Raw genomic sequence first — 88,754 nt, forward strand, 5'->3', positions numbered from 1 at the left:
TTGCAGGCCAAGCAGCAGGCGCTGGCCACCGATGTGCCTGGCAGGCCTGTGGCTTGATCGACAATGCATCTCTCACCAAACATTGATTGACCATGAGTGCTGTGCTGCAACCCCAAGCCCGTCTGGAGCCGCTGACCGAAGCGATGCTCGACGCCGTGTTGCGTGTGGAGCAACGTGCGTATAGCCACCCTTGGACCCACGGCAATTTTGTGGACTCGATCCGTGCGGGCTACCAACTGCAAGCCCTCATGGGCGACGACACCTTGCTCGGCTACTTTGTGGCCATGGAAGGCGTGGATGAAGTGCATTTGCTCAACATCACGGTGGCCCCCGAGTTTCAAGGCCAAGGGTGGGCGCGTGTGATGCTCGACGCCCTGTCGTTGTGGTCGCGTGGGCGAGGCGCACATTGGCTGTGGCTCGAAGTGCGTGCCAGCAATGCCCGCGCCATGCACGTGTACGAGGCCTACGGCTACCGCCGTGTGGGTGAGCGCAAAAACTATTACCCCGCTGACCAGGGCCGCCGCGAAGACGCGGTGGTCATGTCGTTGAAGTTGTGAGCCTGGCACGCATGGCCCTGAACCTCGACACCCGTCAACGCGCCATGCTGGCCGAGATGCATGTGCGTGTGTGGTCGCCTTTGACCGCACCCGAGCCAGCAGCGACCTCATCCGCAGTTGAGGTGGCGGATGCGGCCGTGCTGACCCATGACGCACCAGTGGTCAGCTCCCCAGCGCCCGTGTCTGTAGCCGCTGCGCGTGCACCCGTCCCTGCGGCTGTCACGGCCCATGCGGCTGCGTTGGCCGCTGCGCCTGTTTCGACGCCGCGCATGGGTCAACGCCCCGAAGGCCTGGATCACATGGACTGGGCCACCTTGCACAGCACGGTGTCCAGTTGCCAAGCCTGCACCTTGTGCAGCACCCGCCACCACACCGTGTTTGGTGTGGGTGCTCCCGCGCCAGAAGGCCAGGTGCCGCAGGTCGATTGGCTGATCGTGGGCGAAGCCCCGGGTGAAAACGAAGACCTGCAAGGCCAGCCTTTCGTTGGGCAAGCGGGTCAGTTGCTTGACAACATGTTGCGTGCCTGTGGTTTGTCGCGCACGGCGCAGGCTGGCCCTGAGGGCGGCGGCATTTACATCACCAACGTGCTCAAGTGTCGCCCGCCTGGTAACCGCAACCCCAAGCCTGAAGAAGTGGCGCAGTGCGAGCCCTACTTGCAGCGCCAGGTGGCCTTGTTGAAACCCAAAATCATTGTGGCCATGGGCCGCTTTGCGGTGCAGTCGCTGTTGCAGCACAGCGTGCCTGGGGTTGACAACACGCCCTTGGGCAAGTTGCGCGGCCAAGTGCACAGCTACCAAGGCGTGCCGGTGGTGGTGACCTACCACCCCGCGTATTTGTTGCGCAACCTGCCGGAGAAAGCCAAGGTTTGGGCAGATCTGTGCTTGGCCATGGCGCAGCTGCGCGGGCGTTCGCAATGACGCATCGACTGCCGCGCAGTGCACTTGGCAGTCCTCCTAAAATCAGCCCATGAAATTTCTTGACATGCTGAGCGCAGCCGAGCGCCAAAACGCCTCCATGCTGTGTGTGGGCCTGGACCCAGAGCCCACCAAATTCCCAGACAGCATCAAGGGCGACTCCAACAAAATTTACGATTTTTGCGCCGCCATCGTGGACGCTACGGCCGACTTGGCCATCGCCTTCAAACCGCAAATTGCCTACTTCGCGGCGCACCGTGCAGAAGGGCAGTTGGAGCGTTTGATGGAACACATGCGCCGTGTCGCACCTCAAGTGCCCATCATCTTGGACGCCAAGCGTGGTGACATTGGCTCCACCGCCGAGCAATACGCCATCGAAGCCTTTGAGCGCTATGGTGCCGACGCGGTCACCTTGTCGCCCTTCATGGGCTTTGACTCGGTGCAACCGTATTTGAAACACCACGAAAAGGGTGCCTTCTTGCTGTGCCGTACCTCCAACCCAGGTGGCGACGATTTGCAAGGTCAGCGTTTGGCTTCGATCGAAGGCCAACCCCTTTTGTACGAACACGTGGCCCGTTTGGCCCAAGGCCCTTGGAACCTGAACGGTCAACTGGGTTTGGTGGTGGGCGCGACCTACCCGAAAGAAATTGAACGTGTGCGAGCTTTGGCACCAACCCTGCCCTTGCTCATCCCCGGTGTGGGCGCGCAAGGCGGTGATGCTGCGGCGACGGTCAAAGCCGGTATGTCGGGCGCACAAGGCCATGTGGCGGGCACCACCATCGTCAACTCGTCGCGTGCCATTTTGTATGCCTCGTCGGGGGCTGACTTTGCCCAGGCTGCACGCCGTGTGGCCCTGCAAACGCGCGATGTGCTGCAAGCCGCAGCCTTGAGCTGACCACCATCTTTGGCCGCGTTGACGGCCACGCCCTCAATCACCTGGGGGACTGAGCCGCCTTACCACCAGGCGGCTTTTCTTTTAGCATGCGCCGCGTTGACCTGATGATTTTTTGAAAAGGGTAGGCATGCTGGAACAGCCAAATGCGCAAGTGATGATTGCGGGAGCGGGCCCTGTGGGTTTGCTGACAGCCTTGGTGCTGGCGCAACGGGGTGTCTCGTGCGTGGTGTTGGAGGCCGAACCCGGCCTGACCAAAGACCTGCGCGCGGGCACCTTCCATCCACCCACGCTGGAGATGCTCCACCAAGCCGGTGTGGCCGACGACATGTTGGCACTGGGCATTCAGGTGCCGCGTTGGCAGTCGTGTGACCTGGCCCATGGCTTAGTGGCCGAGTGGGACTTGGGCCTGCTCAAGAACGACACCCCCTACCCCTTTCGCTTGCACTTAGAGCAGCACCGCTTGACCCCCATCTTGATGGACAAGCTCAAAGCTTTTGCGCATGTGCAGGTGCTGTTCAACCACCGCTTCGAATCCCTCACGCAAAACGCCGATGACGTGACGGTGCGCGTGGCCACCCCCGACGGTTTGGCCACGTGGCGCACCCCATGGTTGGTGGCTGCCGATGGCGGTCGCAGCCAAGTGCGCAAATCGGCAGAGATTGAGTTTGCCGGCTACACCTGGCCCGAGCGCTACAGCGTGATCAGCACCACCTTTGACTTTGGCACCTTGGGTTACACCGAGAACGCCTACATCAGCGACCCCGAGCAATGGGTGGCCGTGTTCAAGATGCCCGATGTGGGCCCGCCCGGTTTGTGGCGCATGACCTTGCCCGTGGCCCAAGACGTGCCCGATGACGTGGCCATGGCTGGCCCCTACGCGCAGCATGCCATCCGGCGGCTCACCGGGGCAGGCCCTGAGGTGATGTATCCCTTGGTCCACCAAAGCATCTACAGCGTGCACCAGCGCGTGGCGGTGAGTTTGCGCAAGCACCGCGTGCTGCTGGCTGGGGACGCAGCCCACGTCAACAACCCCTTGGGGGGCTTTGGCTTGAACAGCGGCATCCACGACGCCATGAGCTTGGGGGGCATGTTGGCTCAGGTGGTGCAAGGCGAGGCCGATGACAGCCTGCTCGACCGCTACCACCGCCAACGCCACACCGTGAACATGGAGTATGTGCAACAACTGTCGGTGAAAAACAAAAAGAACCTGGAAGAAAAAGACCCTGAGCAACGGGCGCTGCGCATCCGCGAGTTGGAGGAGACCTGTGCCGATCCGGTCAAGGCCCGTGCGTTTTTGTTGAACTCATCCATGGTCAACAGCATCGCCCGCGCCAACGCCATTCTTTAACCTCTGACGCAAGGACGACAGATGCGACGCTTCGAATTCTTCACGACAGTTTTGGCCTTCACGCTGTACGCGATGGGCGCGGGTGTGCAGGCACAACCTGCTTGGCCCCAAAAACCGATTCGCATCGTGGTGCCGTTTGCGCCGGGGGGCAACACCGACTCGATCGCCCGCGTCATCGCCGAGCGCTTCACCCAGAGCCTGGGCCAGCCTGTGGTGGTGGACAACAAAGTGGGTGCCGGTGGCGCCATTGCGGCCGAGTTTGTGGCCAAGGCGCCTGCTGACGGCTACACCTTGATGATGGCCGCCATGCCGGTGATGGCGGTGTTGCCTGTCATCAGCAAAACCAACTTCGACCCCTTGAAAGACTTTGTGCCCATCAGCAACGTGGGCAGCAACCCCTTTGTGATGGGCGTGCACAAATCGGTGCCGGCCAACACCGTGTCTGAGTTTGTCGCCTTCATGCGCAAGAACCCTGGCAAGTACAACTACGCCTCGGGTGGCTCGGGCAGCGTGTCGCATTTGTCGGCGGCCTTGTTTGTCAAGCGCGCCGAGTTGAACATGACCCACATCAGCTACAAAGGTGGCGCACCCGCGGTGACCGACTTGTTGGGTGGCAATGTGCAGATGTACTTTGGCAACTTCTCCGAGCTCTACCCGCACGTGAGTGGCGGCAACATCCGCATCATCGGTGTCTCCAGCGACAAGCGCGCCGCTCAGTTGCCTCAGGTGGCCACCATTGCCGAATCGGGCTTTCCGGGTTTCAAGACCGTCACCTGGAATGGCTTGATGGCCCCAGCGGGCACACCCGCCGCCGTGGTGGCACGCTTGGCCGACGCCGTCAAAGAAGCCTTGGCCTCAGAGGGCACCCACACCAAGTTTCAGCAAATGGGGGTCGATGCCATTGGCAGCACCCCCAAAGAATTCGCCGACACCTTGCGTGCCGACATCGCCATTTGGTCTGAAGCCGCTAAAGCCGCCAATTTGAAAATGGAGTAAGCCCTCATGAGCCAAAACACCAGCCTCGACGCCCTGGCCACACGCGCCAAGATTGCCGTCATCGTGCCCGCCACCAACACCATCGTGCAACCCGAAATGGAGGCCATGCGACCGTCTGGCGTGACCAACCATGTGAGCCGCATGTTGCTGCCCGTGCGCCCCTATGACGACATGCAGGCCTACCGCCAAGCGCTTGAGACCGAGAAGGGCAACCTGGAAGAGGCCTTGAGCTTGGTCTTGCCGTGCGAGCCGCATGCCGTGGCCCATGGGCACTCCATCCACTCATTCCGTGGAGACCGCGCGCGCGCACTGGCCGAACAAAACCGTCTCGAAGCGCTGGCAGGTATTCCGTTCATCACGCCCTCGATGGCCGTGTTGGAAGGCCTCAAAGCCATTGGCGACCCGAAACGCATTGCGGTGCTCACGCCCTACTGGCCGCCAGCGGATGCCTTGATTCAAGAGTTTTTTGTGTCGTGCGGTTACGACGTGGTGGCCAACCACGGCCTCAAAGCCAAGGGCCCGATTTCGGTGGCGCAGTTCACGCCTGAGCAAATCATCGAAGGCTTCAAGACCTTGAACGCGCCAGGCGTCGAAGCCTTTGTGCATGTGGGTACCAACCTGCCCGTGAGTGCCCTCACGCCGCAGATCGAAGCCGAGTTTGGCAAGCCCTTGATCGGGGTGAACGTGGCCACGTATTGGTTGGCCTTGCGTCGCCTGGGCATTCAAGACCCGTTGCCAGGCTTTGGCGTGCTGGCCGAAAAACACTGAGGTCTTCGCAACGCTTGCCGTGGTGCGGGCTGTGCGTGTCAGCCCGCCAACAAATCGCGTGGCAAGCTCATGATGAAGTCGTTGAGCGTCTTCGAGTCACGCCCCGGTCGCATGTGGTCAGCCATGTACGCCGACGCCGATTCGGTGTCGCGTTTTTCCAGCGCACTGACAATTTTTTCATGCTGGTCATAAGACGACTTGATGCGTCCCAACGCGCCAAATGCATGGCGACGGTAGACCCCGGTGCGTGAGCGAATGCGCAGCACCTCTTGGCGCAAAAACGTGTTGCGCGCGCCCTCGTAAATCAGCTCATGAAACTTCAGGTTGGCTTCTTGCCAGCCATCCATGTCTTCTTTGTCGGCCAGTTTTTTGCTGCTGCGGTGAACCTTCACCAGGGCTTTGACTTCGTCGTGGCTCATGCGCTCGCAGGCCAAACGCACGGCAATGCCTTCCAGCTCTGCCAACAGCTCCCACAACGACAACAGCTGTTGCAAATTCATCTTCGACACGATGGAGCCGCCTCGTGGGGTGCTGCTCAAAATGCCTTGTGCTTGCAGTTGCAGCAGGGCTTCGCGCACGGGCGTGCGTGACACCTTGTACTGGGCCGCCAGGGCCACGTCGTCGATGGCGTCACCGGGCAGCAACTCGCCCGATGCAATGGCAGATTCAATGCGCAGTCGGATTTGGTCACTGACTTTCATAGCGTCCCGTAGGTGAAAGCGATATTTTAAATCCTTGCTAAAAATACATAAACTCGGTTATAAATATACACAACGAATCACCACCTCATCCACCCATTGCCCATGCGCGACGCGACTCAGCACCAGCAGGACTTCACCGAATTGGCACAACATGCGTTTGCCGACAACGGGTACGTGCCGTCGACCGCGCTGCTCAAAGCCACCGCCAAAGGCTTGGTGCGTTTGGCCGATCCGTCGCCAGTGGCGGTACGGGTCGATGTTGATGTCAGCTTCGACGACATGCTCAGGAGCTGCGCCGGTGCTTGAACTGCCTGCGCGCTTGACGCAACTCCAAGCGCTCATTCGCTGCGGTCAGCTGACGCCTCAAGACGCCGTGTCTGCGCAAGTGCAGCGCGGACAAGCCTTGAGCACACCGTTTCCTTGCGTGGTCGACCAGTTGCCCATCGCAGCCTTGGGTGACGGGCCTTTGGCGGGCATTGCCTTGGCGCACAAAGACATCTTTCAGCTCGATGACCGCCTGCCCGGCTGTGGCGTGGGCCACGGGCATGCGCAAGCCAGCGTGCACGCTGCGGCTGCCATTGCCGCATTGCAACAAGCCGGTGCCAGCCAGTGGGCCACCTTGGTGATGGCGCCCCATGCCTGTGGTGCCACCTCGCAAAACATGCACTTTGCACGCTGCGTCAACCCACTCGATTCGGAGGCTGCGGTGGGTGGCTCATCCAGTGGCTCGGCCGTGGCCGTGGCGGCTGGCATGAGCTATGCCGCTTTGGGCACCGACACCGCAGGTTCGGTGCGCATACCGGCAGCGACCTGTGGCTTGATCGGACTCAAAACCACCCATGGGGCGGTCAGCACCCGAGGCTGTGCGCCACTCGCGCCCTCGCTCGACAGCGTGGGCATCTTGAGCCGCTATGCACCAGATGCGCGTGAAATCTGGGCGGCTTTGTGCCCGCAACTGCCGCGTGTTGCGGCAACGCGCACACCGCGTTGCCACCTGTGGTTGCCCGAAGACGGCGTGGCGCCTGACGTGGCCCAAGCCATTCGCACGTGGGCCGCGCAACTCGATGCACAAGTCACGCCGTTGGACATGGCCGACACCTTTGACTCACTCAACCGCCATGCACAGCGTGTGTTGTTGCACGAGACGGCACGCACACACCATGCGAGTTTGTGCGATGGCAGCGCAGAGTCTGGCGTGCAAGCCATTGGCCTGATGGGCTTGGGGCTGCCACTGGCGTGGTACCAAGCGTCCATGCAATCGCGCGCGGGCCTGTTGCAAGACTTTGTGACGCGCTATTTTCACGATGCCGAATTTTTAATCCTGCCCTCTTTGGCAGACCCTGTGCCTGATTGGCAAACGGTGGAAGTAGGCCACGTCGCGTTTGATCGCGCGTCACTGTTTGCCATGCACCGCTACATGGGCTTTGTGAATTACCTCGGCTTGCCCGCACTCAACTTGCCCATCGCGCGTGACACGCGCGGTCGTGCTGTGTGTGTGCAAGTCTTGGCCAGACCTTTTGCCGAACACCGCTTGCTCGACTTTGCCGAGCAGGTGCCTCCTATTTTTTGGACCCACTGAACATGCCGAAAATTCAAGCCTCCAGCGCACTGGCCCGTTTCAAAGTGATCGACCTCTCGCGTGTGCGCGCGGGTCCCAACTGCGTGCGCATCCTGACTGACTTTGGTGCCGATGTGATTCGTGTCGAACCCCCGCCGGGTGTCGACCCCAACGAAGCCATGTTCGCGGCCAACCGCAAGGGCGGCGACTTTCAAAACATCAACCGCAACAAGCGCTCGATGACGCTCAACCTCAAAAAGCCAGGAGCCATGGAGGTGCTGATGCGCTTGGTGGCCGAGGCCGATGTGGTGGTGGAGAACTGGCGTCCCGACGTCAAAAACAAACTCGGCCTCGACTACGAGTCGCTCGCCAAAGTGAACCCACGCATCATCTTGGCCAGCATCTCTGGCTTTGGGCAAGACGGGCCGTATGCCTGGCGTCCTGGGTTTGACCAAATCATCCAAGGCATGGGTGGCTTGATGAGTGTGACCGGTGAGGCCGAGCATGGGCCTGTTCGCGCGGGTTTGGCGGTGGCCGATTTGAGTGCGGGTCTGTACTGCGCACTGGGCATCTTGGTGGCCTTGCTGGAGCGTGAAGTTTCGGGCAAAGGGCAGTGGGTGCACAGCTCCTTGTTGCATTCGCAAATCGCCATGATGGATTTCCAAATGGCGCGTTACCTCAACGACAACGATGTGCCCGTGCAAGTGGGCAACAACCACCCCACCAGCTCACCCATGGGCTTGTTCGACGCCAACGATGGCTGCTTCAACCTCGGCGCGTCGGGCGAGGGCAATTGGAAGCGCTTTTGCGACGCACTCGACAAACCCGATTGGTATGCCGACCCAGAATTTCAGACCGAGCCCTTGCGTGTGCAACACCGCGAACGTCTGAATGCACAAATTGCGGTCGAGTTCAAAAAGAACACAGTCAAGCACTGGGTCGATTTGCTCAACCAAGTGGGCGTGCCCGCCGGGCCGGTCTACACCGTGCCGCAAGTGTTTGAAGATGAGCAGGTGAAACATTTGAAGGTCACCGAGACCTTGATGACCAACTTTGGCAAAGAAATTGCGTACATCACACAACCGGTGGTTTTAGAGCGCACACCGTCCCAAGTTGTGGCGCCCGCACCTGGATGGGGCGAACATACCGACGAAGTCTTGCGCGAAGCCGGATATTCGGACGAAGAGATTCAACAATTTCACACACAAGAGGTGGTTTAACCATGGGTGCTATTCATGTCACGCACGACCAGCATGTGGCCGTGGTCACGATCGACGATGCCGAGCGCTACAACGCCATGAGCTTGTCGATGTGGATTGCGCTCAAACAAGCGTTTGACGACATCGAACACAACGCCCAGGTGCGTGCCGTGATTTTGCGCGGTGCCGGTGAAAAAGCCTTTGTCTCAGGCGCCAACATCAGCGAGTTTGAAACCCAGCGTAACTCCGAAGCGTCGGTGGCCCACTACAACCAGAGCGTGGCGCAAGCCCAAGACGCCATCACCCGTTGCCGTGTGCCGGTGATTGCTGCCATCAGTGGCATTTGCTATGGCGGTGGTTTGGGTTTGGCTTTGAGTTGCGATTTGCGCTATGCCAGCCCGGCCTCCAAGTTCCGCATGCCCGCCGCGCGTTTGGGCCTGGGTTATGGCTACCGCGGCATGAAAAGCATCTTGCAAAACCTCGGGCCCACAGCGGCTGCAGAAGCCTTCTACACCGCCAAGGTGTATGTGGCCAGCGAGGCGGCACACATTGGCATCGTCAACGCCGTGCACGACGATGTGTTTGCGCATTGCGCTGAGGTGGCTCTGCAAATTTCGCAAAACGCCCCCCTCACGGTGCAAGCCGCCAAGCAAGCCATGCTGTGCATTGCCGATGGCGACACCTCCCAAATTGCGCGCATCGACCAGGCCGTCGATGCGTGTTTCAAGAGCAGCGACTATGCCGAGGGCCGACTGGCCTTTGCACAGAAGAGGCTCCCTCAGTTCACCGGCCATTGAATATCAACCCACCCATGGAGAAGAAGATGAAATCTTTAAGAACCCTGCTCACGATTGCGCTGTCGCTGGCAGCCACCGCGGCCCTGGCTGTGGGGCCCGCCCCAGCGCCGATGAAACAAAAAGAAGTCCTCAGCGTGGGCTTTGTCAAAGTGGGCCACCTCGCACCCATGCTGATGCTGGAAGAAGAGCTCAAGAAGCTCAACATCGAAGTCAAGCGCGCTGAGTTTGTTCGCTACGCCGATGCACGCACCGCGTTGCTGTCGGGTTCGGTCGACGTGTCGGCGGTGGGCCCAGGCGACTTGGCCATCGTGGCCGCGCAAGGCAGCAAGAACTTGATTGGCTTGACTGGCGTGGGCAGCTCGTCCAAATTCTTGGTGGTGCGCAAAGGCGTGAAGATTGACGACTGGGGTGACATCAGCGGCAAGAAGATTGCCATTGCACCGGGTTCTGCCGTGTGGTTCCAGTGGGCCATGACCTTGATTGAAAAGAACATCCCCTACACCTCGTTCTCGCCCGTGAACGTGCAAGGCGGTGGCACGGCGTTTGTGCAAGCCATGAAGCGGGGTGACATCGATGCCATGGTGCTGTGGGAGCCCTTCGAGTCACAAGCCGTGGCCGAAGGCGATGCTTACTTTGCCAACAAACTCGACTACAGCCAGTCCCGTTCGGTCGGCGCAGAGCTGGGCATGTTGGCCGCCTCTGGCGAAGCCATGAGCACCAAGAAAGAACTGGTGCGTCGCTTCTTGTGGGCTTACCTCAAAGTCGAAGAGCAATTGGCCAAAAACAATGACCAGTTTGCCGATGCCTATGCCAAGTACACCGGCTTGCCTTTGAATGTGACCAAAGAGTCCGCCAAGATCATCAAGCTCGGCGGCGTGCTCAACAAAGAACAGGTGGGTCGTTTGGCCGAGGCTGCGTTCAAGCAAGGCATCGTGCAAAAAGACGTGACCAAAGAAGCGGCTGAGCTGTATGACGACAGCATGGCCAAAGAAATCAAGAAGTAAGTGCAAGGACACACCATGAAGACAACGGCACATTTCAAGCAACTGCTGCTCGGACTGGTGGTGCCCACTGCCGTTGTCGTGCTGTGGCAGGTGATGGGCAACTTGCCAGGCATGGCCGGCATCTTGCCCACGCCTTTGAAGGTGGTTGAGGGCTGGCACGGTTGGATCTTCGGCCAAGCCGGCTTGGGGCTCAACCCCTACCTGGGCACTTGGCTGTCCAACGTCGAATATTCCTCGATGCGCGTGGTGCAAGGCTTTGTGCTGGCCGCGCTGATCGGGGTGCCGTTGGGGCTGTTGATTGGCTGGAGCAAGTTCATTTCGCAGATGCTGGACCCGCTGATTCAAAGCCTGCGCCCGATCCCGATCACGGCGTGGTTGCCGTTCTCGATTGCGGTGTTTGGCATCCGCGATGTGGGTTCGATCTTTCTGATTTTTCTGGGTGGCTTTTATGCCATCGTGGTCAACGCCACGCAAGGTGCACGCGATGTGGACCGCAACTTGGTGCGTGCCGCCTTGATGATGGGCGCCAACCGCACCCAGTTGTTGCGCCGCGTGGTGCTGCCAGCTGCGATGCCCTCCATCTTCACGGGATTGCGCATTGGGCTGGGCATTTCTTGGACGGCGGTGATCGTCTCTGAGATGGTGGCCGTCAAGTCAGGCCTGGGCTATGTGCTGTGGGATGCCTACTACGTGGGCCGCATGGACATTGTGTTGGCCGACATGGTGTCGATCGGCGCCATGGGTTACATCAGCGACCGCATCATTGTGTTCATTGAACGCAAGGTTCTGGTTTGGCGTATTTTGCAAAGTCACTGAAATTCTTATGTCCAACATCTCTGTTCAAGATCTTTGCAAAATTTATCCCGGTCAACCACCGGTCAAAGCCCTCGACCACATCGATCTCGATGTGCCCCCGGGTGACTTCGTGGCCTTGCTCGGCCCCTCGGGTTGCGGCAAGTCCACCTTGCTCAACCTGATTGCGGGCTTCGAGTCACCCAGCTCGGGTGTCTTGCAGGTCAACCAACAAGCGGTGCATGCCCCAGGGCCTGACCGTGGCGTGGTGTTCCAAGAGGCGGCGCTGTTTCCGTGGCTGACGGTGTGGGAGAACGTGATCTTTGGCCCGCAAATGCAAGGCCTGCCCAAGGCCGAGTACGAAGAGCGTGCCAACGAGATGCTCAGCATCGTGGGCTTGCATGATTTCAAAAACCATTTGCCGGTGCAACTCTCGGGTGGCATGCGTCAGCGCGTGGGCATTGCCCGCATCTTGACTTTGGGGTCACGCGTGTTGCTGATGGACGAGCCCTTTGGTGCACTTGACGCACAGACCCGACTCACCATGCAAGAGCTGTTGCTGTCGGTGTGGCAAAAGCTCAAACCGACCATCATCTTTGTCACGCACGACATCGACGAAGCCATCTTTTTGGCCAACACCATCTACGTCATGTCGGCCCGACCAGGCCGCATCCAATCCAAAATCAACGTGCCCTTGGCGCGTCCACGCACCGTGGCTGACACAGCGAGCGAGGCCTTCAGCGCCATGAAGCTCGACATCCTCAACCTCATCCGACACACCCATGGCTAATCCCCGCATCCCTTACCGTTTTTCTGACGAAGGTCCGCAGTTGGTGGCGCCCAAAGAAGGCGCCATCTTGGTCCACCTGGTGGTCAATGTGGAGCACTGGCAGTTTGATGCCAGCATGCCACGCACCATCATCACGCCGCCGCATGGCAAAGAAACCGTGCCCGATGTGCCCAACTTCAGCTGGGCCGATTACGGCATGCGTGCCGGTTTGCCGCGCATCATCAATGCCATCCACAGCCGTGGGCTACCCGCGTCCACCAGCTTCAACGCTGGTGTGATTCAGGCCTACCCGCGTGCGGCCGAAGCCATGCACGAAGTGGGTTGGGAGTTCATTGGCCATGGCGTGCATCAAAAAGCGCTCAACCATGCCGAAGGCGAAGAGGCTTTGATTGCCACCAGCCTGGACATGATCGAATCGTTCACCGGCAAGCGCCCCAAGGGCTGGTTGAGCCCGGGCTTGCGCGAGTCGCACGACACGCCCGAGATCTTGAAAAAGCAAGGCATTGAGTACGTGTTTGACTGGGTGGTGGACGATGTGCCGCATTGGATGCGCACCAAGAATGGCCCGCTCATGGCCTTGCCCTACAACCTGGAAGTCAACGACTCCATCATTTACGCGGTGGAAAAACACGCGTCGAATGAAATGTTCCAGCGCCTCTCCAACACCTTGAGTTTGTTCAAACGCGAATGCGCCAAGCAGCCACGTGTTTTGTCGCTGGGTTTGCACCCGCACTTGATTGGCGTGCCGCACCGCTTTGAGAGCTTCGAGAAAATGCTCGACCTGTTGATGGCCACCCCCGAGGTGTGCTTTGTCACGGGCGAAAAAATGGCCCAGTGGTACGCCGCCCAAGTGCCCGCCCCCTCCAACTGATTGCAACTTCACAGAGAGTCTTTATGAACTTAGAACTGACAGGACAGCGTGTCCTCATCACCGGTGGCTCCAAAGGCATTGGCTTGGCCATTGCACAAGCGTTCGCCGCCGAAGGCGCCAAGCCCGTGCTGGTGTCACGTGACCGGGCCAACTTGGCCCATGCGGTGCAAGCCATTGAGGCCGCCCACCACATCACCCCCGAAGTCTTTGAGGCCGATTTGGGCCTGCCCGGTTCGGCCGACAAGCTGTGCCAACAGGTGGGCGAGATTGACGTGTTGGTGAACAACGCAGGCGCCATTCCTGGTGGCAGCATCCACGACATCACCGAAGAGCGCTGGCGCCAGGCCTGGGAGCTCAAGCTCTACAGCTACATCAACCTGACCCGCGCGTATTTGCCCAGCATGGAAAAGCGCGGCAAGGGCGTGATTGCCAACATCATCGGCATGGCCGGTGCAGCACCACGCTACGAATACATTTGCGGCTCGGCAGCCAATGCGGCCTTGATGGCGTTCACCCAAGGCCTGGGCGGCGGCACCGTGCGTCAAGGCGTGCGTGTGTTTGGCATCAACCCGTCGCCCACTCGCAGCGACCGCATGCAAGGCATGTTGCAGCAACAAGCCACCACCAAACTGGGGGACGCTTCGCGTTGGCAAGAGCTGACCTTGGGTCTGCCCTTTGGCCGTTTGGCCGAACCCGACGAGATGGCCAAACTCACGGTGTTCTGTGCTTCGCCCTTGTGTGGGTATCTGAGCGGCAGCATCATCAACGTGGACGGTGGCCAGATGTTCACCACACCGAGCAAATAAACCATGAGCCGACAAGATTTTCCTGAACTGCGCGAAGGCGTGCGCCAAGTGGTGTCTGCCTTTGACTCCCGTTATTGGCAAGAGGTGGACGAGGCGCGTGCCTTCCCTGAAAAATTTGTCACCGCCTTGACCGAAGCCGGTTGGTTGTCGGCCTTGATTCCTGAGGAATACGGCGGCTCCAACCTGAGCCTGACCGAAGCCAGTGTGATCATGGAAGAGATCAACCGCGCGGGCGGCAACTCGGGCGCCTGCCACGGTCAGATGTATGTCATGGGTTGTGTGGTGCGTCACGGCACGAAGGAGCAGAAAGAAGCCTTGTTGCCCAAGATTGCCTCGGGCGAATTGCGCATGCAGTCGATGGCCGTGACCGAGCCCACCACCGGCTCAGACACCACCCAACTCAAGACCGTGGCCGTGCGCCAAGGTGACCATTACGTGGTGAATGGGCAAAAGGTGTGGACCTCGCGCTTGCAGCACTCCGACTTCATGTTGCTGTTGGCACGCACCACGCCACTGGCCGAGGTGAAAAAGAAGTCCGAAGGCTTGTCGGTGTTTTTGGTGGACTTGCGCGAAGAGGTGGGCAAGACCATCACCGTCAAACCCATTCGCAACATGGTCAACCACGAGACCAATGAAATCTTCATCGACAACCTGCGCATTCCCGTAGAAAACCGCATTGGTGAAGAAGGCAAGGGGCTCAAGTACATCATGGATGGCTTGAACGCCGAGCGCATTTTGATTGCCGCTGAGTGCATCGGTGACGGCTATTGGTTTGTTGACCGCGCCACCCAGTACGCCAAAGAGCGCGTGGTGTTTGGTCGCGCCATCGCGCACAACCAAGGCATTCAATTCCCCATTGCCAAGGCCCACATCAACGTGGAAGCGGCCAGCTTGATGCGCTACGAAGCGGCGCGTTTGTTCGACGCCGGTTTGCCCTGCGGCGCACAAGCCAATATGTCGAAGTTGCTGGCGGCAGATGCGTCTTGGGAGGCGGCCAATGTGTGTCTGCAAACCCATGGCGGGTTTGGCTTTGCCGCCGAGTACGACATTGAGCGCAAGTTCCGCGAGACACGCTTGTACCAAGTGGCACCGATCTCCACCAACTTGATCTTGTCCTACGTGGGCGAGCATGTGTTGGGCATGCCCAAGTCCTACTGAGCGCACACCATGACATCCCCTGCTTTCCCCGTCTACACCACCCTCGCGTGCACCCACGTCTCTGACCACGTGTTGCAGGTGTGTTTGAACCGCCCCGAGGTGGGCAATGCGCTGAACACGCAAATGGGGGTGGAGTTGCTCGACCTGTGGACACGCTTGACCGATGTGCCGGGCGAGGTGCGTTGCGTGGTGTTCACGGGTTCGGGCAGCAAGATTTTTTGTGGAGGCGGCGACCTCAAAGAGCGCAACGGCATGACGCCGCAAGCGTGGCAGCACCAGCATGAAATTTTTGAGCGCTTGTACTGGGCCTTGATTGATTTGCCTTTGCCGGTGGTCGGTGCCATCAACGGACACGCGTATGGTGGAGGCTTGGAGATGGCGCTGTGCTGCGACTTTTTGTATGCCAGCCAAGAGGCGCGCTTTGCACTGCCAGAGGTCACGCTGGGCATCATGCCGGGCATGGGCGGCACACAAAACTTACCGCGCGCTTTGGGCGAGCGGCGCGCCAAAGAATTGGCACTCACAGGGCGCCCTTTCAGTGCGGCCCAAGCGCATGAGTGGGGCTTGGTCAACCAAGTGGCCGCGCCCGAAGAGTTGCTGGCTTTGGCCCTGGAGACGGCGCAGCGCATCGCGGCCAATGCGCCTTTGTCGGTGCGACAAATCAAAAAGTCGATCCGCTACGGCGGCCAGATGGAGTTGCGCACCGCCTACCGTTTTGAGGTGGAGGCCTACAACCGTTTGGTCGACACCGACGACCGGCGCGAAGGCGTGGCTGCTTTCAACGAGAAGCGCCCTGCGGTGTTCAAAGGCCGCTGAGCCGTGCAAAGGTTCGGGTGAGTTCTGCCAACACGCCCTCCTGGACCGAGCAATTGCTGGCCTTGCAAGGCCGCCCCATCACCGACGCTGACCGCCACCGCGCAGCCCTGCACCTGATCGATTGGTTTGGTTGTGTGCTGTTGGGCCACACCTCGCCTGCGGGTGAGGCTTTGAGCCGTTGGGCGGCGCAAGCAGCACCTGGGCCATGTTGGACGGTGGGCGGCTTGTACTTGCGCAGCGAGGATGCCGCCTTGGTCAATGGTGGCTTGGGCAACATCGACGAGCTCGATGACTTACACCGCGAAGCGGTGGTGCACCCCGCAGACACCCTCATGGCCGCTGCGCTGGCGCTGGCGCAGCGCGAGCAGGTCATACCGCACGCACTGCTGGACGCCGTGGTGCGTGGCTACGAGGTGGCCATTCGGGTGGGCTTGCTGGCCGGCACCGCGCATTACCAGCACTGGTACAGCACAGCCACCTGTGGCGTGTTTGGTGCTGCTACCGCGGCTGCGAGCTTGTTGCAACTCGATGCCACGCAGGCCATGCATGCCTTGGCGCAGGCGGGCATGCAAGCCAGTGGCGTGTGGCAATGCCGCGTGGAACCTGGGTTCTCTAAACAGCTGGCCACAGGGCGCAGCGCGCAGTCAGGCGTGTTGGCCGCCGACTTGGCGGCGGCTGGCATGGTGGGGCCGCGCCACATCTTGGAAGGCCAGCATGGGTGCTTGGCTGCCACGGGCAGCTTGCCCGATGCCACGCGCGCCCGGGCAGTGCTGGCGCCTGCACCTGATGCACCTTGGTTGATCCATGCAGTCAGCTTCAAGCCCTGGCCTGCCTGTCGCCATGTGCACCCGGCCATCGCGTGCGCCATGCAACTGCACGCGCGAGTGGCCGATGTGGAAGAGATTGTTCGCATCGAGGTGAGCAGCTACCAAACCGCGCTGGACTTTGCCGATCAAGCGCAACCCCACACCCGCCAGCAAGCGCGCTTTAGCTTGCAGCATGGGGTGGCGGTGGCGCTGTTGCGTGGCGATTTTTGGTTGGGTGACACCCAAGCCGAGTCGTTGACGCATCCGGTGCTGACGCGCTTGCGTGGCTGCACCCAGGTTCGCGCAAACTCACGCTGGAGCCGTGCCTACCCAGCGCATTACGGCGCGCAGGTGCAGGTGTGGCTGCGCGATGGTCGTCGCTTGGAGGCCCAGGTGGTCGACGCCCCGGGTGACCCGGAAAACCCCATGTCACACGCAGCGGTGCTGGCCAAAGCGCAACGCGTGATGCAGGCCGCAGGTCATGCGCAGCAGTCTGTGACGGCACTCATCCAAGCCTGTGTCGACTTGCCGCAAGCCATATCAATGGACAGTTTGTGGCGCGCCTTGCGCCAGCTCCGCCCGGCCTGAGCGGTTCAGGACGCGGCGCTGGAAGCGCGCGTGGGCCACAGCACCGATGCGATGGCGGCCACCACCAGCAGCACCGCCAGCCAGTCTTGCCAGTGCAGCACTTCGCCCAGCCACCATGCGCCGCTGAACACGCCCAACACCGGAATGAACATCACGCTCAAGCTCGATGCCAAAGGCGGCAAGCTGCGCGCCAACCCCAGCCAAGCGGCTTGGGCAAACACAAACACACCGATGGCGTTGTAGACGATGGAGCCCCAGGTGGTCAGCGACGGCATGGCCCAGCGGTCCGCTTCAAACAGCACCGCCACCACGCTCATCACCACGGCGGTCATGCCGGTCATCCAAAACACAATCGTGAGTGTGGGCACGCGCATCTTGGTGTGGCGAATTTGTTGTGTGCCCAAAGCCCAAGAGGCGGCCGCAGCCAAGGCCATCACAACGCCCAAGGGCTTTCCAGACAAATTCACCAACTCGTGCCACAACAACAGCATGGCACCCAAGGCGGCCAAGGCCACGCCCAACCAAGCGCGGGCACGCAGTGGTGATTTGAAAAACAACATGCCAATGACGGCTGAAAAAATCGGCATGGTGTAGCCAAGAATGGCGGCGCGCCCGCTCGACAAATCTTGCACCGCCAAAATGATCAGCACATGCCAGACAAACATATTGCTGCTGGCCAGCACCATGAGTTCTTTCCATTCGCTGCGTGGCACCTTGAACGGCACCTTCATCTTGAGCAACACCAAGCCCAGCAGGGGCCACCCAATCCACATCGAGATGCTGCGAAAGGTGATGGCCGGGTAGCCGGTGACGCCGATTTTCAGAATCGGCCAGTTGATGCCCCAGACCAAGGTGAGGATGACAAGGGTGACCCACTGTTTGCGGGTGAGCTGGTGTGCGTGGGTCATAAGGCTTTCAAATCGGTGCCGTCCAAGTTTAGCGGCGTGCTGTGCATGTGCGCAGACGAACAGACCGCAAGTTGTATCGGGCCTAGATTCAACAGCCTCGCCGAAGGGTGTTGTGGGAAGAAGGTCGATATGTTGATGAACGTTTTGTTGGTGATTCTGTTTTTGATGCTGCTCGGTGCCATACCCACTTGGCCACACAGCAGAACCTGGGGCTATTACCCCAGCAGCGGTCTTGGACTGATCGTGCTGGTGTTGTTGTTTTTGATATTGACGGGTCGCGCTTGACGCGCCACACACACAAGGAACACACGATGAAGATCACACACCACACCACGCCATACCTCTTGGCTGCTTTGCTGCTGCTGGGCTTGTCGGCTTGCGACAAACCCGGGCCTGCGCAAGAGGCCGGGCGCAAATTGGACGAAGCCGCAGAGAAAGCCACCGAAGCGGTGAAGAAAAGCGTGGATGACGCAGACGATGCAGCAGAGCGTCAAAAAGAGAAGGCCAGCACGGCCATGGAAGACACAGAAATCACGGCCAAGGTGAAAACCGCTTTGATGCAGCGCGAAGGCATGAAGTCGGTCACCATCAGCGTCAAAACACGCCGTGGCTTGGTGACGCTGACCGGCTCTGTCGCCTCACAGGCGCAGGCCGATTTGGCCAAACAACTCGCACAAGCGGTCAAAGGCGTGCACGAGGTGGACAACCTGTTGGTGGTGGTGAGCCGTTAATTTTTAACAATCACGCCGCACGACACACGTGGTCCCGAGTTGCCTGTGGGCTGTGTTTTGAAGTCGTCCGGATCGCGATGAACAATCAAGCCTCGCCCCACGATGCTGGACGCGCCGTCCTGCATGGAGATTGACGTGCTCTCAAAGCGCAGCTGAACCTTGCCATAGGCATCGGCTTTCAAGCTGGGCAAATCGCCCACATGGTGTTGGGCGTGCTCATGGGCTCCGTGGGGTTTGCCGTCGGGGTTGAAATGACCGCCGGTGCTCATGCCGTCACCACTGGAGCAGTCGCCTTTTTCATGAACGTGAAAACCATGCTCCGAGTTGGGCGCAAAGCCTTGCGCGTCGACCACAACCAACACCTTGTTGTGCTGCTGCGTGAACGTCACCCGACCTGTCACGCTGTTGCCTTGGGTGGGCGCGAGCACGGCGGTTGCAGACGTTTGAGCTTCCAACATGGCGCAAGCCGCCAGTGTGAAAGCGGTCGCAAAAACGAAAACTGTTTTCATGGCACATCCCCTTGGGTGGTTAAAAAGTCATGCTAGCAGGTGGGTGCAGGGCGTGGCTTCTTCTTTGAGTGCTGCCATGGCGGCGGTCAGCCCAGCAAACGCTTCAGGTAACGCCCGGTAAAACTGGCCGGGTTGTCGGCCAATTGCTCGGGCGTGCCCACGCCCACCACTTGGCCACCGCCACTGCCGCCTTCAGGCCCCATGTCGATGAGCCAGTCGGCGGTTTTGATGACGTCCAGGTTGTGCTCGATGATGACGATGGTGTTGCCCGCATCGCGCAGGTGTTGCAGCACTTTCAACAGCAAGTCAATGTCGGCAAAGTGCAGGCCGGTGGTGGGCTCGTCCAGGATGTAGAGCGTGCGCCCGGTGTCGCGCTTGCTCAACTCCAGGGCAAGTTTCACGCGCTGTGCTTCACCACCCGAGAGGGTGGTGGCGGCTTGGCCGAGTTGCAGGTAGGACAGGCCCACATCCATCAGGGTTTGCAGCTTGCGGGCGATGTTGGGCACGGCGTTGAAGAAGCTCAGTGCGGCCTCAACCGTGAGGTCCAAGATTTGCGCAATGTTTTTGCCCTTGTACATGACCTCCAGCGTTTCTCGGTTGTAGCGCAGGCCGTGGCACACGTCACAAGGCACGTATACATCGGGCAAAAAGTGCATCTCCACCTTGACCATGCCGTCGCCCTGGCAGGCTTCGCAGCGCCCGCCGCCTGAGCCAGCGGCCACGTTGAAGCTGAAGCGTCCCGGGCCATAGCCACGCTCGCGTGCCGAAGGTACTTCGGCCATCAGCTCGCGAATGGGGGTGAACAAGCCGGTGTAGGTGGCGGGGTTGCTGCGCGGGGTGCGGCCAATGGGGGATTGGTCGACGTTGATGACTTTGTCGAAGTAGTCGAGCCCGGTGATCTCGTCGTGGGCAGCGGGCTCTTCGTGCGCGCGGTGGATGGTGTGCGCGGCTGCGGTGTACAGCGTGTCGTTGACCAGCGTGGATTTGCCCGAGCCCGACACGCCCGTGACGCAGGTGAGCAAGCCCACCGGCACATCCACGTTGACATGTTTGAGGTTGTTGCCGCGCGCGCCGGTGATGCGAATGACTTGGTCTTTGCAGGCTTGCTTGTCGAGCAGGCGTTGTGCGGCCAGTTGATCAGCGGGCACAGGCAAAAAGGCGTGACGCTGGGTGGGCACCTCGATGCGCAGGGCTTGTGCCAGGTAGCGCCCGGTGAGAGAGGCAGGGTTGGCCTCTATCTCGGCGGGTGTGCCTTGCGCCATCACCGCGCCGCCATGCACGCCAGCGCCGGGGCCCATGTCCACACAGTAGTCGGCGGCACGGATCATGTCTTCGTCGTGCTCCACCACCAACACGCTGTTGCCAATGTCGCGCAGGTGTTTGAGGGTGTCGATCAGGCGGTCGTTGTCGCGCTGGTGCAAGCCAATGCTGGGCTCGTCGAGCACGTACATCACACCCGTCAGGCCCGAGCCAATTTGCGAGGCCAGGCGAATGCGTTGCGCCTCGCCGCCAGACAGCGTGTCGGCGCTGCGGTCTAAGCTCAAGTAGGTCAGGCCCACATCGTTCAAGAACTTCAGGCGTGAGGCGATTTCGCGCACCACCTTGTCGGCAATTTCAGCCTTGGCACCTTGGAGTTTGAGGGTGTTGAAGTAGCCAAAGCATTCGCCCAAGGTGCTGTGGCTGATGTCGAAGATGCCGCGCATTTGCGCGCCTTCGCCAATGCGCACGTTGCGTGCTTCGCGCCGCAAGCGCGTGCCACCGCAGCTGGTGCAGGCGCGGCTGCCACGGTAGCGCGCCAGGTCTTCGCGCACCACCACCGAGTCGGTCTCGCGGTAGCGGCGCTCCATGTTGACCAAGATGCCCTCGAACGGGTGTTTCTTGCTGAGCTTTTTGCCGCTGCCGTTGTCCAAGCTGTAGTTGAACTTGATTTCTTCGTCGCCCGAGCCGTACAGCAACACCTGTTGCACTTCGGGGCTGAGGTTTTCAAACGCGGCATCGAGGTCAAACTTGTAGTGCTTGGCCAAGCTCTCGAGCAGCGTGAAGTAGTGTGCGTTGCGGCGGTCCCAACCTTTGATGGCACCACTGCCCAAGCTGAGCGAGGGGAAGGCCACCACACGGGCGGGGTCGAAGAAGTCTTGGTGGCCCAAGCCGTCGCACGCCGGGCACGCGCCCACCGGTGAGTTGAACGAGAAGAGGCGAGGCTCCAACTCGCTGATGGAGTAGCTGCACTGCGGGCAAGCGAACTTGGCGTTGAAGCTGTGCTCCACCCCGGTGTCCATCTCCAGCGCAATGGCGCGGCCTTCGGCCAGGCGCAGCGCGGCTTCAAAGCTCTCGGCCAGGCGTTGACGCAAACCGGGTGGTGGGGCGGTCACCGCCACGGCGCCGATGCTGGGTGCGGTGGCGACTTGCGGGGTGGCCGGGGCTTCGTGGCGCACCTTGATGCGGTCAATCACCACGTCGATGTCGTGCTTCTCGGTTTTCTTGAGCTGCGGCAGGTCGTCGTACTCAAACACTTGGCCACCCACACGAAAGCGCACATAGCCCTGCGCTTGCAGATTGGCAAACACGTCGGTGTATTCGCCTTTGCGGTCACGCGCCAGTGGGGCCAACAGCATGAGCTTGGTGTCTTCGGGCAGGGCCATCACCGCATCCACCATTTGCGACACGCTTTGCGCTTGCAGCGCCAGGTTGTGGTCGGGGCAGTACGGGGTGCCAGCACGGGCAAACAGCAGGCGCAGGTAGTCGTGAATTTCGGTCACCGTGCCCACGGTGGAACGTGGGTTGTGGCTGGTAGCTTTTTGCTCAATGCTGATGGCGGGTGACAGGCCTTCAATCAGGTCGACATCGGGTTTGTCCAAGCGGCCCAAGAACTGACGGGCGTAGGCCGAGAGGCTTTCCACGTAGCGGCGCTGGCCCTCGGCGTACAAGGTGTCAAACGCCAAACTCGATTTGCCCGAACCCGACAAACCGGTGATCACCACCAGTTGGTTGCGCGGAATGTCGAGGTCGATGTTTTTGAGGTTGTGCGTGCGCGCGCCGCGAATGCTGATGTTTCGCATGGCGGAGGGGCTGTTCATGGCCTGGCCCAAGTAGGTGCCGTCGGTGGGTGCGTTCACAGGTGAGTCAATCAAAGGGCAACCCGCCATGATAGTGGGTGGCGGGTGTTTGGGCTTGGCTGGCTATGGATGGGCGGCTTGATGCGAGACTTTTTGTATGGATTGAAGGGCGTTGATCATTTTGCTGATTTGTTGGTTACATCAAACTTAGGTCCAACAATGCAAAATCCCCCGCCTTCAAAGCTGTCACTCAAGCCTCAGATCGTTGGTAACGTTGGGTTGTACTATGTATGCTTCCAGCTCTCTCTGCTTGGCTGGAACGTGATGCCAACCGCTCGCAACGCCAGAGGAATTGATGTTGTCGCCTATAACGGAGACGCGAGTGCGTATCTGGGAATCCAAGTCAAGAGTCTCAGTAAGCGAAGTGCGGTGCCTGTCGGTACATCACTCAGTAAGGTCATGGGTGACTACTGGATCGTCGTTACCCGAATCGCTACAACTCCGGTCGCGTACGTACTGAGCCAAACAGAAGTACTTGACCGAACACACAAGGCGGAGAAAGACGGCAAAGCATCCTACTGGATTGAGCCTGGAGCTTACGAGGTTGAGGAATTCAAGAATGCATGGCCCAAGATCAAGCTCACGTTCAGCGAGACCTAATCTGTCAACTCCAGAGAAATAATCAACATACCCCAAAAAAACTAGCACCCCATGATCACCCTCCACACATTCGGCCCTGCCTTTGGCCAACCAGACTCCAGCCCTTTCGTGGCGAAGGCGATGATGCTGTTGAAGTTGTCGGACCAACCTTTCACCGCCAGTGTGTATGTGGGTGGCCCCAAGCACGGCCCCAAAGGCAAGCGCCCTTACCTGGTGGACGATGGCGTTACTGTGGCCGATTCCACTTTGATTCGTTTTCACCTTGAGCAAAAGTATGGCCTTGATTTCGACGCGCATCTCACCCCGCAGCAAAAGGGTGTGACGTGGGCGGTGGAAAAAATGTGCGAAGAGCATCTGTATTTCGCGGTGGTGTATTTCCGTTGGATGGTGGATGAAAACTTCAACAAAGGCCCGGCCACTTTTTTCAACAAAGTCCCCGTGTTGATTCGTCCGTTCATTCGTGCCGCCACGCGAAACAAGTCACGCAACATGCTGCACGCTCAAGGGCTAGGGCGACACACCGAGGCAGAAATTACGCAACTGGCCTGTCGCGATATTGATGCGCTGGCGCAGGTATTGGGTGACGCCGATTGGTTGGGTGGGTCAACACCTTGCGCGGCAGACGCAAGTGCGGGCGCGTTTGTGCTGGCATGTCTGTGCGAGCACTTTGATACACCGCTGTTGGCAAGGGCCAAGTCGCACACAAATTTGGTGGCTTATGCACAGCGGGTGCAGCACGGTTTCTTTGCAGACACCGAAAGGCTTTGAGTTAACAGTTATCTTTTGAAAACTGTGATTTCCAACCGCAAGGCGACTGCCTCTATTTGGCGCAAGTAGTAAAAGATGCCAATGATTGACAAAAGACCTGAGGGACATTCAAGTGAAAACCCCGAAGGGGAATTCGTCATGCCCTTGAGGAATAAAAAACCTTTAAAAGCTGTCGCCCTTCAAGCCTATGAAGCAAGACGTGACCTCGCGAGCGAGTTGTTGAAATCGGTCAAAGAAATGAAGGCGGGCCAGGTACATGCGATTGATCTGGCTATCGCGAGAACCAAAACGCAGCGCGTTTTATCAAGGGGGCTGATATGAAACCTGAATACAACCTCGTCAAACTGAAAGCACGCAAAAATCCTTACGCATCCAAGCTCAAAAAGCCAATTACCGCAAGCCACCAATCAATTGGCCGCAAGCGGTCTGATCAAGAAAAACCAAGCGCTCGTCTTGCCCCTGACGACATTTAGGAATGCAGGACAATTCCTGCTGTGACAACCGACATAACCCCCGCTTCCCTTCCCGACCTCAGCCCCTCCATGACGCCCACCGAGCGCCGCGCCAGCGGCACTTTGGCGTCGATTTTTGCCTTGCGCATGCTGGGCTTGTTTTTGGTGTTGCCGGTGTTTGCCCTGGAAGCGCGCAAATACCCCGGGGGTGACGACCCGGCGCTGATTGGTTTGGCCATGGGCATGTATGGCCTGACGCAAGGGCTGCTGCAAATTCCGTTTGGCGTGGCCTCAGACCGCTTTGGGCGCAAGCGTGTGATCGTGCTGGGTTTGTTGGTGTTCGCTTTGGGCAGCCTGTGGGCGGCTTCGGCAGACACGCTGTATGGCTTGCTGGCGGGGCGTGCGCTGCAAGGTGCAGGCGCGGTATCGGCAGCGGTGACGGCCTTGCTGGCTGACTTGACGCGTGACAACGTGCGCACCAAGGCCATGGCCTTGGTGGGGGCCAGCATTGGGTTGATGTTTGCTTTGTCGCTGGTGCTGTCGCCGCTGCTGGCGGGGTGGATCGGTTTGTCCGGCTTGTTTGCTTTGACGGCGCTGTTGGCGGTGCTGGGTGCTGCGGTGGTGATTTGGTCGGTGCCGCCTGAACCTGTGTTGCACAAAGACGCCGCACGTGGCGGCTTGCGCCAAGTGCTGGCCATGCCTGCGCTGCTGCGCTTGAATGTGGGGGTGTTTGTGCTGCACGCGGTACAACTGGCCATGTGGGTGGCGGTGCCCGCCTTGTTGGTGCAAGCCGGCTTGGACAAAGACCACCACTGGCAGGTGTATTTGCCGGCTGTGCTGGCCTCGTTTGTGGTGATGGGCGGCGTGTTTGCGGCCGAGCGTCGAGGGTATTTGCGGGCCGCGTTTTTGACGGCGATTGGTGTGATTGCGGTGGTTCAAGTTGTGTTTTTGTGGGTTGCTTCGGGCGCACCCACGCTCACAGTGCTGGCGTGGCTGTTGTTTGCTTTCTTTTGTGGCTTCAATGTGCTGGAGGCCACACAACCGAGCTTGGCCTCGCGCTTAGCACCCGCGCCCTCGCGTGGCGCGGCCATGGGGGTGTACAACACCTTGCAATCGCTGGGCTTTTTTGCGGGCGGTTGGATGGGGGGGCAGTTGGTCAAAAGCCATGGCACACAAGGTTTGTTTTTGACTTGCGCTGCGTTGATGCTGTTGTGGTTGGCCGTAGCGTGGTCGATGGTGGCCCCTGGTCGTCAAGCGGGTTGAGCCAGGCCCCATAATCTGTCTATCTCTGGAGGAATTTACCCATGGCATCCGTCAACAAAGTCATTCTCGTCGGCAACTGCGGCCGCGACCCCGAAGTGCGTTATTTGCCCAGCGGCCAAGCCGTGGCCAATGTGAGCGTCGCCACATCCAGCCGTCGCAAAGACAAAAACTCGGGTGAGATGATCGAAGACACCCAGTGGCACCGCGTCACGTTTTACGACCGCTTGGCTGAAATCGCTGGCGAGTACGTGAAAAAAGGCCGCCCCATTTACGTGGAAGGTCGCCTGAAGTACGGTGTGTACACCGACAAGACCACCGGCGTGGAGAAGAACACCGTGGACATCATTGCCACCGAGCTGCAACTCTTGGGTGGCCGTGAAGGCATGGGCAACCCCGGTGGTGGTGGTGGCGAAGATGGTGGCTACAGCCGCCCCGCAGCCGCACCCCGTCAGGCGGCACCCGCTGCTGCGCCACAGCGCCAAGCGGCACCTGCCAAGGGTGGCTTTGACGACATGGACGACGACATTCCGTTTTGATGTCCCCATGAAAAAATCCACGCCCGCAGGCGTGGATTTGGCGGTCCAAGCCCAGCATCCTGCTGGGCTTTTTTCTTGGGCGCTGGAGGTTTAGGCCGCCACGTCGTCCACGATGCCGTTGCGCAAGATGCCCACGGCGTCGACTTCGATTTCCACCACGTCACCGGGCTTCATGAAGACCTGGGGTGAACGCTTGTTGCCCACGCCGCCAGGAGTGCCGGTGACGATCACGTCGCCTGCCTCAAGCGGGATGAAAGTGGAGATGTAGGCGATTTGACGTGGGATGCTGTGGATCATCATGTCGGTGGTGGCGCGTTGCAGCTCTTGGCCGTTCAAGCGCGTGATGAGGGTCATCTTTTGGTCAGGCTTGATTTCGTCAGCCGTGACCATCCAGGGGCCAAAGCCACCGGTGCGCCAGAAGTTTTTGCCTGCGGTCCATTGGGTGGTGCTGACTTGCCAGTCACGGATGGAGCCGTCGTTGTAGCAAGAGTAGCCAGCGATGTGGCTCCAAGAGTCTGCTTCGCTGATGCGGCGACCGCCTTTGCCGATGACCACGGCAATTTCACCTTCGTAGTCGAGGCGGTGCGATTCAGGAGGACGCACGATGTTTTGGCCGTGGCCCACTTGTGACTCGCTCACGCGCAAGAACAGCGCAGGGCTTTCGGTCAGTTCACGGCCGGTTTCGCGCACGTGGTCGGCGTAGTTCAGGCCGACGCACACAATTTTGTTGGGGTTGGTGATGACAGGCAGCAGGTGCAGGTCAGCAAATTTCAAGTCAGGCTTGTGGTTGGCCAGGGCCTTGGCGGCTTGGTCCAACATGTTGTTGGCGATCAGGCTTTTCAGGTCAGGGGCTTGTGCGCCCAAGATGGGCGTGAGGTTGAGCACGTCATCGCCTTGGACGATGCCGTAGCTCGGGGTGTTGTGGAGCAAAAAGCTGATCAATTTCACGGGAAGGGTCCTTTCGGGTCAAAAAATTTTGGGGCTAGGGTACACGGATTGCGATGTCGCCTGCGCAACGCATGACCAGTGCCGCCAGCTTGGGCGCATCGATCACCGCCATGCGTTGCACGGTGGTGACCAGCGAGATGGCACCCAGCACGGTGCCGTCGGCTTTTTGCAAAGGGGCTGCGAGTGCGGCCAGGTTGGGCTCGAGCTCGCCCAGCGACAGGTAATGGCCGGTCTTGCGGATGTTGCTGTAGTACTTGCGAAAGGCGGGCCACTCGGTGGGCAAGCCAGCTTGGGCAATTTCATCGCGCCGCTGGTCAAACACTTTGTGCAAGGCGGTGGGTGTGAAACACGACAAGATGACTTTGGGCGCGCCGCCTAAAAACAACGGGCGCGGACGACCCCGTCCGTAGCCTAAGTCGGCTGGTGTTTTGCCGTATTCGCGGTGGGTGTCGAGCACTTGCTGGCCGTACAGACCGGAGAGGACGCAATCAAAGCCGGTGGTCTCGACCAACTCTTGCATGAAAGGGATGGCGTGTTGCAGCACCGGGTCTCCGGCGCGGATGAAGTGGTCGAGCACGATGATGCGCGGCCCCAGGCTGTACTGCGATTCGGCCGAGCGTTGCAGCAAGCCGGACGCCACCAAGAGCTTGACGTAGCGGTAGGCCGTGGGGATGGACACTTCCAATGCTTCGGCCACAGCCTCTGCTGACCACACGGGGTGTTTTTCGGTGAACAAGTCGAGCACGCCCAGCATGCGCGCCAGGCTAGAGAAGGCTTTGTCGGTCACGTGGCGCTTTCTGCCACGGCCTGTGTGGGCAGCCAGTCGCGTGTCAGGGCGTCTAGCGCGGCGCTGGTGTGGGCCAGGCCCAACACATAGCGGTCTGGGCGCACCACCACGGCTGCGGCCTGATGGGCGCTAAGCCAGATGGCCAGTGTGGGGTCGCTGGCGTCCAGCACGCTGGCTTGCCAAGTGCTCCAGGCTTGGCGGGTGGCCTCGGAGACCTCGGCCAGCACCTCGGCATCTGCGATGACGGCGAAGTGGTTGCCCACAAGCTCGTCGAGCCAGTAGCCATTGGCCAGTTGCGGTTGCGGGAAGGGTTGACCGACTGGGGCCGGGCCATTGCTCAAGATGCCGGCACCCAAACGTGGGGCCGGAAACTGGAATATTTCTGGCTCACCTCCGTTGCGGAATTTGGCATCACGCAGGCGCGCTTGTTCGGGGTCGGTGGTTTGGATGATGTCGCCCAAGCGCACCGCCAGTTCGATGAACTCGGCCACATGGGGCGCGCGCTCAGACTCGTAGCTGTCGAGCAAGGTATCGCTGGCGGTGCCGTGCACCACAGCTTGGAGTTTCCAGGCCAGGTTGGACACATCGCGGATGGCTGCACACATGCCTTGACCCAAGAAGGGCGGTGTTTGGTGTGCGGCGTCGCCCGCGATCATGAGGCGACCTTGGCGCCAGCCTTGGGCGATGATGGAGTGGAAGGTGTAGATCACGGCACGCTCGATGTTGGCGTGCTCCGGTTGAACCCAACGGCTCACCAAGGGCCAGAGATTTTCTGGTTTGACCAGCTCGGCGGTGTCGTCTCCGGGCATGAGCATGATCTCCCAGCGACGTCGGTTGCCGGTGACGTTGCAGTAGGTCATGGGCCGCTGTGGGTCACACAGTTGCACGGTGTGGTCGGGCAACTCGGGGGCGCCAGGTTTGAGAAGCACGTCGAACACCAGCCAAGGTTGGTGCAGTCCTAAATCGCGGGTGGTGCAGTTGAGCAGTTTGCGCGCGAGTGAACGGGCCCCGTCGCAACCCACCACGTAGCGGGCTTGCACGATGTGCGGCTGTTGGTTGCGCAGGTCGGTGACGTGCAGGTCGATGTGGTCGGCCTGCTCGTGCAGCTCGGTGACGAGGTGTTGCAAACGCACCGACACAGATGCAAAGCGTGTCACGCCATCGCGCAGCACATGCTCCAACTCGGGTTGGTGAAAGTAGTGGTTGTTGGCACAGCCATGCGGCCCCAGTGCCGCTGTGCCGCCACGGATGAGCAAGGTGTCGTTGGCGGCGTTGACAAAGTGCATGCCCTTCATGCCGGGGCGCGAGATGGCTTCCATCTCGGCACGCAAACCGATGGCTTGAAACACGCGCATGACTTCACCGTCGAAGTGAATGGCACGCGGCAAGGGGTAAATCTCGGCGTCTTTTTCAAACACCACCACTGACAGGCCTGCCTGACCCAGCAAGTTGGCCAGGGTTGCGCCTGCTGGGCCATAGCCCATGATTGCGACGTCAAACACCATGGCTCAATCCTTCACATAGCCCATGCGGCGGGCCATCTCGGCTTGCCATGTGGCACGGCTTTGAAACTTGGGACGGCTTTTGGCAATGGCTTCGGCACGCGCCATGATGGCTTCATCGGGTTGGTCCAAATCAATGACTTCGCGCAGCGGCTGTTCGCAGTACCAGGGGGTGTCTAAGAACACCTCGATGCGGTTGCCTTCTGGGTCGCGGAAATAAATGGAGACGGCATTGCCGTGGGTGGCGCATTGCATGTCGTGCACGCCTTCGGTTTGCAGCGCGTGGTCACGCACGGAGCGCAGGGTGGCGACGTCACGGACCCGAAAGGACAGTTGGTTGATGAGGTTGAAGTTGAGGTTGTCGGGCCGTCCTGTGGCCAGCACGACTTGGTGGTGTTCGGTCGGGTCGCGGCTCAGGAATACCAATTGCACGGGGCCTAAGTCGCCGTGGTCGGTTTGGGTGAACCCCATGACCTGTGTGTAGAACTGGGTCATGCGCGCGAGGTCTTCGACATAAAAGCCCATGTGGCTGAAGACCAAAGCGCCTTGATCTTGGAGAAGCGGGTTGTGGGTCATGGAATCCTCGGGTAAACACCTAAAAAACACATCAAATTATCATAATCTGACAAAGTGAATGCATTTTATGATGTGTTTTGTAAAAATCAAGCCTTTCAACGCGAATATTGGAGAAATTACACATGACATTCATCAGCCGTCATACCCGCCTTGTTGCTGTCTGCTGTGCCCTTTTAGGGATGACGGCTGTGCAGGCGCAGGACTACCCCAGCAAGCCGATACGCATCATTGCGCCCGTGCCCATCGGCACAGGCCCGGACGCCAACACGCGCGAGATCGCGTTGGAGTTGAGCAAGGTCTTGGGCCAGGCCGTGGTGGTGGAAAACCGCCCGGGTGCCTCAAGCATGATTGGCATGGAAGCGGCGGCCAAAGCAGCTCCCGATGGCTACACCTTGGTGATGGGCTTGACCTCGTCGATGTCGGTGGTGCCGCACCTCTACAGCAAGGTGCCCTACAACGCAGAGCGTGACTTTGTGCCCATCAGTCTGGCGGGTTTGCTCAATACAGCCTTGATCGCCAACCCCAGCGTGACACAAAACTCGGCGCGCGAATTGATGGCTCAGTTGAAAGCTCAGCCTGAGAGCATGACGGCGGCCACCTCTGGCATTGGCAGTTATTCGCACTTGGCGGGTGAGTGGTTTGGTGCTGGCTCGAATACCAAGATCAAGTTCGTGCCTTACAACACCAGCAGTCCTTACACCGATTTGGTGGGCGGACAGGTGCAACTGATGTTTGATGCCTTGCCGGTGGCCTTGGGCAATGTGCGTGCAGGCAAGCTCAAGGTGTTGGCGTTGACTGGTAAAACACGCCACCCCAATTTCCCAGATGTGCCTACCTTTGCAGAAGCCGGTTTGCCCGACTACACCCCGACAGCTTGGATTGGTTTGTTTGCACCGGCAGGCACACCCGCAGCAATCGTGGACAAGCTGTCAGCAGCGATGCAAAAGGCGACGACGCAAAACCAAGTGCTGGCAGACAAGTGGCGTTCGTATGGTGGTGAGCTCAAGTCGATGACGCCTGTTGAGTTCAGTGCGTTTTTGAAGTCGGACTCTGCCAAGTGGGGGCAAGCGATTCGGCATGCCAACATCAAGCTGGATTGAGGCTGACGCAACGCGATGTGTTGCAAAGCGTTGACGTAAATAATTAAATATTTGCGTCAACAGGCGTCACTTTCTTTTCGTTGTAGTTGCACTCCAGATCACTGGAGATGTTCAACAACCGGAAGGAAACTTTATGAACAAGCTGATTGCCTCTTTGATCGTGGGTGCTTTCTCTGCCGCTGCTTTTGCGGCCACGCCAACACCTGCGATGCCTGCAACACCGGCTACTCCAGCGGTGATGCCCGCGACACCCGCCACCCCTGCTTCTGCAGCCAAAGCCGAACACAAAGGCAAGTCTGAAGCCAAGCAGGTAGAGGCGAAAGAAAAGAAAGCCGCTAAAAAGGCTGAAGCTGCCAAGTAAGTAGCAGTCAGCCGCGGTACTTCAGGTGTGGGCGTTGTCCAGTGCTGCAGCGCTGGCGATGACCCCGCCGCCCAAACACACATCGCCGTCATACAACACTGCGGATTGACCGGGTGTGACGGCCCACTGAGGTTCATCAAAGGCGAGCGCAAGCTCGCCTTTGTCGTTGTAGTGCAAGGTGCATGGCGCGTCGCTTTGGCGGTAGCGCGTTTTGGCCGCGTAGCGTCCTGGGGCTGGCGCCGTGGGCGCGCACCAGCTCAAGTCATCGGCAGTGAGCTGTCCTGACAACAACCACGGATGGTCGTGGCCTTGCACCACGTACAAGGTGTTGTGGGCCAGGTCTTTGCGTGCCACAAACCACGGCGCGTGTTCACCGCTGCCGCGTTGAGCACCTTTGTCTTTGATACCGCCTATCCCTAAGCCCTGGCGTTGACCCAAGGTGTAAAAGCTCAAGCCCACGTGGGTACCGAGCTTGCGGCCCCGTTCGTCTTTGATGGGCCCGGGTGCGTTGGCAATGTAGCGGTTGAGGAACTCTCTGAAGGGACGCTCGCCAATGAAGCAAATGCCCGTGGAATCTTTTTTCTTGGCGTTTGGTAAACCAATCTCGCTGGCGATGCGGCGCACTTCGGTTTTGTGGAGTTCACCCACGGGAAACCAGGTTTTGGAGAGCTGCGCCTGGTTGAGACGGTGCAAAAAGTAGCTTTGGTCTTTGCTGGCGTCGAGCCCCTTGAGCAATTGAAATTCGCTGCCTGTGGGAAGGCTGAGTTCACGTACGCGAGCATAGTGGCCGGTGGCAATTTTGTCGGCGCCTACCGAAAACGCATGATCCAAAAAGGCTTTGAATTTGATCTCGGCATTGCACAAGATGTCGGGGTTGGGCGTGCGCCCGCCCTGGTACTCACGCAAGAATTCGGCGAAGACGCGGTCTTTGTATTCAGCTGCGAAGTTGACGTGCTCGATCTCAATGCCCAACACATCGGCCACGGCGGCGGCGTCCACGAAGTCGACGTTGGATGAGCAGTACTCGCTGTCATCGTCGTCTTCCCAGTTCTTCATGAAGATGCCGACCACTTCGTGGCCTTGTTGCTTGAGCAGGTAGGCGCTGACCGCAGAGTCCACGCCGCCACTCAAACCCACTACCACGCGCTGTTTTTTCATCATGCCGCTCATGCTTTCGCGCGGGTGCCCACGCTGGGGTCGGTGTAGACCGTGGCCAGTGGAAAGCGCTGTCCTTGCGCGTGGTCTTCGATGCAGCGCAGCACCAGCGGGCTGCGCAGGCGGTGTGTGTTGGCGCGAATTTCTTCGGGGGTCATCCACAGGGTGCGCTCGATGCCTGTGTCGAGCTGTGCGCCGGGCACCACCTCGCCCAACAGACCGCAGTAGGCAAAGCGCAGGTAGGTGATGTCTTCGGCGGCATGTTCTTGGCGTGCAGGGCGTTGGAAGCGTGACATGTAGATGCCCACCAATTCGGTGGGGGTGAACCGATGCGTGGTTTCTTCAAACGCTTCGCGTGCGCAGCCCGCTTCGGGCGCTTCACCGGGGTCGAGGTGGCCGGCGGGGTTGTTCAAACGCAGGCCTTCGGGCGTGTGTTCTTCGATCAATAGGTAGCGTCCATCGCGTTCGATGATGGCGGCCACGGTGACACTGGGTTTCCAACGGATAGTCATGTGCACATTATCTTTCGGGTAAGCCCACGTCAGCGGGGCCGTGTTTCTGGTGTAACCTTTCGAGAGTCTGACAACAACACAACGCGCTTTAGGAGTTCCTCATGCTGATAGGCGTGCCCGTCGAAACGACGGCCGGTGAAACCCGTGTGGCGATTACGCCCGAGACGGCTAAAAAACTCATGGCGCAGGGGCATACGGTGCGCATTCAATCGGGCGCCGGCGTAGCGGCCAGCGTGACCGATGCGGCCTATGCGGCCGTGGGGGCCGAGCTGGTCGATGCCTCGACAGCGTGGGGCTGCGACTTGGTGCTCAAAGTGCGAGGGCCGTCAGAGGCGGAAACCTCGCTCATCAAGGCTGGCAGCACCGTGGTGGGCATGTTGGAGCCCTTCAATGCCCAAGGCTTGCAACGCTTGGCTTCTGCGGGTGCCACAGGCTTTGCCCTGGAAGCGGCGCCCCGCACCACCCGCGCACAGAGCATGGATGTGTTGTCGTCTCAGGCCAACATTGCCGGGTACAAGGCCGTGATGCTGGCCGCCGACAAGTACCAACGTTTTTTCCCCATGCTGATGACCGCCGCAGGCACGGTGAAGGCGGCACGTGTGGTCATCTTGGGCGTGGGTGTGGCGGGCTTGCAGGCCATTGCCACGGCCAAACGTTTGGGCGCGGTGATTGAAGCCACCGATGTGCGTCCCAGTGTGAAAGAGCAGGTGGAGTCGCTCGGCGCCAAGTTCATCGACGTGCCGTTTGAAACTCAGGAAGAAAAAGATGCCGCAGAAGGTGTGGGCGGCTATGCCCGCCCCATGCCTGCCAGCTGGCTGGAACGCCAAAAAGTGGAAGTGGCCAAACGCGTGGCGCAAGCCGATGTGGTGATCACCACCGCGTTGATCCCAGGTCGCGCCGCGCCCGTGTTGGTGACTGAAGACATGGTGAAAGCCATGAAGCCAGGCTCGGTGATCATCGACATTGCAGCGGGCAAAGGTGCCCAAGGCACCGATGGCAATTGCCCGTTGACCGAGGCCGGCAAGACCGTGATCAAGCACGGCGTGACTTTGGTGGGTGAAACGAATTTGCCCGCTCTGGTGGCGGCAGATTCAAGCGCGCTGTACGCCCGCAATGTGCTGGACTTTTTAAAGCTGATCATCAACAAAGAAGGTGTGCTGCACATCGATTTGGAAGATGACATCGTGGCCGCTTGTTTGATGACCCGCGATGGCGCGGTGGTGAAGAAATGAATTTGAGGAAATAAAAAATGGACGCAGTCTCCCCCACCCTCATCAACCTCATCATCTTTGTGTTGGCCATCTATGTGGGCTACCACGTGGTGTGGACGGTCACCCCAGCGCTGCACACGCCGCTGATGGCGGTGACCAATGCCATCTCGGCCATCGTCATCGTGGGCGCCATGTTGGCCGCCGCCATGACCCAAACCACGCTGGGCAAAACCATGGGCGTGCTGGCGGTGGCGCTGGCGGCTGTCAACGTGTTTGGTGGCTTCATGGTGACGCGACGCATGTTGGAAATGTTCAAGAAAAAAGACAAAAAGGCGCCTGCCGCTGAAGGAGCCGCCAAATGAACGAGGGTCTTTTGAACATGGGTTTTGTCAGCATGAATTTGGTCACCCTGATGTATCTGGTGGCCAGTGTGTGTTTCATCCAAGCACTCAAAGGTCTGAGCCATCCCACCACCTCGATCCGTGGCAACGTGTTTGGCATGACCGGCATGACGATTGCCGTGCTGACCACCGCCGCATTGATCGTCAAGCTGTCGGGCTCAGGTTTGGGCATGGCCTGGGTGTTGTTGGGTTTGGTGATGGGTGGCGGTGCTGGCACGGTGATGGCACAACGCGTCGAGATGACCAAGATGCCTGAGCTGGTGGCCTTCATGCACAGCATGATCGGTCTGGCGGCGGTGTTCATTGGCGTGGCTGCTGTGGCCGAGCCTTGGGCATTTGGCATCACGCCACCGCCGCAAGAGCTGGTCACGGGTGCGCAAACGTCGGCTGGTTTGGTGATCACAGAGATGGTGCAACGCTTTCCTATTCCAGCGGGTAACCGCTTGGAGCTGTTCTTGGGGGCGGCCATTGGTGCCATCACCTTCAGTGGATCGGTGATCGCGTTTGGCAAGTTGTCGGGCAAGTACAAGTTCCGGCTCTTCCAGGGCGCACCTGTGAGCTTTTCAGGGCAACATTTGCTGAACTTGGTGTTGGGCTTGACCACCGTGGGTTTGGGACTGTTGTTCGTGGCCACCGAGAGCTGGCCAGCTTTTTTTGCCATGCTGGCGCTGTCGTTTGTGATGGGCGTGCTCATCATCATCCCCATTGGTGGTGCGGACATGCCGGTGGTGGTGTCCATGCTCAACAGCTATTCGGGCTGGGCTGCGGCGGGGATTGGTTTTTCGCTCAACAACAGCATGTTGATCATTGCGGGTTCTTTGGTGGGCTCTTCAGGGGCCATCTTGAGCTACATCATGTGCAAGGCCATGAACCGCTCGTTCTTCAGCGTGATCTTGGGCGGTTTCGGTGCTGAGGCCTCGACCGCTGTGGCGGGTGCGCAAGAGCAGCGCCCTGTCAAGAGCGGCAGCGCTGATGACGCGGCCTACATCTTGGCCAATGCCGAGACGGTGGTGATCGTGCCGGGCTATGGCTTGGCTGTGGCACGTGCCCAGCATGCCGTGAATGAGTTGGCCGAGAAGCTGATGCACAAAGGCATCAGCGTGAAGTACGCGATCCACCCGGTGGCTGGTCGCATGCCCGGTCACATGAACGTGCTGTTGGCCGAGGCCGAGGTGCCTTACGACCAAGTGTTTGAAATGGAAGACATCAACGGTGAGTTCGGCCAAGTGGATGTGGCCATCGTGTTGGGTGCCAACGACGTGGTCAACCCTGCTGCGCTGCAAAAGGGCAGCCCCATTTATGGCATGCCAATTTTGGAAGCGTTCAAAGCCAAAACGGTGATCGTGAACAAGCGTTCGATGGCATCGGGTTACGCAGGTTTGGACAACGAGTTGTTCTACATGGACAAGACCATGATGGTGTTTGGAGATGCCAAAAAGGTCGTCGAAGACATGGTCAAGGCGGTCGAGTGAGCATGCGTTCAAGGCCATGGTTGCACGCCTACCCAGAAGGTGTGCCCGCAGATGTTGACACCAGCGCCTACGGCACGCTGGTGGAGTTGATGCAAGACAGTTTTGCGCGTTTTGGTGGCCGCACTGCGTTTAACTTCATGGGCCGTGATTTGACATACGCCGAGTTGGATCGACTCAGCCAAGTGTTTGCGGCCTATCTGCAAAGCTTGGGTTTGCAGACGGGCGATCGTGTGGCCATCATGTTGCCCAATGTGTTGCAGTACCCCTTGGCGGTGGCGGCTGTGTTGCGTGCGGGTTATGTGGTGGTCAACATCAACCCCCTGTACACGCCGCGTGAACTAGAAGCGCAGCTCAAAGATGCGGATGCCAAAGTCATTGTGATTTTGGAAAACTTTGCAGCCACACTGGAGCGCGCGTTGGCCAAAACGCCGGTCCAGCATGTGGTGCTGTGTGCCATGGGCGACCGCCTGGGTTGGTTCAAAGGTTTTGTGGTCAACCATGTGGTGCGTCGCGTCAAGAAAATGGTGCCTGCTTTCAACTTGCCGCATGCGGTGCGTTTCAATGACGCCTTGCGCAAGGGCGAGACGTGCACCCTGACTTTGCCGTCGGTCGACAGCGAAGATTTGGCAGTTTTGCAGTACACCGGTGGTACCACCGGTGTGTCTAAAGGGGCGGAGCTGTTGCATCGCAACTTGGTTGCCAACGTGTTGCAGTCAGAGGCCTGGAACTCCCCCGCTTTGAAGCGAATTCCTGCTCACGAACAAACCACGTTTGTGTGTGCTTTACCGCTGTATCACATCTTTGCGTTCACCCTCAACATGATGCTCACCATGCGCATAGGTGGGCGGTCCATCTTGATTCCCAACCCGCGCGATTTGCCGGCGGTGCTCAAAGAGTTGGCCAAAGAGCGCTTTCACATTTTTCCGGCCGTCAACACCTTGTTCAATGCCCTGGCCCATCATGCCGATTTCGGCAAGGTGGATTGGTCGCACTTGGTGGTGTCGCTGGGCGGTGGCACGGCCGTGCAAGCTGCGGTGGCCAAGCTGTGGCTTGAAAAAACGGGATGTCCGATTTGCGAAGGCTATGGCTTGTCTGAGACCAGCCCATCGGCCAGTTGCAACCCTGTGACCAGCCAGGCCTACACCGGCTCTATTGGGGTGCCCATTCCCAATACGGAGATGAAGATCATCGATGACGATGGGCACGAGGTGCCCTTGGGCCAGCCGGGTGAAATTGCCATTCGTGGGCCACAGGTGATGGCCGGTTACTGGCAGCGTCCGGATGAGACTGCACGGGTCATGACCCCTGATGGTTTTTTCAAATCAGGCGATATCGGCGTGATGGACGAGCAAGGATTTTTCCGCATCGTTGATCGCAAGAAGGACATGATTCTGGTCAGTGGCTTCAACGTCTATCCCAATGAGGTGGAAGACGTGGTGGCCAGCTTGCCCGGCGTGTTGGAGTGTGCGGTCATCGGTGTGCCCGATGAACGCACGGGTGAGGCGGTGAAGTTGGTGGTGGTCAGAAGCGATCCTGATTTGACCGAGGCCGCGGTGCGTGACCACTGCAAACACAACCTTACCAACTACAAGCATCCTCGCTTGGTCGAGTTCCGTTCCGACCTGCCCAAAACGCCCGTGGGCAAAGTGCTGCGCCGCGAGCTGCGCGACCACCCATGAGCCGTGTGGCTCTGGTCAGCGCCATGCACGAAGAGCTGGCGGGCGTGCTGGCACGCATGCCCGACGAGCAAAAAATCGTGGTGGCTGGGCGCGAGTTCTGGGTTGGCCACTGGCATGGCCACGACGTGGTGGCGGTGCTCTCGCGCATTGGCAAGGTGGCCGCAGCGACCACGACGACGGTGTTGATTGAGCGCTTTGGCGTGACGCAAATCGTCTTTACCGGGGTTGCTGGCGGCTTGGCGCCTCAGGTGCGTGTGGGGGACGTGGTGGTTGCTGATGGCTTTGTTCAACACGACATGGATGCCTCGCCTTTGTTCCCCCGTCATGAAGTGCCATTGACAGGCATGACCCGTTTTGCGGCTGACCCAAACTTGCGTGATGCCTTGCGCATGGCGGCGCCTTTGGCTTTGCAGGATGTGATGCAAACCCTTCCGCGCGCTGATTGGCTCGATCTCGACTTTGAGCAGGCGCGTGTCCACCAGGGGTTGGTGGTCAGTGGCGATCGGTTTGTGTCACGCAGTGCAGAGAGCGCGGAGTTGCAGCAGCGTTTGCCAGAGGCACTGGCGGTCGAGATGGAGTGTGCGGCCATGGCCCAGGTGTGTCATGACTACGGCGTGCCCATGGCGGCGGTGCGCACCATCTCAGACCGTGCCGACGATGCTGCGCATGTGGACTTTCCCAACTTCATTCGCAACATCGCCAGCCGTTACAGCGTGGCGGTGTTGGACCGCTTGCTACGCCGCTGGCCTGTGCGGGCTGTTACTTGAGCCAACCGCGCTTGCGGAAGTACCACATGGGCACCAAGGCGCTGGCCACCATCAAGGCCAGGGCAAACGGATAGCCCCAGGTTTTGTTGAGCTCGGGCATGTACTGGAAGTTCATGCCGTAAATGCTCGCAATCAAGGTGGGCGGCAGCAGCGCCACACTGGCCACCGAGAAGATCTTGATGATCTTGTTCTGGTTGATGTTGATGAAACCCACCGTGGCGTCCATCAAGAAGTTGATCTTGTCGAACAAGAACGCGGTGTGGTTGTCCAGCGACTCGATGTCGCGCAAAATTTGCCGCGCCTCTTCAAATTGCTCGGCATTGAGCATGCGCGAACGCATCATGAAGCTCACCGCACGGCGGGTGTCCATCACGTTGCGACGGATACGACCATTCAAGTCTTCCTGGCGCGCAATCGCTCCCAGCACTTCGCCGGCCAACACGTCGGTCACGTCTTCTGCCAGCACCAGCTTGCCTGCTTTTTCGAGCTGGTCGTAAATGCCCTCTAGCGTATCGGCGGAGTACTCGGCATCGGCGTCAAACAATTTGAGCAACACCTCTTTGGCGTCTTCGATCAAACCGGGGGCGCGCCGTGCGCGCATGCGCAGCAGGCGAAACACGGGAACGTCTTCGTCGTGAATGGAAAACAGCACGCCACGGCTTTTCAAGGCGTTGTTGTTTTGGTTCAGGATGAACGCCACGCGCACCGTGCGTGGCTCGTCTTCGTCGGCGATCAGAAAGTCGCTGCGGATATGCAGCTCGCCGTTGTCTTCTTCGTAAAAACGGGCTGACTCTTCAATGTCCTCGTCCATCGCGTCTTCTGGAATGGACAGACCGTAGTACTGCTTGATCCAGCGCTTTTCTTCCAGCGTGGGTGCTTCAAGGTCCACCCAGATCGGTTGGAATTTAGAGAGTTCTTCCAGCGACTCGATCTCTTCCTGGAAGAGACGGCCGTTGGCCAGCGTGAAAATATTGAGCATGGCAGGCGTGGTGTGTGTGCACCGGAGTTCGAAGGTGTGAAATACAGCAGCTTTCGAATCTGGGCGGCACCAAAGGCCTTCAAAGACTCGAAAGCTACCAACTAGGGTAGGTTTCCAAGGAGATTGCTCCGCTGTTGAAGAGCTTCAATTATGGCATTGCTCACCAATGCCTAGGGTATTTACGGGGCATCTTTTCTTGCTTGGTTTGATCTAACCCCATTGCCTTTTTGTAGATGCAAGGGCATAGTGAAACTGCCAATTCACCAAAGGAGGCTCTTATGAATTTGACGATCAGCGGTCACCACCTTGAAATCACCCCTGCCTTGCGCAGTTACGTGACCGGCAAGCTCGATCGAATCACGCGACATTTCGACCAAGTCGTCGATGTGAAGGTGCTGTTGAGCATTGAGAACCAGAAAGAGAAAGAAGGCCGCCAGAAAGCCGAATGCAATATCCACGTCAAAGGCAACGACATGTTTGCCGAAAGCGCACACGAAGACCTCTATGCGGCCGTGGACGAATTGGTCGACAAGCTAGACCGGCAAGTCGTGCGCCACAAAGACCGCTTGCAGAGCCACCACCATGAGAGTCCTAAGCGCTTGATGTAAACGTTCTTAGGCTTAAAGCATTAAAAACCGCCACTTCATTGGCGGTTTTTTCATTTCCACCCAGGGTTTTCAGCAGGTGCATAATCTGCCGCTGAATCATGAATCGACTCGCCACCATCTTGCCTCCTGCACAAGTGCTTGTGAACATGGAGGTCACCAGCAAAAAGCGCGCTTTTGAAGAGGCCGGGCTTTTGTTTGAGGGTTTGCATGGCCTGAACCGCGCGTTGGTGGCGGACAGTCTGTTTGCCCGCGAGCGTTTGGGGTCGACCGGATTGGGCCACGGGGTGGCCATTCCGCATGGCCGTATCAAAGGCCTCAAATCTCCCATGGCGGCTGTGTTTCAGCTGGCTCAACCCATCGGTTTTGATGCCCCCGATGAGCAGCCCGTGAGCTTGCTCATTTTTTTGTTGGTGCCCGAGGCGTCTACCCAAAAGCACCTGGAAATTTTGTCTGAGATCGCCGAGCTGCTGAGTGACACAGCCTTGCGCGAAACCATCAAATCCTGCAATGACGCGGTCGAATTGCACCGCATCATCTCTACCTGGAACGCGGTGTCGTTTTGAAACCAACCGTCATCAGTGCTGACGTTTTATTTGAAGAGTTTCGCGGCAAGTTGCGCTGGGAGTGGGTCGCTGGCCTGAGTGCTTCCGAGCGTCGGTTCGATGAAGTGGCGGTGCGTGCTGCCCGATCAGGCGCAGATCTGGTGGGGTATCTCAACTACATCCATCCCTACCGCGTGCAAATTCTGGGCGAGCGTGAAATCGCCTACATCACCAAAGGCTTGTCGGCTGATTGCGTGCGCCGAGTGTCACGCATCGTCACACTCGAACCGCCTTTTCTGGTGTTGGCCGATGGTCAGGCCGCCCCCGATGAGTTGGTGGCCATGTGCGAGCGGGCACAAATCCCCATGTTTTCTACCGGGGAGTCGGCGGCCTTTGTGATTGACGTGCTACGGGCCTATTTGTCCAAGCACTTCGCCGATCGCACGTCCATGCATGGCGTCTTCATGGACATCTTGGGCTTGGGCGTGATGATCACCGGAGAGTCTGGCCTGGGCAAAAGCGAGCTCGGCTTAGAGCTGATTTCACGCGGCAATGGTCTGGTGGCCGATGACGCCGTGGATTTGTTTCGCATCAACCAAGCCACCATTGAAGGTCGTTGCCCCGAGTTGTTACAAAACTTGTTGGAAGTGCGTGGCATTGGCTTGCTCGACATCCGTGCCATTTTTGGTGAGACGGCGGTGCGTCGCAAAATGCGCCTCAAGCTCATCGTGCACTTGGTGCGCAAGGAAACCTTGGAGCGTGACTACGAGCGCTTACCTCACGAGCCCCTCACGCAGGATGTGCTCGGAGTGCCTGTGCGCAAAGTGGTGATTCAAGTGGTCGCTGGCCGCAACATCGCGGTGTTGGTCGAGGCAGCCGTGCGCAATTCGATTTTGCAATTGCGTGGCGTGGACACTTACCAGGAGTTCATTGCCCGCCACCGTCGTGCCATGGAGTCTTGAGCGATCAGCCCTTGATCGAATTTTTGTCAGCTGGGCGATGTGGACAGGCTTTTTTGCGGCAATGCGCGTACAAACTTAACGCGTGATCGGCAATCTCAAAACCTTGCTTCTTGGCCACTTTGACTTGCAAGGCCTCGATCTCGGGATCGTGAAACTCTTCCACCCGCCCACAGTCGAGGCACACCAAATGGTCATGGTGCTCGCCTTCGTTGAGCTCGTACACCGCACGCTCACTCTCAAAATGGCTGCGCTTGAGGATGCCGGCTTGTTCAAACTGCTGCAACACCCGGTAGACGGTGGCTAAACCAATGTCGATGTTTTGCGCCAGCATGTGGCGGTACACATCTTCGGCGGTCATGTGGCGTTGTGTGCCGCGTTGAAACAGTTCCAGAACTTTCAGTCGCGGTAGAGTGGCCTTGAGGCCAATGCTTTTGAGGTCGTCAGCGTGTGCCATGATGGGTTTCCAAGTCGTGTTCAATAGCTGCCCGCTACAATGAACTGATCATATCCTTACTGCCCATTTCGGCCTTTCACACCATGTTTGAGTCCTGTCGAAAAGCCCTCTCCCAGCGCATCAACTGCCGTGCAACATGGGCCGTTGTTGTTGTTCTCGTCGGCTTCGGGTTGTCTGCCTGTTCGAGTTGGGTCACGCCATACCGTCCAGAAGTGGTGCAGGGCAACTTTGTCTCGCGTGAACAAGTGCAAGCGCTGCGTATGGGCATGCCACGACAAGCCGTGCGCGACATCTTGGGAACGCCGTTGGTCTCCAGCCTCTTCCATGCCGACCGGTGGGACTACGCCTTCACCATCCGACGCCAAGGCGCCGAGTCACAACAACGCCGCCTCAGTGTGTTCTTCCGTGGTGATGTGCTCGACCGCATTGAAGGCGACCCTCTGCCTACCGAAGCAGAGTTTGCCGCCAAGGTAGACACCCGCCGACCGACGCCCAGGACGCCTGCTTTGATTGCCAGCGATGAAGCGTTGGCGAAATTCCCACCCAAGGCCGCCCCTGCGGCCGCCAATGCTGTGACACCCGCCAAAGGAATCGGCAGCTATCCCCCGCTTGAAAGTCAATAAACCATGGCTCATTCCAACCCATCCTTGAACATTGCCATTGCTGGAGCCAGTGGCCGCATGGGGCACATGTTGATCGAGGCCGTGCGTCAAGCCGACGACTTGCAGCTCAGTGGCGCCTTGGATGTGCCATCTAGCCCAGGCATTGGCAACGATGCCACGGGCTTTTTGGGTCAGGCCAGTGGCGTGACCATTCAAGCCGATGTGCGTGCAGGCTTGCAACACAGCCAGGTCTTGATCGACTTCACACGCCCAGAGGGCACTTTGGCGCACCTGGCCGTTTGCCGAGAATTAGGTGTGAAGTTGGTCATCGGCACCACAGGCTTCACCGACGCACAAAAAGCCGAAATCGCTGCCGCGGCACAAGACATTGCCATCGTGATGGCCCCCAACATGAGCGTGGGTGTGAACGTGACTTTGAAGCTGTTGCAAATGGCCGCACAGGCCATGCCCACTGGCTATGACATCGAGATCATCGAAGCGCACCATCGCCACAAAGTCGATGCACCTTCCGGCACCGCCCTGAAGATGGGCGAAGTCATTGCCGAGGCCTTGGGGCGTGATCTGAAAGACTGTGCTGTCTATGAGCGTTACGGCCACACCGGTGAACGTGATCCGTCCACCATTGGCTTTGCCACCATTCGCGGGGGTGACATCGTGGGCGACCACACCGTCTTGTTTGCCGGTACGGGCGAGCGCATCGAAGTGACACACAAGTCTTCGAGCCGCGCCACCTACGCCCAAGGCAGCCTGCGTGCCGCGCGCTTTTTGGCGAACCAAAGCAAAGGCCTCTTTGACATGTTCGACGTCTTGAACCTGCGGTGAGCGGCATGTCGTTGCCCTTGGACGGCGATGCCTTGAGTGTCACCTTGACGCTGCTGCTGCTGGCCATGTCGGTCGCGAGCTGGAGCGTCATTGTTTACAAAGCCTGGTTGTTGCGTTGTGTCAGCGTTGATGTGCCACTTGCCAAAGCCGCCTTTTGGCAAGCCCCCGATTTTTCACATGCTCTGGCGGCGCTCACGGCCTTAGATCGCCAGCGCGTGCTCCTGCCCCTGGCGCAAGCCCAGCAACAGCGCATGCCGGGTACCTTGGGCGCACAAGCCGAGGTGTCGGCACAACGCACCCGTGTGCTGCGCGATGCATTGCATCAGGTGCTGCACCGTCTGCAAACCGGCCAAGTGTTGCTGGCCAGTGTGGGGGCGACGGCACCCTTTGTGGGCTTGCTCGGGACTGTCTGGGGCATCTACCACGCCTTGGCTGGCATGGCGGTTGCCGCACAACTCACCATGGAAGGGGTGGCGGGCCCCGTGGGCGAAGCCCTCATCATGACGGCCGCTGGTTTGGCCGTTGCCTTGCCTGCGGTGTTGGCGTTCAACGTCATGGGTCGCGTGATCAACCGCGTGGAGCAAGAGCTGGAAGGCTTTGCCTACGACTTGCGGACGCTTTGAATGGCCTTCGGTCGCTTTGAACGCACGCCCGGGCAAACGCCCATGAGTGAGATCAACGTCACCCCACTGGTCGATGTGATGATGGTGCTCTTGGTGATCTTCATCCTCACCGCGCCGCTGTTGGGGCGCGCCCTCAAGCTCGACTTGCCCCAAGCCGCTGGCGCATCGGCAGGCGCACCGGCACAGGTGGTGCGTTTGAGCATTGACGCACAGGCGCAGGTGTTTCTTGACGGTCAGCCAATCACGCTGGATGCGCTGGCCCAGGCCCTGACGGCCCGTGCATCGCAGTCCAGCGCATCCGGTCAAGCGCAACTGCCCGAGGTGCAACTCCAGGCTGATGCCCAGGTGCCTTATGGCCGTGTGGTCGAGGTGATGGACCTGGCACAGCTGGCGGGCATGAACCGCATAGGCTTTGTGACCGCACGCAAGCCCGCCGCAGCCAAGCCCTAAAATCTCCCCATTCCCGCCTTTTCCCCAGGCGATGCGCCCCGTGCCCGTGCGGGGTTTTCAGACCGACTCCATGCAAGACAAATACAACCACACCGAGGTCGAACGCGCCGTTCAGACCGCTTGGACCCAACGTGATGCCTACCGCGTGACCGAAAACGCACGTGACGCACAAGGCCAGCTGAAAAAGAAGTTCTACGCTTGCTCCATGCTGCCCTACCCCAGCGGCAAGCTGCACATGGGCCATGTGCGCAACTACACCATCAACGACATGCTCACGCGCAGTCTGCGCATGAAGGGCTGGAACGTTTTGATGCCCATGGGCTGGGATGCGTTTGGCTTGCCCGCTGAAAACGCGGCTTTGAAAAACGGCGTGCCACCGGCCAAGTGGACTTACGAGAACATCGCCTACATGAAGCAGCAGATGCAGGCCATGGGCTTGGCCATCGATTGGTCGCGCGAGGTCGCCACCTGTGACCCGAGCTACTACAAGTGGAACCAGTGGCTGTTTTTGAAGATGCTGGAAAAAGGCATCGCCTACCGCAAGACCCAAGTGGTCAACTGGGACCCGGTAGACCAAACCGTGCTGGCCAACGAGCAGGTCATTGACGGCAAAGGCTGGCGTACCGGTGCGGTGGTCGAAAAGCGCGAAATCCCGGGCTACTACCTCAACATCACCCAGTACGCCCCAGAGCTGCTGGCGCATGTGCAAATTGGCAACGACAAAGCCACCCTCAACGGCTGGCCCGACAAAGTGCGCCTGATGCAGGAAAACTGGATTGGCAAATCCGAAGGCGTGCGCTTTGCATTCACCCACAGCATCCAAGGTGCGGATGGTGCCTTGATTGGCGATGGCCGCATGTACGTGTTCACCACCCGCGCCGACACCATCATGGGCGTGACGTTTTGTGCCGTGGCTGCCGAGCACCCGCTGGCGCTGCATGCGGCTGCATCTAACCCTGCCTTGGCCGCATTCCTTGAAGAATGCAAAACCGGTGGCACCACCGAAGCTGAACTGGCCACCCAAGAAAAGAAGGGCATGGCCACGGGCTTGTTCGTCACGCACCCCTTGACCGGCGCGCAAGTCGAAGTGTGGGTGGGCAACTATGTGCTCATGTCTTATGGCGATGGCGCCGTGATGGGCGTGCCCGCGCATGACGAGCGTGACTTTGCATTTGCCTTGAAATACGACTTGCCCATTCGGCAGGTGGTTGGCCTTGACGCGGCCGCATCCGCCAATGCCGCTTCCTTGGCGTTCGATGCCAAAACTTGGCAAGAGTGGTATGCCACCAAAGTCGGTGTGTGCGTGAACTCTGGCGAACTCGACGGCCTGCGATTCAAAGACGCGGTGACCAAAGTCGCCGAGTTGTTGGCCGCCATTGGCCTGGGCGAGAAAAAAACCACCTGGCGTTTGCGCGACTGGGGCGTGAGCCGCCAGCGCTACTGGGGCACCCCGATTCCCATCATCCACTGTGACGAACACGGTGCGGTGCCGGTGCCCGAAAAAGACCTGCCGGTGGTGTTGCCGCAAGACTGCATTCCTGACGGTTCTGGCAACCCCTTGCACACACACGAAGGCTTCCACGCAGGGGTGACTTGCCCCGTGTGCGGCAAGCCTGCGCGTCGCGAGACCGACACCATGGACACCTTCGTGGACTCGTCTTGGTACTTCATGCGCTATTGCGACCCGACCAATTCTGAGCAGATGGTGGCCGAAGGCACCCGATACTGGATGCGCGATGCCCACCAAGCCACCGGTGGCAGCGGCATGGACCAGTACATCGGCGGCATAGAGCATGCCATCTTGCACCTGCTCTATGCGCGCTTTTGGACCAAGGTCATGCGCGACATGGGGCTCGTCACGGTGGACGAACCCTTCACCAAGCTGCTCACGCAGGGCATGGTGCTCAACCACATCTACTCGCGCCGCACCGCCAAAGGCGGCAAAGACTACTTCTGGCCGCATGATGTGGAGCATGTGCTCGATGACGCAGGCAAAGTGGTGGGCGCCAAGCTCAAGAACGAGGCTGATAGCAGCGATGGCAAGCTGCCCGTGGGCACCCCCATCGACTACGAGGGCGTGGGCACCATGTCCAAGTCCAAGAACAACGGTGTGGACCCGCAAGACCTGATTGAAAAATACGGTGCCGACACCGCGCGCCTGTACACCATGTTCACCGCGCCACCCGAGGCCACCTTGGAGTGGAACGACGCGGCGGTGGAGGGCAGCTACCGCTTCTTGCGCCGTGTCTGGAACTTTGCCTTTAAGCACGAAGCGTCACTCAAAGCCGCGGTGGCCGGGGACGCCAGCACGGCCACGTTACGCACCGAAGCCAAAGACCTGCGTCGCGACATGCACCTGGTGCTCAAACAAGTCAGCTATGACTACGAGCGCATGCAATACAACACCGTGGTCTCGGGTTGCATGAAGTTGCTCAACGCGTTGGAAGACTTCAAGCCCGATGGCATCGCGGGCGACACCGCCGTGGTGTGCGAAGGCATGTCTGTGCTGTTGCGCTTGCTCTATCCCGCCTGCCCCCACCTCAGTGCCAACCTGTGGGCTGAACTGGGCTATGCCGCGCGTTTGGGTGACTTGCTCGACACGGCCTGGCCCGAGGTGGACGAGTCGGCCTTGTTGCGCGACGAGATCGAGTTGATGCTGCAAATCAACGGCAAGTTGCGCGGTGCGGTGCGCGTGAGCGCCAACGCCTCCAAAGAAGACATCGAGCAAGCCGCCTTGGCCACCGAAGCCTTCATCAAGCAAGCCAACGGTGCTGCGCCCAAGAAGGTCATCGTGGTGCCCGGCCGTTTGGTCAACGTGGTGGTCTAAGGAATGCACATGAAAGCCACCTCCCGTCGTTTTGCGTTGTTGCTGGCTCTTGGAGCTGCTGTGCTGCTGACTGGCTGTGGCTTTGAGTTGCGCCAGCCGCCCAACTACGCCTTTCGCACGGTCTTCAGTACCGTGCCTGTCAACTCGCCTTTGGGTGTCAAACTGCACCGCAGCTTGGCGTCATCGGGGCAAGTGGAAGTCATCACCGACCCTCGCCAGATTGAGCGTGCGCAAGTCATCTTCGATCAGTTGGCCGAAGTCCGCGAAAAAGTGGTGGTGGGCCGCACCTCCTCGGGCGCGATCCGTGAATACCAGTTGCGCTTGCGCTACCGCTTTCGCTTGCGCACCCAAGAGGGCAAAGAGTTGATTCCTGACACTGAAATTCAACTCAACCGCGACATCAACTTCAACGAGACCGGTGCCTTGTTCAAAGAGTCTGAAGAAGGCTTGCTCTACCGCGACATGGAAAACGACTTGGTGCAACAAATCCAACGTCGCTTGGCCACACTGCGTCAACTCTGAGCGACGCATGCAAGTCGCGGCCAACCAACTTTCGCAGCACTTGCAGGCACACGCCAGCAAAGGCCTGCGCAGCCTCTACACCTTGCATGGTGATGAGCCCTTGTTGCAGCAAGAGGCCATGGACAGCATCCGCACCATCGCACGCAGCCAGGGCTACACCGAGCGCAGCGTCTACACCGTGGCAGGCGCCCACTTCGACTGGGGTGAGGTGTTGGCGGCGGGCGGCTCGATGAGTTTGTTTGCCGACAAACAGATCATTGAAATCCGCGTTCCCTCAGGCAAGCCGGGTAAAGAGGGTAGCGTCGCCTTGCAGCAAATTGCCGAATCCGCACAGGGCAACGACACCACCTTGACCGTGGTGTTGTTGCCGCGCCTGGACAAGCAGACCAAGAGCACCGCTTGGTTTGCCGCGTTGGAGAACAACGGCGTCAGCGTGCAGATCGACCCAGTCGAGCGCCAAGCCCTGCCCATGTGGATTGCTCAACGCCTGGGGGCTCAGCAACAGCGCGTGGCCTCGGGTGAAGCGGGGCAACACACCTTGCAGTTTTTTGCTGATCGGGTGGAGGGCAATCTGCTGGCGGCGCACCAAGAAATTCAAAAACTTGGGCTGCTCTACCCTGAAGGTGAACTCAGCCTGGAACAAGTGGAACGTGCGGTGCTCAATGTGGCGCGTTACGACGTCTTCAAACTCTCCGAGGCCGTGCTCAGTGGCCAGCCCTTGCGCGTGCAACGCATGCTCGATGGCTTGAAAGCCGAGGGCGAGGCCGAGGTGCTGGTGCATTACACCCTGGCTGAAGAAATCCGGGCCCTCAAGCGCGTCAAAGACGCCGTGGCCGCAGGCAAGGCCCTGCCCATGGTGCTGCGCGAACAGCGCATTTGGGGCCCCCGTGAGCGCTTGTTCGAGCGCGTGTTGCCACGCTTGAGTGTGGGCATGCTGGACAAGCTCTTGCAGTCGGCTCATCAGGTGGACGGCATTGTCAAAGGCCTCAAAGTGCCAGAGTGGCCCACCGACAGTTGGCAAGCTTTGCATCGCTTGGCCATGCGCTTGTGCCGCGCCTGCATGGCACGCCCTGCTTGAGGGAAAATACGGCCATGACTTCACACACCCTTGCCGAGCACATGCAATTGCTGGGTGCTCAGGCCAAAACGGCCTCGGCACACATGGCCAAAGCTTCGGCGGCTTTGAAAAACCATGCCCTGCGCCACTTGGCCGCTTTGCTGCGCGCCAACATGGACGCTTTGCAAGTGGACAACGCCAAAGACATTGCGCGTGCCACCGCGGCGGGCTTGGACGCTCCCATGGTGGACCGCCTCAAGCTCAGCCCCAAGGTGCTGGAGACCTGCGCACAGGGCTGCGAACAACTTGCCGCCATGCCCGATGTGATTGGCGAAATCATCGGCATGAAGCAACAACCCAGCGGCATCCGCGTGGGCCAAATGCGTGTGCCCATCGGCGTGTTCGGCATGATTTTTGAGAGCCGTCCCAACGTCACCATCGAAGCAGCCTCCTTGGCCATCAAGAGCGGCAATGCCTGCATCTTGCGTGGCGGTTCAGAAGCCATCGAATCCAACAAAGCCCTGGCCTTGCTGGTGCAACAAGCCTTGGTGAGCGCCGGCCTGCCCGCCGAAGCCGTGCAACTGGTGCCCACCACCGACCGCGAAGCCGTGGGGCATTTGATTGCCATGCCACAGTTTGTCGATGTGATCATTCCGCGCGGCGGCAAAGGCTTGATCGAGCGCATCAGCCGCGACGCCAAAGTGCCCGTCATCAAACACCTCGATGGCAACTGCCACACCTATGTCGATGACCCCTGTGATATCGACATGGCCGTGACTGTTGCGGACAACGCCAAAACCCAAAAATACAGCCCCTGCAACGCCAGCGAAAGCTTGCTGGTGGCGCGTGGTGTGGCCGCCGCCTTCTTACCCCGCATTGGCACCATCTTTGCGGCCAAAGGCGTGGAAATGCGTTGCTGCCTAGAAGCCCGTGCCTTGCTGGCGGGGGTTCAAGGCGCGCAACTCAAAGACGCCACCGAGCAAGATTGGTTTGAGGAATACCTCGGCCCCATCGTCAGCATCAAGGTGGTGGACGGGCTGGATGCGGCCATCGCACACATCAACCATTACGGCAGCCACCACACCGAGGCCATCCTCACGCGTGACCACATGCACGCCCAGCGCTTCTTGCGCGAAGTGGATTCGTCCAGCGTCATGGTCAATGCCAGCACCCGATTTGCAGATGGTTTTGAATACGGTTTGGGTGCCGAGATAGGCATTTCCACTGACAAGTTCCATGCCCGTGGTCCTGTGGGCATTGAAGGCCTGACCTCGCTCAAGTACGTGGTGTTGGGGCAGGGCGAAATCCGCCAATAACTTGGCGCTGCCGCAAATTACCAAGCCTCGAAATATTCCCGAAGCTTTTTAGTTTTACTGGCCTTGCGTTTGCTCAAATTTGAGAGCGCGCGGGCCTGGCAGCAAACCACGTGTGCCTGTGTTCAACAAGCGCTGGTTAGTGATTCGTCCAATCCGGTATCCGGGATCGCTGACAGAATTTGCTACTTGATTGACGATGCCTTGGATAAGTAAGCCAACCAAACCATTCTGATTTTGTTTGCCTTCTGCATCCGACGCACTAGCCTTGCCTTCCCAAAGTTTAGTGCTCGTGCGCGTATCGATTAAAACAGCTTCAGCCGTTACAACAACACTGCCTCCCGCCAACGCACTCGTAGCCCCATAGTTTGTGACGGTGATGTAAAGCGCAGAGTCCGCACCAAAAATTTCATTCAGCTTTTTGGGTGATGCTTGGTGCATTTCCCCCGGGTTTTGCAAACCGTTTTCTTTGAAGGTTTGATCGACTAAGGCTACAGGGAAAACGTAATAACCCGCCTCGGCCAATGGCAGAGTGGTTGAAGACATCACGCTGTATGTGGCACGTAGGTCAGCTGTGTTGTTAAGTGGTGGCAAGACCAAAATGGATCTTGGTTGATGCTGACGAAATGCTGAGTAGTCCACATCCGCTTGCTTGGTGGCGCAACCTGTGAATACCAATACGGTAGCCAATAAGACCCATAGTTTTAAATGATGTGTCATGCCAATCCTTTATTTTTTTGCTTTGGCTAAGATTCGGTCCATGTAAACCGCCGACTCTGGAAACATTGCTTTTTCAGTTTGGAAAGACTGCACCGCTTGATCGTCTTTTCCCGCTTCGAAATACAGATAGCCCAAATGCGCATGAAAACCCGGCGGCACGGCTTTGTTCGTGCTGCGTGCTTTTTGATAATCCGCTTCTAACTTTTCAATCTGCGCTTCGATGGGAGATTTACCTGGGTCGTTGTAGCGTGCGTAAATTTGGTTTTCATAGTCGCCCCATTGGTAGAGCGATTGCTTAGGTGCCGCGCAGCCCACGAGGGTCAACAGCAGCAGGGCACATAGGGTGTTTTGAATACGCATGAGAGATGCCCTTCGGGTTTACTGAGCTGCTTTCCACTGACCGGACTCAACGCCTTCGACCAAGCGATTGACCGCTTCACGAATTGCCAAGTCGAGAACTTTGCCATTTAGTGTGGAGTCATAGCTGGCCGTGCCGCCGAAACCAATCACTTCGCGGTTTGACAGTGCGTATTCACCAGCACCTTGCACAGAGAAAATGACCTCAGATGTCACTGCATCAACTACGTTGAGGCTGACTTTTGAATAAGCAATTTGAGTTTTACCTCGTCCCAAAATGCCAAACAGTTGTTGGTCTCCTACTTCTTTGCGCCCGAATTCGGTCACGTCACCCGTGATCACAAAATCAGCCCCACTGATTTTTTGTGTCTTGCCTTGGAATCGGGCTTCTTGACTGATTTCACCCATGTTGTCGCGATCTACTACTTTGAATCGATTGGCTTGTTGCATGTGAGTGATCAAAATAGTTTTGGCTTGCCCCCCTAAACGGTCCACACCGTCCGAAAACAGGCCGCGCATGAAGCTAGAACGGTTATCAAACTTGCCGACAGCGACCGTGCTTTTGAGGCCTTGGTAGCTTGTTTTGGCTGCAGTGACTTGTTGTGGTGCTACTGTCTGAGATGTTTCAGTGGCGCAGCCAGTTAAAAACAGTGACAGAGCGCAAAGAAATGCTGTGAAGCAAGAAAATAAATTTGAAGCTTTCATGTCTATTGCCGCAGATTAATTTAAAACCTTAGTATAAAACCTAGGATGCTAAATAATTCAATTATTTGAAGAGTACTTCGTTGGGTCTGGTATTCGCGTACAAACAATCCATATGCTTCGAAGACCTAGAATTGCCTCCCATTAGAAGGACACCATGGTTCCCCACCTCATCACGGCCTTGACGGGCCCTATCAACGAGCTTGAGCAACGCATCCTCGATTCCATGCCCGCTATTGAGCGCTGGTTTCGCTTGGAATGGATGGAGCACACGCCCCCGTTTTACAGCTCGGTCGACATTCGCAACGCAGGCTTCAAGCTCGCGCCCGTTGACACCAACCTGTACCCCGGCGGCTGGAACAACCTGACGCCCGAGATGCTGCCTTTGGCGGTGCAAGCGGCGATGGCCGCGATTGAAAAGATCTGCCCCGAAGCACGCAACTTGCTGGTGATTCCTGAGAACCACACACGCAACACGTTTTATTTGTCGAACGTGGCGCAGCTGCAGCGCATCTTCCACATGGCGGGTTTGAATGTGCGTATCGGTTCGATCAATCCCGAGATCAAAGAAACCACCACCATTGACTTGCCCAACGGGGACAGCGTCACGCTAGAGCCCGTCATTCGCAGCAAACGTCGCTTGGGGCTCAAAGACTTTGACCCCTGCACCATCTTGCTCAACAACGACCTGAGCGCGGGCATTCCTGGCATCTTGGAAGACTTGCACGAGCAGTACCTGTTGCCACCGCTGCATGCCGGCTGGAGCGTGCGTCGCAAGAGCAAACACTTCGAGTGTTACGAAGAAGTGGCCAAGCGCTTTGGCAAATTGCTGGGCATCGATCCTTGGTTGATCAACCCCATGTTCAACCAGTGTGGCGAAGTCAACTTCGCCGAGGGCACGGGCATGGAGTGCCTGCAAACCAACGTGGATGCCTTGCTCACCAAGATCAAGCGCAAATACAAAGAGTACGGCATTCAAGAAAAACCATTCGTCATTGTCAAAGCCGACAACGGCACCTATGGCATGGGCATCATGACGGTGCGCGATGTCAAAGACCTTGATGCCTTGAACCGCAGAACACGCAACAAAATGAGCGTCGTCAAAGACGGTCAGGCGGTCAACCAGGTCATCATCCAAGAAGGTGTGCTGACCCACGAGCGTTTGAATGACGCCGTGGCCGAGCCCGTGGTCTACATGATGGACCGCTATGTGGTGGGCGGCTTCTATCGCGTGCATGCCGACCGCGGCATTGACGAAAACTTGAACGCCCCCGGCGCCAGTTTTATACCGTTGGCCTTTGAACAAAGTGCCCACACCCCGCAGCCCGGCGTCAAACCCGGTGCCAGCACCCCGAACCGTTTTTACATGTACGGTGTGATTGGCCGTTTGGCCATGCTGGCGGCAAGTTATGAACTCGAAGCGACCGATCCGGAAGCTGAAAACTACGATTGAGATTTCTGATGGAACAACATGCCAAGTCTTCCCTGGCAGCTTTAACGCTGGGCGCCATTGGCGTTGTGTATGGCGACATCGGCACCAGCGTGCTGTACGCCATGAAAGAGGTGTTTGGCTCCGGCCATGTGGAGTTCACGCCTGACAATGTCTACGGCATTTTGTCGATCTTCTTTTGGACATTGACCACCATCGTGTCGGTGAAATACGTGGCCTTGGTGCTGCGGGCTGACAACAACGGCGAAGGCGGTTTGGTGGCTATGTTGGCCCTGGCCTCCATGTCGGTCAAAGACAAACCCAAGCTGCGCAGCAAGATGTTGCTGGTGGGTATTTTTGGCACCTGCTTGTTTTACGGCGACGGTGTGATCACACCGGCCATTTCGGTGCTGTCGGCGGTCGAAGGTCTGGAAGTGGTGTCGCCCGCTTTCAAGAAATATGTGATCCCACTCACCCTCATCATCTTGTTCGGTTTGTTTGCCGTTCAAAAGCGTGGCACGGGCGGCATCGGCAAGTTTTTTGGCCCCATCACCGTGGTGTGGTTCATTGCCATTTCTGCGTTGGGTGTTTTTCACATCGCCTCGCATCCAGAAATTTTGTGGGCCATCAGCCCGTATTACGCACTGAACTTTATCTTCAGCGAGCCCAAAATCACCTTCCTGATTTTGGGTGCCGTGGTGCTGTGCGTCACCGGGGGTGAGGCGCTGTACGCCGACATGGGGCACTTTGGTAAAAAGCCCATCCGTGTGGCCTGGTTCATGGTGGTCATGCCCGCGTTGACGCTCAACTACTTTGGCCAAGGCGCTTTGTTGTTGAGCAACCCCGATGCGGTGTCTAACCCCTTCTTCTTGATGGCCCCAGACTGGTTGTTGGTGCCCTTGGTGGCCCTGGCCACGGCAGCCACGGTGATCGCGTCGCAGGCCTTGATCTCGGGCGCTTTCAGCGTCACCAAACAAGTGGTGCAGTTGGGCTTTTTGCCGCGTCTGCAAGTGCTGCACACTAGCGTCAAAGACACCGGGCAAATCTACATTCCGTTTGTCAACTGGGGCCTGTTTGCCACCATCGTGTTGGCGGTGATGATGTTCAAGTCATCCAGCAACTTGGCCGCTGCATACGGCATTGCGGTGTGTACCGACATGCTCATCACCACCGTGTTGACGTTCTTTGTGATTCGCTACAGCTGGAAATACCCCATGTGGCTGTGTCTGCTGACCACCGGCTTTTTCTTTGTGGTGGACTTCGCCTTCTGGGCCTCGAACTTACTCAAGCTGTTCGAGGGCGGCTGGTTCCCACTGCTCATTGGCGCCGCCATTTTGATGCTCATGCTCACTTGGCGTGATGGCCGCGACATCTTGAACGACAAGCGCCAAGAAGAAGCGCTCGACTTGCCCAGCTTTTTGGAAGCCGTGTTTGTGTCGCCCCCTGTCCGTGTGGATGGCACGGCCGTGTTCTTAACTTCAGGCAAAGGGTCGGTGCCCAACGCCATGCTGCACAACCTCAAACACAACAAGGTGCTGCACGCGCAAAACCTGTTTGTGAACGTGCAAAACCACGAGGTGCCTTGGGTCTCCGATGCCGAGCGTTTGGTGGTTAGCCCCCTGGGTCACGACTGCTGGCAGGTGGTCATCCATTACGGCTTTAAAGACAACCCCGACGTGCCAGGTGCCTTGGCCCAGTTGCGCGGCATGGGCTGCGAAGTCAGCCCCATGACCACCAGCTATTTCTTGTCGCGCGACAGCATCGTGCCCACCATTGGCACGGGCATGGCGCAGTGGCGTGAAAAACTGTTCGCACAAATGCACCTCAACGCCAGCTCTGCCGCTGACTTCTTGAATCTGCCCAGCAACTCGGTGGTCGAGTTGGGCAGCAAGATCGAGATTTAAACCATGCACATCCTCTTCGTGGCTGACCCTCTGGCGTCTTTCAAAATTTACAAAGACACCACCTTCGCCATGATGCGCGAAGCACAACAGCGCGGCCACCAGGTGTTGGCGTGCGAGCCACACGACATCGTGTGGCAAAGCGGGCAGAAGGTCACCACGCGGGCCCAGCGCATTCGCCTCACGGGGGACACCGACGCATGGTTTCAGGTGCAAGGTGTCGACGAGCACCTGGCCTTGCACAGCGTGGACGCGGTGGTCATGCGCAAAGACCCGCCGTTCGACAGCGAATACTTTTACGCCACCCACTTGTTGGAGCAAGCCGAGCGCGAAGGCGCCCGGGTGTTCAACAAGCCCGCCGCGTTGCGCGACCATCCTGAGAAATTGGCCATTCTGGAGTTTGCGCAATTCATCAGTCCCACGCTGGTGACACGCGATGCGCAAGCCATCAAAGACTTTCATGCGCAGCACCAAGACATCATCTTGAAGCCGCTCGACGGCATGGGCGGCATGGGCATTTTTCGTGTCAAAGCCGATGGTTTGAATCTGGGTGCCATCATTGAAACCCTCAACCGCGACGGTGCCCAAACCGTGATGGTGCAAAAGTTTTTACCGGCCATTGCGCAGGGCGACAAACGCGTGTTGGTGATTGGTGGCCAAGTGGTGCCTTATTGCTTGGCACGCATTCCTCAGGGCGGTGAAGTGCGTGGCAACTTGGCCGCAGGCGGCAAAGGCGTGGCACAAGCCATTTCACCGCGTGACCGTGAAATTGCCGAGGCGCTGGGCCCGGTGCTGGCGGCACGGGGTTTGTTGTTGGTCGGCTTAGACGTCATTGGTGACTGCCTGACCGAGGTGAACGTCACCAGCCCGACGTGCTTTCAAGAAATCTTTGACCAAACCGGCTGCAACGTGGCGGCTTTGTTTGTGGACGCGCTGGAGGCAGCGGTGCGTCACTGATCAGGTCAAGGTCGAGAAAGTTGGTTGTTCTCCACCCGGACCATGTCACCCACCCGGTATCCGGGATGGCTGGCATATTCAAAGTTTGACGTGTGACCGTTGGGCATTTTGACGGTGACAGTCCACACCTTGTGGGTGTTCACGCGTTTTTCGATTTCTTTGCCTGCATACGCCCCACCTGCAGCCCCGGCTGCCGTGGCCAAGTCCTTGCCAAAACCGCCCCCCAATTGATGGCCTAGCACCGCACCCACAACGCCTCCGGTGATCATGCCGACGGCGCTGCCCTCGCTGGCCTTTTCGGTCTGGCTGACTGCAACGACCTGTGCGCAATCTGGGCAATTGGCAACTGTCGTGGCGTTCGATGCATTAACGCCCATGCGCGCTTTGGCGCTGGCCATGGCGTTGTCGTACTCGGTCTTTGCATCGCGCTTGCACTGCATGCGGCTGGCGGCTGTCGGTTCACTGTTGCAAAGTCTCTGATCTTCCTTGTAACGCGTGGCAGCCAGCTTGCTGTCGGCGGTGTACTGGGTTTGGGATGAAGACGCGGTCTGTGCCTGCACCCATCCCGCCGTGAACATTGCCATGACGACGAGAGCCGCCTGGCGAGCGTTGGATCGTTGATGCATAACCCCTCCTTCAGTGAAGTAAGAAAAACCAAAGTGATGCTTATTTCATTATTGAGTAAGGCGTACTTTCATGCAATGAGGCGCTTTTTGAAATGTGGGCCAACGATCAATGGCGGGTTTGCCGTGATAGCAAACAGACACAACGTCACACCGAAACAACCTCTCCATCCACAAACACCTTCAACTCACCCGGCGCAAACGGTGTCCACAGTTCGTTGGTGGTCAGCGGTTCGGTCACCACCACCGCCACCCGGTCATCGGGTGAGGCATGTTCTGCAAAGTTGATGCTGATGTCTTGGTCGCTCAAGGTGGCGGTGGCAAACGGATGCCGGCGCTCGATGTACCACAGGCGGGTGGATGCATGCGCCCACAGCGCCTGCCCGTTGGAGAGTAAAAAGTTGAAGGTGCCATGCTTGGCAATGCGGGGCACCAACTCGCGCAGTGTCAGCGTCAGCTCTGCCACCGATGGCACGTTGGCATGTGACTTGGCCAGCTCTTGCATCAACCAGCAAAACGCTTGTTCGCTGTCGGTTTGCCCCACCGGTTTGAAGTTGCCGTGCAAGCGGGGCGCATAGTTTTCTAAATTGCCGTTGTGTGCAAACACCCAGTAGCGGCCCCACAGCTCGCGCACAAATGGGTGGCAGTTTTCTAGCGCTGTCTTGCCTTGCGTGGCCTTGCGGATATGCGAAATCACGTTGCGGCTTTTGATGGGGTAGCGGCGAATCAGCTCGGCCACGGGCGAGGTGCTGGCAGGCAAATGGTCGATGAAGTGGCGCAGGCCCCGGTCATGTTCAGAGCCTTCAAAAAACGCAATGCCCCAGCCATCGGCATGGTGGTCGGTCACGCCAGCGCGTTGTGCGAACCCGGTGAAGCTGAAGGTCGCATCGGTGGGGTTTTTACAGTTCAGGCCGAGGAGTTGACACATGGTGGCTTATTTCGATTCAGCGAGTGCGGGGTGACGGACGTCACGAATTTTCCAGGCTGCCAGCATGGCCAGCGCACACACGGCAGCCAACAACAAGAACACTTCGTCAAACGCCGCCAAACGTGCCAGCGAGGTGGTGGTGTTGGTCAGCGTGTCGCCATGCGCGGCCAGTCGCCACTCCAGCAAGATGCCGCACAAGCTCACGCCTGCGGCACCACCGAGCATGCGCAAAAAGTTGATGGTGCTTGCACCTTGAGGAATCAGTTGTGTATTTAGGCTGCGCATGGCGCCAATGTTGAGTGATGGCAATACAAAGCCCAAGCCAATGCGGCCCAGCACAGCCAACACCACCAAGATCCAAAGTGCCGTGTGCAGGTTGACGATCAACATCAACGCAAACGACAGCGCGAGCAGCGCCAAACCAAAACTCACCAACAAGTGCGTGGGGTGGGTGCTGGAGTAGCGACCCACGATGGCAATGGTCAACGCCAGCACCAAGCCGGCAGGCAGCAGCAAGGTGCCGACGTGGCTGGCAGACAGGCCCAGGCCCAATTGCAGATAGACCGGAATCAAATAGGTCGAGCCAAACAGCGCAATGCCGTAAATGAAGGCCACCACCGTGCCCATGGCGAACGGGCGGTGCGCGAACAGCGCCAAGTTCATCAAAGGCAGACCGTCGCGTGCAATTTGCCAGCGCTGCCAAGCAATGAAGCCCGCCAAGCAGGCCAGGGTGGCCAACAGCAAGCCCATCGACAGGCTGTACTGACCACGATGCAGCATCACCAAACCGTTGAGCAGACACAAGGTGCCCACAGTGGCCAGAGCCAAACCGCCAATGTCTAGAGTGGGCTTGCCATGGTTGGCGCTCACGCCGCCCGGTGCGGTGGTGGGGACATAGCGGTACGACAGCCACAGCGATGCCGCACAGAACGGCACCACCATGAAAAACAACGAACGCCAGCCAAACATGTCCACCAGCAAGCCGCCAATACTCGGGCCAATCGCGGGTGCCAGCACCACGCCCATGCCAAACCAGCTATTCGCACGGCCTTGTTCTGAGGTGTCGAACGCGCGCAAGATGATGATGGCCGGTATGGGTTGCACCACCCCTGCGGCCAAGCCCTCGGCCACACGGGCCACCAGCACCAAGTTGTAGTCGGTGGACAAGCCACCCGCAATGCCCGCACTGGCCAGCAGCAGCATGCAGCCGGTGTAGGTGCGGCGGTAGCCAAAGCGCACCAGCAGCCAAGGGGTGGTCAGCATCGACACGGTCATGGCCACCATGAAGCCCGAGCTCACCCACTGGGCTTGCTCTTGGCCGATGGCAAATTGCCGGCTCATGTCAGGAATGCCCACGTTCATGATGGTCGACGAAATGATGGCCGCCATCGAGCCAATCATCACCGTGGCCAACAGCAGCCAACGGTGACGCGTGCCGTAACGGCTTTGCAGTTCTGCCAGTGAGCCGCGTTCAGACATGAGGTGCCCCTGGGGTCGACGCAGTTCCCAACGCACACCGATTGGGGCCGCCGCACAAAGGGCAGGTGCGGGGGTCAACGGGGGCTGAGTGCAAGGCTGTCATGGCCAAAGTGTAGCGAGGCAGAGCAGGCAAAATGCATGTCTTGTGATGTACGAATTTCCTCCCACGCTCCAAGCTGCGCATGAACGCCTGAGCTTGGTCGACCCCAAGCACTACGCCTATTCGCGCAACGACTTGACGGGTGCAGTCAGCTATTTATCGCCGTATTTGACGCATGGTTTCTTAAGCGTGCCCGATGTAGCCACTGTCATGTACCACCGCCACCGCTTAGGGCTGCAACATAAACTCATGATGGAGTTGGGCTGGCGCGAGTACTACCAGCACCTGCATCAGCATTGGGGTGAAGCCGGCATTGCGGCTTCGCTGCACGAAGGGGTCTTGCCTGAGTCGGCGTATCACACAGAGTTACCCGACGACGTGCGCCATGCTTGCACCCGCGTGCCCGTGATTGACCAAGCCGTGTCAACGCTCTACGCCAGTGGTTATTTGCACAACCACGCGCGCTTGTGGTTGGCCAGTTATTTGGTGCATCTGCGCAAAGTGCATTGGCGCGTGGCCGCCGACTGGCTGTATGGCCACTTGCTCGATGGCGACTTGGCCAGCAACTACCTCAGTTGGCAGTGGGTGGCAGGCACGGGCAGCAACAAACCGTATTTGTTCAACGCCGACAACGTCGAGAAATTTGCCCCTGCGCCCTGGCACAGCCGAGGCACCTTGCTCGACACCAGCTACGAAACCCTGGACATCTTGGCGCACAACCCCGCCACCGTGACGCAAGCCGGTGACCGCAACGATGCTGGCGTGGATGAACCCCAGGTGTACAGCGCGCCCCCTGAACACCTGGGTTTCACGGCAGCACGTGCCGACTGTGTGGCCGGCCGTCAGGTGTGGCTGGTGCACCCCTGGGCGCTGGCGGATGTCCCCGCCGATGTACCCAGTGATGTGGTGGTAGTGGCCGCTTCGTGGTCTGAGCACACCCACGCGCACCCGTGGGATACGCGACGTTGGCAGTTCGTGGGCGATCGCATGGCAGCCCTCACCCCGCACCGCTGGTGGAGCAGCGTGCCCGAGATGGAGGCGGTGTTGGCCCAGGCCCACACCGTGCACACCGTGGCGCATCTGCGTTTGCCAGACATGCCGACAGTGCCTTGGCAGCAACGTGCAGCGCCGAGGTTGTTTCGTGACCTGGACAAGCCTTGTGACTCATTTTCAAAATGGTGGGTGCAGGTCAACAAAGGGGTGCGCCATTTGCAGCAGCTGGTCTACCCCACCGCGCCACGGGCCTGACGCGCAGCTGCGTTTCACTCGCCAGGTGCCGGGCGCACCGCCACCACAAAGTACTGGGTCTCGCCAAAGCACTCGGGCAAGCCTTTGTGTTGCGCGTACTCCATCACCACCTTCTGACCGATGTGGGCGTTGATCTGGTCGGCTATCGCGTTGTCACGCACAGTGAAGGCAAACTTTTCGGGAATGGCGGGCATGGTGGCCAACGCCCGCACTTGCTCGCCCTCCCATGTTTTACAGACCCAACCCTTGTAGGAGAGCTTTTGCACATAGCCCACGCTCTCGCCACGCGAGTAGGTGAAGTGGTAAGCAAATAGCAGGTACAGCCCAGCCAGCAGCACCACGGTCAACACCAAACCGATGAGGGTGCGCAGTGCGAAGCGCACCAGTGTTTGTGCGTATGAGTTGGACATGTGTATTCCTAAAGGAGATAGAGCTTGATCATAGTAACTTGATCAAAACAAACGGCACCCGCAGGTGCCGTTTGTCAGGGGCTGCGGTTGACCTGCCTTTAGGCTGTGCCCGCCTTCACCTTCAAGCGCCAAGCATGCAGCAGGGGCTCGGTGTAGCCGCTGGGTTGCTCTTTGCCTTTGAACACCAAGTCGATAGCCGCTTGGTAAGCCGCAGAGGTGGCAAAGTTGCCCGCCATGTTTTTGTACAGCGGATCGCCCTTGTTTTGCTTGTCCACCACCTTGGCCATGCGCTTGAAGGTGGCGTTCACCTGGGCCTTGGTCACCACGCCGTGGTGCAGCCAGTTGGCCATGTGTTGGCTGGAGATGCGCAGGGTGGCGCGGTCTTCCATCAACCCCACGTTGTGGATGTCGGGCACTTTGGAGCAACCCACGCCTTGGTCAATCCAGCGCACCACATAGCCCAAGATGCCTTGGGCGTTGTTGTCGAGCTCTTCTTGCTTCTCGGCGTCTTTCCATTTTGGCTTGGCCACCACGGGCACTTGCAGCAAGTCGTTGAGCAAGGCGTCACGTTGACCGTCAGCGTCGATCTTCTCCATGTCTTTTTGCACATCGACGACCTTGACCTGGTGGTAGTGCATGGCATGCAACACTGCCGCCGTGGGGCTGGGCACCCAGGCGGTGTTGGCACCGGCTTTGGGGTGGGCAATTTTTTGTTGCAGCATGGCGGCCATCAGGTCGGGCATGGCCCACATGCCTTTGCCGATTTGCGCCTTGCCGCGCAAGCCGCATGACAAGCCGACCAGCACGTTGTTCTTTTCGTAGGCCTGAATCCAAGGGGTGGTCTTCATGTCGCCTTTGCGCAGCATGGGGCCTGCCAACATGGCGGTGTGCATTTCGTCGCCCGTGCGATCCAAAAAGCCAGTGTTGATGAAGGCCACGCGGCTGGCCGCAGCGGCAATACACGCCTTCAGGTTCACGCTGGTGCGACGCTCTTCGTCCATGATGCCCAGCTTGACCGTGCTGTCGGCCAAGCCCAAGACCTTTTCCACGCGACCAAACAGTTCGGCAGCAAAGCCCACTTCTGCGGGGCCGTGCATTTTGGGTTTGACGATGTAGACCGAGCCGGTGCGCGAGTTGCGAATGCCGTTGGCGCCGTGGCCTTGCAAGTCGTGCAGTGCGATGGCGGTGGTGACCACGGCATCTAGGATGCCTTCAGGAATCTCGTGCACTTGGCCGTCTTGGCCGGTGTACAGGATGGCGGGGTTGGTCATGAGGTGACCCACGTTGCGCAAGAACAGCAGCGAGCGGCCATGCAGCGTGACGGGTTGGCCCTTGGTGCCGGTGTAGACGCGGTCTGCGTTCAGGCCACGGGTGAAGGTTTTGCCGTTTTTCTCCACAGCCTCGGTCAGCGTGCCTTTGACAATGCCCAACCAGTTGCCGTAGGCCAGCACTTTGTCGTCCGCGTCCACCACGGCCACGGAGTCTTCCAGGTCGAGGATGGTGGACAAAGCGGCTTCCACCACCAAGTCGCTCACGCCTGCGGCATCGCTGGCACCAATGGCGGTGTTGCGGTTGATTTGCAAGTCCAAGTGCAGGCCGTTGTGTTGCAACAGCACCGACGACGGCGCGGCGGCATCACCTTGGTAGCCAATCAGTTGTGCGGCTTTGGCCAGCGCTGTGGTTTTGCCGTTTTTCAGCGTCACCGCCAAGGCGCCATTCACCACGGCGTAGCCAGTGGAGTCGATGTGTGAACCGCTCTTCAAGGGGGCGGTGCGGTCCAGCACATAGCGTGCGTACTCAATCACTTTGGCGCCGCGCACGGGGTTGTAGCCTTTGCCTTTTTCAGCGCCGTTGGCTTCAGAGATGGCATCAGTGCCATACAGGGCGTCGTACAGCGAGCCCCAACGCGCGTTGGCCGCGTTCAGTGCGTAGCGCGCATTGAGCACCGGCACCACCAGCTGCGGGCCGGCTTGCAAGGCCAGTTCGGCGTCGACGTTTTTGGTGGTGGCTTTGACTTTGGCGGGCACGGGCACCAGGTAGCCAATTTTTTCCAGGAAGGCGCGGTAGGCCTTCATGTTTTTGATGGGGCCGGGGTGTTGGCTGTGCCAGGCATCCAGCTCGGTTTGCAGGCGGTCACGTTCGGCCAGCAAGGCGATGTTCTTGGGGGCCAGGTCTTGCACGATGGCATCAAAGCCGCGCCAAAAATCTTCGACGCTCACGCCAGTGCCGGGCAGCACTTGGCTGTTGATGAACTGGTGCAGGTTGCTGGCAACTTGCAGACTGTGCACTTGGGTGCGGGGCGTGGCGTGTTGGCTCATGGGTCGTTCTCTCTGGATGAATCAAAGGGGGGGAAATTTTGGATCAAAGACATCGGTGCAAATATCAGTGCGAATCTTAGGGGATGGCGCCAGCCGAATTGCACGCGCAAAGGGTGGGGTTGCCCTGACAAATACGCCGCTAATCAGACACCTCAGTCTTCACGCGTCGGCCAGCAGCAAGCTGCCGTTGCGCAAGCCGCGCCAAGTGCCCAGGGTCAGGCCCAAGATCACCAGCGACGTCAGGGCCAGCATGCCCAGTGCGGGCAGTTGCAACCAAGCCCCCTCAGGGGTGCTGGCCAAGCGCAGGGTCAAGGCACTGAAGGCGGCCAATGGAAAGCTCATGCCCCAAAACGACATGCCAAAAGGCTGGGCGCGCATGGCTTCCAGCTGGGTCAAGGTCAAGACCAGGAAGAACAAAGCCATGCCCCAAACTGCCCACACGGCCAAGGCCGGTGCCTGCATTTGCAGCAAGCTCAAGCCCACGGCAGAAGGTGGGGCCACGCTGATGAACAAGGTGGGGCTGAGCTTGGCTGGCAAGGGCCCGGCTTGGCCCCAACGCACAAACAGCAGGGTTTGCAAAATGGGCCACAGCAACAAGCCAATGCCAAACTGAGCCGCAGCCCAAGACTCAAAACCTAGCGGCACGCCACCCAAAGGGGCCAACACATTGCCCACCACCGGAATGAACAGCGCAGGCGTCAAGGTGGGCCACTGCAAGCCACCTTCGGCTGGTGGTCGCAGCCAACGGCTGATCACCCACACGGTGGCCACAAACTCCAGCACCGAGCCCGCACACCAAAACCAAGCCAAGGCCAGATCGAGCATGGCGTGGGTGTGTTGAAACAAAGCGGCCCCGAGGGCCGCCAACAAAATCACCGACACCGGAAACGTGGCCATGAAGGCATGACGAATGGGGTGTTGCAAGTCTTTGCGCACCGCGTGGGCGTGCAGCTTGAGTCGCCACACACTGGCCAGACACAGCAGGCAAAAAATCAGTGCGGCAAAACCACCTGCCACCAAGGCCAGGCCCAGCGCTGTGTCGCCCAGCAAATCCGAGCCGCGTAGCCAGGCCTGGGCCAAGCCTGTCCAGCCCATCACCAGGGCAAACCATGCAGGGAAAAGATGTTCAAGCGGAGCGCCGATGCGGGCCATCCAAGGGGTGGCGCTGGGGACGGAGGTGTGTTGCATGGCCTGAGTTTAGGTGACGCACCCCCCGTGGATAATTGCCCGATGGACAAACTCAAAGCCTTTGAGTCCTTTGTGTCGGTGGCGCAAAAGGGCAGCCTGACTGCGGCAGCCAATGCCGAGGGCGTTGCACCTGCCATCATCGGACGGCGGCTGGATGGGCTCGAGTCGCATTTGGGCGTCAAGCTCTTGGTGCGCACCACCCGCCGCATCAGCCTGACCCACGAAGGCAGCGCCTTCTTGGAAGACTGCCAGCGCTTGTTGGCCGATGTGGCCAACGCCGAAGCCAGCGTCAGCGCCGGTGGCTTGAAAGCCAGTGGGCACTTGCGCATCACCGCGCCGGCTGGCTTTGGCCGACGCCATGTGGCACCGCTGGTGCCGCAGTTTTGTGCGGCGCACCCGGATGTGACGGTATCGCTCAACCTGAGCGACCGGGTGGTTGACTTGGCCGCCGAAGGCTTTGACTGCGCGGTGCGCGTGGGCGACTTGCCCGACTCGTCGTTGGTCAGCGTGCGCATGGCCGACAACCGCCGCCTGTGCGTGGCCACCCCTGAGTTTTTAAAACGCCACGGCACTCCCCAAACCCCCAACGACCTCATGCGCCTGCGCTGCCTCACACTCTCCAGCGATGCCTCACAAACCAAAGGCTGGGCCTTTCGTGTGCCCACCGCCACAGGCGCGCATGAGGTGATTCACCTGCGTCCCGCCGGGCGCATGGACTGCTCGGACGGGCAGGTCTTGCACGACTGGTGCTTGGGCGGGCATGGCATTGCTTGGCGCAGCACCTGGGAGGTGGCCACGCAAATCAAGAGCGGGCAACTGGTGTCGGTGTTGGACGACTTTGCGGCCGCGCCCAATGGCATTTACGCCGTGTTCTCGCAGCGCAAACACTTGCCCCTGCGCCTGCGTTTGTGGATTGACTTTCTCAAAGACCGCTATGCCCAGCAAGACTACTGGGGGAGTCCGGTATGAGTGAGTCAACCTTGATCAAATCCGTGGTTGTGTGCGCCGACGACTATGCGATCAACGCGCCCACTTCGCAGGGCATTGTGGCCTTGTGTGTGCTGGGGCGTTTGAGCGCCACCAGCGTGATGGTGCATGCGCCGCGCTGGCCCGAAGATGCCGCCGCTTTGCGCGAGATGCGCGCGCAGCTTGATGTGGGCCTGCACCTGGACTGGACCAGCAGCTTTGCGCAGCAAGCAGGCTTTGGCCGCAGCTTGCGCTCGGTGATGTGGCGCTCTTGCTGGGGCGGTTTTCGTGGCCTTGCGGTGCGCGATGAAATTGAGCGTCAGCTCGATGCCTTCGAAGCCCACTGGCAAGCCCCCCCAGACCATGTGGATGGCCATCAACACGTGCAGCAATTTGCTGGTTTGCGTGAGGCCTTGTGTGAGGTGCTGCTGCGCCGCTACGGCACACATCCCACCCGCCCCTGGCTGCGTGTGTCGCGTGTGTCGCAAGTGGGCTTGAAGGCGCAAGTCATCTCCACCATGGGCGCGCGTGCGTTGCAGGCTTGGGCGCAACAACACAATTGGCCCTGCGTGGCACCGCTGTTGGGTGCTTATGGCTTTGATGGCAGCTTGAACGACTACCGCCAGCACATGCAGCGCTGGTTGCTGGATGCCCCAGCGGGCGACCAGCCTGCGCTGATCATGTGCCATCCGGCGGCTTCCGCCCATGCCGAAGACGACATTGGCCCTGCGCGTGCACGCGAGTTTGCGTATCTGGCCAGCCACGACTTTGTGCAAGACCTGCGTGACGCAGGTGTGCGCTTGGTGCGTGGCAGCGGACAACCGACCCACATTTCATGACCTCTGTTGATTCTTCTGTTCCCCCAGATGCGCCTGTGCCCGTACACACGGGGATGCGCCGCTGGGCTTGGTTGCTGCTGCCTGCGCTTTTGCTGGTGCTGGCTGCGTGGCGGCCCTTGGCGTTGCCTGACGAAGGCCGCTATGCCGAAGTGGGCCGTTGGATGCTCGCCAGCGGCGACTGGTTGACCCCGCGCCTGGACGGCGTGCCCTTCTTTCACAAACCGCCGCTGCTGTATTGGTTGGAGGCGGTGGCCATGCAACTGTTGGGCGTCACACCGTGGGCGGCACGCCTGGTGGTGGCCTTGCATGCCTGTTTGATGTGGGGCGTCATGTGTGTCTGTGTGCGCCACTTCGCCGGTGCTGCCACCGCACGCCGCGCGGCATGGATGCTGGGCAGCAGCCTGGCCTTTTTGGTGGGCGGTCAGTATGTGAACCACGACATGGTGGTGGCCACCTGGATGAGCGTGGCCATTTGGTGCTTTGCGCGCGCCATGCTGCACCCCCGTGGCGTGCACGCCCAGTGGGCGCGCGCAGGTTTTGTGGCCTGTGCGTTGGGGGTGTTGAGCAAGGGCCTGATCGGTTTGCTGTTGCCCGGGTTTGTGCTCACCTTGTGGGTGCTGTGGACCTGGCAATGGCGCAAGGTGTGGGCGCTGCCTTGGGTCAGTGGCGTGCTGTTGTTGGTGGCCGTGGCGCTGCCTTGGTTTGTGTTGGCCGCGCGCGAGCATCCCGACATGCTGGCCTACATGTTTGGCAAGCACCAGTTTGGCCGCTACACCGCCACCACGTTCAACAACGCGCGCCCTTGGTGGTTCTATGGCGCGGCCGTGGTGGTGTTGCTGTTTCCTTGGGTGTTCTTTGCCTTGGCGGACGGCTGGCAACGTGTGCGTGCCGCTGTGCAGCAGCGCTGGCCGAGTCAGCCGATGGCTGCGTCACCTGCGGCTTCAGATGCTTCGGTGCCAAGCCCCTGGGTGACGCTGTGCTGGATTTGGGTGTTGGCCATTTTGGGTTTCTTCTCAATCCCCAATTCCAAGCTCATTGGGTATGCCTTGCCTGTCATCCCGCCACTCGCCGTGTTGGCAGCCGTGTGGTGGCAGCAACACCTGGCACCCCGTGCCTGGGGCGGGCGCTTGTTTGCCGGGTTGGTGGGGTTGGCGTTGGTGCTGGCCTTGACGGCCAACATCGTGGCGGGGCGCTACACCTTGCGCCACAGCAGCGCCGACGTGGCCGCTGTGCTGGGCTGTGAGATCGTGGCGGGCGATGTGGTGGCTGTGTTGGACGAGTACCCGTACGACTTGCCGTTTTATGCCCAACTCCAGCAGCCGATCGAAGTGCTGCAAGACTGGGACACCGAACGTCGCACTGCCGGGGACAACTGGCGTCGCGAGCTGTTTGAAGGGGCCGACTTTGACGCCCAAGCCGCGCGCGCCTTGCAGCCACTGAGCCGCTTGGACACCTTGCAACAACAAGCCGGTGCCTGGGTGCTGGCGCCCAATGGGTCAGCCAGTTTGAATCTGCAACATCACAAGGGCTTCGAGCTGGTGCTGGGCGGGCAGGCCTGGTCGCTGTACCGCAGCACGGCGGGGGCTTCAGCTGCGGCGTCGGAACGCCCACAGGCGACTGAGCACAAAGGTTTGGGCCGATGCCAACACCAGCGCCAAGAACAGCGCTAAGAACGACGGCAGCCCCAAGCCGCGCAGCAACACCACAAAGATCACTTCGTTGGCAGCAAACCCTGCCAGTGCAGTGATGGCAAAACGGCGCAAGCTTTGCCACAGCGAGGTGCCCGCGTCTTGAAAACTCAGCCAGCGGTGCCCGGCAAAGCTCACGCCGAACGCCACCACAAACCCCACGGCATTGGCCACCTCGGGCCACAACGATGGCTCGACCAGTGCAAACACGGCCATGTGTGTGAAGGCCGCACCGGCACCCACCACCACAAACCAAAAGCCCGTGCGCAAGCTGCTCATGGCGTGCTCAAACCGCCACTTCTTCGTCGACGGGTAAGTCAGGCGCTGCTGGCGCTTTGGCCGGGGTCAGCGCCAGGCCTGCGCCCCAGCGCTGCTGCACCAAGTACATGGGCCGTTGCTTCACCTCTTCGTAGATGCGGCCCACATACTCTGCCAAGATGCCAATGGACAGCAACTGAATGCCGCTGAAGAACATCAGCCCCACCACCAAGGTGGCATAGCCGGGCACGTTGATGCCCCACCAGAAATACTCGGCCACCACCCAAGCGCCATAACCCATCGCAATGGTGGCGAGCAGCAAGCCCAGCATGGTCAAGGCGCGCAGCGGCGCGATCGAAAACGCCAGCACACCGGTCAGGGCCAGCGCAAACGAGCCCCTCAAACCAAAGCTGCTTTCGCCTGCGGCGCGCGGCAGCGGTTCGTAGTCGATGGCGGTGCTGGCAAAGCCCACCCAGGCATACAAACCCTTCATGAACCGGTTGCGTTCGGGCAGGGCCTTGAGCGCGTCCACCACCTGGCGGTCCATCAACCGAAAGTCGCCAGCGTGGGGCGGAATCTTCACCCGATTGCCCATGTTGATGAGTTGGTAAAACATGCCCGTCAGACCGGCGTGCAGGGCCGACTGGTCGTCGCGCGTGCGGCGAATGGCGTACACCACGTCTGAGCCTTCGCGCCAGCGTTGCAGCATGTCGGCCACCAGCGACACCGGGTGCTGACCGTCGGAGTCCATCAACACCACCACCTCACCGCGCGCGGCGTCAATGCCCGCAGTGAGCGCGGCTTCTTTGCCGAAGTTGCGCGACAGGTTGATGCCCACCACTTCGTGGTGTTGGGCGCACAAGGCCTCGATCACCTGGGCGGTGTTGTCACGGCTGCCGTCGTTGATCAGCACGATCTCTACCTGCGAGCTCAGGGCTTGCAGTGCCGACAGCACGTGCGGCACCAAGGTGCCGAGGTTTTGGCCTTCGTTGTAGGCCGGCATCACGCATGTGAGGGTGGGGGTGTACTGGAAACGGTCAGAGGGGTGGGGGGCTTGGGGCTGGCGCATGGGTACACATCATGCCAAAAAAATAAATGGGGTGGCCCGTAAAATCGCCGCATGCTCCTCGTCAAACAAGAACTGCTGGCCGCTTTGAGCCAAGCCCTCGACGCCTTGTTGCCCGGCTCCGGCAACAAGGCCGCTTTTGAATCGCCCAAAGTGGCGGCCCATGGCGACTTCGCCATCACCGCGGCCATGCAACTGGCCAAACCGCTCAAGCTCAACCCCCGTCAGTTGGGAGATCAACTGCGTGAGGCCTTGTTGGCCGCGCCCGCTTACCAGCAATGGGTGCAAGACATTGAGATTGCCGGCCCTGGCTTCATCAACATCCGCCTCAAGCCCGCCGCCAAGCAGCAGGTGGTGCGTGAGGTCTTGGCGGCCCAAGACTGTTTTGGCTTTCAGTCCGACAACGGCCAGCGCGTGCTGGTGGAATTCGTTTCGGCCAACCCCACCGGTCCCTTGCATGTGGGCCATGGCCGACAAGCGGCCTTGGGAGACGCGATTTGTAATTTGTTCGCCACCCAAGGCTTCAAGGTGTACCGCGAGTTCTATTACAACGACGCAGGTGTGCAAATCAATACCTTGGCCACCAGCACCCAGCTGCGTGCGCAGGGCTTCAAGCCCGGGGACGCGCAGTGGCCCAGCGGCGAGAACGCCCCTGCTTACAACGGTGACTACATTGCCGACATCGCGGCTGACTTTTTGGCCAAGAAGACGGTCAAGTCCGATGACCGCGAATTCACGGGCAGCGGTGATGTGAACGACCTCGAGGGCATGCGCCAATTTGCCGTGGCCTATTTGCGCCACGAGCAAGACCTGGACTTGAAGGCCTTTGAAGTTAAGTTCGACAACTACTACCTGGAAAGCAGCCTCTACACCAGTGGCCGCGTGGACAACGCGGTGCAAAAACTGCAAGCCGCTGGCAAAACCTACGAGCAAGACGGCGCGCTGTGGCTCAAGAGCACCGACTACGGCGACGACAAAGACCGTGTGATGCGCAAGACCGACGGCAGCTACACCTACTTTGTGCCCGATGTGGCCTACCACTTGGCCAAGTGGGAGCGCGGTTTCACCAAGGTGGTCAACATCCAAGGCACCGACCACCACGGCACCATTGCCCGCGTGCGTGCGGGCTTGCAAGCTGCTTCGTCGGTGGATGGCCTGGGCATTCCCGAGGGCTACCCCGACTACGTGTTGCACACCATGGTGCGCGTGATGCGTGGCGGTGAAGAGGTGAAAATTTCCAAGCGCGCTGGCAGCTATGTGACGCTGCGCGACTTGATCGAGTGGACCAGCAAAGACGCTGTGCGGTTCTTCTTGCTCTCGCGCAAGCCCGACACCGAGTACACCTTTGACGTGGACTTGGCCGTGACCAAAAACAACGACAACCCGGTGTACTACGTGCAGTACGCCCACGCGCGCATCTGCTCGGTGCTGCGCACCTGGGCCGACAAAGATGGCGGCGAGGTGGCCAATTTGAAAGACGTGGACTTGTCCGCATTGGACAGCCCGCAAGCCCAAGCCCTGATGTTGCTGCTGGCCAAGTACCCCGACATGCTGAGCGCCGCTGCGCACGACTTTGCGCCGCATGATGTGACCTTCTACCTGCGCGATCTGGCCGCCAGCTACCACAGCTACTACGACGCCGAGCGCATTTTGGTGGACGACGAGGCGGTTAAAAAAGCACGCTTGGCGCTGGTCGCCGCCACCGCGCAGGTGCTGCACAATGGCTTGAAGGTGTTGGGTGTGTCTGCACCCAGCAGCATGTAAATCGGCTGCATGAGTTCGGAGATGACAAACATGAAACAGCAACGCGGCGGAACCCTGGTGGGCTTCATCATCGGTTTGGTGGTGGGCTTGGCCGTGGCCCTGGGGGTGGCGGTGTACGTCACCAAGGTGCCGATTCCGTTCATGAACAAAGGCCAAAACCGCAGCGCCGACCAAGACGCTGCGGAAGAGAAGAAGAACAAAGACTGGGACCCCAACGCCCCGCTGTATGGCAAGAACCCGGCCAAGCCTGCCGACAAAGGCGATGGTGTGGATGCCAAGCCCGAGGCTTCTGTGCCTGCGCCGACATCTGCCCCCAACAAGCCCGATGTTGCCACCAAGGTCGACCCCAAGAGTGCTGACCCGCTGGGTGACTTGGCCAAGGCCAAGACTGCAGATGCCAAGCCCGTTGAAGCAAAGCCCGGCGAGAGAAAAACCGCAGAATTCAAACCCGCCGTGGTGGGTGGGGACCCCTTTATTTACTTTGTGCAAGCGGGCGCATTTCGCACCAACGAGGAAGCTGACGCACAGCGTGCCAAGCTGGGCTTGCTGGGACTCGACGCCAAAGTGAGCGAACGCGACCAGGGCGGGCGCACCGTCTACCGTGTGCGCGTGGGCCCGATGGACACCAAGGCCGACGCCGAGCGTGTGCGCAACAAGCTGGAAGCTGCACATTTGGATTCCGCGATGGTGCGGGTACAACGTTGATTTTTTGATCTGAGGTACGTATGAAACGTCGTGATTTTTCTTTGGCTGCGTTGACCGCGGCTTCTTCTGGCTTGCCGTTTGTGGCCCATGCCCAGGGTAAAAAGCCTGAAGAGGGCATCGAGTACTTGACCTTGGACAAGCGCGTGCCCACCGAGGCAGGCGAAGGCAAGATCGAAGTGATCGAGTTCTTTTGGTACAGCTGCCCCCACTGCAACGCGTTTGAACCGCGCTTTGCATCGTGGCTCAAAGCGGTGCCTAAAGACGTGGTGGTCAAGCGCGTGCCTGTGCGCTTTCGCGACGACTTTGAAGCTCAGCAACGGGCCTTCTATGTGTTTGAAGCCTTGAACATGGTCGATGCCATGCATGGCAAGCTCTTCCATGCCATCCACACCGAGCGTCAAAACCTCACCACCGCAGCGGCACTGTCGGCCTGGGCTGACAAGAACGGCATTCCTGCGGCCAAGTTCACCGAGACCTTCAACAGCTTTGGCGTGGCCACCAAAGCCCGCCGTGCCACGCAGTTGCAAGAAGCCTTCAAAGTACAAGGTGTGCCAGCCTTGGGCATTGCGGGACGCTTCTACACCGATGGCTCCTTGACCGGCACGATGGAGCGTGCGTTGCAGGTCACCGAGTACCTGATCGCTGAAGCACGCCGCAGCCGCTGAACGGCATCAAGGCCGGGTGTTGTGGGTGGTTAGAATCCCACGTTAAATAACAGCAATATTCGTGCCTTGACTTCATTCGCTTCTTTTTCGTTGGTTTTGCTCTTGGCCGTCTTGCCGGCGGCAGCGCACGCGGAAAAAGCCGACAAAGACAAACCGCTCAACATCGAGGCTGACAGCCTGGTGCACGACGAGCTCAAGCAAATCAGCGTTTTCAAAGGCCGTGCGGTCTTGACCAAGGGCACCATGGTCATGCGCGGTGAGCGCATTGAGATTCGTCAGGATGCGGATGGTTACCAATTTGGCCTGATCTTGCCCGAGCCCAACAAGCGCGCTTTTTTCCGTCAAAAGCGTGAAGGCCTGGATGAGTACATGGAAGGCGAAGGCCTGCGCATTGACTACGACGGGCGTGCTGACCAAGTCATCATGAGCGACCAAGCCGAAGTGCGCCGCTACCGTGGCGCTGTGCTGGCCGACCAAATGACGGGCAAGCGCATCGTCTACAACAACCTCACGGACGTGTTCACCATCGACGGCCAAAAGGCCGGTGAGACGGGTAAGTCCACCGGAGGTCGGGTCCGTGCCACCTTGGCGCCGCGCAGCACAACGACGGACAACAAGTGACCGAGACACTTTCCACCACGCCCTCTGCGGATACCTCGGTGAGTTGCCTGGAGGCCTTGCATTTGCAAAAAGCCTACGGCAGCCGCAAGGTGGTGCACGATGTGTCCATCTCCGTGAAAAAAGGCGAAGTGGTGGGCTTGTTGGGCCCCAATGGCGCGGGCAAAACGACCTCGTTTTACATGATCGTGGGCCTGGTGCGGGCCGATGCGGGAAGCATCACCATCGACGGCCAGCCCATCACCCATTTGCCGATTCACAGTCGTTCGCGTTTGGGCTTGAGCTATTTGCCGCAAGAGGCCTCGATTTTTCGCAAGCTCAATGTGCAAGACAACGTGCGCGCGGTGCTGGAGTTGCAACGCGATGACCACGGTGCCCCGCTGACCGAGGGTGAGATCGACCGTCGCCTGACCGCCTTGCTGCAAGAGTTGCGAGTCGAGCATTTGCGCATGTCGCCCTCCGTGGCCTTGTCGGGGGGCGAGCGCCGTCGGGTGGAAATTGCCCGTGCCTTGGCCACTCAGCCGCGTTTTATCTTGCTCGATGAGCCATTTGCCGGCATCGATCCGATTGCCGTGATTGAAATTCAACGCATCATTGGTTTTTTGAAAGCACGTGGCATGGGGGTGTTGATCACCGACCACAACGTGCGCGAGACGCTGGGCATTTGCGACCACGCCTGCATCATCAGCGAAGGCCGTGTGCTGGCCCAAGGCACGCCCACCGAGATTGTCGAGAACGCCGATGTGCGTCGCGTCTATCTTGGCGAACACTTCCGCATGTAGCCATGGCCCTCGCACCTACCCTATGAAGCAAGGCCTCTCCCTACGCGTCTCCCAGCATCTGGCCCTGACGCCGCAGCTGCAGCAGTCGATCCGTCTGTTGCAGCTGTCCACGCTGGAGCTGAGCCAAGAGATTGAGCAGATGCTCGACGAGAACCCGTTTCTCGACAAAGAATTTGAAGAAGCCCCACGCGAAGAATTTGGCGTGGCCCAGGCCGACACGCCCGCACATGCGGACGATGCAGAGCCAGCGCGCGAGATGGCCGCGATGGACAACACCGTGTCTGAAATTTCGGTCGACAACACCGCCAGCGACACCGAACCCAGCGTGGACGGCGTGGCTGAGAGCTGGGAGGGGGACGGCAGCGTGGAGTTCTCCGCCGATGACTCCGAATGGGGCGGCGACGCCCCCGCGCACAACAACACCGGCGGCGACGATGCGGCAGATGCCACCGAGTTGGCCCGCAGTCAAGAATCGTTGACCGCGCATTTGCATCGCCAGGCCTTGTCCTTGCGCCTGAGCGAGACCGACCGCTCGGCCCTGCGTTACCTGATTGAAAACCTCAACGACGATGGCTACCTGGAAGACTCGCTGCGCAGCCTGGCCGAGGGCTTGGCTGCAGACGACGAAGAGCAGTTGGAAGAGTTGGAACATCGCTTTCAAGTGGCCTTGCACTTGCTGCAAAGCCTGGAGCCCGTGGGCGTGGGCGCGCGCGATTTGGCCGAGTGCCTGTGCTTGCAGCTCAGAGCCTTGAAGCCCCAGGGCGAAGAAGCGCAAACCGTGTGCGATGTTGCTCTGCGCATGTGCCAGCAGCCGCTGGAGCTGCTCGCCAAGCGCGACATCAAGCGTTTGATGGTGGCCTTGGGTGACAGCGAGGCGCACATCAAAGCGGCCATTCCGCTGATTGCCCGGCTCGAACCCAAACCGGGCCGACGTTTTGCCGACGTGGAACGCCATGTGGTGGTGCCCGATGTGTTGGTGACGCGCATTGGCAAATCGGTCACGCCCAAGTTTCGCGTCATGCTCAACCCCGATGTGATGCCACGTCTGCGGGTGCACGACATTTATGCCAACGCCTTGAAGGGCGGCAAGGGCGAGGCGCACCAGGGCTTGCAGCAACGCCTGCAAGAGGCGCGCTGGTTCATCAAAAACATCCAGCAGCGCTTTGACACCATCTTGCGGGTGAGCAACGCCATTGCCGAGCGACAGAAAAACTTCTTCATCCACGGCGAACTCGCCATGCGCCCGATGGTGTTGCGCGAAATCGCCGAAGAGCTGGGGCTGCACGAGTCCACCATCAGCCGCGTTACCACCAACAAGTACATGAGCACACCGTTTGGCACCTTTGAGCTGAAATACTTTTTTGGCTCTGGACTCGAAACAGACAGCGGCAACAACGCGTCCAGCACGGCAGTGCGTGCCCTGATCAAACAATTTGTCGCCAGCGAAAACCCCAAAAAACCCTTGTCAGACAACCAGCTGTCTGAGATGCTCAAAGAGCAAGGCATTGAGTGCGCACGTCGCACCGTGGCCAAGTACCGCGAGGCGCTGCGGATTGCGCCGACCACGTTGCGCAAAGCGCTGTAAACACTAGCTCGGCTGACCGGTCAGGCTTGTGCTGGCGGATTGGCTTTGAACGGATCACCATGAATCAACTCCATCTCTTTTTACCGTGCGCCGCAGGCGTTGAAACTTACCTGGCCACCGAGGTGCAACGCATCACCGGCATCGGGGCAGACGACTTGCGTGCTTTTCGCGCCGGCGTGATGGTGCGCGGCTCGTGGCGTGACGCCATGCTGCTCAACCTGCACAGCCGTTTGGCCCAGCGGGTGTTGGTGGAGCTGTCGTACACCCAATACCGCTCGGAACAAGACTTGTACAACGCGGCCTCCAGCGTGGCGTGGGAGCTGTGGTTCACGCCCAAACAGAGCTTCAAGATCGAAATCACCGCGCAGCACAGCCCCCTCAAGAGCCTGAACTTTGCCGCGCTCAAAATCAAAGACGCGGTGGCCGACCGCTTCCGCAACAAAAGCGGTGTCCGCCCCGATGTGGACACCCGTTGGCCCGATTCACGCATCTACGCCCACCTGACCACCGACGAGCTCACCCTCTACATCGACACCTCGGGCGAGCCCTTGTTCAAACGCGGCTGGCGCGCCGACAAAGGCGACGCACCTTTGAAAGAAACCTTGGCCGCAGCCATGTTGGCGGCCAGTGGCTGGAGCCAGGGCGATGGCACACCCGCCAACCCCGACGGCTGGTGCGCGCAGGGCGTGCCTTTGTATGACCCGTGCTGCGGCAGCGGCACCATCGCCATCGAGGCGGCGCAAATTGCGTGCAACATTGCGCCGGGCTCGATGCGTCGCTTTGGTTTTGAAAAGCTGGTACCGTTTCAGCCACACGTCTGGCAAGGCCTGTTGGAAAACGCGCGAGGCCAGCAGTGCGCACCGCGTGCGCCCGTGTTTGGCAGCGACGTGGCGTTTCGCATGGTTGACTTTGCACAGCGCAATGCCGAGCGTGCCGGTGTGGCCCATGCGGTGGAGTTGCGCGGTGGCGATGCGCTGCAACGCATGCCGCCCTCTGACCTGCCCGGCGTGATGTTGGTCAACCCACCGTACGGCGAACGCATTGAGGCGGCGGGTATTGCGGGTGCCGCACGTCGTGCCCGTTATGCGCCGCCCACCGAGTACGTGTCGCCCTATGAAGGTGTGATGGACGACGAAGCGCCCGACGGTGCGCGCCTAGACACCCCCCGCTTTGGCGCGCGTGAGATCACACAAACCGAAGACGGGGGCGATTTTTTCAGCCAGCTTGCCAGCCATTGGAAAAAGAACTACCCCGGTTGGACCGCCTGGATGTTGACCCCCGACCTCAAATTGCCTGGGCGCATGCGCTTCAAAGAATCGCGCCGCGTGCCCATGTGGAACGGCCCCATCGAGTGCCGCATGTTCCGCTTCGATTTGCGCGCCGGCTCCATGCGTACCAAGCCCGTTGAGGGCAGCGAGCCGCCTCAGGCATGAGTACGCAGCTGTCTCACGTGATGCCTCCCGTCACGACGCCTGTGTGTGTGGTGCTCGACACCAACATCGTGCTGGACTTGTGGCTCTACCAAGACCCGGCCACGCCTGCGTTGCAGGCGGCGCTTGGCGACAAAACGGTGCGTTGGCTGGCCACGCAGGTCATGCGCGATGAGTTGGAGCGCGTGTTGGCCTACACCCACATCGTGGCGCGCATGACCGCCAATGACATCACCGCTGAGCACATCTTGAACCGCTTCGACGCGCATGCCCTGCTGATGCCGATTGCGGCCAAGGCGCAGTTTGTCTGCAAAGACCCAGACGACCAAAAGTTCATTGACCTGGCCGCTGCGCACACCGCGCAACTCATCAGCAAAGACAAGGCAGTGCTGACCATGCGCAACCGCATGGCCCGCTTGGGCGTGGCGGTGGCGCGCAGCTTTCCGGCGCTGTTGCCGTAAAGCTTGCGTGGGTCAGTGTTGACGCAGCCAATGCAGCAAGTTGGACAGGGCGTGTTGCAACGTGGCCTCGCGCACAGCGGCACGGTCGCCGTTGAAATGCAGACATTCGGTTTTCACCCAGGCGGTCTCGGCACCCAGCGTGGGGCCGGTGTCGCTGGGCAGCGCCCAAGCAAACCACACGGTGCCCACGGGCTTGTCTTTGGACCCGCCAGTAGGCCCGGCCACACCCGTGACCGCGAGGGACACCTGCGCTTGCGAGTGGCGCAGTGCACCCAAGGCCATGGCCTGCGCCACCTCTGCGCTGACCGCGCCGTGTTGTGCAATCAAGGCGGGGTCCACCCCCAGCATCTCGTACTTGGCTTCGTTGGAGTAACTCACAAAGCCGCGCTCCAGCCATTGGCTAGACCCCGATAAGTCGGTGCAGCGCGCGGCGATCATGCCGCCGGTGCAGCTCTCGGCCGTGGCCAACATCCAGCCGTGCTGCAGCAGCACGTCGGCGAGTTGTTCGACCAGGTGTGATGTGTTGTCGTGTGCCATCAAAACCTCCACAAAGCGATCACCAACAGCGTGCAAAACGCGGCCACCAAGTCGTCAAACAGGATGCCCCATCCACCACGCCAACCAAAGCCTTTGAACAGTTTGTCGGCCCACTTTACAGGGCCGGGTTTGGCCGCATCGAAATACCGAAACAGCACAAAAGCACCGAACTGACCCCAAAAGGTGGTGGGGGTGACCAGCCACAAAATCAGCCAGAAAGCCACCACCTCGTCCCACACAATCGCGCCCGGATCGGCCACGCCCATATGACGTGCGCACACCGTGCAAGCCCACCAACCGACCAGCAAAGAAACCGCGATCAACAAGCCCATTTCTAGTGGCGTCAACCAAATTTGCAAGATCAAAAAGGCTGCCCAGGCCCACAAGGTGCCCACGGTACCTGGTGCCAAACGGCTCAGGCCTGCGCCAAAGCCCAGTGCAATCAGGTGGGCGGGATGATCAAGTAAAAAGCGGCGGTTCAGCATGTGGGGGATGTCGTTTGTAACCACTGAGCCCAGTGGTCAATACAGGCACGAAGTTTAGGCAGTCGGTGGCGGCCTGCGAGCATGAAGGCGCTGACCGTGCTGGGCGTGTCGTTGATTTGGTCGATCAAAACGCTTTGCAGCTTGCCTTGCGCAACCAAAGGGTCTGCCACCAAAGATGGCATGCGTGCAATGCCCAATCCCGCAATCGCCATCGAAGTCATCGTTGCGGCATTGTCTGAACCGAACGGACCATTGGCTCGAAAGGGTGTGCCGCTTTGTGTGGGCCACACGTTCAGGTAGTCGTGTTTGCTGTGCGTGATCAAGTCGTGGTGGCGCAAAGCTTCCACGCTGCGGGGTGTTCCGTTTTTTTTCAAATAGGCCGGGCTGGCGTACAAACGCCGGTGCAATACGCCCAGTCGGCGCATCACCAAGGTGTCGGTTTGTGGCTCTCCCGTGCGTATGGCGATGTCAATGCCCTCGCGTGCCATGTCCACCAGTGCATCGTCTACCCGAAAGTCAAAACGCAGCTCTGGGTAGGTGGCATGGAGTGTTGGCAGGCTGTCGACCATCAAGTGCTGTGCAATCACCGTGCTCATGCTGACCCGCACCAAGCCTGTGACACGCGCCCGTGTGTGGTCGAACTCGGCATCCAAGGCATCCACTTCGTTCAAGATGCGTTGCGCATAGGTTTGCAACACTTCACCCTCGGGCGTGAGCGACAAACCATGCGTGGTGCGCAAGATCAGTTGTGCGTTGTACGAGGCTTCGATGCGCTGCAAACCGCGAGAAATTTGACTCACCGGCACGTTGCGCTCGCGTGCCACCGCCGAGAGCGTCCCCAGTGCCGCCACGCGTGCAAAAAGTCGTAGTTCATCAAAGCTGAGATTGGCCATGGCTGCATGGTAATAGACGCCTCCCGTGATGTGCCGTTGCAGCCGCTGCAACACCTATTTGCACACGGCGGTGTTTCGCGCTTGGCAGCTAAAAAATAAAGTCATCACACCCCAACAACTTTTGGAGATCTCTGATGCGTCACCCACCAGCAGGCTATGAGCCCCTACCCAATGCCGTGTTGATAGAGCAAGCCAAGCAACACGCACGCACCTTGCGCCGCGAAGCGGTACCCGCTTTGTGGGACGGTTTGGATGCCAGGCGCCTCCAGGCTGCGCGGTCTTTGACGCGTTTCTTGCATCGTTTGGCGCGGCACAGCCAGTTGCGCGCCCAAGCGCATCAAGCCCTTCACCCCACCAAAGAAATTTGACATGCCCATATTGACTTTGAAACTCTCGGCCCATGCGCAGCTCAAAGATGCACAGGCCTTGAGCCTCGCCCTGACACAACTCAGTGCCCAAGTGCTGCACAAACGCGCGGACGTGACCTCTGTGGTGTTTGAGCGCATCGCTGCGAACGATTGGTGGGTTGGCGGGGATACGCACGAGCACATACGTGTGCAACTCGACATCCGCATCACGCAAGGGACCAACACCGAGGCAGAAAAAGCGGCGTTCATCACCCAAGCGTTTGCGTTATTGCCCGAGCATTTGGCAGCAGGACAAACAATGCACGCGACCAGCTACATCAGCGTGCAAGAGCTACCCGCAACTGACTGGGGCTATGGCGGCTTGACGCAGCAGCAACGCCGAGTGGCCACTGTGGGGCTTTAAGCGAAGTGGTCGAACGACGCAAAGCGGCGCGTGATGGGCTGGCCTTGGGGGTCGAGCAGCACCAAGCCGTGGGCTTCGGTGATGCGACCAATGCGGGTGACAGGTGTGTCGCTCTCCCATGCGGCGGCGTGCACCATCTCGCGTTGGTTCACCGGGGCGGTGAAGCACAACTCGTAGTCGTCGCCGCCCGCCAAGGCAAACTCCAGGCGCTTGTTCCAGGGCAAGGCCGCCAGCAAGGGCGTGATGCCCGCTGCTTGGCCGTTGCCAAAGCTGGACGCGGTTTGCAGCCAGTGGGTGTCGATCTGTGCGCCCACGCCTGAGCGTTTGAGGATGTGGCCCAGGTCGCCCAGCAGTCCATCGCTGATGTCGATGGCGGCGTTGGCCACGGCGCGCAAGGCCAACCCCAAGGCCACGCGTGGGGTGGGTTGCTCCATGCGCAATCGTGCCTGCTCCAGACCCGCTGCATCCAGCGACTGTGTGCCGCGAAACACCTCAAGCGCCAAGCGCGCATCGCCCACGGTGCCACTGATGTAAATGTCGTCACCCACTTGGGCGTTGTGACGCAGCAGGGCGTCACCGGGGGGCACTTCGCCCATCACGGTGATGCAGATGTTCAAGGGGCCCTGGGTGGTGTCGCCCCCCACCAGCTCACAGCCGTGTGCGTCAGCCAGACGCAACAAGCCGCTGGAGAAACCCGCCAGCCAGGTTTCGTCTACCCGCGGCAACGACAAAGCCAAGGTGAAGGCCATGGGCTCGGCACCGCAGGCGGCCAGATCGCTCAGGTTGACGGCCAGTGCTTTGTGACCCAGACGCGCAGGGTCGACCGTGGACACAAAGTGGCGACCTTCGACCAGCATGTCGCTCGACACGGCGAGTTGCATGCCAGGTGACGGCATCAGCAGTGCGCAGTCGTCGCCCACACCCAACACGGCTTTGTGTGCCGGGCGTTTGAAGTAGCGTTCAATCAGGTCGAATTCACCCATGGGCTCAGTGCATGCGGCGTTGGCTGGGGTCGTCGCTCAATGCGTCGAGCACGAACATGGGAATGTCCACATCAAACTTCTCGCCATCTTCGGCCACGCAGAAGTAGCTGCCGTGCATGGTGCCCGTGGGCGTGCGCAAGTGGCTGCCACTGGTGTACTCAAACGACTCGCCGGGTTTGAGCAGGGGCTGGTGACCCACCACGCCCAAGCCGCGCACTTTTTCATGCACGCCGTTGGCGTCGTTGATGTTCCAAGTGCGCGAGATCAGTTGCGCAGCCATGCTGCCTGTGTTGGTGATCGTGATGGTGTAAGCGAACACAAACACACCGGCTTCGGGGTCGGACTGTTCGGGCAGATATTGCGGATGGACATCCACTTTGAATTGGTAGCTGGGCATGGCGGTGATTTTGGATGAAATAATCCCCCCATGAACAGCACACGCCCCACTTTTCGCATTGCCCCCTCCATCTTGTCGGCCGACTTTGCGCGGCTGGGCGAAGAAGTGAAGAACGTCATCGCCGCAGGAGCCGACTGGATTCACTTTGATGTGATGGACAACCACTACGTGCCCAACCTGACGTTTGGGCCCATGATTTGCCAAGCCTTGAAGCCGCATGCCAAAACCGCTGCCGGTGTGGCGGTGCCGATCGATGTGCACCTGATGATTTCACCGGTCGATGCACTGGCCGCGTCCTTTGCTGACGCAGGGGCCGATTTGATCAGTTTTCACCCCGATGCCAGCGCGCACGTGCACCGCAGTGTGCAGGCCATCAAGAGCCGTGGCGTGAAGGCCGGTTTGGTGTTCAACCCTGCCGAACCTCTGGACGTGCTGGAGTGGACGATCGATGAGATTGATTTGATTCTGATCATGAGCGTCAACCCGGGCTTTGGTGGCCAGAGCTTCATCGACTCGGCTTTGCGCAAGGTCGAACAAGCGCGCAAGCTGATCGATGCCAGTGGCCGTGACATTCGTCTAGAAGTCGATGGTGGCATCAAGGCCGACAACATCCGCCGCGTGGCCGATGCGGGCGCCGACACCTTTGTGGCGGGCAGTGCGATTTTTGGCAAGCCTGACTACAAGCAGGTGATAGACGACATGCGTGTGGCGTTGGGGTGATGCGCGTGTCTGCGCCGGGCTTGCACGCCGCCATCGTCGACCTCGACGGCACGATGGTCGACACCCTGGGCGACTTTGAGCATGCGCTCAACCGCTGTTTGGCCGATCTCGATTTGCCGCCTGTCACGCGTGCGCTGGTCGAGCGCACGGTGGGCAAAGGGTCGGAGCATTTGATTCGTTCTGTACTGGCGCACCAACTCGCTTTGCCCGAGGTCACGGGGCTTTCCAATGTGTGCGCTGGACGCAGTGTGGACGTGTTGTACGAACCTGCGTGGCTGCGTTACCAGCACCATTACCAACGCATCAATGGTCAATACGCCGAGGTGTACCCAGGCGTGGTGCAAGGTTTGCAGAAGATGCAAGACGCAGGGTGGGCCTTGGCCTGCTTGACCAACAAGCCCTTGGCATTTGCCCAAAACCTGTTGGCAGTCAAAGGCTTGGACGGGTTTTTCACGCAGGTGTTTGGTGGCGACAGCTTTGCTGCCAAGAAGCCCGACCCCTTACCCCTGCTCAAAACCTGTGAGGCATTGGGCAGCGCACCTGAGCGCACCTTGATGGTGGGGGACTCCAGCAACGATGCCCAGGCTGCACGTGCGGCGGGGTGTCCGGTGGTGCTGGTGCGCTATGGCTACAACCATGGCCAGCCGGTGGAGACGGTAGACGCAGATGGCTACCTGGACCAGATGGCCCAGGTGGGCGATTGGCTGGCGCGCACCCAAGCGGTGTGACGCACCGTGGGCGTCTTTGGCCTTTGTTAAACTGAGCCGCATGTTCATTCACCGCAGCACTGTCACAGGTTGTCACGACCGGGGAGCCTGGCCCTGGCGTACGCCGAGTTCTGCGCGCATCTAATTCGCACGCCTTGCGCCGTGCGTCGCGCTTCTCGGCAGTTTTGCCAGCAAGCACTTTTTGAATGAACGGCCCCACCTCTGCGGGGCTGAGCTGTGGAGGCTCAAGCTGTGATCACTGAAAACGAATTCAACCAATTGGCCCAGCAGGGCTACAACCGTATTCCGCTGATGGCGCAAGCGTTTGCGGATCTTGAAACACCTTTGTCGCTGTACCTCAAGCTGGCCCATGTGCAGCAGCAGGGTGAGCGCAGCTTTTTGCTGGAGTCAGTGGTGGGGGGCGAGCGCTTTGGGCGCTTTAGCTTCATTGGCTTGCCGGCACGTACCTTGTTGCGTGCCAGTGGCTTTGGCGCTGAGGCCAAGACCGAGGTGGTCACCGATGGCGTGGTGGTGGAAACCGACCACGGCAACCCGCTCGACTTTGTGTCGGCCTACCAGCAGCGTTTCAAGGTGGCTTTGCTTGAGGGCTTGCCGCGCTTTTGCGGCGGTTTGGCAGGTTACTTTGGCTACGACACGGTGCGCCACATCGAAAAGAAGCTGGCCCAATCGTGCCCGCCGGATGATTTGGGCATGCCCGACATCTTGCTGCTGCAAACCGAAGAGCTGGCGGTCATCGACAACTTGTCGGGCAAGCTCTCGCTGATTGTGTATGCCGACCCGGCGCAGCCGGGTGCCTATGCCCAGGCCCAAGCGCGCTTGGCTGAGTTAAAGCAACGCTTGAAAGCGCCTGCTGTTGCACCGTCGATCGCTCCGTGCGACAGCCATCCGGCGCAGCGCAGTTTTGCCAAAGACGATTACTTGGCTGCCGTGGTGCGCGCCAAAGAGCTGATTGCAGCGGGCGATTTCATGCAGGTGCAGGTGGGGCAGCGCATTCACAAACAGTTCACCGCCAGCCCGCTGTCGCTGTACCGTGCTTTGCGTTCACTCAACCCTAGCCCCTACATGTATTACTACAACCTGGGCGATGCCTATGTGGTGGGCGCGTCGCCTGAGATTTTGGTGCGCCAAGAGTCCACCCCCGAAGGGCAAAAAATCACCATTCGCCCCTTGGCAGGCACCCGTCCTCGTGGCGCCACGCCTGAGGCCGACAAGGCGGCTGAGGTCGAGTTGATCAACGACCCGAAAGAGCGTGCCGAGCACGTGATGTTGATCGACCTCGCACGCAATGACATTGGCCGTATTGCCAAGGTGGGCAGTGTGAAGGTGACCGAAGCCTTTGTGGTGGAGCGCTACAGCCACGTGATGCACATCGTGAGCAATGTGGAGGGCTTGTTGAGTGAGGGGCCGGATGGCAAACCCTTGACCAGCATGGACGTGTTGCGCGCGACCTTCCCAGCAGGCACGTTGACGGGTGCGCCCAAAGTGCATGCGATGGAGTTGATCGACCAGTTGGAGCCTGTCAAACGCGGGCTCTACGGTGGTGCTTGCGGTTACTTGAGCTTTGCCGGGGACATGGATGTGGCGATTGCCATTCGCACGGGCATTGTGAAAAACGACACCTTGTATGTGCAAGCTGCTGCGGGTGTGGTGGCCGATTCGGTGCCCGAGTTGGAGTGGCGAGAGACCGAACACAAAGCGCGCGCCTTGTTGCGCGCCAGTGAGTTGGTGGAAGAAGGCTTGGAGTGATCACCATGAAAAAAATCAAACTTCTCATGGTGGACAACTACGACAGCTTCACCTTCAACATCGTTCAATATTTTGGTGAGTTGGGTGCTGACGTGGAGGTGTTTCGCAACGACGACATCACACTCGAAGGCATTGCGGCACGCCAGCCTGATCGCTTGGTGATTTCACCGGGCCCATGCTCACCCGCTGAGGCAGGAATTTCGGTAGCGGCCATTCAACACTTTGCCGGCAAGCTGCCCATTTTGGGCGTGTGCTTGGGACATCAAAGCATTGGTGCGGCCTTTGGCGGCAAGATCGTGCGCGCGCAGACCTTGATGCACGGCAAGACCAGTGTCATCACCACCACACAAGAGGGTGTGTTTGATGGTTTGCCTGCGCAATTCACGGTCAACCGTTACCACTCGCTGGCCATTGAGCGCGCCTCGTGCCCGCCTTGCTTGAAAGTCACGGCGTGGACCGACGATGGTGAAATCATGGGCGTGCGCCACACCGAGTTGGACATCCAAGGGGTGCAGTTTCACCCCGAGTCCATCCTCACCGAACATGGTCATGCCATGTTGAAAAACTTTCTGTAAGGAGTCGCGATGACCACCGTTATTCATCCCATCACGCCGCAAGAGGCGTTGCAGCGCGTGATCGAGCACCGCGAAATTTTTCACGACGAGATGCTGCACATCATGCGGCTCATCATGGGTGGCGAGATGTCACCCGTGATGATGGCCGCGTTTGTGAGCGCCCTGCGCGTGAAGAAGGAAACCATTGGCGAAATCACGGCGGCGGCGCAGGTGATGCGCGAGTTCTCTACCAAAGTGGAGGTGGCCGATACGCAGCACCTGGTAGACATTGTGGGCACCGGCGGCGATGGCTCGCACACCTTCAATATTTCGACGTGCTCTATGTTCGTGGCTGCCGCAGCCGGTGCCAAGGTCAGCAAGCACGGCGGACGCAGTGTGAGCAGCAAGAGCGGCAGTGCCGATGTGCTGGAGAGCTTGGGGGTGAACATCAACCTCAAGCCGTTGCAAATTGCACAGTGCTTGGCACAAGTGGGCATCGGTTTCATGTTTGCACCGAACCACCATCCAGCGATGAAGAACGTGGCGCCCGTGCGCAAAGAGTTGGGCGTGCGCACGATCTTCAACATCTTGGGGCCGCTGACCAATCCGGCAGGCGCCCCCAATATCTTGATGGGTGTGTTCCATCCCGATCTGGTGGGTATCCAAGTGCGCGCGTTGGAGCGTTTGGGCGCCGAGCATGCCTTGGTGGTGTATGGCCGCGACGGTTTGGATGAGGTGTCTTTGGGGGCTGCCACTTTGGTGGGCGAGCTCAAGAACGGCCACATCCATGAATACGAAATTCACCCGGAAGACTTTGGTTTTGCCATGAGCAGCACCCGGGCCTTGCGTGTGGACACGCCTGAGCAATCGCGTGCGTTGTTGTTGTCGGTGCTGGACAACCAAGCTGGGCCTGCGCGTGACATTGTGGTGCTCAACAGCGCCGTGGCTTTGTATGCGGCCAATGTGGTCGACAGCATCGAAGTTGGTATTGCACGCGCCAACGACGCGTTGAATTCTGGCGCTGCCAAGGCCAAGCTCGACCAGCTGGTGACAGCCGTGCATCAATTGGCTGCGGCCTGAAGAAAGAAAAAAGATGTCTGACATTCTGAACAAAATCGTCGAGGTCAAGCGCCAAGAAGTTGCGGCGGGCTTGAAGCGCAAGTCGTTCGAGGCCATGCGTGCCGATGCCGAAAGCCGTGTGCTCACCCGTGATTTTGTGGGTGCTTTACGTGCCAAGATCACAGCAGGTTTGCCTGCGGTGATTGCCGAGATCAAAAAGGCCAGCCCTTCCAAAGGCGTGTTGCGTGAAGATTTCATTGCCGCCGACATCGCGCAAAGTTATGCCGAGCACGGCGCTGCCTGCTTGTCGGTGTTGACCGACCAGCAGTTTTTTCAGGGTAGTGTGGATTATTTGAAGCAAGCCCGTGCATCGTGTGATTTACCGGTGTTGCGCAAAGATTTCATGATCGATTCCTACCAGGTGTACGAAGCACGGGTGATGGGGGCCGACTGCATTTTGCTGATTGCTGCGTGTTTGGACGACGGGCAAATGGCCGAGTTGGAAGCCATTGCCCGCAGCCTGGACATGGCGGTGTTGGTCGAGGTGCATGATGCCCCAGAGCTGCAACGCGCCTTGAAGCTCAAGACGCCGTTGATTGGCATCAACAACCGTAATTTGCGTACCTTTGAGGTCACGCTCGACACCACCTTGTCGCTCATGAAGGATGTGCCTGCGGACCGTTTGCTGGTGACCGAGAGCGGCATCTTGCAGCGTAGCGATGTGCAAACCATGCGCGCGGCGCATGTGAATGCATTTTTGGTTGGCGAGGCCTTCATTCGCGCGGCCGATCCCGGAAAGGCCCTGGCCGAGTTGTTTGCGGCCTGATCTAGGTTGACGCTGTGGCTGATTTGTTCTCTGACGCATCACCGCCTGACGCGCCTTGTTTGACCGCATGGGCGCCGCAGGATTGGACGGTTCATCCTGATTGGCAGCCGGTGTTGCAGAGTTTTTGGCGTAGCCCTGAGGGCTTGGGCTTGGCAGACTTTGTCCGTGGGCGACTTGCGTCTGGCGCTGTGGTCTATCCCGCGCATCCTTTGTGGGCTTTGTTGCTCACCCCTTTGTCGCAGGTGCGGGTGGTCATCTTGGGGCAAGACCCTTATCACGGGCCTTATCAGGCGCAAGGTTTGTCGTTTTCGGTCGCGTCTGGCGTCAAGCCACCGCCGTCATTGCGCAACATCTTCAAAGAGTTGCAGCGTGATGTGAATCAACCCATGCCTGCCAGCGGCTCGTTGGAGGCGTGGGCGCGGCGAGGCGTGTTGCTGCTCAACACCAGCTTGACGGTAGAAGATGGATTGCCCGCCAGTCATGCCAAACGTGGCTGGGAGGCGTTGACCGATGCCTTGTTGGCAGAGGTGGCGCGCACAGTGCCTGCTTGTGTGTATTTGTTGTGGGGCGCTCACGCGCAGGCCAAGGCCGATATGTTGGTGCAGCAAACACGTCAGGTTGCTCCGAGTTTTTTGGGGCTGAGCGATGCTGTCGCCCCGTCGCGTGAGGCCTTGGTGCTCAAAGCCAACCACCCGTCGCCACTGTCTGCCTTGCGCCCGCCTCAGCCCTTCATAGGGTGTGGGCATTTTTCGCAGGCACAGACCTGGTTGGCGGCGCGTGGGCAGGCGCTGGACTGGTCGTTGTGAGTAAATTGATAGGGCTGGGTCGTTAAATGCCCAAAACTCTGCTATAGTTTGCGGTTCGCCGGAGGGGTGCCCGAGTGGCTAAAGGGGGCAGACTGTAAATCTGTTGGCTTACGCCTACACTGGTTCGAATCCAGTCTCCTCCACCAGCGAAACCAACAAGTGTTGCCCAGGTAGGCCTGCAACTGTGACGGTCAGATTTTCTGATTCTGATGCGGGAGTAGTTCAATGGTAGAACCCTAGCCTTCCAAGCTAATGACGCGGGTTCGATTCCCGTCTCCCGCTCCACCTGTTTGTTTCAATGGATTGATTTGGCGGTCAAAAATTGCCCTTGTGGCTCAGTGGTAGAGCACTCCCTTGGTAAGGGAGAGGTCGCGGGTCCGATTCCCGCCAAGGGCACCAGAATTTTTGTGATTGAGTTATTTTTTTCGGAGTCGAGAAATGGCAAAAGGAAAATTTGAACGTACCAAGCCGCACGTCAACGTGGGCACGATTGGCCACGTGGACCACGGCAAGACGACGCTGACGGCGGCGATCACGACCATTTTGTCGACCAAGTTTGGCG

General features: G+C 59.4%; 98 protein-coding genes and 3 tRNA genes (1 of these 101 running past the window's edge). 73 read left to right on the forward strand and 28 right to left on the reverse strand.

The features are described 5' to 3' along the window. From tsaB to B9Z41_RS12010, 7 genes are all read left to right on the forward strand, one after another. Positions 1–57: the final stretch of a tRNA (adenosine(37)-N6)-threonylcarbamoyltransferase complex dimerization subunit type 1 TsaB gene (gene tsaB / locus B9Z41_RS11980; RefSeq protein ID WP_100147305.1), read on the forward strand. It extends 753 nt beyond the left edge of the window; only the last 57 of its 810 coding nucleotides appear in the window; the start codon falls outside the window, past its left edge; the stop codon is at positions 55–57. Between the two features lie 35 nt (positions 58–92). Beyond that, the gene (gene rimI / locus B9Z41_RS11985) at positions 93–557 is read left to right on the forward strand and encodes a ribosomal protein S18-alanine N-acetyltransferase (protein ID WP_100147306.1); all 465 of its coding nucleotides are present in this window, start codon (positions 93–95) and stop codon (positions 555–557) included. A gap of 11 nt (positions 558–568) precedes the next feature. Continuing rightward, positions 569–1,474 carry a uracil-DNA glycosylase family protein gene (locus B9Z41_RS11990; protein WP_100147393.1) on the forward strand — a complete coding sequence of 302 codons (906 nt, stop codon included), beginning with the start codon at positions 569–571 and terminating at the stop codon, positions 1,472–1,474. A gap of 49 nt (positions 1,475–1,523) precedes the next feature. Beyond that, positions 1,524–2,366 (forward strand): orotidine-5'-phosphate decarboxylase, encoded by an 843-nt coding sequence (gene pyrF / locus B9Z41_RS11995; protein ID WP_199172985.1) that lies wholly within the window; start codon positions 1,524–1,526, stop codon positions 2,364–2,366. Between the two features lie 127 nt (positions 2,367–2,493). After that, positions 2,494–3,714 carry an NAD(P)/FAD-dependent oxidoreductase gene (locus B9Z41_RS12000; protein ID WP_100147308.1) on the forward strand — a complete coding sequence of 407 codons (1,221 nt, stop codon included), beginning with the start codon at positions 2,494–2,496 and terminating at the stop codon, positions 3,712–3,714. Between the two features lie 21 nt (positions 3,715–3,735). Continuing rightward, complete coding sequence (locus B9Z41_RS12005; protein WP_100147309.1) at positions 3,736–4,710, forward strand: tripartite tricarboxylate transporter substrate binding protein; 975 nt, start codon at positions 3,736–3,738, stop codon at positions 4,708–4,710. Positions 4,711–4,716: 6 nt separating this feature from the next. Further along, a complete protein-coding gene (locus B9Z41_RS12010; RefSeq protein ID WP_100147310.1) occupies positions 4,717–5,478 on the forward strand; it encodes an arylmalonate decarboxylase in 762 nt (253 codons plus the stop codon). Between the two features lie 38 nt (positions 5,479–5,516). Here B9Z41_RS12010 and B9Z41_RS12015 read toward each other — a convergent pair whose 3' ends face one another. Next, on the reverse strand, positions 5,517–6,179 hold the full coding sequence (locus tag B9Z41_RS12015) for a GntR family transcriptional regulator (protein ID WP_100147311.1): 663 nt from the start codon (positions 6,177–6,179) through the stop codon (positions 5,517–5,519). Between the two features lie 102 nt (positions 6,180–6,281). Here B9Z41_RS12015 and B9Z41_RS17050 point away from each other — a divergent pair, with 102 nt between their 5' ends. The 12 genes from B9Z41_RS17050 to B9Z41_RS12070 are packed head-to-tail and all read left to right on the forward strand — an operon-like array spanning position 6,282 to position 17,364. Next, positions 6,282–6,485: a hypothetical protein gene (locus B9Z41_RS17050; RefSeq protein WP_158236172.1), complete on the forward strand. Its 204-nt coding sequence runs from the start codon at positions 6,282–6,284 to the stop codon at positions 6,483–6,485. Beyond that, positions 6,478–7,758 carry an amidase gene (locus tag B9Z41_RS12020; protein ID WP_158236173.1) on the forward strand — a complete coding sequence of 427 codons (1,281 nt, stop codon included), beginning with the start codon at positions 6,478–6,480 and terminating at the stop codon, positions 7,756–7,758. Before B9Z41_RS17050 ends, B9Z41_RS12020 begins: the two co-directional genes overlap by 8 nt. Positions 7,759–7,760: 2 nt before the next feature. Next, positions 7,761–8,957, forward strand: coding sequence for a CaiB/BaiF CoA-transferase family protein (locus B9Z41_RS12025; protein WP_100147313.1), 1,197 nt, complete (start codon positions 7,761–7,763; stop codon positions 8,955–8,957). A gap of 2 nt (positions 8,958–8,959) precedes the next feature. Then, positions 8,960–9,733, forward strand: a complete 774-nt coding sequence (locus B9Z41_RS12030; protein ID WP_100147314.1) for an enoyl-CoA hydratase — start codon at positions 8,960–8,962, stop codon at positions 9,731–9,733. A gap of 26 nt (positions 9,734–9,759) precedes the next feature. After that, positions 9,760–10,737, forward strand: coding sequence for an ABC transporter substrate-binding protein (locus B9Z41_RS12035; RefSeq protein WP_100147394.1), 978 nt, complete (start codon positions 9,760–9,762; stop codon positions 10,735–10,737). 15 nt (positions 10,738–10,752) lie between these two features. Next, positions 10,753–11,553: an ABC transporter permease gene (locus B9Z41_RS12040; RefSeq protein ID WP_100147395.1), complete on the forward strand. Its 801-nt coding sequence runs from the start codon at positions 10,753–10,755 to the stop codon at positions 11,551–11,553. 7 nt (positions 11,554–11,560) lie between these two features. Further along, entirely contained in the window at positions 11,561–12,319 is a 759-nt protein-coding gene (locus B9Z41_RS12045) for an ABC transporter ATP-binding protein (RefSeq protein ID WP_100147315.1), read from the forward strand. Further along, positions 12,312–13,190 (forward strand): polysaccharide deacetylase family protein, encoded by an 879-nt coding sequence (locus tag B9Z41_RS12050; protein ID WP_100147316.1) that lies wholly within the window; start codon positions 12,312–12,314, stop codon positions 13,188–13,190. The genes B9Z41_RS12045 and B9Z41_RS12050 overlap by 8 nt, the downstream gene beginning before the upstream one ends. Positions 13,191–13,213: 23 nt before the next feature. Next, on the forward strand, positions 13,214–13,996 hold the full coding sequence (locus B9Z41_RS12055; protein WP_100147317.1) for an SDR family oxidoreductase: 783 nt from the start codon (positions 13,214–13,216) through the stop codon (positions 13,994–13,996). 3 nt (positions 13,997–13,999) lie between these two features. After that, complete coding sequence (locus tag B9Z41_RS12060; protein WP_100147318.1) at positions 14,000–15,154, forward strand: acyl-CoA dehydrogenase family protein; 1,155 nt, start codon at positions 14,000–14,002, stop codon at positions 15,152–15,154. A 9-nt stretch (positions 15,155–15,163) separates the two neighbouring features. Next, positions 15,164–15,970, forward strand: a complete 807-nt coding sequence (locus B9Z41_RS12065; protein WP_100147319.1) for an enoyl-CoA hydratase/isomerase family protein — start codon at positions 15,164–15,166, stop codon at positions 15,968–15,970. A 17-nt stretch (positions 15,971–15,987) separates the two neighbouring features. Then, complete coding sequence (locus B9Z41_RS12070) at positions 15,988–17,364, forward strand: MmgE/PrpD family protein (protein WP_158236174.1); 1,377 nt, start codon at positions 15,988–15,990, stop codon at positions 17,362–17,364. A gap of 5 nt (positions 17,365–17,369) precedes the next feature. Here the strand turns inward: B9Z41_RS12070 and B9Z41_RS12075 are convergent, their stop codons facing one another. After that, positions 17,370–18,272: a DMT family transporter gene (locus B9Z41_RS12075; protein WP_100147321.1), complete on the reverse strand. Its 903-nt coding sequence runs from the start codon at positions 18,270–18,272 to the stop codon at positions 17,370–17,372. 129 nt (positions 18,273–18,401) lie between these two features. Between B9Z41_RS12075 and B9Z41_RS12080 the strand changes: the two genes are divergently transcribed. Both B9Z41_RS12080 and B9Z41_RS12085 read left to right on the forward strand, forming a co-directional pair. Further along, on the forward strand, positions 18,402–18,557 hold the full coding sequence (locus B9Z41_RS12080; protein WP_100147322.1) for a DUF3309 family protein: 156 nt from the start codon (positions 18,402–18,404) through the stop codon (positions 18,555–18,557). 26 nt (positions 18,558–18,583) lie between these two features. Then, positions 18,584–19,003 (forward strand): BON domain-containing protein, encoded by a 420-nt coding sequence (locus B9Z41_RS12085; RefSeq protein ID WP_143474200.1) that lies wholly within the window; start codon positions 18,584–18,586, stop codon positions 19,001–19,003. Here the strand turns inward: B9Z41_RS12085 and B9Z41_RS12090 are convergent. Then, a complete protein-coding gene (locus tag B9Z41_RS12090) occupies positions 19,000–19,512 on the reverse strand; it encodes a superoxide dismutase family protein (RefSeq protein WP_100147324.1) in 513 nt (170 codons plus the stop codon). The genes B9Z41_RS12085 and B9Z41_RS12090 overlap by 4 nt on opposite strands. 86 nt (positions 19,513–19,598) lie before the next feature. After that, positions 19,599–22,571: an excinuclease ABC subunit UvrA gene (uvrA, locus tag B9Z41_RS12095; RefSeq protein ID WP_304441799.1), complete on the reverse strand. Its 2,973-nt coding sequence runs from the start codon at positions 22,569–22,571 to the stop codon at positions 19,599–19,601. 216 nt (positions 22,572–22,787) lie between these two features. Between uvrA and B9Z41_RS12100 the strand changes: the two genes are divergently transcribed. From B9Z41_RS12100 to ssb, 6 genes are all read left to right on the forward strand, one after another. Further along, positions 22,788–23,228 (forward strand): hypothetical protein, encoded by a 441-nt coding sequence (locus B9Z41_RS12100; RefSeq protein WP_233202659.1) that lies wholly within the window; start codon positions 22,788–22,790, stop codon positions 23,226–23,228. 51 nt (positions 23,229–23,279) lie between these two features. Next, positions 23,280–23,996 carry a glutathione S-transferase family protein gene (locus B9Z41_RS12105; protein WP_100147326.1) on the forward strand — a complete coding sequence of 239 codons (717 nt, stop codon included), beginning with the start codon at positions 23,280–23,282 and terminating at the stop codon, positions 23,994–23,996. Positions 23,997–24,071: 75 nt separating this feature from the next. After that, positions 24,072–24,317 (forward strand): hypothetical protein, encoded by a 246-nt coding sequence (locus B9Z41_RS12110; RefSeq protein ID WP_143474201.1) that lies wholly within the window; start codon positions 24,072–24,074, stop codon positions 24,315–24,317. Beyond that, positions 24,314–24,469, forward strand: coding sequence for a hypothetical protein (locus B9Z41_RS17225; RefSeq protein WP_233202661.1), 156 nt, complete (start codon positions 24,314–24,316; stop codon positions 24,467–24,469). Before B9Z41_RS12110 ends, B9Z41_RS17225 begins: the two co-directional genes overlap by 4 nt. A 69-nt stretch (positions 24,470–24,538) precedes the next feature. Beyond that, the gene (locus B9Z41_RS12120) at positions 24,539–25,711 is read left to right on the forward strand and encodes an MFS transporter (RefSeq protein ID WP_100147328.1); all 1,173 of its coding nucleotides are present in this window, start codon (positions 24,539–24,541) and stop codon (positions 25,709–25,711) included. A 41-nt stretch (positions 25,712–25,752) separates the two neighbouring features. Next, positions 25,753–26,247: a single-stranded DNA-binding protein gene (gene ssb, locus B9Z41_RS12125; RefSeq protein ID WP_100147329.1), complete on the forward strand. Its 495-nt coding sequence runs from the start codon at positions 25,753–25,755 to the stop codon at positions 26,245–26,247. Between the two features lie 90 nt (positions 26,248–26,337). Here ssb and B9Z41_RS12130 read toward each other — a convergent pair whose 3' ends face one another. From B9Z41_RS12130 to B9Z41_RS12145, 4 genes are read right to left on the reverse strand one after another with little or no spacing between them, the layout of a single operon-like run. Then, the gene (locus B9Z41_RS12130; RefSeq protein WP_100147330.1) at positions 26,338–27,195 is read right to left on the reverse strand and encodes a fumarylacetoacetate hydrolase family protein; all 858 of its coding nucleotides are present in this window, start codon (positions 27,193–27,195) and stop codon (positions 26,338–26,340) included. Positions 27,196–27,229: 34 nt separating this feature from the next. Beyond that, the gene (locus B9Z41_RS12135; protein ID WP_100147331.1) at positions 27,230–27,982 is read right to left on the reverse strand and encodes an IclR family transcriptional regulator; all 753 of its coding nucleotides are present in this window, start codon (positions 27,980–27,982) and stop codon (positions 27,230–27,232) included. Then, a complete protein-coding gene (locus B9Z41_RS12140) occupies positions 27,979–29,487 on the reverse strand; it encodes a bifunctional 3-(3-hydroxy-phenyl)propionate/3-hydroxycinnamic acid hydroxylase (protein ID WP_100147332.1) in 1,509 nt (502 codons plus the stop codon). The genes B9Z41_RS12135 and B9Z41_RS12140 overlap by 4 nt, the downstream gene beginning before the upstream one ends. 3 nt (positions 29,488–29,490) lie before the next feature. After that, positions 29,491–30,060: a VOC family protein gene (locus tag B9Z41_RS12145; protein ID WP_100147333.1), complete on the reverse strand. Its 570-nt coding sequence runs from the start codon at positions 30,058–30,060 to the stop codon at positions 29,491–29,493. A 122-nt stretch (positions 30,061–30,182) separates the two neighbouring features. On the opposite strand from B9Z41_RS12145, the gene B9Z41_RS12150 reads away from it, so the two are divergent. Beyond that, positions 30,183–31,160: a tripartite tricarboxylate transporter substrate binding protein gene (locus B9Z41_RS12150; protein ID WP_100147334.1), complete on the forward strand. Its 978-nt coding sequence runs from the start codon at positions 30,183–30,185 to the stop codon at positions 31,158–31,160. Between the two features lie 133 nt (positions 31,161–31,293). Beyond that, entirely contained in the window at positions 31,294–31,521 is a 228-nt protein-coding gene (locus tag B9Z41_RS12155) for a hypothetical protein (protein ID WP_100147335.1), read from the forward strand. 21 nt (positions 31,522–31,542) lie between these two features. Here B9Z41_RS12155 and mnmA read toward each other — a convergent pair whose 3' ends face one another. Together mnmA and B9Z41_RS12165 are read right to left on the reverse strand one after the other, a co-directional pair. After that, a complete protein-coding gene (mnmA, locus tag B9Z41_RS12160) occupies positions 31,543–32,679 on the reverse strand; it encodes a tRNA 2-thiouridine(34) synthase MnmA (RefSeq protein WP_100147397.1) in 1,137 nt (378 codons plus the stop codon). 8 nt (positions 32,680–32,687) lie between these two features. Further along, positions 32,688–33,188 (reverse strand): NUDIX hydrolase, encoded by a 501-nt coding sequence (locus B9Z41_RS12165; RefSeq protein ID WP_100147336.1) that lies wholly within the window; start codon positions 33,186–33,188, stop codon positions 32,688–32,690. 101 nt (positions 33,189–33,289) lie between these two features. On the opposite strand from B9Z41_RS12165, the gene B9Z41_RS12170 reads away from it, so the two are divergent. Genes B9Z41_RS12170 through B9Z41_RS12190 form a run of 5 tightly spaced genes read left to right on the forward strand, consistent with a single transcriptional unit; the run spans position 33,290 to position 38,718 of the window. Beyond that, a complete protein-coding gene (locus B9Z41_RS12170; RefSeq protein ID WP_100147337.1) occupies positions 33,290–34,420 on the forward strand; it encodes a Re/Si-specific NAD(P)(+) transhydrogenase subunit alpha in 1,131 nt (376 codons plus the stop codon). Between the two features lie 17 nt (positions 34,421–34,437). Then, the gene (locus B9Z41_RS12175) at positions 34,438–34,761 is read left to right on the forward strand and encodes an NAD(P) transhydrogenase subunit alpha (protein ID WP_100147338.1); all 324 of its coding nucleotides are present in this window, start codon (positions 34,438–34,440) and stop codon (positions 34,759–34,761) included. After that, positions 34,758–36,272, forward strand: a complete 1,515-nt coding sequence (locus B9Z41_RS12180) for an NAD(P)(+) transhydrogenase (Re/Si-specific) subunit beta (protein WP_233202663.1) — start codon at positions 34,758–34,760, stop codon at positions 36,270–36,272. Before B9Z41_RS12175 ends, B9Z41_RS12180 begins: the two co-directional genes overlap by 4 nt. Positions 36,273–36,274: 2 nt before the next feature. After that, a complete protein-coding gene (locus tag B9Z41_RS12185) occupies positions 36,275–37,951 on the forward strand; it encodes a long-chain-fatty-acid--CoA ligase (protein ID WP_100147340.1) in 1,677 nt (558 codons plus the stop codon). Beyond that, positions 37,948–38,718: a 5'-methylthioadenosine/adenosylhomocysteine nucleosidase gene (locus B9Z41_RS12190; protein WP_100147341.1), complete on the forward strand. Its 771-nt coding sequence runs from the start codon at positions 37,948–37,950 to the stop codon at positions 38,716–38,718. The genes B9Z41_RS12185 and B9Z41_RS12190 overlap by 4 nt, the downstream gene beginning before the upstream one ends. On the opposite strand, the gene corA is transcribed toward B9Z41_RS12190, so the two are convergent. Next, the gene (gene corA / locus B9Z41_RS12195) at positions 38,711–39,697 is read right to left on the reverse strand and encodes a magnesium/cobalt transporter CorA (protein ID WP_100147342.1); all 987 of its coding nucleotides are present in this window, start codon (positions 39,695–39,697) and stop codon (positions 38,711–38,713) included. The two genes, B9Z41_RS12190 and corA, sit on opposite strands and share 8 nt — an antisense overlap. A gap of 278 nt (positions 39,698–39,975) precedes the next feature. Between corA and hpf the strand changes: the two genes are divergently transcribed. The 3 genes from hpf to hprK all read left to right on the forward strand — a co-directional run bounded on the left by hpf (position 39,976) and on the right by hprK (position 41,809). Continuing rightward, a complete protein-coding gene (gene hpf / locus B9Z41_RS12200) occupies positions 39,976–40,305 on the forward strand; it encodes a ribosome hibernation-promoting factor, HPF/YfiA family (RefSeq protein ID WP_100147343.1) in 330 nt (109 codons plus the stop codon). Positions 40,306–40,403: 98 nt separating this feature from the next. Beyond that, positions 40,404–40,868 carry a PTS sugar transporter subunit IIA gene (locus B9Z41_RS12205; RefSeq protein ID WP_100147344.1) on the forward strand — a complete coding sequence of 155 codons (465 nt, stop codon included), beginning with the start codon at positions 40,404–40,406 and terminating at the stop codon, positions 40,866–40,868. Continuing rightward, the gene (gene hprK / locus B9Z41_RS12210) at positions 40,865–41,809 is read left to right on the forward strand and encodes an HPr(Ser) kinase/phosphatase (protein WP_100147345.1); all 945 of its coding nucleotides are present in this window, start codon (positions 40,865–40,867) and stop codon (positions 41,807–41,809) included. The genes B9Z41_RS12205 and hprK overlap by 4 nt, the downstream gene beginning before the upstream one ends. 4 nt (positions 41,810–41,813) lie before the next feature. Here hprK and fur read toward each other — a convergent pair whose 3' ends face one another. Further along, entirely contained in the window at positions 41,814–42,263 is a 450-nt protein-coding gene (gene fur / locus B9Z41_RS12215) for a ferric iron uptake transcriptional regulator (protein WP_100147346.1), read from the reverse strand. 83 nt (positions 42,264–42,346) lie between these two features. On the opposite strand from fur, the gene B9Z41_RS12220 reads away from it, so the two are divergent. The 8 genes from B9Z41_RS12220 to B9Z41_RS12255 all read left to right on the forward strand — a co-directional run bounded on the left by B9Z41_RS12220 (position 42,347) and on the right by B9Z41_RS12255 (position 50,503). Next, positions 42,347–42,886 (forward strand): outer membrane protein assembly factor BamE, encoded by a 540-nt coding sequence (locus tag B9Z41_RS12220; protein WP_100147347.1) that lies wholly within the window; start codon positions 42,347–42,349, stop codon positions 42,884–42,886. Positions 42,887–42,889: 3 nt separating this feature from the next. Then, the gene (dapB, locus tag B9Z41_RS12225) at positions 42,890–43,708 is read left to right on the forward strand and encodes a 4-hydroxy-tetrahydrodipicolinate reductase (RefSeq protein ID WP_100147348.1); all 819 of its coding nucleotides are present in this window, start codon (positions 42,890–42,892) and stop codon (positions 43,706–43,708) included. A gap of 5 nt (positions 43,709–43,713) precedes the next feature. Beyond that, on the forward strand, positions 43,714–44,331 hold the full coding sequence (locus B9Z41_RS12230; protein ID WP_100147398.1) for a MotA/TolQ/ExbB proton channel family protein: 618 nt from the start codon (positions 43,714–43,716) through the stop codon (positions 44,329–44,331). Continuing rightward, positions 44,332–44,781: a biopolymer transporter ExbD gene (locus B9Z41_RS12235; protein ID WP_100147349.1), complete on the forward strand. Its 450-nt coding sequence runs from the start codon at positions 44,332–44,334 to the stop codon at positions 44,779–44,781. A 70-nt stretch (positions 44,782–44,851) separates the two neighbouring features. Then, positions 44,852–47,608 carry a leucine--tRNA ligase gene (leuS, locus tag B9Z41_RS12240; protein ID WP_100147399.1) on the forward strand — a complete coding sequence of 919 codons (2,757 nt, stop codon included), beginning with the start codon at positions 44,852–44,854 and terminating at the stop codon, positions 47,606–47,608. Between the two features lie 9 nt (positions 47,609–47,617). Continuing rightward, positions 47,618–48,130 carry an LPS assembly lipoprotein LptE gene (gene lptE / locus B9Z41_RS12245; RefSeq protein WP_100147400.1) on the forward strand — a complete coding sequence of 171 codons (513 nt, stop codon included), beginning with the start codon at positions 47,618–47,620 and terminating at the stop codon, positions 48,128–48,130. 7 nt (positions 48,131–48,137) lie between these two features. After that, positions 48,138–49,208, forward strand: coding sequence for a DNA polymerase III subunit delta (holA, locus tag B9Z41_RS12250; RefSeq protein ID WP_100147350.1), 1,071 nt, complete (start codon positions 48,138–48,140; stop codon positions 49,206–49,208). Beyond that, entirely contained in the window at positions 49,205–50,503 is a 1,299-nt protein-coding gene (locus B9Z41_RS12255; protein ID WP_369823331.1) for a glutamate-5-semialdehyde dehydrogenase, read from the forward strand. The genes holA and B9Z41_RS12255 overlap by 4 nt, the downstream gene beginning before the upstream one ends. A 54-nt stretch (positions 50,504–50,557) precedes the next feature. Here B9Z41_RS12255 and B9Z41_RS12260 read toward each other — a convergent pair whose 3' ends face one another. From B9Z41_RS12260 to B9Z41_RS12270, 3 genes are read right to left on the reverse strand one after another with little or no spacing between them, the layout of a single operon-like run. Further along, the gene (locus tag B9Z41_RS12260; protein ID WP_100147352.1) at positions 50,558–51,220 is read right to left on the reverse strand and encodes a DUF799 domain-containing protein; all 663 of its coding nucleotides are present in this window, start codon (positions 51,218–51,220) and stop codon (positions 50,558–50,560) included. 9 nt (positions 51,221–51,229) lie between these two features. Continuing rightward, positions 51,230–51,580: a DUF4810 domain-containing protein gene (locus B9Z41_RS12265; protein ID WP_100147353.1), complete on the reverse strand. Its 351-nt coding sequence runs from the start codon at positions 51,578–51,580 to the stop codon at positions 51,230–51,232. A gap of 18 nt (positions 51,581–51,598) precedes the next feature. Further along, on the reverse strand, positions 51,599–52,282 hold the full coding sequence (locus tag B9Z41_RS12270; RefSeq protein ID WP_100147354.1) for a CsgG/HfaB family protein: 684 nt from the start codon (positions 52,280–52,282) through the stop codon (positions 51,599–51,601). 154 nt (positions 52,283–52,436) lie between these two features. Between B9Z41_RS12270 and gshA the strand changes: the two genes are divergently transcribed. Genes gshA through gshB form a run of 3 tightly spaced genes read left to right on the forward strand, consistent with a single transcriptional unit; the run spans position 52,437 to position 56,566 of the window. Continuing rightward, on the forward strand, positions 52,437–53,732 hold the full coding sequence (gshA, locus tag B9Z41_RS12275; RefSeq protein WP_100147355.1) for a glutamate--cysteine ligase: 1,296 nt from the start codon (positions 52,437–52,439) through the stop codon (positions 53,730–53,732). A gap of 8 nt (positions 53,733–53,740) precedes the next feature. Continuing rightward, positions 53,741–55,612, forward strand: coding sequence for a potassium transporter Kup (locus tag B9Z41_RS12280; RefSeq protein ID WP_100147356.1), 1,872 nt, complete (start codon positions 53,741–53,743; stop codon positions 55,610–55,612). A gap of 3 nt (positions 55,613–55,615) precedes the next feature. Next, positions 55,616–56,566, forward strand: a complete 951-nt coding sequence (gene gshB, locus B9Z41_RS12285; RefSeq protein ID WP_100147357.1) for a glutathione synthase — start codon at positions 55,616–55,618, stop codon at positions 56,564–56,566. 5 nt (positions 56,567–56,571) lie between these two features. Here the strand turns inward: gshB and B9Z41_RS12290 are convergent, their stop codons facing one another. The 3 genes from B9Z41_RS12290 to B9Z41_RS12300 all read right to left on the reverse strand — a co-directional run bounded on the left by B9Z41_RS12290 (position 56,572) and on the right by B9Z41_RS12300 (position 59,596). Then, positions 56,572–57,192, reverse strand: a complete 621-nt coding sequence (locus B9Z41_RS12290; protein WP_233202665.1) for a glycine zipper 2TM domain-containing protein — start codon at positions 57,190–57,192, stop codon at positions 56,572–56,574. A gap of 145 nt (positions 57,193–57,337) precedes the next feature. Then, on the reverse strand, positions 57,338–58,117 hold the full coding sequence (locus B9Z41_RS12295; protein ID WP_100147358.1) for a class II glutamine amidotransferase: 780 nt from the start codon (positions 58,115–58,117) through the stop codon (positions 57,338–57,340). Positions 58,118–58,123: 6 nt separating this feature from the next. Then, positions 58,124–59,596: an MFS transporter gene (locus tag B9Z41_RS12300; RefSeq protein WP_100147402.1), complete on the reverse strand. Its 1,473-nt coding sequence runs from the start codon at positions 59,594–59,596 to the stop codon at positions 58,124–58,126. A 148-nt stretch (positions 59,597–59,744) separates the two neighbouring features. Between B9Z41_RS12300 and B9Z41_RS12305 the strand changes: the two genes are divergently transcribed. Next, positions 59,745–60,944 carry an FAD-binding domain-containing protein gene (locus B9Z41_RS12305; RefSeq protein ID WP_100147359.1) on the forward strand — a complete coding sequence of 400 codons (1,200 nt, stop codon included), beginning with the start codon at positions 59,745–59,747 and terminating at the stop codon, positions 60,942–60,944. Between the two features lie 14 nt (positions 60,945–60,958). On the opposite strand, the gene B9Z41_RS12310 is transcribed toward B9Z41_RS12305, so the two are convergent. The 3 genes from B9Z41_RS12310 to B9Z41_RS12320 form a co-directional block, all read right to left on the reverse strand. Next, a complete protein-coding gene (locus B9Z41_RS12310; protein WP_100147360.1) occupies positions 60,959–61,354 on the reverse strand; it encodes a hypothetical protein in 396 nt (131 codons plus the stop codon). Between the two features lie 98 nt (positions 61,355–61,452). Beyond that, positions 61,453–63,672, reverse strand: a complete 2,220-nt coding sequence (locus tag B9Z41_RS12315) for a malate synthase G (RefSeq protein ID WP_100147361.1) — start codon at positions 63,670–63,672, stop codon at positions 61,453–61,455. Between the two features lie 159 nt (positions 63,673–63,831). Beyond that, positions 63,832–64,860, reverse strand: coding sequence for an SLAC1 anion channel family protein (locus B9Z41_RS12320; RefSeq protein ID WP_233202666.1), 1,029 nt, complete (start codon positions 64,858–64,860; stop codon positions 63,832–63,834). Positions 64,861–64,902: 42 nt separating this feature from the next. Here B9Z41_RS12320 and B9Z41_RS12325 point away from each other — a divergent pair, with 42 nt between their 5' ends. Genes B9Z41_RS12325 through B9Z41_RS12335 form a run of 3 tightly spaced genes read left to right on the forward strand, consistent with a single transcriptional unit; the run spans position 64,903 to position 68,335 of the window. After that, positions 64,903–65,829 carry a LysR family transcriptional regulator gene (locus tag B9Z41_RS12325; protein WP_100147362.1) on the forward strand — a complete coding sequence of 309 codons (927 nt, stop codon included), beginning with the start codon at positions 64,903–64,905 and terminating at the stop codon, positions 65,827–65,829. Continuing rightward, positions 65,826–66,665: a ChbG/HpnK family deacetylase gene (locus tag B9Z41_RS12330; protein WP_233202667.1), complete on the forward strand. Its 840-nt coding sequence runs from the start codon at positions 65,826–65,828 to the stop codon at positions 66,663–66,665. Before B9Z41_RS12325 ends, B9Z41_RS12330 begins: the two co-directional genes overlap by 4 nt. Further along, positions 66,662–68,335, forward strand: coding sequence for a glycosyltransferase family 39 protein (locus B9Z41_RS12335; RefSeq protein ID WP_233202668.1), 1,674 nt, complete (start codon positions 66,662–66,664; stop codon positions 68,333–68,335). The genes B9Z41_RS12330 and B9Z41_RS12335 overlap by 4 nt, the downstream gene beginning before the upstream one ends. Here B9Z41_RS12335 and B9Z41_RS12340 read toward each other — a convergent pair. Further along, positions 68,252–68,632, reverse strand: coding sequence for a GtrA family protein (locus tag B9Z41_RS12340; RefSeq protein WP_100147364.1), 381 nt, complete (start codon positions 68,630–68,632; stop codon positions 68,252–68,254). The two genes, B9Z41_RS12335 and B9Z41_RS12340, sit on opposite strands and share 84 nt — an antisense overlap. A 7-nt stretch (positions 68,633–68,639) precedes the next feature. Continuing rightward, on the reverse strand, positions 68,640–69,680 hold the full coding sequence (locus tag B9Z41_RS12345) for a glycosyltransferase family 2 protein (RefSeq protein WP_100147365.1): 1,041 nt from the start codon (positions 69,678–69,680) through the stop codon (positions 68,640–68,642). A 51-nt stretch (positions 69,681–69,731) separates the two neighbouring features. On the opposite strand from B9Z41_RS12345, the gene argS reads away from it, so the two are divergent. The 8 genes from argS (at position 69,732) to B9Z41_RS12385 (ending at position 77,687) form a co-directional block, all read left to right on the forward strand. Further along, positions 69,732–71,441 (forward strand): arginine--tRNA ligase, encoded by a 1,710-nt coding sequence (argS, locus tag B9Z41_RS12350; protein WP_100147366.1) that lies wholly within the window; start codon positions 69,732–69,734, stop codon positions 71,439–71,441. Positions 71,442–71,471: 30 nt separating this feature from the next. Next, on the forward strand, positions 71,472–72,146 hold the full coding sequence (locus tag B9Z41_RS12355) for an SPOR domain-containing protein (RefSeq protein WP_369823332.1): 675 nt from the start codon (positions 71,472–71,474) through the stop codon (positions 72,144–72,146). A 20-nt stretch (positions 72,147–72,166) separates the two neighbouring features. Next, on the forward strand, positions 72,167–72,811 hold the full coding sequence (locus B9Z41_RS12360) for a thiol:disulfide interchange protein DsbA/DsbL (protein WP_100147367.1): 645 nt from the start codon (positions 72,167–72,169) through the stop codon (positions 72,809–72,811). Between the two features lie 66 nt (positions 72,812–72,877). Continuing rightward, on the forward strand, positions 72,878–73,432 hold the full coding sequence (lptA, locus tag B9Z41_RS12365) for a lipopolysaccharide transport periplasmic protein LptA (RefSeq protein ID WP_100147368.1): 555 nt from the start codon (positions 72,878–72,880) through the stop codon (positions 73,430–73,432). After that, positions 73,429–74,211, forward strand: coding sequence for an LPS export ABC transporter ATP-binding protein (lptB, locus tag B9Z41_RS12370; protein WP_100147369.1), 783 nt, complete (start codon positions 73,429–73,431; stop codon positions 74,209–74,211). Before lptA ends, lptB begins: the two co-directional genes overlap by 4 nt. Before the next feature lie 22 nt (positions 74,212–74,233). Further along, on the forward strand, positions 74,234–75,796 hold the full coding sequence (locus tag B9Z41_RS12375) for an RNA polymerase factor sigma-54 (RefSeq protein WP_100147370.1): 1,563 nt from the start codon (positions 74,234–74,236) through the stop codon (positions 75,794–75,796). Positions 75,797–75,855: 59 nt separating this feature from the next. Continuing rightward, positions 75,856–77,229, forward strand: coding sequence for a class I SAM-dependent RNA methyltransferase (locus tag B9Z41_RS12380; RefSeq protein ID WP_100147371.1), 1,374 nt, complete (start codon positions 75,856–75,858; stop codon positions 77,227–77,229). Continuing rightward, a complete protein-coding gene (locus tag B9Z41_RS12385; RefSeq protein WP_100147372.1) occupies positions 77,226–77,687 on the forward strand; it encodes a putative toxin-antitoxin system toxin component, PIN family in 462 nt (153 codons plus the stop codon). The genes B9Z41_RS12380 and B9Z41_RS12385 overlap by 4 nt, the downstream gene beginning before the upstream one ends. Before the next feature lie 12 nt (positions 77,688–77,699). Here the strand turns inward: B9Z41_RS12385 and B9Z41_RS12390 are convergent, their stop codons facing one another. The 3 genes from B9Z41_RS12390 to B9Z41_RS12400 are packed head-to-tail and all read right to left on the reverse strand — an operon-like array spanning position 77,700 to position 79,602. Beyond that, the gene (locus B9Z41_RS12390; RefSeq protein ID WP_100147373.1) at positions 77,700–78,224 is read right to left on the reverse strand and encodes a CinA family protein; all 525 of its coding nucleotides are present in this window, start codon (positions 78,222–78,224) and stop codon (positions 77,700–77,702) included. Then, entirely contained in the window at positions 78,224–78,709 is a 486-nt protein-coding gene (locus B9Z41_RS12395) for a phosphatidylglycerophosphatase A (RefSeq protein ID WP_100147374.1), read from the reverse strand. The genes B9Z41_RS12390 and B9Z41_RS12395 overlap by 1 nt, the downstream gene beginning before the upstream one ends. Further along, entirely contained in the window at positions 78,703–79,602 is a 900-nt protein-coding gene (locus B9Z41_RS12400; RefSeq protein WP_100147406.1) for a LysR family transcriptional regulator, read from the reverse strand. The genes B9Z41_RS12395 and B9Z41_RS12400 overlap by 7 nt, the downstream gene beginning before the upstream one ends. 134 nt (positions 79,603–79,736) lie before the next feature. On the opposite strand from B9Z41_RS12400, the gene B9Z41_RS16990 reads away from it, so the two are divergent. Next, a complete protein-coding gene (locus tag B9Z41_RS16990) occupies positions 79,737–79,970 on the forward strand; it encodes a hypothetical protein (RefSeq protein WP_143474202.1) in 234 nt (77 codons plus the stop codon). Position 79,971: 1 nt separating this feature from the next. Continuing rightward, entirely contained in the window at positions 79,972–80,373 is a 402-nt protein-coding gene (locus tag B9Z41_RS12410; RefSeq protein WP_108301252.1) for a 4-oxalocrotonate tautomerase, read from the forward strand. On the opposite strand, the gene thiL is transcribed toward B9Z41_RS12410, so the two are convergent. Together thiL and apaG are read right to left on the reverse strand one after the other, a co-directional pair. Further along, positions 80,370–81,356 (reverse strand): thiamine-phosphate kinase, encoded by a 987-nt coding sequence (gene thiL / locus B9Z41_RS12415; RefSeq protein ID WP_100147377.1) that lies wholly within the window; start codon positions 81,354–81,356, stop codon positions 80,370–80,372. The two genes, B9Z41_RS12410 and thiL, sit on opposite strands and share 4 nt — an antisense overlap. A 4-nt stretch (positions 81,357–81,360) precedes the next feature. Further along, positions 81,361–81,753 carry a Co2+/Mg2+ efflux protein ApaG gene (gene apaG / locus B9Z41_RS12420; RefSeq protein ID WP_100147378.1) on the reverse strand — a complete coding sequence of 131 codons (393 nt, stop codon included), beginning with the start codon at positions 81,751–81,753 and terminating at the stop codon, positions 81,361–81,363. A gap of 30 nt (positions 81,754–81,783) precedes the next feature. Here apaG and rpe point away from each other — a divergent pair, with 30 nt between their 5' ends. The 11 genes from rpe to B9Z41_RS12475 form a co-directional block, all read left to right on the forward strand. Then, positions 81,784–82,473, forward strand: a complete 690-nt coding sequence (gene rpe / locus B9Z41_RS12425; RefSeq protein WP_100147379.1) for a ribulose-phosphate 3-epimerase — start codon at positions 81,784–81,786, stop codon at positions 82,471–82,473. Next, positions 82,473–83,201, forward strand: coding sequence for a phosphoglycolate phosphatase (gph, locus tag B9Z41_RS12430; protein ID WP_100147380.1), 729 nt, complete (start codon positions 82,473–82,475; stop codon positions 83,199–83,201). The genes rpe and gph overlap by 1 nt, the downstream gene beginning before the upstream one ends. Positions 83,202–83,432: 231 nt before the next feature. After that, positions 83,433–84,947, forward strand: coding sequence for an anthranilate synthase component I (gene trpE, locus B9Z41_RS12435; RefSeq protein WP_100147407.1), 1,515 nt, complete (start codon positions 83,433–83,435; stop codon positions 84,945–84,947). A 5-nt stretch (positions 84,948–84,952) separates the two neighbouring features. Further along, positions 84,953–85,522 (forward strand): aminodeoxychorismate/anthranilate synthase component II, encoded by a 570-nt coding sequence (locus B9Z41_RS12440; protein WP_199172988.1) that lies wholly within the window; start codon positions 84,953–84,955, stop codon positions 85,520–85,522. Positions 85,523–85,531: 9 nt separating this feature from the next. After that, entirely contained in the window at positions 85,532–86,581 is a 1,050-nt protein-coding gene (gene trpD / locus B9Z41_RS12445; RefSeq protein ID WP_100147382.1) for an anthranilate phosphoribosyltransferase, read from the forward strand. A 13-nt stretch (positions 86,582–86,594) separates the two neighbouring features. After that, positions 86,595–87,386 carry an indole-3-glycerol phosphate synthase TrpC gene (gene trpC, locus B9Z41_RS12450; RefSeq protein WP_100147383.1) on the forward strand — a complete coding sequence of 264 codons (792 nt, stop codon included), beginning with the start codon at positions 86,595–86,597 and terminating at the stop codon, positions 87,384–87,386. A 14-nt stretch (positions 87,387–87,400) separates the two neighbouring features. Beyond that, positions 87,401–88,192 (forward strand): uracil-DNA glycosylase, encoded by a 792-nt coding sequence (locus B9Z41_RS12455; protein ID WP_100147384.1) that lies wholly within the window; start codon positions 87,401–87,403, stop codon positions 88,190–88,192. A gap of 60 nt (positions 88,193–88,252) precedes the next feature. Beyond that, positions 88,253–88,338 (forward strand) — tRNA-Tyr (locus B9Z41_RS12460). 65 nt (positions 88,339–88,403) lie between these two features. Next, a tRNA-Gly gene (locus B9Z41_RS12465) sits at positions 88,404–88,477 on the forward strand. Between the two features lie 39 nt (positions 88,478–88,516). After that, positions 88,517–88,591, forward strand: a tRNA-Thr gene (locus tag B9Z41_RS12470). Positions 88,592–88,630: 39 nt separating this feature from the next. Further along, positions 88,631–88,754, forward strand: a 124-nt coding sequence (locus B9Z41_RS12475) for a GTP-binding protein (protein WP_233202605.1), incomplete at its 3' end; no start/stop codon positions are given.

The organism is Limnohabitans sp. JirII-31 (genome assembly GCF_002778315.1).
Taxonomy (GTDB): domain Bacteria; phylum Pseudomonadota; class Gammaproteobacteria; order Burkholderiales; family Burkholderiaceae_C; genus Limnohabitans.

Excerpts from the sequence above, each read along its gene's own strand:
- rimI (WP_100147306.1), top strand. The coding sequence starts at position 93 with ATGAGTGCTGTGCTGCAACCCCAAGCCCGTCTGGAGCCGCTGACCGAA.
- B9Z41_RS11990 (WP_100147393.1), top strand. The coding sequence starts at position 569 with ATGGCCCTGAACCTCGACACCCGTCAACGCGCCATGCTGGCCGAGATG.
- pyrF (WP_199172985.1), top strand. The coding sequence starts at position 1,524 with ATGAAATTTCTTGACATGCTGAGCGCAGCCGAGCGCCAAAACGCCTCC.
- B9Z41_RS12000 (WP_100147308.1), top strand. The coding sequence starts at position 2,494 with ATGCTGGAACAGCCAAATGCGCAAGTGATGATTGCGGGAGCGGGCCCT.
- B9Z41_RS12005 (WP_100147309.1), top strand. The coding sequence starts at position 3,736 with ATGCGACGCTTCGAATTCTTCACGACAGTTTTGGCCTTCACGCTGTAC.
- B9Z41_RS12010 (WP_100147310.1), top strand. The coding sequence starts at position 4,717 with ATGAGCCAAAACACCAGCCTCGACGCCCTGGCCACACGCGCCAAGATT.
- B9Z41_RS12015 (WP_100147311.1), bottom strand. The coding sequence starts at position 6,179 with ATGAAAGTCAGTGACCAAATCCGACTGCGCATTGAATCTGCCATTGCA.
- B9Z41_RS17050 (WP_158236172.1), top strand. The coding sequence starts at position 6,282 with ATGCGCGACGCGACTCAGCACCAGCAGGACTTCACCGAATTGGCACAA.
- B9Z41_RS12025 (WP_100147313.1), top strand. The coding sequence starts at position 7,761 with ATGCCGAAAATTCAAGCCTCCAGCGCACTGGCCCGTTTCAAAGTGATC.
- B9Z41_RS12030 (WP_100147314.1), top strand. The coding sequence starts at position 8,960 with ATGGGTGCTATTCATGTCACGCACGACCAGCATGTGGCCGTGGTCACG.
- B9Z41_RS12035 (WP_100147394.1), top strand. The coding sequence starts at position 9,760 with ATGAAATCTTTAAGAACCCTGCTCACGATTGCGCTGTCGCTGGCAGCC.
- B9Z41_RS12040 (WP_100147395.1), top strand. The coding sequence starts at position 10,753 with ATGAAGACAACGGCACATTTCAAGCAACTGCTGCTCGGACTGGTGGTG.
- B9Z41_RS12045 (WP_100147315.1), top strand. The coding sequence starts at position 11,561 with ATGTCCAACATCTCTGTTCAAGATCTTTGCAAAATTTATCCCGGTCAA.
- B9Z41_RS12050 (WP_100147316.1), top strand. The coding sequence starts at position 12,312 with ATGGCTAATCCCCGCATCCCTTACCGTTTTTCTGACGAAGGTCCGCAG.
- B9Z41_RS12055 (WP_100147317.1), top strand. The coding sequence starts at position 13,214 with ATGAACTTAGAACTGACAGGACAGCGTGTCCTCATCACCGGTGGCTCC.
- B9Z41_RS12060 (WP_100147318.1), top strand. The coding sequence starts at position 14,000 with ATGAGCCGACAAGATTTTCCTGAACTGCGCGAAGGCGTGCGCCAAGTG.
- B9Z41_RS12065 (WP_100147319.1), top strand. The coding sequence starts at position 15,164 with ATGACATCCCCTGCTTTCCCCGTCTACACCACCCTCGCGTGCACCCAC.
- B9Z41_RS12075 (WP_100147321.1), bottom strand. The coding sequence starts at position 18,272 with ATGACCCACGCACACCAGCTCACCCGCAAACAGTGGGTCACCCTTGTC.
- B9Z41_RS12080 (WP_100147322.1), top strand. The coding sequence starts at position 18,402 with ATGTTGATGAACGTTTTGTTGGTGATTCTGTTTTTGATGCTGCTCGGT.
- B9Z41_RS12085 (WP_143474200.1), top strand. The coding sequence starts at position 18,584 with ATGAAGATCACACACCACACCACGCCATACCTCTTGGCTGCTTTGCTG.
- B9Z41_RS12090 (WP_100147324.1), bottom strand. The coding sequence starts at position 19,512 with ATGAAAACAGTTTTCGTTTTTGCGACCGCTTTCACACTGGCGGCTTGC.
- uvrA (WP_304441799.1), bottom strand. The coding sequence starts at position 22,571 with ATGCGAAACATCAGCATTCGCGGCGCGCGCACGCACAACCTCAAAAAC.
- B9Z41_RS12100 (WP_233202659.1), top strand. The coding sequence starts at position 22,788 with ATGCAAAATCCCCCGCCTTCAAAGCTGTCACTCAAGCCTCAGATCGTT.
- B9Z41_RS12105 (WP_100147326.1), top strand. The coding sequence starts at position 23,280 with ATGATCACCCTCCACACATTCGGCCCTGCCTTTGGCCAACCAGACTCC.
- B9Z41_RS12110 (WP_143474201.1), top strand. The coding sequence starts at position 24,072 with ATGCCAATGATTGACAAAAGACCTGAGGGACATTCAAGTGAAAACCCC.
- B9Z41_RS17225 (WP_233202661.1), top strand. The coding sequence starts at position 24,314 with ATGAAACCTGAATACAACCTCGTCAAACTGAAAGCACGCAAAAATCCT.
- B9Z41_RS12120 (WP_100147328.1), top strand. The coding sequence starts at position 24,539 with ATGACGCCCACCGAGCGCCGCGCCAGCGGCACTTTGGCGTCGATTTTT.
- ssb (WP_100147329.1), top strand. The coding sequence starts at position 25,753 with ATGGCATCCGTCAACAAAGTCATTCTCGTCGGCAACTGCGGCCGCGAC.
- B9Z41_RS12140 (WP_100147332.1), bottom strand. The coding sequence starts at position 29,487 with ATGGTGTTTGACGTCGCAATCATGGGCTATGGCCCAGCAGGCGCAACC.
- B9Z41_RS12145 (WP_100147333.1), bottom strand. The coding sequence starts at position 30,060 with ATGACCCACAACCCGCTTCTCCAAGATCAAGGCGCTTTGGTCTTCAGC.
- B9Z41_RS12150 (WP_100147334.1), top strand. The coding sequence starts at position 30,183 with ATGACATTCATCAGCCGTCATACCCGCCTTGTTGCTGTCTGCTGTGCC.
- B9Z41_RS12155 (WP_100147335.1), top strand. The coding sequence starts at position 31,294 with ATGAACAAGCTGATTGCCTCTTTGATCGTGGGTGCTTTCTCTGCCGCT.
- mnmA (WP_100147397.1), bottom strand. The coding sequence starts at position 32,679 with ATGAAAAAACAGCGCGTGGTAGTGGGTTTGAGTGGCGGCGTGGACTCT.
- B9Z41_RS12165 (WP_100147336.1), bottom strand. The coding sequence starts at position 33,188 with ATGACTATCCGTTGGAAACCCAGTGTCACCGTGGCCGCCATCATCGAA.
- B9Z41_RS12170 (WP_100147337.1), top strand. The coding sequence starts at position 33,290 with ATGCTGATAGGCGTGCCCGTCGAAACGACGGCCGGTGAAACCCGTGTG.
- B9Z41_RS12175 (WP_100147338.1), top strand. The coding sequence starts at position 34,438 with ATGGACGCAGTCTCCCCCACCCTCATCAACCTCATCATCTTTGTGTTG.
- B9Z41_RS12180 (WP_233202663.1), top strand. The coding sequence starts at position 34,758 with ATGAACGAGGGTCTTTTGAACATGGGTTTTGTCAGCATGAATTTGGTC.
- B9Z41_RS12185 (WP_100147340.1), top strand. The coding sequence starts at position 36,275 with ATGCGTTCAAGGCCATGGTTGCACGCCTACCCAGAAGGTGTGCCCGCA.
- B9Z41_RS12190 (WP_100147341.1), top strand. The coding sequence starts at position 37,948 with ATGAGCCGTGTGGCTCTGGTCAGCGCCATGCACGAAGAGCTGGCGGGC.
- corA (WP_100147342.1), bottom strand. The coding sequence starts at position 39,697 with ATGCTCAATATTTTCACGCTGGCCAACGGCCGTCTCTTCCAGGAAGAG.
- hpf (WP_100147343.1), top strand. The coding sequence starts at position 39,976 with ATGAATTTGACGATCAGCGGTCACCACCTTGAAATCACCCCTGCCTTG.
- B9Z41_RS12205 (WP_100147344.1), top strand. The coding sequence starts at position 40,404 with ATGAATCGACTCGCCACCATCTTGCCTCCTGCACAAGTGCTTGTGAAC.
- fur (WP_100147346.1), bottom strand. The coding sequence starts at position 42,263 with ATGGCACACGCTGACGACCTCAAAAGCATTGGCCTCAAGGCCACTCTA.
- B9Z41_RS12220 (WP_100147347.1), top strand. The coding sequence starts at position 42,347 with ATGTTTGAGTCCTGTCGAAAAGCCCTCTCCCAGCGCATCAACTGCCGT.
- dapB (WP_100147348.1), top strand. The coding sequence starts at position 42,890 with ATGGCTCATTCCAACCCATCCTTGAACATTGCCATTGCTGGAGCCAGT.
- B9Z41_RS12230 (WP_100147398.1), top strand. The coding sequence starts at position 43,714 with ATGTCGTTGCCCTTGGACGGCGATGCCTTGAGTGTCACCTTGACGCTG.
- B9Z41_RS12235 (WP_100147349.1), top strand. The coding sequence starts at position 44,332 with ATGGCCTTCGGTCGCTTTGAACGCACGCCCGGGCAAACGCCCATGAGT.
- leuS (WP_100147399.1), top strand. The coding sequence starts at position 44,852 with ATGCAAGACAAATACAACCACACCGAGGTCGAACGCGCCGTTCAGACC.
- lptE (WP_100147400.1), top strand. The coding sequence starts at position 47,618 with ATGAAAGCCACCTCCCGTCGTTTTGCGTTGTTGCTGGCTCTTGGAGCT.
- holA (WP_100147350.1), top strand. The coding sequence starts at position 48,138 with ATGCAAGTCGCGGCCAACCAACTTTCGCAGCACTTGCAGGCACACGCC.
- B9Z41_RS12260 (WP_100147352.1), bottom strand. The coding sequence starts at position 51,220 with ATGACACATCATTTAAAACTATGGGTCTTATTGGCTACCGTATTGGTA.
- B9Z41_RS12265 (WP_100147353.1), bottom strand. The coding sequence starts at position 51,580 with ATGCGTATTCAAAACACCCTATGTGCCCTGCTGCTGTTGACCCTCGTG.
- B9Z41_RS12270 (WP_100147354.1), bottom strand. The coding sequence starts at position 52,282 with ATGAAAGCTTCAAATTTATTTTCTTGCTTCACAGCATTTCTTTGCGCT.
- gshA (WP_100147355.1), top strand. The coding sequence starts at position 52,437 with ATGGTTCCCCACCTCATCACGGCCTTGACGGGCCCTATCAACGAGCTT.
- B9Z41_RS12280 (WP_100147356.1), top strand. The coding sequence starts at position 53,741 with ATGGAACAACATGCCAAGTCTTCCCTGGCAGCTTTAACGCTGGGCGCC.
- gshB (WP_100147357.1), top strand. The coding sequence starts at position 55,616 with ATGCACATCCTCTTCGTGGCTGACCCTCTGGCGTCTTTCAAAATTTAC.
- B9Z41_RS12290 (WP_233202665.1), bottom strand. The coding sequence starts at position 57,192 with ATGCATCAACGATCCAACGCTCGCCAGGCGGCTCTCGTCGTCATGGCA.
- B9Z41_RS12295 (WP_100147358.1), bottom strand. The coding sequence starts at position 58,117 with ATGTGTCAACTCCTCGGCCTGAACTGTAAAAACCCCACCGATGCGACC.
- B9Z41_RS12300 (WP_100147402.1), bottom strand. The coding sequence starts at position 59,596 with ATGTCTGAACGCGGCTCACTGGCAGAACTGCAAAGCCGTTACGGCACG.
- B9Z41_RS12305 (WP_100147359.1), top strand. The coding sequence starts at position 59,745 with ATGTACGAATTTCCTCCCACGCTCCAAGCTGCGCATGAACGCCTGAGC.
- B9Z41_RS12310 (WP_100147360.1), bottom strand. The coding sequence starts at position 61,354 with ATGTCCAACTCATACGCACAAACACTGGTGCGCTTCGCACTGCGCACC.
- B9Z41_RS12315 (WP_100147361.1), bottom strand. The coding sequence starts at position 63,672 with ATGAGCCAACACGCCACGCCCCGCACCCAAGTGCACAGTCTGCAAGTT.
- B9Z41_RS12320 (WP_233202666.1), bottom strand. The coding sequence starts at position 64,860 with ATGCAACACACCTCCGTCCCCAGCGCCACCCCTTGGATGGCCCGCATC.
- B9Z41_RS12325 (WP_100147362.1), top strand. The coding sequence starts at position 64,903 with ATGGACAAACTCAAAGCCTTTGAGTCCTTTGTGTCGGTGGCGCAAAAG.
- B9Z41_RS12330 (WP_233202667.1), top strand. The coding sequence starts at position 65,826 with ATGAGTGAGTCAACCTTGATCAAATCCGTGGTTGTGTGCGCCGACGAC.
- B9Z41_RS12335 (WP_233202668.1), top strand. The coding sequence starts at position 66,662 with ATGACCTCTGTTGATTCTTCTGTTCCCCCAGATGCGCCTGTGCCCGTA.
- B9Z41_RS12340 (WP_100147364.1), bottom strand. The coding sequence starts at position 68,632 with ATGAGCAGCTTGCGCACGGGCTTTTGGTTTGTGGTGGTGGGTGCCGGT.
- B9Z41_RS12345 (WP_100147365.1), bottom strand. The coding sequence starts at position 69,680 with ATGCGCCAGCCCCAAGCCCCCCACCCCTCTGACCGTTTCCAGTACACC.
- argS (WP_100147366.1), top strand. The coding sequence starts at position 69,732 with ATGCTCCTCGTCAAACAAGAACTGCTGGCCGCTTTGAGCCAAGCCCTC.
- B9Z41_RS12355 (WP_369823332.1), top strand. The coding sequence starts at position 71,472 with ATGAAACAGCAACGCGGCGGAACCCTGGTGGGCTTCATCATCGGTTTG.
- B9Z41_RS12360 (WP_100147367.1), top strand. The coding sequence starts at position 72,167 with ATGAAACGTCGTGATTTTTCTTTGGCTGCGTTGACCGCGGCTTCTTCT.
- B9Z41_RS12375 (WP_100147370.1), top strand. The coding sequence starts at position 74,234 with ATGAAGCAAGGCCTCTCCCTACGCGTCTCCCAGCATCTGGCCCTGACG.
- B9Z41_RS12380 (WP_100147371.1), top strand. The coding sequence starts at position 75,856 with ATGAATCAACTCCATCTCTTTTTACCGTGCGCCGCAGGCGTTGAAACT.
- B9Z41_RS12385 (WP_100147372.1), top strand. The coding sequence starts at position 77,226 with ATGAGTACGCAGCTGTCTCACGTGATGCCTCCCGTCACGACGCCTGTG.
- B9Z41_RS12390 (WP_100147373.1), bottom strand. The coding sequence starts at position 78,224 with ATGGCACACGACAACACATCACACCTGGTCGAACAACTCGCCGACGTG.
- B9Z41_RS12395 (WP_100147374.1), bottom strand. The coding sequence starts at position 78,709 with ATGCTGAACCGCCGCTTTTTACTTGATCATCCCGCCCACCTGATTGCA.
- B9Z41_RS12400 (WP_100147406.1), bottom strand. The coding sequence starts at position 79,602 with ATGGCCAATCTCAGCTTTGATGAACTACGACTTTTTGCACGCGTGGCG.
- B9Z41_RS16990 (WP_143474202.1), top strand. The coding sequence starts at position 79,737 with ATGCGTCACCCACCAGCAGGCTATGAGCCCCTACCCAATGCCGTGTTG.
- B9Z41_RS12410 (WP_108301252.1), top strand. The coding sequence starts at position 79,972 with ATGCCCATATTGACTTTGAAACTCTCGGCCCATGCGCAGCTCAAAGAT.
- thiL (WP_100147377.1), bottom strand. The coding sequence starts at position 81,356 with ATGGGTGAATTCGACCTGATTGAACGCTACTTCAAACGCCCGGCACAC.
- apaG (WP_100147378.1), bottom strand. The coding sequence starts at position 81,753 with ATGCCCAGCTACCAATTCAAAGTGGATGTCCATCCGCAATATCTGCCC.
- rpe (WP_100147379.1), top strand. The coding sequence starts at position 81,784 with ATGAACAGCACACGCCCCACTTTTCGCATTGCCCCCTCCATCTTGTCG.
- gph (WP_100147380.1), top strand. The coding sequence starts at position 82,473 with ATGCGCGTGTCTGCGCCGGGCTTGCACGCCGCCATCGTCGACCTCGAC.
- B9Z41_RS12440 (WP_199172988.1), top strand. The coding sequence starts at position 84,953 with ATGAAAAAAATCAAACTTCTCATGGTGGACAACTACGACAGCTTCACC.
- trpD (WP_100147382.1), top strand. The coding sequence starts at position 85,532 with ATGACCACCGTTATTCATCCCATCACGCCGCAAGAGGCGTTGCAGCGC.
- trpC (WP_100147383.1), top strand. The coding sequence starts at position 86,595 with ATGTCTGACATTCTGAACAAAATCGTCGAGGTCAAGCGCCAAGAAGTT.